This is a genomic window from Kocuria gwangalliensis, from assembly GCF_039544365.1.
GTDB lineage: Bacteria > Actinomycetota > Actinomycetes > Actinomycetales > Micrococcaceae > Kocuria > Kocuria gwangalliensis.
In genome coordinates, this window is the sequence record NZ_BAABLN010000029.1 from 57,672 (window position 1) to 165,912 (window position 108,241).

Annotated in this window: 99 protein-coding genes, 1 tRNA gene and 1 riboswitch (1 of these 101 running past the window's edge); of the genes, 51 read left to right on the forward strand and 49 right to left on the reverse strand. The window is 65.0% G+C overall.

Annotated features, from left to right (window positions below):
• Positions 1-240: the 5' end (the start) of a DUF456 domain-containing protein gene (locus ABEA06_RS09060; RefSeq protein WP_303382594.1), read on the reverse strand. Its footprint begins 264 nt before the window's first position; 240 of the gene's 504 nt are visible here — the first part of the coding sequence; its start codon is at positions 238-240; the stop codon falls past the left edge of the window.
• A 170-nt stretch (positions 241-410) separates the two neighbouring features.
• Here ABEA06_RS09060 and ABEA06_RS09065 point away from each other — a divergent pair, with 170 nt between their 5' ends.
• Positions 411-3,080, forward strand: coding sequence for a multicopper oxidase domain-containing protein (locus ABEA06_RS09065; protein WP_425559516.1), 2,670 nt, complete (start codon positions 411-413; stop codon positions 3,078-3,080).
• Between the two features lie 67 nt (positions 3,081-3,147).
• Here ABEA06_RS09065 and ABEA06_RS09070 read toward each other — a convergent pair whose 3' ends face one another.
• Positions 3,148-8,196: an NAD-glutamate dehydrogenase gene (locus tag ABEA06_RS09070; protein ID WP_425559517.1), complete on the reverse strand. Its 5,049-nt coding sequence runs from the start codon at positions 8,194-8,196 to the stop codon at positions 3,148-3,150.
• 218 nt (positions 8,197-8,414) lie between these two features.
• On the opposite strand from ABEA06_RS09070, the gene ABEA06_RS09075 reads away from it, so the two are divergent.
• The gene (locus ABEA06_RS09075; protein WP_345311266.1) at positions 8,415-9,257 is read left to right on the forward strand and encodes a formate/nitrite transporter family protein; all 843 of its coding nucleotides are present in this window, start codon (positions 8,415-8,417) and stop codon (positions 9,255-9,257) included.
• A gap of 51 nt (positions 9,258-9,308) precedes the next feature.
• Here ABEA06_RS09075 and ABEA06_RS09080 read toward each other — a convergent pair whose 3' ends face one another.
• Both ABEA06_RS09080 and ABEA06_RS09085 read right to left on the reverse strand, forming a co-directional pair.
• Positions 9,309-9,878, reverse strand: a complete 570-nt coding sequence (locus ABEA06_RS09080; RefSeq protein ID WP_312395252.1) for a histidine phosphatase family protein — start codon at positions 9,876-9,878, stop codon at positions 9,309-9,311.
• A 131-nt stretch (positions 9,879-10,009) separates the two neighbouring features.
• Positions 10,010-10,453, reverse strand: a complete 444-nt coding sequence (locus ABEA06_RS09085) for a YsnF/AvaK domain-containing protein (protein WP_303382389.1) — start codon at positions 10,451-10,453, stop codon at positions 10,010-10,012.
• A 106-nt stretch (positions 10,454-10,559) separates the two neighbouring features.
• On the opposite strand from ABEA06_RS09085, the gene ABEA06_RS09090 reads away from it, so the two are divergent.
• From ABEA06_RS09090 to ABEA06_RS09100, 3 genes are all read left to right on the forward strand, one after another.
• Positions 10,560-11,216 (forward strand): DUF2225 domain-containing protein, encoded by a 657-nt coding sequence (locus ABEA06_RS09090; protein ID WP_303382388.1) that lies wholly within the window; start codon positions 10,560-10,562, stop codon positions 11,214-11,216.
• Entirely contained in the window at positions 11,213-12,169 is a 957-nt protein-coding gene (locus ABEA06_RS09095; RefSeq protein WP_345311267.1) for an aldo/keto reductase, read from the forward strand. Before ABEA06_RS09090 ends, ABEA06_RS09095 begins: the two co-directional genes overlap by 4 nt.
• Before the next feature lie 165 nt (positions 12,170-12,334).
• Positions 12,335-12,889, forward strand: a complete 555-nt coding sequence (locus ABEA06_RS09100) for a DUF2617 family protein (RefSeq protein WP_303382386.1) — start codon at positions 12,335-12,337, stop codon at positions 12,887-12,889.
• Between the two features lie 43 nt (positions 12,890-12,932).
• On the opposite strand, the gene ABEA06_RS09105 is transcribed toward ABEA06_RS09100, so the two are convergent.
• Positions 12,933-13,409 carry an acyl-CoA thioesterase gene (locus tag ABEA06_RS09105; protein ID WP_312395259.1) on the reverse strand — a complete coding sequence of 159 codons (477 nt, stop codon included), beginning with the start codon at positions 13,407-13,409 and terminating at the stop codon, positions 12,933-12,935.
• Positions 13,410-13,514: 105 nt separating this feature from the next.
• Between ABEA06_RS09105 and ABEA06_RS09110 the strand changes: the two genes are divergently transcribed.
• The 8 genes from ABEA06_RS09110 (at position 13,515) to ABEA06_RS09145 (ending at position 19,642) form a co-directional block, all read left to right on the forward strand.
• On the forward strand, positions 13,515-14,144 hold the full coding sequence (locus ABEA06_RS09110; protein WP_345311268.1) for a YdcF family protein: 630 nt from the start codon (positions 13,515-13,517) through the stop codon (positions 14,142-14,144).
• Between the two features lie 7 nt (positions 14,145-14,151).
• Entirely contained in the window at positions 14,152-14,472 is a 321-nt protein-coding gene (locus tag ABEA06_RS09115; RefSeq protein WP_345311269.1) for a hypothetical protein, read from the forward strand.
• 96 nt (positions 14,473-14,568) lie between these two features.
• Positions 14,569-15,411, forward strand: coding sequence for a metal-dependent hydrolase (locus ABEA06_RS09120; RefSeq protein ID WP_303382382.1), 843 nt, complete (start codon positions 14,569-14,571; stop codon positions 15,409-15,411).
• Positions 15,412-15,514: 103 nt separating this feature from the next.
• Positions 15,515-15,601, forward strand: a tRNA-Leu gene (locus ABEA06_RS09125).
• Between the two features lie 430 nt (positions 15,602-16,031).
• Positions 16,032-16,922 (forward strand): macrolide 2'-phosphotransferase, encoded by an 891-nt coding sequence (locus ABEA06_RS09130; protein WP_345311270.1) that lies wholly within the window; start codon positions 16,032-16,034, stop codon positions 16,920-16,922.
• Between the two features lie 575 nt (positions 16,923-17,497).
• Complete coding sequence (locus ABEA06_RS09135; protein ID WP_345311271.1) at positions 17,498-18,280, forward strand: hypothetical protein; 783 nt, start codon at positions 17,498-17,500, stop codon at positions 18,278-18,280.
• Between the two features lie 100 nt (positions 18,281-18,380).
• Positions 18,381-18,878, forward strand: coding sequence for a GNAT family N-acetyltransferase (locus tag ABEA06_RS09140; RefSeq protein WP_303382377.1), 498 nt, complete (start codon positions 18,381-18,383; stop codon positions 18,876-18,878).
• 56 nt (positions 18,879-18,934) lie between these two features.
• On the forward strand, positions 18,935-19,642 hold the full coding sequence (locus ABEA06_RS09145) for a DUF899 family protein (protein ID WP_345311272.1): 708 nt from the start codon (positions 18,935-18,937) through the stop codon (positions 19,640-19,642).
• Between the two features lie 46 nt (positions 19,643-19,688).
• Here the strand turns inward: ABEA06_RS09145 and ABEA06_RS09150 are convergent, their stop codons facing one another.
• A complete protein-coding gene (locus ABEA06_RS09150) occupies positions 19,689-21,092 on the reverse strand; it encodes a hypothetical protein (RefSeq protein ID WP_345311273.1) in 1,404 nt (467 codons plus the stop codon).
• Positions 21,093-21,299: 207 nt separating this feature from the next.
• The gene (locus ABEA06_RS09155; RefSeq protein WP_345311274.1) at positions 21,300-22,127 is read right to left on the reverse strand and encodes an arylamine N-acetyltransferase family protein; all 828 of its coding nucleotides are present in this window, start codon (positions 22,125-22,127) and stop codon (positions 21,300-21,302) included.
• A gap of 479 nt (positions 22,128-22,606) precedes the next feature.
• Between ABEA06_RS09155 and ABEA06_RS09160 the strand changes: the two genes are divergently transcribed.
• A complete protein-coding gene (locus ABEA06_RS09160) occupies positions 22,607-23,002 on the forward strand; it encodes a hypothetical protein (RefSeq protein ID WP_345311275.1) in 396 nt (131 codons plus the stop codon).
• Between the two features lie 66 nt (positions 23,003-23,068).
• Here ABEA06_RS09160 and ABEA06_RS09165 read toward each other — a convergent pair whose 3' ends face one another.
• From ABEA06_RS09165 to ABEA06_RS09190, 6 genes are all read right to left on the reverse strand, one after another.
• Positions 23,069-23,359 carry a chorismate mutase gene (locus ABEA06_RS09165; RefSeq protein WP_303382373.1) on the reverse strand — a complete coding sequence of 97 codons (291 nt, stop codon included), beginning with the start codon at positions 23,357-23,359 and terminating at the stop codon, positions 23,069-23,071.
• Positions 23,360-23,481: 122 nt separating this feature from the next.
• On the reverse strand, positions 23,482-24,705 hold the full coding sequence (locus tag ABEA06_RS09170) for an amidohydrolase (protein ID WP_345311276.1): 1,224 nt from the start codon (positions 24,703-24,705) through the stop codon (positions 23,482-23,484).
• Positions 24,706-24,717: 12 nt separating this feature from the next.
• Positions 24,718-25,461: a hypothetical protein gene (locus ABEA06_RS09175; RefSeq protein ID WP_345311277.1), complete on the reverse strand. Its 744-nt coding sequence runs from the start codon at positions 25,459-25,461 to the stop codon at positions 24,718-24,720.
• Between the two features lie 31 nt (positions 25,462-25,492).
• Complete coding sequence (locus ABEA06_RS09180) at positions 25,493-26,245, reverse strand: DUF5058 family protein (protein ID WP_303382370.1); 753 nt, start codon at positions 26,243-26,245, stop codon at positions 25,493-25,495.
• A 139-nt stretch (positions 26,246-26,384) separates the two neighbouring features.
• Positions 26,385-27,458 (reverse strand): DUF808 domain-containing protein, encoded by a 1,074-nt coding sequence (locus ABEA06_RS09185; RefSeq protein ID WP_345311278.1) that lies wholly within the window; start codon positions 27,456-27,458, stop codon positions 26,385-26,387.
• A gap of 55 nt (positions 27,459-27,513) precedes the next feature.
• The gene (locus ABEA06_RS09190; protein ID WP_345311279.1) at positions 27,514-28,104 is read right to left on the reverse strand and encodes a class I SAM-dependent methyltransferase; all 591 of its coding nucleotides are present in this window, start codon (positions 28,102-28,104) and stop codon (positions 27,514-27,516) included.
• 210 nt (positions 28,105-28,314) lie between these two features.
• On the opposite strand from ABEA06_RS09190, the gene ABEA06_RS09195 reads away from it, so the two are divergent.
• The 11 genes from ABEA06_RS09195 (at position 28,315) to ABEA06_RS09245 (ending at position 37,383) form a co-directional block, all read left to right on the forward strand.
• Positions 28,315-28,617, forward strand: a complete 303-nt coding sequence (locus ABEA06_RS09195; protein WP_303383126.1) for an urease subunit gamma — start codon at positions 28,315-28,317, stop codon at positions 28,615-28,617.
• A 9-nt stretch (positions 28,618-28,626) separates the two neighbouring features.
• Positions 28,627-28,935 (forward strand): urease subunit beta, encoded by a 309-nt coding sequence (locus ABEA06_RS09200; protein WP_345311280.1) that lies wholly within the window; start codon positions 28,627-28,629, stop codon positions 28,933-28,935.
• A gap of 12 nt (positions 28,936-28,947) precedes the next feature.
• A complete protein-coding gene (gene ureC / locus ABEA06_RS09205) occupies positions 28,948-30,675 on the forward strand; it encodes an urease subunit alpha (RefSeq protein ID WP_345311281.1) in 1,728 nt (575 codons plus the stop codon).
• Positions 30,676-30,731: 56 nt separating this feature from the next.
• The gene (gene ureE, locus ABEA06_RS09210) at positions 30,732-31,217 is read left to right on the forward strand and encodes an urease accessory protein UreE (protein WP_312397123.1); all 486 of its coding nucleotides are present in this window, start codon (positions 30,732-30,734) and stop codon (positions 31,215-31,217) included.
• Positions 31,218-31,321: 104 nt separating this feature from the next.
• A complete protein-coding gene (locus ABEA06_RS09215; protein ID WP_345311282.1) occupies positions 31,322-31,957 on the forward strand; it encodes an urease accessory protein UreF in 636 nt (211 codons plus the stop codon).
• A 57-nt stretch (positions 31,958-32,014) separates the two neighbouring features.
• Positions 32,015-32,626 carry an urease accessory protein UreG gene (ureG, locus tag ABEA06_RS09220; RefSeq protein WP_345311283.1) on the forward strand — a complete coding sequence of 204 codons (612 nt, stop codon included), beginning with the start codon at positions 32,015-32,017 and terminating at the stop codon, positions 32,624-32,626.
• The gene (locus tag ABEA06_RS09225; RefSeq protein WP_345311284.1) at positions 32,623-33,522 is read left to right on the forward strand and encodes an urease accessory protein UreD; all 900 of its coding nucleotides are present in this window, start codon (positions 32,623-32,625) and stop codon (positions 33,520-33,522) included. The genes ureG and ABEA06_RS09225 overlap by 4 nt, the downstream gene beginning before the upstream one ends.
• Before the next feature lie 13 nt (positions 33,523-33,535).
• Positions 33,536-34,588 carry a HoxN/HupN/NixA family nickel/cobalt transporter gene (locus ABEA06_RS09230; protein WP_345311285.1) on the forward strand — a complete coding sequence of 351 codons (1,053 nt, stop codon included), beginning with the start codon at positions 33,536-33,538 and terminating at the stop codon, positions 34,586-34,588.
• A gap of 123 nt (positions 34,589-34,711) precedes the next feature.
• Positions 34,712-35,338: a hypothetical protein gene (locus ABEA06_RS09235; RefSeq protein WP_345311286.1), complete on the forward strand. Its 627-nt coding sequence runs from the start codon at positions 34,712-34,714 to the stop codon at positions 35,336-35,338.
• A 147-nt stretch (positions 35,339-35,485) separates the two neighbouring features.
• Positions 35,486-36,589: a type I restriction endonuclease gene (locus ABEA06_RS09240; RefSeq protein WP_345311287.1), complete on the forward strand. Its 1,104-nt coding sequence runs from the start codon at positions 35,486-35,488 to the stop codon at positions 36,587-36,589.
• Between the two features lie 44 nt (positions 36,590-36,633).
• The gene (locus ABEA06_RS09245; RefSeq protein WP_345311288.1) at positions 36,634-37,383 is read left to right on the forward strand and encodes a sulfite exporter TauE/SafE family protein; all 750 of its coding nucleotides are present in this window, start codon (positions 36,634-36,636) and stop codon (positions 37,381-37,383) included.
• A 67-nt stretch (positions 37,384-37,450) separates the two neighbouring features.
• On the opposite strand, the gene ABEA06_RS09250 is transcribed toward ABEA06_RS09245, so the two are convergent.
• Positions 37,451-38,659, reverse strand: coding sequence for an MFS transporter (locus ABEA06_RS09250; protein WP_345311289.1), 1,209 nt, complete (start codon positions 38,657-38,659; stop codon positions 37,451-37,453).
• Positions 38,656-39,267 carry a GntR family transcriptional regulator gene (locus ABEA06_RS09255; protein WP_345311290.1) on the reverse strand — a complete coding sequence of 204 codons (612 nt, stop codon included), beginning with the start codon at positions 39,265-39,267 and terminating at the stop codon, positions 38,656-38,658. Before ABEA06_RS09255 ends, ABEA06_RS09250 begins: the two co-directional genes overlap by 4 nt.
• A gap of 204 nt (positions 39,268-39,471) precedes the next feature.
• Between ABEA06_RS09255 and ABEA06_RS09260 the strand changes: the two genes are divergently transcribed.
• On the forward strand, positions 39,472-40,020 hold the full coding sequence (locus ABEA06_RS09260; RefSeq protein ID WP_345311291.1) for a gluconokinase: 549 nt from the start codon (positions 39,472-39,474) through the stop codon (positions 40,018-40,020).
• Here the strand turns inward: ABEA06_RS09260 and rlmC are convergent.
• On the reverse strand, positions 40,017-41,147 hold the full coding sequence (gene rlmC / locus ABEA06_RS09265) for a 23S rRNA (uracil(747)-C(5))-methyltransferase RlmC (protein WP_345311292.1): 1,131 nt from the start codon (positions 41,145-41,147) through the stop codon (positions 40,017-40,019). The genes ABEA06_RS09260 and rlmC overlap by 4 nt on opposite strands.
• Positions 41,148-41,267: 120 nt before the next feature.
• Between rlmC and ABEA06_RS09270 the strand changes: the two genes are divergently transcribed.
• Both ABEA06_RS09270 and ABEA06_RS09275 read left to right on the forward strand, forming a co-directional pair.
• The gene (locus ABEA06_RS09270) at positions 41,268-42,164 is read left to right on the forward strand and encodes a hypothetical protein (RefSeq protein WP_345311293.1); all 897 of its coding nucleotides are present in this window, start codon (positions 41,268-41,270) and stop codon (positions 42,162-42,164) included.
• 233 nt (positions 42,165-42,397) lie between these two features.
• Complete coding sequence (locus tag ABEA06_RS09275) at positions 42,398-44,089, forward strand: alpha/beta fold hydrolase (RefSeq protein ID WP_345311294.1); 1,692 nt, start codon at positions 42,398-42,400, stop codon at positions 44,087-44,089.
• A gap of 69 nt (positions 44,090-44,158) precedes the next feature.
• Here the strand turns inward: ABEA06_RS09275 and ABEA06_RS09280 are convergent, their stop codons facing one another.
• The 7 genes from ABEA06_RS09280 to ABEA06_RS09310 are packed head-to-tail and all read right to left on the reverse strand — an operon-like array spanning position 44,159 to position 53,511.
• A complete protein-coding gene (locus ABEA06_RS09280) occupies positions 44,159-46,873 on the reverse strand; it encodes a glycoside hydrolase family 2 protein (protein WP_345311295.1) in 2,715 nt (904 codons plus the stop codon).
• A gap of 5 nt (positions 46,874-46,878) precedes the next feature.
• Positions 46,879-47,979 carry a DUF1839 family protein gene (locus ABEA06_RS09285; RefSeq protein ID WP_345311296.1) on the reverse strand — a complete coding sequence of 367 codons (1,101 nt, stop codon included), beginning with the start codon at positions 47,977-47,979 and terminating at the stop codon, positions 46,879-46,881.
• The gene (locus ABEA06_RS09290) at positions 47,976-48,917 is read right to left on the reverse strand and encodes a class-II aminoacyl-tRNA synthetase family protein (protein WP_303383008.1); all 942 of its coding nucleotides are present in this window, start codon (positions 48,915-48,917) and stop codon (positions 47,976-47,978) included. Before ABEA06_RS09290 ends, ABEA06_RS09285 begins: the two co-directional genes overlap by 4 nt.
• Positions 48,914-50,131 carry an acyl-CoA dehydrogenase family protein gene (locus tag ABEA06_RS09295; RefSeq protein ID WP_345311297.1) on the reverse strand — a complete coding sequence of 406 codons (1,218 nt, stop codon included), beginning with the start codon at positions 50,129-50,131 and terminating at the stop codon, positions 48,914-48,916. Before ABEA06_RS09295 ends, ABEA06_RS09290 begins: the two co-directional genes overlap by 4 nt.
• Positions 50,124-50,873 carry an acyl carrier protein gene (locus tag ABEA06_RS09300; RefSeq protein WP_345311298.1) on the reverse strand — a complete coding sequence of 250 codons (750 nt, stop codon included), beginning with the start codon at positions 50,871-50,873 and terminating at the stop codon, positions 50,124-50,126. Before ABEA06_RS09300 ends, ABEA06_RS09295 begins: the two co-directional genes overlap by 8 nt.
• Entirely contained in the window at positions 50,870-51,997 is a 1,128-nt protein-coding gene (locus tag ABEA06_RS09305; RefSeq protein WP_345311299.1) for an alpha/beta hydrolase, read from the reverse strand. The genes ABEA06_RS09300 and ABEA06_RS09305 overlap by 4 nt, the downstream gene beginning before the upstream one ends.
• Positions 51,994-53,511: an alpha/beta hydrolase family protein gene (locus ABEA06_RS09310; protein WP_345311300.1), complete on the reverse strand. Its 1,518-nt coding sequence runs from the start codon at positions 53,509-53,511 to the stop codon at positions 51,994-51,996. Before ABEA06_RS09310 ends, ABEA06_RS09305 begins: the two co-directional genes overlap by 4 nt.
• A 583-nt stretch (positions 53,512-54,094) precedes the next feature.
• On the opposite strand from ABEA06_RS09310, the gene ABEA06_RS09315 reads away from it, so the two are divergent.
• The 3 genes from ABEA06_RS09315 to ABEA06_RS09325 are packed head-to-tail and all read left to right on the forward strand — an operon-like array spanning position 54,095 to position 57,484.
• Entirely contained in the window at positions 54,095-55,366 is a 1,272-nt protein-coding gene (locus ABEA06_RS09315; RefSeq protein WP_345311301.1) for a glycosyltransferase family 4 protein, read from the forward strand.
• A 16-nt stretch (positions 55,367-55,382) separates the two neighbouring features.
• Positions 55,383-56,423 carry a GDP-mannose 4,6-dehydratase gene (gene gmd / locus ABEA06_RS09320; RefSeq protein ID WP_303382758.1) on the forward strand — a complete coding sequence of 347 codons (1,041 nt, stop codon included), beginning with the start codon at positions 55,383-55,385 and terminating at the stop codon, positions 56,421-56,423.
• Entirely contained in the window at positions 56,420-57,484 is a 1,065-nt protein-coding gene (locus ABEA06_RS09325; protein WP_345311302.1) for a GDP-L-fucose synthase family protein, read from the forward strand. Before gmd ends, ABEA06_RS09325 begins: the two co-directional genes overlap by 4 nt.
• Before the next feature lie 25 nt (positions 57,485-57,509).
• Here the strand turns inward: ABEA06_RS09325 and ABEA06_RS09330 are convergent, their stop codons facing one another.
• The 4 genes from ABEA06_RS09330 to ABEA06_RS09345 all read right to left on the reverse strand — a co-directional run bounded on the left by ABEA06_RS09330 (position 57,510) and on the right by ABEA06_RS09345 (position 62,523).
• The gene (locus ABEA06_RS09330) at positions 57,510-58,766 is read right to left on the reverse strand and encodes a lipopolysaccharide biosynthesis protein (RefSeq protein WP_303382760.1); all 1,257 of its coding nucleotides are present in this window, start codon (positions 58,764-58,766) and stop codon (positions 57,510-57,512) included.
• Positions 58,766-59,593, reverse strand: a complete 828-nt coding sequence (locus ABEA06_RS09335) for a glycosyltransferase (protein WP_303382761.1) — start codon at positions 59,591-59,593, stop codon at positions 58,766-58,768. The genes ABEA06_RS09330 and ABEA06_RS09335 overlap by 1 nt, the downstream gene beginning before the upstream one ends.
• Positions 59,594-59,717: 124 nt before the next feature.
• The gene (locus ABEA06_RS09340; protein ID WP_345311303.1) at positions 59,718-61,136 is read right to left on the reverse strand and encodes a hypothetical protein; all 1,419 of its coding nucleotides are present in this window, start codon (positions 61,134-61,136) and stop codon (positions 59,718-59,720) included.
• Positions 61,137-61,152: 16 nt separating this feature from the next.
• Complete coding sequence (locus ABEA06_RS09345) at positions 61,153-62,523, reverse strand: tyrosine-protein kinase domain-containing protein (protein WP_345311304.1); 1,371 nt, start codon at positions 62,521-62,523, stop codon at positions 61,153-61,155.
• Positions 62,524-62,848: 325 nt separating this feature from the next.
• Between ABEA06_RS09345 and ABEA06_RS09350 the strand changes: the two genes are divergently transcribed.
• The 4 genes from ABEA06_RS09350 to ABEA06_RS09365 all read left to right on the forward strand — a co-directional run bounded on the left by ABEA06_RS09350 (position 62,849) and on the right by ABEA06_RS09365 (position 67,696).
• On the forward strand, positions 62,849-63,394 hold the full coding sequence (locus ABEA06_RS09350) for an LbetaH domain-containing protein (RefSeq protein ID WP_303382764.1): 546 nt from the start codon (positions 62,849-62,851) through the stop codon (positions 63,392-63,394).
• Positions 63,395-63,408: 14 nt separating this feature from the next.
• The gene (locus tag ABEA06_RS09355; RefSeq protein ID WP_345311305.1) at positions 63,409-64,560 is read left to right on the forward strand and encodes a glycosyltransferase; all 1,152 of its coding nucleotides are present in this window, start codon (positions 63,409-63,411) and stop codon (positions 64,558-64,560) included.
• A gap of 54 nt (positions 64,561-64,614) precedes the next feature.
• Complete coding sequence (serA, locus tag ABEA06_RS09360) at positions 64,615-65,811, forward strand: phosphoglycerate dehydrogenase (protein WP_345311306.1); 1,197 nt, start codon at positions 64,615-64,617, stop codon at positions 65,809-65,811.
• A 193-nt stretch (positions 65,812-66,004) separates the two neighbouring features.
• Positions 66,005-67,696 carry an SLC13 family permease gene (locus tag ABEA06_RS09365; RefSeq protein WP_345311307.1) on the forward strand — a complete coding sequence of 564 codons (1,692 nt, stop codon included), beginning with the start codon at positions 66,005-66,007 and terminating at the stop codon, positions 67,694-67,696.
• 84 nt (positions 67,697-67,780) lie between these two features.
• Here ABEA06_RS09365 and ABEA06_RS09370 read toward each other — a convergent pair whose 3' ends face one another.
• Positions 67,781-68,428 carry a Dps family protein gene (locus ABEA06_RS09370; RefSeq protein ID WP_345311308.1) on the reverse strand — a complete coding sequence of 216 codons (648 nt, stop codon included), beginning with the start codon at positions 68,426-68,428 and terminating at the stop codon, positions 67,781-67,783.
• Positions 68,429-68,615: 187 nt separating this feature from the next.
• Here ABEA06_RS09370 and ABEA06_RS09375 point away from each other — a divergent pair, with 187 nt between their 5' ends.
• Complete coding sequence (locus tag ABEA06_RS09375) at positions 68,616-70,676, forward strand: NADPH-dependent 2,4-dienoyl-CoA reductase (RefSeq protein ID WP_303382687.1); 2,061 nt, start codon at positions 68,616-68,618, stop codon at positions 70,674-70,676.
• Positions 70,677-70,738: 62 nt separating this feature from the next.
• On the opposite strand, the gene ABEA06_RS09380 is transcribed toward ABEA06_RS09375, so the two are convergent.
• A complete protein-coding gene (locus tag ABEA06_RS09380; RefSeq protein ID WP_345311309.1) occupies positions 70,739-71,395 on the reverse strand; it encodes a PepSY domain-containing protein in 657 nt (218 codons plus the stop codon).
• A gap of 209 nt (positions 71,396-71,604) precedes the next feature.
• On the opposite strand from ABEA06_RS09380, the gene ABEA06_RS09385 reads away from it, so the two are divergent.
• Genes ABEA06_RS09385 through pknB form a run of 7 tightly spaced genes read left to right on the forward strand, consistent with a single transcriptional unit; the run spans position 71,605 to position 81,241 of the window.
• On the forward strand, positions 71,605-72,429 hold the full coding sequence (locus ABEA06_RS09385; RefSeq protein ID WP_345311310.1) for a DUF3662 and FHA domain-containing protein: 825 nt from the start codon (positions 71,605-71,607) through the stop codon (positions 72,427-72,429).
• Between the two features lies 1 nt (position 72,430).
• Complete coding sequence (locus ABEA06_RS09390; RefSeq protein WP_303382691.1) at positions 72,431-72,949, forward strand: FHA domain-containing protein FhaB/FipA; 519 nt, start codon at positions 72,431-72,433, stop codon at positions 72,947-72,949.
• Positions 72,950-72,952: 3 nt separating this feature from the next.
• Complete coding sequence (locus ABEA06_RS09395; protein ID WP_345311311.1) at positions 72,953-74,491, forward strand: PP2C family protein-serine/threonine phosphatase; 1,539 nt, start codon at positions 72,953-72,955, stop codon at positions 74,489-74,491.
• Positions 74,492-74,502: 11 nt separating this feature from the next.
• Positions 74,503-76,092, forward strand: a complete 1,590-nt coding sequence (locus ABEA06_RS09400) for an FtsW/RodA/SpoVE family cell cycle protein (protein ID WP_303382693.1) — start codon at positions 74,503-74,505, stop codon at positions 76,090-76,092.
• Positions 76,089-77,534 (forward strand): peptidoglycan D,D-transpeptidase FtsI family protein, encoded by a 1,446-nt coding sequence (locus ABEA06_RS09405; RefSeq protein ID WP_345311312.1) that lies wholly within the window; start codon positions 76,089-76,091, stop codon positions 77,532-77,534. The genes ABEA06_RS09400 and ABEA06_RS09405 overlap by 4 nt, the downstream gene beginning before the upstream one ends.
• Complete coding sequence (locus ABEA06_RS09410; protein WP_345311313.1) at positions 77,531-79,282, forward strand: protein kinase domain-containing protein; 1,752 nt, start codon at positions 77,531-77,533, stop codon at positions 79,280-79,282. Before ABEA06_RS09405 ends, ABEA06_RS09410 begins: the two co-directional genes overlap by 4 nt.
• Before the next feature lie 6 nt (positions 79,283-79,288).
• The gene (pknB, locus tag ABEA06_RS09415; protein ID WP_345311314.1) at positions 79,289-81,241 is read left to right on the forward strand and encodes a Stk1 family PASTA domain-containing Ser/Thr kinase; all 1,953 of its coding nucleotides are present in this window, start codon (positions 79,289-79,291) and stop codon (positions 81,239-81,241) included.
• A gap of 13 nt (positions 81,242-81,254) precedes the next feature.
• Here the strand turns inward: pknB and ABEA06_RS09420 are convergent, their stop codons facing one another.
• Positions 81,255-81,896 carry an anthranilate synthase component II gene (locus tag ABEA06_RS09420; RefSeq protein WP_345311315.1) on the reverse strand — a complete coding sequence of 214 codons (642 nt, stop codon included), beginning with the start codon at positions 81,894-81,896 and terminating at the stop codon, positions 81,255-81,257.
• 171 nt (positions 81,897-82,067) lie between these two features.
• On the opposite strand from ABEA06_RS09420, the gene ABEA06_RS09425 reads away from it, so the two are divergent.
• Complete coding sequence (locus ABEA06_RS09425; RefSeq protein WP_345311316.1) at positions 82,068-82,520, forward strand: cell division protein CrgA; 453 nt, start codon at positions 82,068-82,070, stop codon at positions 82,518-82,520.
• A 45-nt stretch (positions 82,521-82,565) separates the two neighbouring features.
• Positions 82,566-82,856: a hypothetical protein gene (locus ABEA06_RS09430; protein ID WP_345311317.1), complete on the forward strand. Its 291-nt coding sequence runs from the start codon at positions 82,566-82,568 to the stop codon at positions 82,854-82,856.
• A 38-nt stretch (positions 82,857-82,894) separates the two neighbouring features.
• On the opposite strand, the gene ABEA06_RS09435 is transcribed toward ABEA06_RS09430, so the two are convergent.
• From ABEA06_RS09435 to ABEA06_RS09455, 5 genes are all read right to left on the reverse strand, one after another.
• Positions 82,895-83,446 carry a YceI family protein gene (locus ABEA06_RS09435; protein WP_345311318.1) on the reverse strand — a complete coding sequence of 184 codons (552 nt, stop codon included), beginning with the start codon at positions 83,444-83,446 and terminating at the stop codon, positions 82,895-82,897.
• 186 nt (positions 83,447-83,632) lie between these two features.
• Positions 83,633-84,664 carry a pirin family protein gene (locus tag ABEA06_RS09440; protein ID WP_345311319.1) on the reverse strand — a complete coding sequence of 344 codons (1,032 nt, stop codon included), beginning with the start codon at positions 84,662-84,664 and terminating at the stop codon, positions 83,633-83,635.
• A 35-nt stretch (positions 84,665-84,699) separates the two neighbouring features.
• Entirely contained in the window at positions 84,700-85,389 is a 690-nt protein-coding gene (locus ABEA06_RS09445) for a flavin reductase family protein (protein ID WP_303382432.1), read from the reverse strand.
• 174 nt (positions 85,390-85,563) lie between these two features.
• Positions 85,564-86,091, reverse strand: a complete 528-nt coding sequence (locus ABEA06_RS09450; protein ID WP_345311320.1) for a flavin reductase family protein — start codon at positions 86,089-86,091, stop codon at positions 85,564-85,566.
• Positions 86,092-86,195: 104 nt separating this feature from the next.
• A complete protein-coding gene (locus ABEA06_RS09455) occupies positions 86,196-86,867 on the reverse strand; it encodes an alpha-ketoglutarate-dependent dioxygenase AlkB family protein (RefSeq protein WP_345311321.1) in 672 nt (223 codons plus the stop codon).
• Between the two features lie 79 nt (positions 86,868-86,946).
• Here ABEA06_RS09455 and ABEA06_RS09460 point away from each other — a divergent pair, with 79 nt between their 5' ends.
• A complete protein-coding gene (locus tag ABEA06_RS09460; protein ID WP_303383782.1) occupies positions 86,947-88,098 on the forward strand; it encodes a hypothetical protein in 1,152 nt (383 codons plus the stop codon).
• Here ABEA06_RS09460 and murJ read toward each other — a convergent pair.
• A complete protein-coding gene (gene murJ, locus ABEA06_RS09465) occupies positions 88,095-89,636 on the reverse strand; it encodes a murein biosynthesis integral membrane protein MurJ (RefSeq protein ID WP_345311322.1) in 1,542 nt (513 codons plus the stop codon). The genes ABEA06_RS09460 and murJ overlap by 4 nt on opposite strands.
• Before the next feature lie 196 nt (positions 89,637-89,832).
• Between murJ and ABEA06_RS09470 the strand changes: the two genes are divergently transcribed.
• On the forward strand, positions 89,833-90,813 hold the full coding sequence (locus ABEA06_RS09470; protein ID WP_345311323.1) for an LLM class flavin-dependent oxidoreductase: 981 nt from the start codon (positions 89,833-89,835) through the stop codon (positions 90,811-90,813).
• A gap of 3 nt (positions 90,814-90,816) precedes the next feature.
• On the opposite strand, the gene ABEA06_RS09475 is transcribed toward ABEA06_RS09470, so the two are convergent.
• The 12 genes from ABEA06_RS09475 to ABEA06_RS09530 all read right to left on the reverse strand — a co-directional run bounded on the left by ABEA06_RS09475 (position 90,817) and on the right by ABEA06_RS09530 (position 100,733).
• Positions 90,817-91,632 (reverse strand): alpha/beta fold hydrolase, encoded by an 816-nt coding sequence (locus ABEA06_RS09475; protein ID WP_345311324.1) that lies wholly within the window; start codon positions 91,630-91,632, stop codon positions 90,817-90,819.
• 133 nt (positions 91,633-91,765) lie between these two features.
• Positions 91,766-92,479 (reverse strand): hypothetical protein, encoded by a 714-nt coding sequence (locus tag ABEA06_RS09480; protein ID WP_303382437.1) that lies wholly within the window; start codon positions 92,477-92,479, stop codon positions 91,766-91,768.
• Positions 92,479-93,426 carry an ATP-binding cassette domain-containing protein gene (locus ABEA06_RS09485; RefSeq protein ID WP_303382438.1) on the reverse strand — a complete coding sequence of 316 codons (948 nt, stop codon included), beginning with the start codon at positions 93,424-93,426 and terminating at the stop codon, positions 92,479-92,481. Before ABEA06_RS09485 ends, ABEA06_RS09480 begins: the two co-directional genes overlap by 1 nt.
• Positions 93,423-93,785: a GntR family transcriptional regulator gene (locus ABEA06_RS09490; protein ID WP_345311325.1), complete on the reverse strand. Its 363-nt coding sequence runs from the start codon at positions 93,783-93,785 to the stop codon at positions 93,423-93,425. The genes ABEA06_RS09485 and ABEA06_RS09490 overlap by 4 nt, the downstream gene beginning before the upstream one ends.
• 186 nt (positions 93,786-93,971) lie before the next feature.
• Positions 93,972-94,841 carry a prenyltransferase gene (locus tag ABEA06_RS09495; protein ID WP_345311326.1) on the reverse strand — a complete coding sequence of 290 codons (870 nt, stop codon included), beginning with the start codon at positions 94,839-94,841 and terminating at the stop codon, positions 93,972-93,974.
• Positions 94,834-95,223 (reverse strand): lycopene cyclase domain-containing protein, encoded by a 390-nt coding sequence (locus tag ABEA06_RS09500; RefSeq protein WP_312397546.1) that lies wholly within the window; start codon positions 95,221-95,223, stop codon positions 94,834-94,836. The genes ABEA06_RS09495 and ABEA06_RS09500 overlap by 8 nt, the downstream gene beginning before the upstream one ends.
• Complete coding sequence (locus tag ABEA06_RS09505; RefSeq protein ID WP_345311327.1) at positions 95,220-95,564, reverse strand: lycopene cyclase domain-containing protein; 345 nt, start codon at positions 95,562-95,564, stop codon at positions 95,220-95,222. Before ABEA06_RS09505 ends, ABEA06_RS09500 begins: the two co-directional genes overlap by 4 nt.
• Entirely contained in the window at positions 95,564-97,147 is a 1,584-nt protein-coding gene (crtI, locus tag ABEA06_RS09510) for a phytoene desaturase family protein (protein WP_345311328.1), read from the reverse strand. The genes ABEA06_RS09505 and crtI overlap by 1 nt, the downstream gene beginning before the upstream one ends.
• Positions 97,144-98,091: a phytoene/squalene synthase family protein gene (locus ABEA06_RS09515; RefSeq protein WP_345311329.1), complete on the reverse strand. Its 948-nt coding sequence runs from the start codon at positions 98,089-98,091 to the stop codon at positions 97,144-97,146. The genes crtI and ABEA06_RS09515 overlap by 4 nt, the downstream gene beginning before the upstream one ends.
• Positions 98,092-99,252, reverse strand: a complete 1,161-nt coding sequence (locus tag ABEA06_RS09520) for a polyprenyl synthetase family protein (RefSeq protein ID WP_345311330.1) — start codon at positions 99,250-99,252, stop codon at positions 98,092-98,094.
• Positions 99,249-99,767, reverse strand: coding sequence for a MarR family winged helix-turn-helix transcriptional regulator (locus tag ABEA06_RS09525; RefSeq protein ID WP_345311331.1), 519 nt, complete (start codon positions 99,765-99,767; stop codon positions 99,249-99,251). Before ABEA06_RS09525 ends, ABEA06_RS09520 begins: the two co-directional genes overlap by 4 nt.
• Before the next feature lie 105 nt (positions 99,768-99,872).
• Positions 99,873-100,733: a fructosamine kinase family protein gene (locus tag ABEA06_RS09530; RefSeq protein WP_345311332.1), complete on the reverse strand. Its 861-nt coding sequence runs from the start codon at positions 100,731-100,733 to the stop codon at positions 99,873-99,875.
• 147 nt (positions 100,734-100,880) lie between these two features.
• A riboswitch (SAM riboswitch) is annotated at positions 100,881-100,998 on the forward strand.
• Positions 100,999-101,040: 42 nt separating this feature from the next.
• Here ABEA06_RS09530 and ABEA06_RS09535 point away from each other — a divergent pair.
• From ABEA06_RS09535 to ABEA06_RS09550, 4 genes are all read left to right on the forward strand, one after another.
• On the forward strand, positions 101,041-102,036 hold the full coding sequence (locus tag ABEA06_RS09535; RefSeq protein WP_303383736.1) for a methylenetetrahydrofolate reductase: 996 nt from the start codon (positions 101,041-101,043) through the stop codon (positions 102,034-102,036).
• Between the two features lie 131 nt (positions 102,037-102,167).
• Positions 102,168-104,603: a 5-methyltetrahydropteroyltriglutamate--homocysteine S-methyltransferase gene (metE, locus tag ABEA06_RS09540; protein ID WP_345311333.1), complete on the forward strand. Its 2,436-nt coding sequence runs from the start codon at positions 102,168-102,170 to the stop codon at positions 104,601-104,603.
• On the forward strand, positions 104,600-105,949 hold the full coding sequence (locus tag ABEA06_RS09545; protein WP_345311334.1) for an aminotransferase class I/II-fold pyridoxal phosphate-dependent enzyme: 1,350 nt from the start codon (positions 104,600-104,602) through the stop codon (positions 105,947-105,949). Before metE ends, ABEA06_RS09545 begins: the two co-directional genes overlap by 4 nt.
• Positions 105,936-107,126 (forward strand): cystathionine gamma-synthase, encoded by a 1,191-nt coding sequence (locus tag ABEA06_RS09550; RefSeq protein WP_345311335.1) that lies wholly within the window; start codon positions 105,936-105,938, stop codon positions 107,124-107,126. Before ABEA06_RS09545 ends, ABEA06_RS09550 begins: the two co-directional genes overlap by 14 nt.
• Before the next feature lie 63 nt (positions 107,127-107,189).
• On the opposite strand, the gene ABEA06_RS09555 is transcribed toward ABEA06_RS09550, so the two are convergent.
• Positions 107,190-108,089 (reverse strand): VOC family protein, encoded by a 900-nt coding sequence (locus ABEA06_RS09555; protein ID WP_345311336.1) that lies wholly within the window; start codon positions 108,087-108,089, stop codon positions 107,190-107,192.
• Between the last annotated feature and the right edge of the window lie 152 nt (positions 108,090-108,241).

Consider the following 108,241-nt stretch of genomic DNA (forward strand, 5'->3'; position numbering starts at 1 on the left):
GATCGCGCGGCGTTTGAGCCGGGACCCCGTGAGAACCAGGCTCGCGGACATGCCCGCGAGCAGCAGCGTGGCCCCCAGGGCGAGGACCACCCAGCCCTCCACGGATTGCAGGACCACCGCCCAAATGATGAGACCGATCAATGCGGTGATGGAACCCGGCAGCACCGGGATGATGATGCCCAGGCACCCAATGATGATGAGTACCGAGGTCACGATGGTGGCGATAATCTCCGGGGTCACCGTCACATCGTACGGCCCCGGCGGGCGAACTATACTTGCATTTAAATGGCCAATTTCTGTGGATCGGATGGACGGTGCCCACTCTCACCAAACCCCAGGACCCTGCTCCCGCCCGGAAGAAGCACGGGAGATCATGGCACCGCACCGCGGGCAAGCCCGTGCGCTGGTGGATGATCGCGTTGCTCCTGGTGATCGGTTTTCACCGGTGGATTCCCGATACGCGGTGGCTGATGGTGCACATGGTCACCCTGGGGTTGATCACCACCTCGATCATGGTGTGGTCCCAACACTTCACCGAGGCGCTGCTGCACCACCGCCTGGCCGATGGCGAGCGGCCGCGCCAGATAGTGCGGATCTACGGTGTCACGGCCGGCACCGTTGTGCTGATGGTGGGCATGCTGGCGGACTGGTGGTGGCTCACCCTGGTGTCCGCAACGGTCATTGGCGGGTTACTCACGTGGCATGGAGTGTCGCTCCTGGGCCAGGTGCGCGTAGCCCTACCCGCCCGGTTCGGCATGACCGTGCGGTGGTACGCCGTGGCAGCGTTCTTCCTGCCGGTGGGTGCGATCTTCGGGGCGATCCTCGCGTTGGAGCCGGCCGATCCTTGGCACTCGCGGTTCCTCCTGGCCCACCAGACCCTCAACGTTCTGGGTTTCGTGGGTCTCACGGTGTCCGCGACCCTGCTGACCCTGTGGCCCACCATGGTGCGCACACGCATGGAGGACACGGCCACCACCCTGTCCCGCGTGGCATTACCCGCCATGGCCGCGGGCAGCCTGGTGGCGGCAGGTGGCTCAGTGGGCGGCTGGGTTCCCGTGGTGGTCTCGGGGCTGTTCAGCTACGCCGTGGGGGTGGCTCTGATCGGGTGGATCATGCTCCGCACGGGCATGCGGAAACTGCCCGAGGGCTACATGGGCTGGTCCGTGGCCTCCGGAATCGCGTGGTTGTTCATCACCGTGGTGCTGGCGCTGATTCTGGTGGCGGCCCGGGGACTGCACGCCAGTGTGATGGGTGCCCTGACCATCCCGTTCGTGGCCGGTTTCCTGCTACAGACCCTGCTCGGTGCCATGAGCTACATCCTTCCGTCGACCATGGGCGGTGGCCCCACCACGGTGCGCGCCTCCCTGGCCGCCATCAACCGCGGTGGGATCTACCGGGTCACGGTGTTGAACCTGTGCATTGCGCTGTTCGCCCTGCCCTCGGGCATGTTGCCCTCGTGGGTGCGCGCCCTGGTCTCGATCGTGGGCGCGGTGGCTTTCGCCGCGTTCCTTCCCCTGATGATTTCCTCCGCCAAGATTTCCGTTGCCGGACGACGTCGCCTCATGGCCCAGCGCGCGGGCGGCGGCCAGCCACCCGCACCGGCCAATGCCGACGCCGACGACGCCGACGCCGCCGCCGCGGAGCCCAAACACCAGACCCATGCACTGCGGCAGCTCGTGGCCGGGGTGCTCACCGTAGTCCTGGCCGTGGGTGCGGGAATTGCCGTGGCACCGCAGTCGGCGGGGCTCGGGCTGAGCGGTAGCGCGGAGAACGCCGTGCAGGCCACCGGCAACACCACCGAGGTCACGATGCATGCCCATCAGGACATGCGGTTCGACCCGGCAGAAATCCAGGTTCCCGTGGGTGACCGCCTGGTCATCACACTGGTCAACGACGATCCGGCCAATGTGCACGACCTGGTCTTTGCCAACGGCGCCACGTCCGGCCGCGTGAACCCCGGAGAAACAGCGGAAGTGGACGCGGGCATCATCACCGAAGCACTCGAGGGGTGGTGTTCCGTGATCGGCCACCGATCCATGGGCATGACCGTCGCTGTGATTCCGGTGGACAGCCACGGCAACCCCGTGGGTTCGGTGGGACACGAGAACCACGGTGCGGGAGCGGCGTCGTCGGCGGATGACCTGCAAGACCCGGCGGCGGAAGTGGATTTCAACGCGGCGCCCGGGGAAGCCTTCACGGTGCGGGATCCCGCGTTGGGCCCGGCTCCGAACGAAACCGTCCACGAGCTCGCGCTGGACGTCCAGGAAGTGGCCCGTGAGGTGGCACCCGGGGTGACCATGGACGCGTGGACCTTCAACGGTGACTACACGGGACCCACGCTGCGCGGCGCGGTGGGTGATGTGTTCGAGGTGACGCTGACCAACAGCGGGAGCATGGGCCACTCGGTGGATTTCCACGCCGGGGACGTCTCCCCGGATCAAACCATGCGGACCATTGCACCGGGGGAATCGCTCGTGTATCGCTTCGAGGCGGTGCGTTCGGGGATCTGGCTGTACCATTGCGCCACCGCTCCCATGAGCACACATGTCGCGGCAGGAATGTTCGGCGCGGTGATCATCGACCCGCCCGACCTGCCCCGGGTGGATCGCGAGTACTTGCTCGTGCAGAACGAGACGTACCTGACGGTCCCCTCCGCTGATCAGCCCGACCTGCCGGAGGGCGTGGACGCCGTGGTGGATCCGGTGGGCATCGCTGCCGGAACGCCGTCGCTGACCATGTTCAACGGTCACGCAACGCAGTACATGCATGAGAAACTGCTCGCCCGACCGAACGAACGCGTGCGAATCTGGGTGCTCGCGGCCGGGCCGTCCAAGGGCACGAGTTTCCACGTGGTGGGCGGCCAGTTCGACACCGTCTACAAGGAGGGCGCGTATTTGCTCTCCCCCTCCAGCCCCGAAAACCCAGGTGGCACCGGTGGCGCCCAGGCATTGGACCTGGCCCCGGCTCAGGGTGGATTTGTGGAGATGTCGTTCCCGGAAGCCGGTACGTACACGTTCGTGAACCACTCCTTCGCGGAGGCCGAACGCGGTGCGCGGGGTCAGATCGAGGTGGCGCAGTAGCGGTGGCGGCCGGGCATGGCAAAACCCGGGTCGGCGCACTCGCCGACCCGGGTTTTCCGCCCCCGGACTACTCGGTCAGCGCACTCCGCATGGTGCGCAGCGCAACGGAGAGAGCGGCGAGTTCGGCTCCGGCATCCCCGCCGGCGGGCATTCCCTCGATCTCTCCCAGAACATCACGCAGCCGCGCCAACCGGTCCTGGTTCTCGCGCTCCCACGAGGTGACCTTCTCCTCGGCGTTCTCGCCGGGAGATTCCAGCGCTTGCGCCGCGAGGGCCACCAGGGTCGAGTACAGGTCCTCTCGCATCGAGATCCTCGCCATGTTCTCCCACCGGGTGGTCTGCGGAAGCTTGGTGATGCGGTCCAGCAGGTTTTCCAACCCGTAACGGTCGAACAACTCGAAGTAGACCTTGGCGATGGTTTCCACGGTGACGTGCTCACCACCCGCATCCGCCGACGTCGTGTGCTCGCCGGCGCGTTCGCCCGCCACTTGCACGCCGCCGGCCTGAGCCAGCCGAGCCACGTCCAACAGGGCGAAGGCGTCGAGGAGTTCCGCCCATTCGACCGCCAGCTTCTTGGGCACACCCTGGCGTTCGGCCAGCTCGGTCTCCGCGCTGACGCGCTCCTGGGACTGGGCGGCCATGAGCTGCTGCTCACCGAAACGCAGCTGCACGGTGGGCTTGTAGGCGCTCACGAGTTCCTGGATGGTGGCCTCGGAATCGCTGCGGTTGAGGAACCACCGCACCACCCGATCCAGCAGCCGCCGCATGCGCAGGGTCAGCTTGTTCCACATCTCCAGTGGAACATCCGTGCCGAGTTCTGCGTGGCGGGCCACGTAGGGATCCAGGTCGAAGATCTCCACGGCTGCCGTGAACACCGCCGCCAGATCGGCCAGCTCCGCCCCCGAGTCATCCATGACCCGGTACGCGAAGGCGATCCCGCCGTAGTTGATGAGCTTGTTCGCCACCATGGTTCCGATGATCTGCTTGCGCAGCGGGTGGGTCTGAATGTCCTTGCCGAACTTCTCCCGAATCTGCAGGGGGAAGTAGTTCTCGAGCGTGGCGTCGAACCACGGATCATCCGCCAGGTCACTGTCGGTCAACGCACCGGTGAGCTGGATCTTGGTGTAAGCGGTCAGCACGGAAAGCTCCGGTCCGGTGAGGGAACCGCCCTCCTCCGCGCGTTCCCGCAACTGTTCGTCGGTGGGCAGGAATTCGAGCTCGCGATCCAGGTCGACCGTTTCTTCGAGCCAGTGCATCAGTCGGATGAACGTTTCCGCGAACTCCGGTCCGCGAGCGCGCTCGGTGGTCAGCAAGACATTTTGCGCCACGTTGGTGCGCAGCACCAGGTCCGCGACCTCGTCGGTCATGGACTCGATGAAGTCAGCGCGTTCGTCCCGGTCCAGCTTGCCGGCCTCGACCATGCGGTCGACCAGGATCTTGATGTTCACCTCACGGTCGGAGGATTCCACGCCACCGGAGTTGTCGATCGCGTCCGTATTGACCAGGATTCCGCTGCGTGCGGCCTCGATGCGGCCCAGCTGCGTGGCGCCCAGGTTGCCGCCCTCGCCGATCACCCTGACGCGCAGATCCTCGCCATTGACGCGGATGGGATCGTTCGCCTTGTCACCCACCTCTTGGTTGGTTTCCAGTGAAGACTTCACGTACGTGCCGATGCCGCCGTTGTACAGCAGATCTGCCGGGGCCAGCAGGACGGCGCGCACCAGTTCCTGCGGAGCCATGGACTCCACACTTTCCTCGAGCCCGAGTGCCTCGCGAACCTGCGGGCTGATCGGAACGGACTTCTCCTGGCGCGAATACACACCGCCGCCCTCGGAGAGCACGGACTTGTCGAAGTCCTGCCACGAGGTACGTCCCGCGTTGAAGAGCCGCTCACGTTCCTTGTACGACGCCGCCGTGTCCGGGTTCGGATCCAGGAAAACGTCCCGGTGATCGAACGCGGCAATCAGCTTGATGTGCTCGGACAGCAACATGCCGTTGCCAAAGACGTCTCCGGACATGTCGCCCACGCCCACCACGGTGAAGGCCTCGGACTGGGTGTCCACGCCGAGTTCGAAGAAGTGTCGTTTGACCGACTCCCATGCGCCCCGGGCGGTGATACCCATGGCCTTGTGGTCGTAGCCGACCGAACCACCGGACGCGAACGCGTCTCCCAGCCAGAAGTTGCGCTCGAGCGAAATGGCGTTTGCGGTGTCCGAGAACGCCGCGGTTCCCTTGTCGGCCGCGACCACCAAATAGGAGTCGTCATCATCGTGACGCACCACCTGGTCCGGGTGCAGCACGGTGTCACCCTCGGGTGTTCCCGGTGCCTCAGCGGCGTCCTTGGAGCCGTCGTCGGAGACTTCGGCGTTGGGTCCCGCATCGGAATCGTGAGTGATGTTGTCGGTGAGGTCCAAAAGCGATGCAATGAACAGCTTGTAGGCCTCACGGCCTTCCTCCATCCACCCTTCGCGATCCTGTTGGGGGTCCGGAAGCTGCTTGGGGAAGAACCCGCCCTTGGCGCCGTCCGGGACAATCACGGCGTTCTTGACCATTTGGGCCTTGACCAGGCCGAGCACCTCGGTGCGGAAGTCCTCCCGGCGGTCGGACCAGCGCAGCCCACCGCGGGCCACGTGCCCGAAACGCAGGTGCGTTCCCTCCACACGCGGGGACCACACCCAGATCTCGAACTTGGGCCGCGGATAGGGCGCCACGTTGATGGCCTGAGGGTCCATCTTGAACGCCATGGTGGGGCGTTGCTTGTACACATTGGTGCGCAACGTTGCGCCGACAATGTTGCTCAGCGCGCGGAAAAGCCGATCCGCGTCCAATGACGGCACGTCATCCAGGACCTTGTCGAGGCGTCCACGCGCGGCCTCGCACGCCTGCGATCGCTCGGATCGGCCCTCATCCGTGTCCTTGAAACGAGCCGGGTCAAAACGGGCGGAGAAGTACGCAACCAGCTCCCGCGTGGCCTGCGTGTAGTCCAGGAGGGTGTCGGCAATGTACTCGAAAGAGTTGGCGTACCCCAACTGCAGCAGGTAACGCACATAGGCTCGTAGCACGGCAACGGCGCGCCAACTCATGCGTTCCACGAGCACCAGACGGTCCAAGGAATCGGATTCCGAACCTCCGGAGAGGACCGCGCACAGGGTGTCCTCAATGAGGTCCTCGGTCTTGGCATCGTTCGGGCCGTGAGTGTCCACGCCCTCGGGCAGTTCCACGCCAAAGTCGTACAGCTGGAACTCGCGCCCGTCCGCGGGGGTCACGGTGTAGGGTCTCTGATCCAACACGCGCAGACCCATGTTCTGCAGCAACGGCAGCAGTTCCGTGAGCGAGAGCCGCTGCGTGAGGTAAATGTTCAGGCGCACCTGACCGTTGTGCTCGGCCACCCGCACCTCGGCAGGGAGGTTCGGGTCCCGGCCCCACAGCTCCTCGCAACGCTGCAGGTCCTGGACGGCTTCTTCGATTTCGTAGTCCTCGCGGTAGGCCCCCGGGAAGGCGTGGGTCCACAGCGGGGTCAAGCGAGCGGCGTCGGCGGGGTCGAAGCCCAACCGAATGGCGCGCGCCAGGGTGTCGGGCCACGAGCGGACGGCTGCGCGCAGCCGATGCTCAAGATTCAACTGATCGAATTCGCGTACTTCTCCCGTGTACGGCAACCGGATGCGGAAGAACAGTCGCGCCAGGGAAGACGAGGTCAGCCGGACCTCGAAATCAATGGCCTCGGCCTGGAAGACATCTTGAAGCTGTTCCTCGATGCGTTCGCGCACGGAGGTGTTGTAACGGTCGCGGGGGAGGAAGACCACCGCGGACATGAAACGACCGAACGTGTCCTGGCGGAGGAACAAACGGGTTTGACGGCGCTCGTTCAAACCCAGCACACCGCTGGCAGTGTCATGGAGCTCGTCCGCCGTCATGTGGAACAACTCGTCACGCGGGTAATCCTCAATGATCCCCAGCAGATCTCGCGCGGAGTGGCTGTCCGGCAAGAAACCAAAGCGCTCCACCACCGACTGCACCTTGTCACGCACCAACGGGGTCTGGTGGGCGGGCACGGAATAGGCGCGGCGGGAGAACAACCCCAGGATCAGGTATTCACCGGTGACCGTGCCGTCCTGCGCGAAGATTCGGATGCCGATGTAATCCAGGTATTCGCGCCGGTGAATCGAGGACCGGCGATTGGCCTTGGTCACGAAAAGCACTTCACGGTCCCGTGCATGCAGACTTCCCAGACCGGTGAGCCTCTGCGTGTGTCCCTCGGTGCCTGTCTCTCGCAACAGTCCCAACCCGGTGTCCGGGCGGGACTGCAGGGCAGCTTCTTCTCCGTCAACGGTGAGGTCGTACCGTTTGATCCCCATGAACACGAAGTTGCCGGCCCGCAACCAGTCCAAGAACTCGGCGGCGGAGTCCACGTCCGGCAATTGGGAGCCGTCGTCGAACCGGATCTCATGCAGGCCGTTGAGGGAACGGGCGAGCTCGTCCGTCACGGCGAGCATCTTGTCCTGGTCCTCATCCACCCGGCGGACATCCGGAACCAGCCTCTCGCCCAGGTAGCTCCTCAGCTCTTCGCGGTCTGCCTCGCTCAAGGTGCGGTGCAGCACGATCCGGATCCACGATTCGATCCGGGATTCCGTGCGTCCGCCACTGCTGGATCGCGCGGTGACATTCTGGGTGGGGGGAATCAACGGGATGGCGGTCGTGTCCCCGGACGAGGCCGTCGAGATATTCGGAACCCGCGTCAACGATTCCAGCTCATGGGTCTCCGCATCACGAGTGGCCAGCAACAGCGGGTGGACCACCAATTCGGCGCCACCCCACTTGGCGGCGATCTCGGTGTTCAACGTGGACACCAAGAACGGCATGTCGTCGGTAACCACGTAGACAATGGTGTTGCCCTGGTCCTCGCGCACGTCAACGCACACCTCCCCCGTGGGGCGGGTCTCGCCTACCTCCCAGTGGGCCGTGGCCAGGGACGTGAGCCGATCCTCGGTGGCTGCAGCGACGTCCGCGTCTGGGACCGAACGGTAATACTCGTTGATCCACTGTTGGTCACCGCTCCACTCGGGGCGCTTCCACGTTTGTGGAATGACCTGGGTGTCGGTCGTGTCGGGAGGGGTCACGTCTGCATCACGCCTTTGCTCGCAGTCGATATGAAATGAACACACGGCAACCACGAACGCGAACACGTGCCTGCCGTCGCTGACGGCATGACTCGCGATCGGCCACGTTGCCGAGTCTGCTTCCACCCTAGGGCTCCCCGCCCGCCAGAGCCACTGCTGCGGTTGAGCGGGGAGTGAACGTCGCCCATCCACGGTGTCCGTCACATAAAATATTTAGGTTGACTGCCCAGCAAACGCGAGAGGCCGAGCTCATGGCGAATATCAAACCCGCAGGTGTAGTCGAACAGGCTGTGGACGCCGGCGAGGCCAAAGCGGCCACGTCCTCCGGGCAGTTGGTCCATCGGGGAGTGCTCGGTGGCGCGTTACTCGGATGCACCACGTCATTCGCCGTCCTCGCCGGGGTGGAGACCGACTCGCCCCTGGTGGGTGCCCTGTTGTTCCCGGCGGGAATCACCATTGTAATCCTCATGGGCATGGAGCTCGTGACCGGTGGTTTTGCCCTGGTGCCCATTGCCGCGATGGAGAAGCGCGCCACGTGGGCGGCCGTGCTGCGCTATTCGCTCATGGTGATCCTCGGCCACATGATTGGCGCCCTCGCGTTCGCGTTCCTCTTCAGTGTTGCCCTCAACGGATTCGGCACCACCGATCCGGGGCCGCTGGGCCAGCAGTTCGCGGCGACCGCGGAGGCCAAGACCCTCGAGTATCAGGCCATGGGAATTGCCGGGATCGGCACCGTTTTCGTCAAGGCCGTGCTGTGCAACTGGCTCGTGTGTTTGGGTGTCTTCATGGGTCTGACATCAAAGGACACCGTGGGGAAAATCGCCGCGATCTGGTTGCCCATCATGGTGTTCTACGGCCTGGGTTTCGAGCACGCCGTGGTCAACTTCTTCATGATTCCCATGGGCATGTTCATGGGCGCGGACGTGAGCATTGCCGACTGGTGGCTCTGGAACCAGATACCGGTGCTGCTGGGTAACTTTGTGGGCGGTTTCGTCTTTACGGGCTTGGCGCTCCTGCGGGCCTTCCGGCCCGAACCGAAGGAAGTTCCCGCCCATCACTGATCCGCGGCTTGGTATCTCCCGTGTTCAGCCGATGTCACGGAATAGCCACCCTTATTTCGCGGCACCACCCGGTGCCGACGCCGCGTCCCTCACCTGCTCCGCCGTCACGGTCACCACTTCCCCGTTCTCCAGGCTGCGAAGCTTCCGGTTCAGGATGTGGCCCGCGGTCAGGCGAATGAACGAGCCGTGGCTGACGATCATCACGTTCTGCCCGGGATAGTCGGCAATGATCTGCCGCAGCGACGCCACCCCGCGCGCCACCAGGTCCGCCGTGTGCTCACCGTGTTGTTCCATGAACGCGTGGCGATCTTCCTCGGTCATGTGACTGCAGTCGCGGCCCTCGATGTCGCCAAAGCTGCGTTCGATCACATCGTCATACGTGCGCGAAAGTTTCAGACCGACTTCTGCACCCATGAGTTCCGCCGTTTCTCGGGCGCGGGACAGCGGCGAAGAAACCAGCACGTCCCAGTGCTCCCCCGACGCCGCCAGCTCGCGGCCCACGTCACGGGCCTGTCGACGCCCCGTTTCGTTGAGGGGGATATCGGTGCGGCCCTGCAGCCGGCGAGCGAAGTTCCAGTCGGTCTGGCCGTGGCGGATCAGGGACAGCGAAGAATCAATCACGGCTCAACGCTACCCGTAGTCACCCGCTTGTCCTTTTCCACCCCCGCCACACGTGGGAAGGGCCCAGGACAAAGTGAGGTCCGGGGTCTCCGACCATCGGAGAGCCCCGGACCACTCAGGAGAACACCTGCTTACGCGCGGCGGTCATCCGTCTCGATGTCCACGCGCTCCTTGCGGAGGGTGTCCTCGATGACCTCGGTGCGCTCGGTGCGCTGAGCCACAAGACGGACCCGCTGGTACGGGACGCGCACGGTCTGGACCACGGCCTCCGTGCGGTACAGGATCAACTCGTCGTCGCCAACGGGCAGGTCGCGACCGTCCAGGAAAGCCTGGCGTTCTTCCTCGGAAATGGGGGTCCGCACCACGTCCGGCTCGTCATGGCCAACGGTCACTTCCTGACGGACGGGTTCTTCAACCACGTACTTGCGCAACCGGAGCGTGCCGGTCTCGCGCCGTTCCCGGTTGATCACCAGACGCTCTTCATGACGAACCACGGATGCGGCCCGGTCATCGCGCATTTCTTCACGCTGCGGATCACGCGGGTCCTGTCCGGGAACGCTGTTCTGTACTGCCATCCTGACCTCCTGAAAGAGTGTGTTCCCGAGATTATCAGCCGGGTTATGTTCCGGCCTACCGTGTAGCATTTGGAGCTACCCGGGTGGGTCCCGAAAGGATGAGCTGATGAGCTATTCGGATGATGGCAACGGATATTTCACGCGCGCCCTGGACGCCGAGGACCGGGGTGAGCTCTCGCAGGCCGAAACCGCGTACCGGCAGGCCATCGAGTTGTTCAAGGAGACCCGGCAGACCCAGCGTGAACTCGCCGCGTGCCACTACAATCTGGGCCACCTGTACGTGGTCATGAATGTGCGGGACAAGGCCATCACCGAGTACCAGCGCTGCCTGGAGTACTTCGGGCAGATTTCGGACAGCAGTAAACCCAAGGGCCGCGCGCACTTGATCGTGGGGTCCCTGTTCGTGGAGGACCGGGACTACCCGCGGGCCGAATCCCACTTACTCGATGCCCTCGGGCAGTACTTGGACGCCCCGCACGATCCTCAGGACCAGGCCGAGTGTTACGTGAACCTCGCTCGCGTCTACAACGCCACCAAGCGCCGGGCGCAGGCTGTGACGGCGTACAACCGGGCATTGGATTTCTACCAGGAGACACCGGGTTCCCAGCGCGACCAATCGGATTGCTACACCGAGCTGGGCATCGTCTATCAGGACCTGGGCAAACTGGAGGAATCCGCCGCCGCTTACGGGCAGGCCGCCAGATTGCGCCAGCAGATCACCCATCGCCACCACAAACACAAACATAAGGGTTCCGAGTCATGAGTTTTCCGCTGATTTTCGGTTGCATGGCCCTGGGTGGGCCGTGGGATCGTTCCGAGATCACCAGCACCCAGTTCGACGCCGCTCACACCGCAGTGCGCGCAGCTCACCGGGCCGGGTTCGAACTATTCGACCACGCGGACATTTACGCCGTTGGCAAGTCCGAGGCGGTGTTCGGCCGCATCCTCGCCGAGGACCCAGAATTGCGACGGGGCATCCGGTTGCAGACCAAGTGCGGTATCCGCCTGCCGGGCAACACCGGGCCCGAGGGCTCCCCGGTGCACTACCGCCTGGACCGTGACACCATCCGGGCAAGCCTCGAGGGGTCATTGCAGCGCCTGGGCGTGGACAGTGTGGAACGGCTGATCCTGCACCGGCCGGATCCCTTGACCACTCTGGGAGAAGCAGCCCAGGCCCTGGATGACCTGCGCTCCGAGGGGTTGATCAACTCTGTGGGGTTGTCCAACATGACCCTGCGCCACGTGGCGGCCTTCCAGCAGGTCCTGAGCACCCCGTTGACCGCGGTCCAAATTCAAATGAGCCTGGCCCACCGTGACTTCGTGGAGACCCAGGTGCTGGGTAATCAGAGCGAAGGCACCGAGTACAACTTCCCCGAGGGCTTGCTGACCCACTGCGTCGCGGACGAGATCGAGGTTCAGGCGTGGGGTGCCATGGCGAACGGTATCTACTCGGGCCGTGGCGCCCCGGAAGGTGACCCGACCGCGGAGGCCACGAGCGGCGTCGTCACACGCTTGGCCGAACGGATGAATGTCTCCCGTGAGGCTGTGGTGGTGGGCTGGCTGCTGCGCCACCCGTACGCAATCCGCCCGGTAGTGGGCACCACGAACCCGGAGCGAATCCGGGCGTGCACCCAGGCTCCGGAAGCCGCCGCGCACATGACCCACTCGGACTGGTACGAGCTGTGGACGGCCGCCCGCGGGCATGCGCTTCCATGAGCGTCACAGAACCGAGGGGTATCGTCCGCAGTGGGGGCTTGACCAGGGCACTAGTGATCGTCATCAAACGGTGACCTAGACACGCTTGCCCCTGACAGCCCACATGACTATTTTCTTTTGTAAAGAAGCCGTCGCGGGCTGCGACGGTTAACAGGGAGAGTATCCATGAACCGACCTTGGCTTACCCGAACGCCCGGACACGTGGTGTGCAACCCGAACGAGTTCAGTTACCGCACCGACCATCCCGTGGTGGAAGCCACGGCGACCCGGTCGTTGACGGTCGATGAACACACCACGGTGGAGTTGCGGGTCAACCCCGGCCAGCACCAACTGGTCATCACTCACCGCAACGATCACTGGGTGGAGACGATCGGCCTTTTCGACGACGCCGCCCCGGATCTTCCGGTCCTCCGGCGCCTTCCCAACCCCACAGGTTTCGCCACCGATTTCGAAGTGGGTTGCACGGTGACCTCCCACTCGCAGCGCGGACTGGTCAAAACGTTGACCCAGTTGCGTGATCGGCTGGACAGCGCACCGTTGGCCGTGTGCGTCCAAGACGCTGACGAGCCCACCGCGATCACCGCGGCGTGCTGTCATGTCGACCCCGTGGAAAACGCCCTCATGTGGTGGACCTGGCGGACCCTGCCCGAATCGGGCTGTGTGATCCGCACCCGAGCGCAATTGCATCTCACGGCCGTGCCGCAGGGCCTCGCGGCGTAGCTTGGCTCGCCCATAGCACTACGCCGTGAGTGGTCGCGCGTTCTCAGAACGGGGACGGTGCCGTGTACGGCTCCAGTAGCTCTCGCTGCTCCTTGGTGATGCGCAGCACGGTCTGTGTTTCCGGGACGAACAGCGCGAGCTGGGTTTGGGCCCGAATGCAGGGAGCGCCGTCGGCGGCGTCGACAATTTCGAATCCGAGAGCGAGCGTGGCCGCCTTGGCCGAAACGACCCAAACGCGGACCTCCGTGGGCACGTTGCGGTAGGCCAGCGGGCGCAGATACTTGACACGGTGCTCGGCGATGAGCGCCTGCGTGCCCTCCGGCAGAACCGAGAAGAGCGGGATCTTGGCCGGCGTCACCTGCTCGCCGGTGCCCACGGGTACGCCGAAGGCCGCGATGCGCGCTTCTTCGAGTACCCGCATGACCTCTACGTTGTTCACATGGCCGTACGGGTCCATGTCACCCCAGCGCAGCGGAACCTCGCACGTGACGGAGCGTTCCAGATACTCGTTCGATCGCATGTGTACGCTCCTCGCGTGCGGATTTTTCCTCCGGCCGGCAACTCACGTGGCTGCCGGGGATGAATGAGATGATATCCGCGTCCGTGTTGCGATGGAGGTATTCGAGTGGCGATTCAAGGGCCCGCCGCAACCGAGCGACGGCGTTGGCCCGCGCGGCTGGCCGCGGTCTTGGTACTGGTTTTCTTTGCGTGGCTGGCCGTGTGTTGGGCCGTGCTGGAGCATCCCCGCACCGAGGAACCTGCCGTGTCCGACGCTCTGCTCTTGCTCGGCCCCCCGGACACCCAGCGCATGGCCGCGGCGCAGGAATTGATGGAACGTCGCATCGCTCCCGTCCTGGTGATCGCCACCCCGGATGCGCAACCTGGCGACTCGCCCGCCATGGTCCAGTACTACGAGGACAAGGAATTTTGCGCCCCGCGCGCCGACTTCGAGGTCATGTGTTTCGAGCCCAACCCGTCCACCACCCAGGGTGAAGCTATCGAGCTGCGCAACCTGGCCGCCGAACGCGGCTGGAATACAGTCACCGTCGTGACGTTCAAGCAGCACGTACCGCGGGCGCGCATGATTCTGGAACGGTGCTACGGCGGCGAGTTGCGCATGGTCGCAACCGATTATGAGTTCACGCCGCTGCGCGCAGTGCTCCAGTATGTGTATCAAAGCGCTGGGTACGTGAAAGCGTGGCTCACTCCCGGCTGCGACCAACAGCTGCCGGGCAACCCGAAAGAGCTGGAGTGAGGTTCTCATGGGTGATCTTCAGTGCCCCGCGACCATGATTTTCGTCGCCGACGCCGCCACCGCCGATTCCCTGCCCACCTCACATTTTCGGGTGGCCCAGGTGCTGTTTCCGGACGTGCGCACGCCCGGTGACCTGGTGGGAGCCGTCGAAAGCACCGCGGACGAGTACCGCGGCGAATGCGTTGCCGTAGTAGCGCCGCGGGCGCTCGTGAAAGAGGCATTGACGGAGGCATCCGCACACGGATCAACGCCACCTGCTACCGACGCCCCGTGGGTTGCGGTGGAGGTGGATTCCTCCGGTTGGAAGCTGCTGCCCACGAATTGGTGACTGCGCTTATGCGTGTCTGAACACGTTTCTAACGTGGGGCTTCATGAGTAATAACCCCGCGATCGGAGAATTCGTGTTGACCGTGATGCCCCGGTGATGGGCCCGAGCCATGCCGCGTGCGGTGCTGCTGCCTGGGTGGCGCTGACCGGTGATTACACCCTGGAGTTGGCCGACTTTTCCGTTCCCATTGGGTTCGGCGTGCTCCCCGTGGGAGACGCGGGCGTGGTGACCGGTGCATTGATCTGCGCCGGCGCGGCGCTGTTGCCCGACATCGATCACCCCAGCGGAACCGTGGCGCGCTCCCTGCCGCCGTTCTCTGGGTGGCTGTCTCGGATCGTGGCTCGGTTGTCCGGGGGCCACCGGCGAGGCACGCATTCGGTGATCGGACTGCTCGTGTTCACGCTGCTGGCGTGGTTGTCGCAGAACGCCGCACTGCCCGTGGGCGATGGGCTGCGGAGGCTGGCTCAGTCGAGTGGTGATGGTTCCGCTCCCAACGTTGTTGAAGCCCTGCCCGGGCAGGTGTGGCCACTTGCTGCCGTGCTGTCCGTGTTATTGATCGCCTTCGCCGTGAAGGTCCTGGCCTTCCTTCCCGATCGGATCTCGCACGCCAACTGGTTGGTGGCCATCTGCCTTGGCGTAGTGGTGGCGATCAAACCCCCGGACCATCCGTGGTGGTTCGTCATTGCCGTCGCACTGGGCTGTGCTGTTCACATGCTCGGGGACATGGTCACTACCCAGGGCATTCACTTGCTGTGGCCGTTGCGCACTCGCCTGCCGGTTCCGTCCACGTTCTATCGAGGCAAATCCTTTGTGCGCTTTCCCGTTCTGGGCAAGGCCGGATCCGGCATGGAACTCGCGGTGCTGACCCCCATCAGTCTGTACGCGGTGGTCGGTTTAGCCTGCGCCTTAGCCGCCTGGAGTGGGGTGACTTTGAGCTGATGCGGTTGTGTCGGGTCGCCGTTCACAATGATTCGCCAAACGGCTCATGCATCGGGTAGGCTACTCAACGTTGTTCACCGGCGAAAGTTGCGTGAACCAACAAGCGCGAGTGGCGGAATAGGCAGACGCGCACGGTTCAGGTCCGTGTGCCCGAGAGGGCGTGGGGGTTCAACTCCCCCCTCGCGCACCACAGCAAAACCGGCTGTTGACAAGGCGAAATGCCTTGTTGACGGCCGGTTTTTCGTTGTCCGTCACCGCACATGCTTGCGAGGGTAGCCGCCAGCGACATCTGAGGTCGAGGTACGTCGCTTTTAGGCGACTTAGAGTGCGTTCTCGCGCCACAGATGTCAGAGCCTTCGGGGCACAACCCCCAGGAGCCTCGTGACTGACGTTACGACCCAGACTCCCCTGCCACTGCATTCTGATCGACAGTGGAACCTAACATTGGTCGAATTCTGGCTCTACCGTCGATCACTCTGCATGTTGATCTCGTGTGAGGGCTTTACCGTCTACCAGCCTGCAGCCGGCTCCCGCGCGAGGGCGTTGCCGTCGACCTGGCTGCGCTCCCTCGCACCGGTGGGTCTGAGCATCGTCCATAGTGCAGGTGGGAGAACCGTTGCATGAGCACACTCGATGACGCCTTGGACCTGGCCGCTTCACATGGCCTACGCCCATCCCCCGACGGCGCCACCGTGATCGAAGCGGGGTTGGACTACCGCGTCATCATGGCGACGGATGAAACGGGGAACCGATGGGTGCTGCGGATCCCTCGCCGCGAAGATGTGTCCGAGGGCATGGCGGCCGAGGTTCGTATCCTCGATTTTGTAGCTCCGGCACTGAGATCAGAGAAAGTTGCCGTTCCGGACTGGCGGATTCGCACTCCTGAGCTGGTTGCATACCCGGCCTTGCCGGGGGCTCCGGGCCTTACCTTGTCCGAGACCGCGGAGCCTATGTGGCATATGGACCCGGCTGATCCGGACTACGCGGTCCGCCTGGGACGTTTGTTGGCATGTTTGCACTCGGTCGATGCGGAAGAGGCCAAGACCGCCGGAGTAGAGGTCCGCTCGCCGGAACAGGTCCGCCAAGCATGGAGGGACGATATCACCACGGTAATTAATGAGTTCACCGTCGCTCCCGCACTCGCCACCATCTGGCACGCATGGATTGAGGACGACACATGCTGGCCCGGCCATACGGTAATGACTCACGGGGAGATCTACCCCGCCCACGTGCTCCTCGACGCAGATGGCACGATCACCGGTGTCGTCTCTATAGAAGGCTTCCGGTGGCGGCCTAAGTGCACAGCGGTGCTCTCACATGTGAGCCGGGGCACCTCAAATACCCCGTCAACTGACGTGAAAATCTCCGTTCTCGCCGCTTTCCTCGAGCTTTCCTGTCGATTCATTCTTGCCGAAATACTTTTTCTTTACCGCCACTGCGCAGTAAATAACTATTGCAATGAACGCAACAAACACAAAGACAGTAGGCGCATAAGAGAGAGATGCCTCTGACAATGTCGGTTTGAGCGGATCATCCGCCACGAGAATTGAACCCATTTGCACGAAACCACTCCCGGCTCGTTCGTAATCAGTTGGAGGTTGGCGCTACGCGTGGAGTGATTCCACCCCAGAACGTTACGCGTGACCGTCACAGTAGTCTGGAAATACCCCCTGCCGCCAGAAACCCTGCGAGAGGTGTTACTGAACGAGATGCTGGCCCACGGCTCGTAGTTATAAACCACACTGGGCGCGACCCCAGTGGCACTCAACACGCGTCACTGCCCCGTCACGTACGTTCTTGGAAGGCGCACCTTCGTGGTGCTGATGCCGGCGAACTTGAACTCCTTATCGCACCGGGCCCCAACGTTGTAACTGGCAGCCGCCACCGGCAGACCGTTAGCCGACATGCTTTTCACCAGAACGGGAGAATCAATTCAGGAGATCAGAGGAGATTGTCGTTCCGGATTGGCAGAACCGCACTCCGGAGCTGATCGCTTTCCCAGCGCTGTCGAGATTTCGAGCCTAATCTCGTCCAAGACCGGCCGAGCCACCGCCGCAATACTCCACTGGAAGATCTGAGCCAGCCCATGAAGTCGATGATCCTGGAAAACCAGGGACCTGCCGGACGGCGTCGCTCCTGGCGGGCGCCACTAATCCTCCTCGTGATCGTGGGATTGGCCGCGGCAGCTCTGATCTGGTTCGGACCAACGATCGCCAGCACCTTCCGTGTGCAGGACGGTCGGTTCTCTGTGGGGCCGGAATGCAGTGTCGAGACGTCGGGCGGCACCAGCAACCTCAGCCGTGATGAGGTCAAGCTCGCCACCACGGCGGTTGCGTTGGCCGCTCGCGGAGCACAGACCCCTGACATCTCCGGAATCGACCCGGCGGTCATCCAGCGACTTGCAGAGGGCCCGCCCGACGACGCCGGTCCAAGCCTTCGCTGCGAAGGTACCGCCGCGGACGACCTACCCGAGCAAGAACTCACGCCCACCGGCCTGACACCGCGCGCCCAGCACGCGCTTGAGGAGATGACCGCGGTCTTCGGCAATCAACCGCTGGGTGGGTTCGCCCCCGGAGGCGTCAGCCAGGGCCACGGGGCCGAGTCCACGCATTACAGCGGTCGCGGCATCGACATTTTCTTCCGCCCGATCACCGAAGAGAACCGTCGCGAGGGGTGGATTCTCGCCCAGTGGCTGATCGCTCATGCCGATGATCTGGACATCCAGTACGTGATCTTCGACGATAAGATCTGGAGCGCCCACAGCTCCCGCGGACACTGGCAGACCTACGACGCTCCCGAACCGGCCAACGACATCCTGCGCCACCGAGACCACGTACACGTGGATGTTCTCCGAGGTGAACCCCGGTAGCACGTAACCGGTTACTCAACCCACTACTGTGCCCCTGCGACCCTGGACGCAGCCGCGGCAAATGTCCCAGGACAAGACTTCCCGAGCCGAAAGCCACCACATGACACCCACTCCCCCGCTACGGCTCAAACCCTTCGCCGCCACCGACGTCCCGTTTTTCGCAAACATGGCCACGGACCCGCGGGTCACGAAATACGTGGGCGACGGGAGCATCTGGGACCAGGCCACCATTGCGGAGAAAACCACCAACGCGCTCCGGGACGCTCCTTTGCATGAGGAGGGCGCAGCCCGCTGGTTTGTGGCCCTCCACGAGGATCAGCCCGTGGGCATCTTTGTCTCCACACGTCGAGAACCCGGTGTGGAGATCGGTTATTGGGTACCTCCGGAGCACTGGGGGCAGGGAATCGCGGGCGCCATGGTCGACGCCGGTCTGGGGACCATCCCCGCGCTGTACGACTCGGACAACGTGGTCGCGCGCGTTGACCCGGACAATGCGGCGTCGGCGAGGGTGCTGACCCGGCGAGGCTTCCGCGCAACCGGGTGCGAAAACGGCTTGGACCGGTACACGCGGGAGGTGCCCTCTTCCGCGGCCTCGTGATCAGGCGTTGAATGGGCCCAACAGACGCACCGCAAGAACCGCCCCGAAGGTCCGTGATGACCAGCAACGACCCGGAACGCATTGCCTCCGCACCCAAACTGAACCAGCCCGCCGCCGCACCGCCGGTTGTCGGACGAAACGCTTTCGACGCCGCGCTGGCCCAGCAAGTAGCCCGTGAGAAGGAAGTGACGCGACATAACGACCGGGTCTCGGCCGAGCGGCGTCGGCTTCCCATGATGGAAGTCGAGAACTATGCGTTCGAGGGCCCGGATGGCCCTATCAGGCTGACCGAGCTGTTCGGCGAGCACTACCTGTTGCTGGTACAAAACGTGATGTTCGGCCCGGACTGGGAGCAAGGCTGCCCCAGTTGCACCTGGGCCGTGGACAACCTGCCTGCCAACATGGGACGGGTGACGGAGAACGGGATCGCGTTCGCCATGATCTCCCAGGCGCCCATTGAAAAGCTCGAGGCCTGGCGAACAAGGAACGGCTGGCCGCACCTGTGGGTCTCCTCGCACGAGACCAGCTACCACTACGACTGGGGCTGGACCCGCACGAACGACCAGGGCGAGGAGTGGCAGCTGCCCGGGTATTCGTACTACCTCCTCAAAGACGGCGTGCCGTACCTGACGTACATGACGACGGCGCGCGGCACCGAGGCCATCCTGCCCACCGCACACATCATGGACCGGACCGTGTATGGACGCCAGCAAGATTGGGAGAACAGCCCTGAGGATTGGCCTCAATACCCTACCTATGGTTAGGGCGTGGCTGTCCTCCCAGAACACCGCAATGTCTGATCAGGTCAAATCAACCGCGTGTCACGGTCACCCGGCCGGTGCTGCGATTCCATGTGGCCACGCGTCCATTGGAGAACTTCTGCTGGACACCCTGAGCCACCGCATATTCATTGGTCACCGGGTAACCCCAATTGTGTTCGTGGCCGGCGGCGCGCCAAGCGGAGCCGATGCCTCCGGTCAGCTTCACAACCCGAGCACCGGTCTTCGGTGACCACATTGCGCGGTTGACGACCCCGCCGCGGCGGAAGTCCTGATAGGCGCCTCCCGCCAGGGAACGTTCGGCATGCGCGGGGTATCCCCACGCGCGTTCATAACCGGCTTTCTTGTACGAGGTGCCGATGGCCCCGCCCCACTTCACGGGAGCAGCCGGGGTCTGCGGGCTCCAGTAGTAGGTGTACCCGCGGGTGAATCCTTGGTACACGCCACCGAGGAATCCGGTGGATCGTTCCGCCGAGGTGGGCTGGCCGTACTTGGGCGCCCCGCCCGTGCTCAGATAACTCGTTCTGATGCCGCCCTTCAGCAGGGAGCTGGTCTGTGCCACGGCCGTTGCGCCGCCCACGTTGGGCAACGCTTGAAGATCATGACCGATCAGGGCTGCCGGGTTGTAGCCGTAATGATCGACTCCCTGCAGGGTCCGCAGGCCCGCGCGGCCGAATCCGGCGTTCTTGTAGACCTTATGACCCTGGGACGCGGCCGCCTTGGCCGACCACTCGGGCGGGTTGGTGTTGCCCTTCACATCAGCGGATCCGGCGTGCCACGTCACGGGTAAGCTGCGGACAGCCGCGTTGGGGGCCGTTTGCATGGGATTCGCACCACCACCACCGATGAGCGTGACGCCACCACCGCGGATCCAGTTCTGCCGATCGGCCAGAACCTCGTACGTGATGAACTCGGCCCCGCCGGAGTAACCGGCCAACCACACGCGTGAGGTGTCCAAACCGTAGCTGCGGACCAGGGAGTCCTTGAGCGAGCGGAAGTACTGCCCGTTCTTGTCGATGTCCTCCCACCAGGTGATGCCGTCGCCGGTGGTCTTCTTGTCGGGAGAGATCGGGACCACCAGGATCATGTTCTTCTTGCGAGCCTCAGCAGCCATGGCCTTCAGGTTGCTTCCACCGGGGTTGTGGACCCAGGTTTCCTGGGTTTTCCAGTAGTCACCGCCGAAGTAGAACAACACACCAACGGGCTTGGTGCGATCAATGCCGTCCGTGTAGATGTGATAACTGGACTTCATGCCGTGGGCGGAGAAGGGTTTGAAGTGGGTGGTGGCCGGTGGGGTAGCCGTGGCCACCTGCACCGCGGGAGCCTCCGCAATGTGCGCAGACGTGGGAGCTGCGGTCGCTGCGGGGGACAGCGAGACCACCAGACCCAAGGACAGGGCTGCAGTGGGCAGCACAAAAGAGCGTAAGAAGCGCATGGGGGGGATGCTTTCTAAGGGGGGTATGAAGTTATGACGGACCACGTGTGCCGGGGGGAGGACACCGTGGTGGCCAGGCATTATCAGGGGGATGAGGCCGGGCCAAGAACACATCTTGCCAGGTCAGAGGGCTCCTGAAAAGTAGTGAGCGAATATGAAGAACTCTTCAGAAGGTAGTGCGACAGTCGTGGCCGGCCCGCCGAGGTCTCAGTCCCTCATCCGCTCCACGATCTCGGTGAGGCGATTCGCTTCCCGATCGCTGAGTACCACTCCCACCTCACGGACCTTGTGCACCACGTGGCTCGGCTCGAGCGACGTCCGCACCGTGGGTTCACCGAGCGCTCGAACGGTCATTCCGGATTCGGTCACCGTCACGTGCCCCTCCGGGGTGTGCTTCATGACCATCAGGTGATTCAGGAACACCGATGTCGGGTCCGTCGATGTCCTGGTGTGGCCCATCTCGACGTCCGCCGGGTGCACGGTGGATTCGTCCAGCACGTGTTCCAACTCGCCCCCGCGCCGGAACGCCCACAGTGGCCAGCCTGCGTCGTCGATGCGCCCGACCGAGAACACGCGCTCCCCCTCGGTTCGCTCGGCACCTTCGACCAAGGAAATCGGACCGGTCACGCTGAACCCGAACCCGGGATCGCACAGGTAGCGAGCGCCGTCGACGTCCACGAGCACCGTCATGTGAGTGCGCGGACTGTCCAAGGCGCGTACACGCCCGAGGGCGCGCCGAACGCGGAACCCCAGCGTTTCCAGCGCCGCAGCGAACAGCTGGGAATGCTCGAAGCAGTAGCCCCCACGACGCCGCTCCACCAGTTGGGCGTGGACGGTCGCCGGCTTCACGCCCGGGTGATCGCCCAGCAGAACTTCCACGTTGCTGAAGGGAAATGTGAACACGTGCGCGCGGTGCAGCCGTTCGAGTAGGTCAAGATGTGGAGGTCCAGGTTCGACACCCACGGCGCGTAGGTAACCGGCTACGTCGAACTCACCGACCCGCCATTCAGAAACCGCCGCGGTGCCTTCTGCCATCACGCTCTCCTCGTTGAATCGTCCGCAGTATCCATCTTCTTGACCCTGCGACCTGTTTGACCCGTAATGTCGTCCACGTTTCGACCCTGCGTGCCCGGCCAGCTGTTTTCTGATCGACACTGCGACCTATGTTGCAGGCCGGCTGCAATTTCGTCGACGCTACGTCCAGAATCACCGTTCTCTTGGGTTTTACCGTCGATTAGGATGCATCCCTTGGTCACCAATGGCTCTACCGTGCATCAGTCTGCACGGTTCTCAGTTGGGGATAGGATTCGAACACCCCCCCAAAGGAGTATCCCGTGCACATTCGAACCGCTGCCTGTACCCCATTGATACTGCTCGCATTAGTCGGCTGCTCAGGAAGTGGGCAGGAAGACCAGGAGTCATCGCCGTCTCCGAAAAATACTGTGAGTTCAGAACCCTCTCCCACAAAGTCGGCCCGGCCGAAGTCTGCCTCCCCTTCTGATGTGAATTCCTCGATGGCGCCTTCACCCGTCACCGAGGAATCCTCCGAGTACGGCGGTTCTAATGCACCCCTCCCCTCCCCGGCAGTTACGACCGGTGTATCTCAGCAAGAGCAGGGGCAGAATTCCGGAGGGTACGTGGGCCCCTCGGATGAGTATTACTCCTACGAGGGTTATGTGGAGCCGGGATTCGAGTACCAGGTGGGAACCGAATGCTTCGACCCTGCTCTAGGTCGCTGCAAAATGAGTGGTGAAATTCAGGCGGAGCACTTCTCGGACAACCCTTTCGAACCTCAAGAAACAGCCGAAGGATTTCCCTGGCCGCCGCCCGAAGAAATTGACGGTCTCATCCACGACGGCAATGGCTGTTACGTGAACCCGGAGACTGGAAACGTTGAGGCCTGCATCTAACGGAGCCTTTCCAGCGGCGAGAACGACCCGCCGCCAAGGACTCACGTTGCGAGTCGGATCAGTTGCTTACCGCCCGGCGTTCTGCTCGTAGTCGGTGAATGCGGCAATGAGTTCTTTCCAGATCCGCTCGGCAACCTCAGGGTTCAGTCCGGCGTCGAGTGCCTGCTCGCGGCGTGCCCGCAGAATCGACTCCACACGTACGGGGTCGTGGGCGTCCTGAATCCCCTCGCCGGCTTTCACTTCACCGGCCCGGGCCACAAAGGACTGCCGTTCGGCGAGGAGAGTAATCAGCTGCGCGTCGATGTTGTCGATTGCTGCGCGGACCTGTTCGATGTTGTGCGGCATTTGAGCGTCCATAACGCCACACTAACGGCTCTCCCACGTGCTCGGACAAGCATGTTTCAGTCCGTGGCGGCTTCAACTCACCGGGTGGCTGCCCCGTGTTGCTCGATGAGCGGCGTTGTCGACATTCCGGAACGCTACTTCCCCACCCGCGAGGCCAGCGCGGTGACCGCGGCCTTGACCCCGGTGGACAGCGTGGGCTCCATGACCGGTGCAAAGAACGGTGAGTGGTTCACGGGGACTGGTCCGTCATCCTCGAGGACTTCCGCTGGATGACCGCCGAAGAACCAGAACACGGAGGGCACGTCAATGGCCTCGGCCAACGCGCCGAAGTCTTCCGAACCCATCATGGGCTCCACCTCGACTACGCAGTCCTCACCGAGCTCACGCTTGAACTCGTCAATTGCCGCAGCGGTGGCCTGGGGGTCGTTGTAATTCCGAGGAAATTGCGACAGCACCTCAATGGTCGGCTCGGGAGCACCGGACGCGGCGGCCTCCGCAGAAATGATGCGGCGCAGGGACGCCAGCACCTTCTCGCGGATTGCCGGATCGAACGTGCGCACATTCAGCGTGAACTCCGCGGTCGCCGGAATGATGTTTTCCTTCAACCCGCCGTGGAACGTCGCAATCGTGACGACCGCCGCGCGCCGCGGGTCGATTTCGCGCGAGACCACGGCCTGGATGCGGGTGATCATGTGCGCGCCCAGCACGATCGGGTCAATGGAATCCTGCGGCTGCGACGCATGCGCGCCCTGACCGTGAATTGTGATCTTCCATGAATCCGCCAGGGCCATCGCATCGCCCATCGCATAGTTGATGGTCCCGGCCAACGCGGGCATCACGTGCTGGCCGTACACCACCTCGGGCTTGGGCGCCCTGTCCCACAGCCCGTCCTCGAGCATCGCCTGTGCACCGGCCGCGGTCTCCTCACCCGGCTGGAAAATCCACACGATGGTCCCGGACCACGCGTCGGTGGCGTCGGCGAAGATTTCCGCCGCCGCGAGCGCCGCGGACATGTGCGTATCGTGCCCGCACGCGTGCATCACGGGCACCTCGGTGCCATCGTCAAGCTGTCCCGTGGCCGTGCTCGCGTACTCCACGCCGGTGTCCTCGGCCAGGGGCAGGGCGTCCGTGTCCGCACGGAAAGCGACCACGGGCCCCTCCCCGTTATGCAGTACGCCGACGACGCCGCTGCCGCCACAGCGGAAATTCTCGATTCCCAGCGCGGTCAAGCGCTCCTCGATCAGCTCTGCGGTGCGGTGTTCCTGCATGGACAGCTCCGGTGCCGCGTGGAGTTCGCGGTAGAGATCATGCATGCGGCCCCGAAGGTCATCAGTGAGTTCAAGTGACTGAGCGGTCATGAAAAGTGATTCCTAACGGTTGCGGGTGTCGGCGAGTTGGGCGTCCTCGGAGTCGTCCACGAGGCGCGCGGAGCGGTCCCTCAGGAACCATGCCAACACGGCGGTGGCGATCACGGCAATGGCCGTACTGAAGAACGCCAGCGACGGAATGGCCGGGACCAGCAGGAACACCACCGAGGCCGAGACCACGCTGGCAATGATCGTGGCGCGCAACTGTTTGAGCGAGACGATGGCCTGAACGACCACGGCGCCCAGCACGGAAGCCAGGATGTAGGTCTGCACCACCTTGGTGACGTCCTGCGGGATCACGCTCACGAGCCACGTGCCCATGAAACCCACGAAGATCAACAGCGAGAACAGGTGCACCATGGCCGCGCCGCTGATCGCCATGACCGCAGCCAGCTCACCGCGGCGGGTACCCGGCTTGGCATTCACGGCAGATTGCGCAATCAATGCGGAGGGCAGCAACTTATTGGAGATGTTGCCGATCATGAACGCCTGATACATCGAGGCCTGCCCGAGGATCGGGTAGTAGGTCAGCGGCTCCACGACCCAGATCACCGCGAATGTTCCCGCAATGGCGAGGAACGCGGTGAGGATCTTGGTCTGGTCCACTTGCAGGCCGCTGAAGAACACCAGGTAGGCCGGGCCCGCGAGCGAAATCAGCAACCCCGCGATCATGGTGAGGCGACCCCAGCGGGCGGTGGTGCGGTCAAAAGTCTGGAGAGCGGCGTCGTGGCCGGTCACTGTAGTCATGAGTTAGTCCTTTAAGATCTCAGAAACCGATTCAGGCCGCGAACAGCCCGGAGGAGACAGCCACGTAGGTCAGCACCAGTGCCGTGAGGATGGCGATGCCCAAGGCCCATTCGCGTAGCCACGTGAGGTTGAGCTGCTTGGCCAGGAACAGGCATGCGCCCATCACGGCCGCCGACGAGAAGAACGCCACCACGTGATAACCGGACTTGGGCAGCTCGCCGAATCCGAGGGCGAAGAATGCTGCGAGCATGGCGGCACCGGGAACCACGAACATCACGGCCGGGTTCACGCGACGCAGCTTGGCATCACCGCGTTTGAGGATGGGCGTGAAAATCAAGGTGGCGAGCATCCACATGGCCCCGCCCAGGCTCATGGCCATGAACGCCACGGCGAACACGCCCTGCGTGTAGGTGGGCCCGCCCAGCTCGGCCTCCATGGTGCCGGCGGCGATACTCGCGGCGGCGGTTTCGTAGGAGACGGAACCGATCAAGCCGATACGCACCAGCACGGCGGGCGTGCCGAACACGGTGAGCAGGGCAACGGCCACGAGCACCACTGCCAGCGACGGGCCGATGGCGGACACCGCACCGGTGCGGAACGAGGTCTTGAGTTCGTCGGAGGTCATGCCCACGGCGGGTGCGGCCTGCCTGACCGCACGGACGTAAATGAGGGTCTGAACAATGATGACTGCAAAGACACCCAGGGCGCAGATCCACAGGATCGGGGTGTTGGCTGCGGCCAGAATGTCCGTTGAACCGCTGTCGATAGCAGTGGGGATGCGCATGGGGACTCCGAGGGCTGGGCAAATTGAACGCCCCCATCAAAACACACGGCGTGACCCGTGTCACGAAAAATCTCACATTTTCGTTCGACGGGCCACGCTTTAGGTGGTGTTTTTTACATAGTCACCGTGGCTACAGTGATTAATCGCTCACCGCGGCACCCCCGCCCGAGCCCGGCCGATAAGCGGTCGAGCCGGCGTCAGCGGCGGCGTCGCCGGTCGCGCCGAGCTCGGCACCGGCGTCCGCGCGCTCCTCAGAACTCTCGTGGCCATCCGTGTGGCCGTGGCCCTTCTTGCCGAAGGGCAGCAGGTGCACGATCAGCACAATGATCGCGCCCCACACCAGGCCCAGCAGGAGCGAGAAGAACGTCTCGATCAGCCACGCGAGCGCACCACCGATACCCGCAACGTGGTGGGCGGGTTCGGCCAGGTGGTGGACCCATTCGTAGGGAGCGGTGAGGCCCAACTCGTCCATGCCGACCAGGATGATGTGGCCACCCACCCACAGCATGGCGAATACACCCACGATGGAAATGATTTTCAGCACCCAGGGCATCGCCTTGACCAGCGCCATACCGAACTTCTGCGCGCCTTCGGATTCGCGCTTGGCCATGGACAGGCCAATGTCGTCCATCTTCACGATCAGCGCGACAAACCCGTAGACCGCGATCGTGATGGCGATGGCCACGACGATCAGGATCGCGGCGCGCGCCCAGATGCTTTCGGCGGCCACCTCGTTGAGAGCAATGACCATGATCTCGGCGCTGAGGATGAAGTCCGTGCGGATGGCACCGGACGTCACCTTCTTCTCGGCCTCGGGCCCTCGATCCGCAGCCGGTTCCTCGGGTGCGTGGTCCTTTTTGGAGAAGTGCTCATAGACCTTCTCCGCGCCCTCGAAGCACAAGTAGGTGCCGCCGAGCATGAGCAGCGGCGTGAGCAGGAACGGCGCGAACTGACTCAGCAGAAGCAACGCCGGGAGGATGAAGAGCAGCTTGTTGCGCAGCGAACCCTTGGTGATGGTCCAGATGATCGGGAGTTCGCGCCTGGGATCCACGCCGTGCACGTAGCGCGGGGTCACCGCGGCATCGTCCACGACGACACCCGCGGCCTTGGCGCTCGCGCGACCGGCCGCCGCAGCGACGTCGTCAACGCTGGCCGCGGACAGCTTTACGAGTGCGGCAATGTCATCCAGTAGTGCGGCCAACCCAACAGCCATGACCGTTCCTCAATTCGGTGGGAAGCAATGTGTCTGGAGTAAGGGTAAGGCCAGATCAGCTCGCCCGTTTGCCCAACACCGCCACCAAGAACTCGCTGTCCTCGGTAAACGGGCGCAGGTCCCAGCTCGACAACCGGAGCTGCGGTACGAGCCCGGCCGCGGCGGCGTCGTCGAAGAAATCCTGGAATGGATAGCCGCGGCCCACGCCAAAGCCGATCACGGCGCGGCCGTCCTCGGCCAGGTGGGCCGCGAAGCGCCGCAGCACCTCGGTTCGGGTGCTCGGGGCGAGGAACGCCATCACGTTGCCCGCGCACAGGATCGCGTCCAGGGGTTCGGTGATGCCGTGGGCCGGCAGGTCCATTTCGGCGAGGTCGGAGACCACGTACTCGGGGCCGGGGTAGTCCTCGCGCGCGGCCCCGATCAGGGCCGGGTCCACGTCCACGCCGACGACGCCGTGTCCCACCGCATGCAGGTAGCCCGCGTTGCGTCCGGGGCCGCAACCGGCGTCCAGGACCCGGGAATCGCGGGCCACCATGGCATCGATCAACCGGGCCTCCCCCACGATGTCCTCACCGGCGGCGGCCAACTGCCGGAACCGCTCGATGTACCACTGGGAGTGTCCCGGGTTGGCCTCGACCTGTTTCATCCACTGACTTTGTTCAATCACATGGTCAGCGTACCGAGCGAGGGCCCGCTCATGCATCGCGGGCTGAAGGACCGGCCGCCATTTAACACGCACGAAACACGACGGTGCTTTTTCTGACTCACGGGTCTAACAACATGGTCACCGAACCGAGCGGTCGGTGGAGGGTTCACCCTCGGCCCGCCGCGCTCAACCTTTGACCACGGAGCCACCATGCACCTGCAACCGCGCGAGCACGAGAAACTCATGATCGTTGTGGCCGCGGACCTTGCCAGGCGCCGCCAAGCGCGCGGTCTCAAGCTCAACCACCCCGAGGCCGTGGCGATCATCAGCTACGAACTGCTCGAGGGCGCCCGAGACGGCCGCACGGTGGCCGACCTCATGAGCCACGGCACCACCATCCTGGCCCGCGAAGACGTCATGGAGGGCATCCCGGAGATGATCCACGACGTCCAAGTGGAAGCGACGTTCCCTGACGGCACCAAGCTCGTGACCGTCCACGATCCGATCCGATAAGGACTCCCCGTGATCCCCGGCGAATACCTGCTCTCCGACGAACCCATCCCGTGCAATGCGGGCCGCCCCACCGTGGACCTTGAGGTCACCAACTCCGGTGACCGCCCGGTGCAGGTGGGCTCGCACTTCCACTTCTACGAGTCCAACCCCGCACTGGACTTCGATCGCGAGGCCGCGCGCGGTTTTCACTTGGACATCCCCTCCGGCACCGCCGTGCGTTTTGAACCCGGCGACCAGAAAACCGTGCGCCTGGTGGCCATTGCCGGTTCACGCGCCGTCCACGGTTTTCGCAACGCGGTCAACGGCCCCCTCGACTAAGCAAGGATCACCATGAGTTTCGAGATGTCCCGGCCCCAGTACGCCGGGTTGTACGGCCCCACCACCGGGGACGCCATCCGCCTGGCGGACACGGACCTGTTCCTCGAGATCGAGGCGGATCACACCGTCCGCGGCGACGAAACCATCTTCGGTGGCGGCAAGGTCATGCGCGACGGCATGGGACAGAACGGCCAGGTCACCCGCGACGGCGCCCCCCACGGCTTTCTCGTGGCCGACACCGTGATCAGCAACGCGATCGTGCTGGATTACACCGGTATCTACAAGGCGGATATCGGCCTTCGGGACGGCAGGATCCTGGCCATCGGCAAGGCGGGCAACTCCAACATCATGGACGGTGTGGACTTCACGGTCGGGCCGGCCACGGAAGCCGTCTCCGGTGAGGGAAAGATCGTCACCGCCGGCGGGATCGACTCCCACATCCACTTCATCAGCCCGGATCAATTCGGCACGGCGCTGAACTCCGGGATCACCACCATGATCGGCGGTGGCACCGGCCCGGCAGAGGGCACCAAGGCCACCACCGTCACACCGGGTGCGTGGCACCTGGCCAACATGCTGCGGGCAGTGGAGAACTTCCCCATGAACGTGGGCTTTTTGGGGAAGGGGCACGCGAGCGCCGTCGAACCCCTGGCGGAACAAATCGAGGCCGGGGCGATCGGTCTGAAGGTGCATGAGGACTGGGGTGCCACGCCCGCTGCGATCGACAACTCGCTGCGGGTCGCGGACGAGTACGACGTCCAGGTGGCCATCCACACGGACACCCTCAACGAGGCCGGGTTCGTGGAGGACACCATTGCGGCCATCGCCGGGCGGGTGATTCACACGTACCACACGGAGGGCGCGGGCGGCGGGCACGCTCCGGACATCATTGAGATCGCGGCCATGCCCAATGTGATGCCGGCGTCCACCAACCCCACGCTGCCGTTCACGCGCAACACCGAGGAAGAGCACCTGGACATGCTCATGGTGTGCCATCACCTCAACCCGGACATCCCGGAGGACGTGGCGTTCGCTGATTCTCGGATCCGGCCGGAAACCATTGCTGCAGAGGACGTTCTGCAGGACATGGGCGTCTTCTCCATCACAAGCTCCGACTCCCAGGCCATGGGCCGCGTGGGCGAGGTGGTGCTGCGCACGTGGCAGGTCGCGGACAAGATGAAAAAACAGCGCGGCAAGCTACCGGGAGACAGCGAGCGCGGGGACAACGCCCGGCTCAAGCGTTACATCGCGAAGTACACGATCAACCCGGCGCTCACGCACGGGATGTCCGAGCACGTGGGCAGCGTGGAAGTCGGCAAACTGGCGGACCTGGTGTTGTGGGAGCCGGCATTCTTCGGTGTGAAGCCGTCGATGATCCTCAAGGGCGGCCAGATCGCCAGTTCGATCATGGGCGATCCCAATGCCTCGATCCCCACGCCGCAACCGCAGTTGATGCGTAACGCTTTCGGCGCGCTGGGCTCGGCGGTGTATTCCTCGTCGATCACATTCATGTCCCGGGCCGCGGTGGCTGCCGGGCTCCCGGAACGGTTGGGTCTGCGCAAGGCCGTGCAACCCGTGCATGGCATTCGTTCCCTGCAGAAGTCGGATCTGCCGTTCAACGCGGAAACCCCGCAGCTAGAGGTGGATCCCGAAACCTATGAGGTGCGGGTGGACGGTCAGAAGATCACGTGTGAGCCCTCGGACGAGCTGCCCATGGCCCAGCGTTATTTCCTCTTCTAGCGCCGGGCTCGAACAGCCATACCCAGATGTCGACAAGTATCGAAAGGAACCTGCCCATGATCGTTGAACAGGTAATTGGCAACCTGGCAGACTTGCCGCGCGCGGAACGTGAGGGTCTGCACGTGGAGAAGGTGGTCCTCCCCAGCGCCGACCTGGTCAAGCGCTTCCAGCGCGTCACCACCGACCACGGCCGCACCCTGGGATTGCGCTTGCGATCCCCTCAAGGCAGGGAGGGTGATTTGGCGGACGGGGACATCCTGTTCCGGGACGAGTCCGGCCTGGTCGCTGTGTCCGTGGAGGCCACGGACGTGCTGGTCATCGCGCCGCGCTCCGTCACCGAGATGGGCGTGACCGCTCACGCGCTGGGCAATCGCCACTTGCAGGCTCAGTTCTTCGACGCCTCGTCCGAGTACGACGCCGAGGTCATGGTCGTCCAGTTCGATCACACCGTGACCGACTACCTGGACTCCCAGCAGGTTCCCTACCGTCGCCAGGCCCGTGTGCTGCCCGTTCCGTTCCGGCACGCCGAGCACACCCACTAGGCGTGTCCGTGCCCAGTTCGACGACGCCGCACGGGTCCGTGCTCGCGCTCCTCCAGTTGTGTGATTCCGCCCTTCCCACGGGTGCGTTCGCGCACACATTTGGCATGGAGACGTACTTGCAGCGCGGCACGGTGCATGACGAGGCCACGTTCCGGGAGTGGCTCGCGCAGTTCGTGGATCACCAGTTGGTGTACGCGGACGGGCTGGCCGTGCGGCTGGCGGCCGAGGCCTGTGCAGTGTCTTGCTCTGCCGCCGACAATGGCCGGGCCTCCGTCGACGCGCTCATCGAACTGGACGCCCTCATGTACGCGCAGGCTCTGCCTTCGCAGGTGCGGCGGGCCGGAGTGACCATGGGAAAGCGGCTGCTCGATATCGGTCAGTTGTCGCTGCCCGGCCCTCGGTTGGACCGGTACGCGCAACTGGTCGACACCGGCGCATGCCACGGCCACCAATCCATTGCGTTCGGGCTGATCGGCACGGACCACGGTGTCCCCACACCGTCCCTGGTCGCTGCCTACCTATTCTCCACCGTGACCGCCCTGACGCAGAACGCGGTGCGGGGAATTCCCATCGGCCAGAATGCGGGGCAGCGTGTCCTGGGCACCATGCGCGACCGCGTCGCCCGGGCGGAACAGCAGATCCGGAAGCTCACCATTGATGATCTGGGCGCGGTCTCCCCCGGATTGGAAATCGCTCAGATGCAGCACGAGACCCAGCGGGCCCGCATGTTCATGAGCTGATCCCCGGCTCACCCCACACCCAGCACTTCGCACTGACAGCGCAAGGAGATAGTCACCATGAACGCCATCAAAGTCGGCATCGGCGGACCCGTGGGAGCGGGCAAGACTCAGCTGATCGAACGCCTGACCCGTGCCCTGAGCGATGAGATGTCCCTGGCCGCGATCACGAATGACATCTACACGATCGAGGACGCCAAGATCCTCTCGCAGAACAGCGTGCTGCCACTGGACCGCATCATCGGGTTGGAAACCGGCGGCTGCCCGCACACCGCGATCCGCGAGGACACCTCCATGAATCAGGCGGCCATCGACACGTTGGAGGCCGAGCACCCGGATCTGGATGTGATCTTCGTAGAATCGGGCGGCGACAACCTCTCCGCGACCTTCAGCCCCGAGCTCGTGGAGTTTTCCATTTACATCATCGACGTGGCCCAGGGTGAGAAAATCCCCCGCAAGGCCGGGCAGGGCATGATCAAGGCGGACCTGTTCATCATCAACAAGACGGACCTGGCTCCTTACGTGGGTGCGGACCTCACCGTGATGGAATCCGATTCCAGGACTTTCCGCGGCGACAAGGCCTTTTGCTTCACCAACCTCAAGACCGACGAGGGCCTGGAGCACGTGATCCAGTGGCTGCGGCACGACGTACTCATGCTGGATCTGGCGTGATTCCTTCCCCGCTCGCCACGGGCCAGAACGAACCTGCGGGCCTGGAGCGAGCGGCGTCGTCGTCCGTGAAAGACAACGCGTGGCGCGGCGAACTGGAGCTGATCCTCGCCTCACGCGCCGGCCGATCCGTGGCCGTGCGGCAATATCACCGGGGCTCGCTACGAGTGCTGCGGCCCCACTACCTGGATACCTCCGGGCAGGTCACCTACGCGGTGGTCAATCCCGGCGGCGGTTACGTGGACGGCGACCGTTATCGGGTGGACCTCGCGCTCGAACCGGGCGCCGATCTGCTGTTGACCACGCAATCGGCGACCAAGGTGTACCGCTCACCGCGTGCGGACACGCTGCAGCAGACCCACGTGAGCCTCGGTGCCGGTGCCCGCCTGGAGTATCTGCCCGACCAGCTGATCGCCTATCGGGATTCGCGCTACCGCCAGGACACGCGCGTGAGCATGGACCCGTCCGCGACTCTCGTTCTCGCCGACGTGGTGACGCCGGGCTGGTCCCCCACCGGCGAGCCGTTCCGCTACGACCGCGTCCGATTGCGCACCCGCGTGCACATGACCGGGTGCCCCTCTGTGGTGGACAACCTGTTGCTTCAGCCGCAGTCGCACGGGTTGGCCGGGCTCGGGTTCTTCGAGGGCTATACGCACGTGGGCTCGTTGGTCGTCCTCGATCCCCGCGCGGACGACGCCGCCCTGGCCGAAGCTCGCGACATTCTCACCGAACGCTCCGGTCATCTCAGAGCCGGGGCGAGCGCAACACCCATGCCCGGGTTCGCCGTGCGTGTGTTGGGTCGTTCCACACCCGAGGTCGCCGAGGCCATAGAGGCCGTGGTCAACCTGGTGCGCGCTCGGTGGTTCGGCCAGGGCGCCGTCAATCTCAGGAAGTACTGAACAGGAGTTCCCCGTGTCAACACCATTGACCCTCATCACCGCCGCCGCGCGCTCTTCATCGGTTGACGATTGGCCGTTTCACACCCGTGTGCTGTGCACCTTGGGGGTCGTGGCACTGCTTCATCTGGTGGCCCTGGGACTGTGGGGGCTGGGGAGCCTGGGTGGTTCCGTGCCCCTGGCCATCGGACTGGTGTTCACCTGCTATCTGACGGGTGTGAAGCACAGCTACGACTGGGACCACATCGCGGCGATCGACAATTCGACGCGGCGGTTCGTGGGGCAGGGAAAGCGACCCGCGAGCGTGGGTTTGGCCTTCAGCATGGGGCACAGTTCGGTGGTGATACTGGCGGGAATTCTGGTGGTTCTGGGTGCCACGTTCGTGTCCTCGTTCATTTCCGAAGGCACCGCCGCGAACACCACTCTGGGGGTCATCGGCGGCACGGTGTCCGGGGTGTTCCTGTTGGTGATCGGCCTCTACAACGCCGGCGCATGCGCCCACAGTTGGCGCCTGCGGCGTCGGGCGCGTGAGGGGCGGGTGATCAGCGAGGAGGATCTGCTGGCTCAGGGTTTGGTGTCGCGGGTGATGGCCAAACCGCTGGCGCGGGTGCAGCGCCCCCGCAACATTTTCACCCTGGGATTCCTGTTCGGGCTCGGCTTCGACACCGCCAGCACCATCTCCCTTCTGGTCCTGACCGTGTCCGCATCCGTGGCGGGTGTTTCCGGGTGGACGCTGTTGTCCCTGCCGTTCTTCTTTGCCGCCGGCATGTGCTTGTGCGATTCGCTCAACGGCTTGGCGGTACTGCGCATGTATCGTTCCGCCTGGCGGGATCCCGTCCGCAAGCTGGGCTTCAACACCGCCATCACCGGGCTGTCCGCGGGCGCGGCCCTTTTCATCTCCATCATCACCCTGAGCGGGGTGCTCAATACGGCGTTCGGGCTGACCAATCCGGTCACCACGTGGATCGCGTCGATCGAGCTGGGTGACGCTGGGCTGCTGCTGATCGCCACGCTGCTGACAGTGTGGGGCGGGTTCGCGTTGGTGCGGTGGGCGCGTAGCGCGTCATAAGCGGATTTACTTGATGTTTCAATTACTCTGAGAATGTTAGTTACCTCTCAGTCACTACATGTCCTCGTTGTGTAATCGGCTTGGCCGGGCTCTAAGAGAGGTCCCCCTGTTGAAAGAGTAAATATGAAAAAGTTCACGCCTGCTTTGGGTATTGCGCTGCTAGCAGTGGCCATGGCTGGGTGTTCGGCCGCAGAAGTCGAACCCGAGCCCACCGCACCCAGCGTGGATCCCGCTACGGCAAGTTCATCGAAAAACTCCGGGACCGAAGATTCGGTCACTAAGTCAGCACGCGGAAATGCCATCAAGAAGATCGGAGAACCCGCGGGCGTCTCGGAGGCGACCGATTCAGAAAATAAATTGGTCAACTTCGCTGTGCAGAACATCGAAGTGGACCCGGCATGCACCGGCCCCTACCCCCAGCCGTCCGAAAACGGCCACCTAGTGGCCGTCCAGATTGCAGCTGAAACAGGATCTTCTGAGTCGTTCGAGAAGCTTTATTACGGCACTGACTACTCCTTCAACAGTCACAACTGGGAATTCATCACCCCGAAGGGTACGACAGCGAACAACATCGCAACCGTCGCCACGTACTCATGTTTGCCAGAGAACGAAATGCTTCTAGACACGATCGGTCCTTCCGAAAAAGTGACGGGCATGGTGGTTCTGGATGTTCCCGCTCCGACGGGAACTCTGGTTTTCAACGACGTCATGAGCGACAGCAGCTGGGAATGGAACATGACGTCGAAGTAGTCAACGCGCGCAGCGCACTAAGGCGCCGCCGACAGTTTTCTCGGTGGCGTCTTAGTCGTCTTATAAGCGTCACCGGCGCGTGAGATCGCATACTCGACGGGCATACTCAGTGGTACTACAACTGGCCGACCCCCACAGGAGCACACAATGGAGTTTGCAGAACGGATTACTGCCCTGGCGAACAAAGTTTCCCAGCAAAAGGCAGCACTCGAAACGGAGGAGGCGACGAAAAATGCTTTTGTCATGCCCTTCATCTCCACGATTCTCGGCTACGACGTGTTCAACCCGGCCGAGGTCGTCCCGGAGTTCACCGCCGACATCGGTGTCAAAAAGGGCGAAAAAATTGATTACGCGATCGTCCAGGACAACCAGGTACAAATGCTCATCGAGTGCAAGCACGTGGGCGCACCGCTGTCGCTCGAACACGCGTCACAGCTCTACCGATATTTTGCTGTTACGAACGCTCGTATCGCAATTCTGACCAACGGGGAGGTCTACCAGTTCTACACGGATCTGGACGCCCCGAACAAGATGGACTCCAAGCCCTTCTTGGTTCTTGACCTGTCCGATATCGATATGACACTCATCCAAGAACTTCAGAAATTGAGCAAGACGGAGTTCGACCTGGACTCCATCATCAACGCCGCGGGTGAGCTCAAGTACGTGGGCCAGATCAAACGAGCGATTTCCACCCAGTTCAAGGAACCATCGGACGACTGGATCAAGTTCTTCACGAACCGGGTGTACGAGGGCGCCTATACGCAGAAGGCCCGGGAACAGTTCACTCCACTCGTCGCCAAGGCTGCACAGCAGTTCCTCAATGAGCAGGTCAATAACCGCCTGACCACCGCACTGGGCGCTGGGTCCACGCCCCCGCCAGTTCTCAGCGGGGATGCACCGGCCGAGGCCATCCACAGTCAAGACGAGGCCGACAAGGATCTCAGAGACTCGGAAGACGGAGTCGTCACTACTGTCGACGAGTTGAACGGTTTCCACATCATTCGAGCCATTGTGTGTAACCAGGTTGACGTTTCACGCGTGTCTTATCGAGATGCAAAGACATACTGCGCGGTCCTGTTGGATAACAACAACCGCAAGAGCATTGCACGGCTCCACTTCAACCGAGGCCAAAAGTACGTCGGCATTTTCGACGAGGATAAGAAAGAGACTCGCCGGCCAATCGAAACGCTGGAACAGATTTACGCCTTGAGTGACGAACTACGAGCGACTGTTGAGCGGTTGAACTCCTAACTCGGTACCCTCAAGGTACTTCGACCGTCGTTAGAAAGCACCCCATGCTCATCCTCACCGCCGTGCTGATCGCCGTCCTGGTGGGCAGCATCCTGCAGCGAGTTTCGGGGACCGGCGTGGGACTGGTGGTGGCCCCGGTGTTGTCGCTGTTGATGGGTCCGGCCACGGGAGTGCTCGTGACCAACGCGGCCACGGTGTGCTCGGGGTTCATGATCACCCTGGCTGTGCGCAGGATGGTCGAGTGGAAACACGCGGCCGTTCTGATCCTGTCCGCCATTCCCGGCGTGGTGCTCGGAGCGCTGGTGGTCAGGTGGGTCCCGGCGGAATGGCTCCAGATCGGCGTGGGCGCGGTGGTGCTGCTGGCCTTGGCCATCACCAAGTTCACTCATACTGCAGGACAGGTGAACCAGCGGAAGGCCGTGATACCAGCCGGACTGATCGGTGGATTCTTCAACTCCACGGCGGGTGTGGCCGCGCCGGCCATGGTCGTGTACTCGCGCATCACCAACTGGGATCAACTGCGATTCGCCGCGACCATGCAACCGGTGTTCATGTCCCTGGGGGCATTGTCCGTGGGTTCCAAGCTGATCGCGGGGGTGCACTTTGCGCTGCCGGTCCCGGTGTTCGTGGCATTCGGTTCCCTCATTGTCACGATCTTCGTGGGCATCACCGTCGGCACGTGGCTTTCACGTCGCTTGGACAAGGCGGCAGCCGCCAACTTGGCGATGGGACTGGCGGCGGTGGGCGGCGTCGTCGTCATGGTGCGAGGCGCGCTGGGACTCTGGCTCGGGTGACGATCTAAGGTTCCCTATTACCGATTCCGCGGCGGAAAACGGGGATAGGGAACCATGAATCACGCCACTATCGCCGGGCGGGCAACTCCCGGACCTCGTGCCGCTTGCCGTACGCCATGATCCCCAAGCAGACGACGGCGATCACCGCACCGGAGAGGAACAGCCAGGGGTAGGTGGTGACCTCGGAAATCACCGCGAGCACCATGGGCACGAAGAAGCCGATGTAGGTCAGGGAGTAAAAGACCGCGGTGAGCCCGGCCAGGTCATCCACGCGCGCAATACGTTGGACCTCCTGCAGCCCGGAGACCAGCACCAGACCGTAACCGCAGCCCAGGATGGCCGCGGAGACCAGCACGACCGGCAAGGAGAGGGTGGCCGAGGCGAAGACGGCGCTGAGCATGCCGAGGACCACGGCGATCATGCCGACCACCAGGGAACGAATCGACCCGTCCCGGTCCAGGCGCTTGCCCAGCGGTTGGATGAAGAAGCCGAAAGTCAGGCAGACCAGGCACAACAGCCCTGAGAAGGCAATGCCGTAGTCCGGCCCGACCACTTCCGCCATCAATGCCGGGAGGATGGCGTAGCCGGAGGCCGCACAGCCGAAGACCCACGGAGCGGACGGTGCGACCACGAACCAGAAACGGTGTTGCTTGGCCGCGGGAATTTTCAAGTCGGACCAGAGGGAACCGACGTGCCGCCCGGTCTCCCGTGTCTCCGGCGCGCCGGCCACGAGGAACACCGTGGGAATGCAGATCACAATGTTGATCAGGTATGGCAGCACGGTTTGCAACGGAGCGAACTGCGCCAACGTTGCGGCCACCGCAGCGCCCAGGGCAAAACCGGCGGTCAGGGACAAAGACGCCCGGCGCGCACCGGACACCCTTTCCGGGTGAGGTTCGTACGGGCGACCGGACAGTTCCTTGACCCACGAGGTTCCCACGGCCATGCCCAACCCGAGGGCGATACCCGAGAACACCCGGCCGATGAACAACACCGTGAGACTGCCCGAGCCCAGCGCCAAGAGTGCGCTGCCCAGCATCGCGATGATCGGCGCGGGAATCATCAGTGCTCGGCGGCCGTGCCGATCCGACAACGGCCCGCCGATCAACAGGGCGGGAACGATACCCAGCACGTATGCGGCCAGGAGCATATCTACCGAGACTTGGTCGAATCCCTCCACGTGGCGGTACATGACCAGCAGCGGTGTGAACTCGTTGCCGCCCCACGCCACCGCGAATAATCCGGAGGCCACCCGCGTCCAGGGTTTGATGTTCATTCCACAATTCCTTCGTAGACGTGACGCAGACGATCCCACAGCAGCGCCCGCACGTGCTCTGCTTCACCACTTTCAACTGCGCGGACAATGTCGCGGTGCTGATTCAGAATTTCGGAAGCCTTCCCGTCCATGGTTCCAACGGCCATGGCGATCAACCGCATCTGGCGGTCCCGCAGTCCCGAGTAAGCGGTGCTGAGCAGGGAGTTCCCAGCGGCCTCGACGATGGCCGTGTGGAAGGCAGCATCCAGCAGGGTGAAACGTTCCGTGCCGACTGCATGGGATTGTTGCTCGAGCAGTTCATTCAGGGTGGCCGGCAAGGTCGGGTCCGACAGCGCCGCCGCAATGCAACCGCATTCGATCACCCGGCGGGCTTCGAGCACTTCTCGCGCCTCGAAAGGACCCACCGGAACCACCAGGGCACCCCGCTTGGGGTACAGCCGCATGAGGCCCTCGGCCTGCAGCCGCAGAAACGCTTCCCTCACCGGAGTGCGTGAGACACCCAGTTCCTCCGCAACAATGCCCTCGGACAGCAACTGCCCTTCGAGCTCTCCGGACAGGATGCGTGCCTTCGCGTGCGCGTAAGCGCGTTCTGCTGCATTGGTCGACACAGTTCTTCCCGGTCCTTGACGCTTAGATACAAGATGCATGCTAAGCGGGTGCACAGTGGACTACCAACTGGACGGTCGCGTCGGAGCTTTGACACTTCCGTAGCAACTCGTGAGAATCGGGGGTATGAGCGCAGACCATCGGGACCCACGCGTCGTCCCTGGCATTTCACGCAACCGCCTTGCCGACGGCACGGTTCACGACTGGTGAGCCCCACAGTGATTACGCACAGCGAGGTGGCGCCGCTCGTGGTGGTCATGGGTGTTTCGGGGTCGGGTAAGACGACCATCGGAACGCTCGTGGCCCGCGAACTCGGCGTGGAGTTCATTGACGGTGACAGTCTGCACCCCATTGAGAACGTGCAGAAAATGGCCTCCGGTACTCCGCTGGCCGATGAGGATCGCTGGCCCTGGCTCGACATCGTGGGCCAGCGCCTGCACACGCACGGTAAGCAAAATGAGGGCCTGGTGATTGCCTGCTCCGCGCTCAAACGGGTGTACCGCGAGCGCATCCGTTCGCAGGCTCCCGGTGCGTTGTTCCTGCACCTGGATGGTTCGCTCCCGGTGCTGACCGGCCGGCTTGAGGGCCGTAGTGGGCACTTCATGCCCGCGTCCCTTCTGCAGTCACAGCTGGACACACTGGAACCCCTGGAGGTCGAGGAGGGCGGGTACAGGCTCGACATCGACCAGCCCGTTGCGGACATGGTCAACGAGGCCGTCGGCAAGCTCCACGCCATGGCGCAGGCCCAGTCCTAACGCTTGAGCAACACCGCCACTTCGTAGTGACCGGTGTGCGGGAACATGTCGAGCAGCCGCGCCTCGACGGGTGCCAAGGAGGGCATGCGCCCCAGATCCCGGGCCAGGGTCTTGGCGTTGCACGAGGAATACACCACGGTCGAAACCCCGGACGTCTCCAACCACTCGCACAACCCCGCGTCGAGTCCGCGGCGCGGGGGGTTCACGATCGCGAGGTCGGGGGCGGGACCGGAAGGTACGGCGGCGGCGTCGTCGGCGGTGAAGCGAACGGAACCCGGACCGGATTCGGCGAGGCCCATGGCAGCGGCGGCACCGCGGGCGGAGGCCACGGCGTCCGCGGAGATTTCCGTGCCCGTCACCTCGCGCGACGGGGCGGCCACGTGCAACGCGAAACCGCCCACCCCGCAGTACACGTCCCACACTGTGCTCGGGGAGGCGCGGTCCACCCACTCGCTCACCTGCCGGTACAACTGCCCGGTGACGTGGGTGTTCGTCTGGAAGAACGACCGCGGCCGCACGCGCAACGGGATCTCGTTGACCCTCATGATCAGCTCGGTCTGCTCGGTGAGCATGATTTCTTCGGGGCCTTCGAGCACGGCCTTGTGCTCGGGCTGGATGTTCACGGAGACCACGTCCGCGTGCGGCACGAGCTCACGCAACAGGCCCATGTTGTCGCGGATCTTGGGCAGCTGGTGGGTGGAACGCAGCACGAACCGCACCATGAGCCGCCCTTCCGGTGAGCCCGTCACGATCACGTGCTTGATCTCACCGCGCCGCTTGGCCACGTTGTAGGGCAGCAGGCGCGCCCGCGCGATGAACTCAGCGAGCGCACCCAGTGCTACGGAAATGGGCTCCGGGTAGAGCGGGCAGTCACGCAGATCGGTACCCCCGCCGTGCTGGTCCAGGATGCCGAGCGTGGGCTCACCCACGGATCCGGCGACCACCATTTTGGCCTTGTTGCGGAAACCCGCCTCGGGTGAGGTCACCGGCTCCAGCCACCGCGGCTCGCCATGCGGGGCCACCAGCTCGCGCACGAGCCGCTGCTTATCGGCCACCTGCCGGGCGTACGGCACCTCGATCACCGTGCACGACCGGCAAAGTCCCTTGTTGTAATAACCGCAATCCACGCCGTCGATTCTACGGTTCGCGCGTGAGCCTTCGCTGCGTGGCCGCCGGCCCGCCACTGGCCCGCGGGCGACAAGCGTGGCACGGTGGTTACCTACACCCGCCCGCCACCGGAATTCGAGATGACCGCACGCAAACCCTCCCCCGCCGTGATGATCGGTCGCACGGATCCCGCTCTCACCGTTCGTCCCGTGGACTACTCGTCCTGGAAGCCGACGACGCCGCCCCCGGCCGGTCCTCCGCGGGTCACCGCCGCGGCGTCGGCACCCGGTGCACCCGTGACCGGGGCTGCTAACGCGCCCACGACCGGTCCGCCCAAACCGGGGCCGGGCCCGCGGAAGATCGACGGGGCAGCCCCCGCTCCGGAGACCCCCGTTGCGCCGCCGGAGTCGAACCTGTTGAGCCTGGACCCGTTGATCGCACACTTCGTGGAGCAATTGCGCAAGGGCGTGCAGCCCACGATCTCCACACCCCAGAGCGCGGTCTACACTGCGGATTCCTCCGGCGCAGACACATTTGCGGAGCTGACGGTGCCCGCCTCGGGTGTCCACTCGCAGGGCGTGTGGGATGTGACCGAGGATCAACTCCGCCAGGTTGTCGTGAGCCCTGAGGACACGTGGACCGCGGACCTCGGACGCACCGACTATTACGTGCGGCAGAATCTGTGTGTCCAGGTCAACCGCGCCGAACATCGCGTGGTGGGCATTTACCGCAGTGGCTGGGCCCTCGCTCGCAGACCCGACGAGACGTGGGCGGACGGCCCCGACTCCCTGGAGCGCAGCGGCGCCAAACCCGGCGGTAGTGGAACGCGGTATCCGACCAACCGTCGCGAGCTACTGGCTCGGTTGAAGTCCGCGGGATTCCATGTGACCACGTCGGGGCCCACCCACGGCAAGATCACTCACCCGGAGGTTCCCGGGCGCTTTATTCCGTTCTCCTCCACGCCGTCATCCCAGCGCTACGGCAAACATGTGACCACCGCCGTGAAGCGAGTATTTGGGATCGATCTGCGGAGGTAATGTGCCGGTGCCCTTGAATTCCGCAAGACCCATTTCGCGCTGACAAGCGGCAACACAATTCTCGGTAAATCACCCGCCACAAAATGACCAAGAGCGTGCTCAATTCCCACCTAATTCCTGGTAAATCGTCATATTCTTAGCAGGCACGGATGCGCGGTCTCGCACGCATTGGGCCCTTGGGGAAGGGTTGCGCGGGGCCGGTGTCCGATCCGACACATTTGGGGGAGAACATCGTGTTAAGAACACCCGCACATCACCGCCCGCGCTCAATCACGCGCCACCGTCACGGCACCGCTCCTACGGACGACGTGCTGCACGGGTGGGTCCGAGCCGAGGACCGCGTACTGTCCGTGGCAGTGCACCAACCAGCAGGGCCGGAACGCAACGGCACCGTGGTCATCGCGGGATCGCCGGGCCGCGAGCGAGTCACCATGTTCCGGACCATCATTGATGTGGCTCGGACCTTGGCGGCGGACGGCTGGCGCGTGGTTCGCTTCGACTGGGTCGGCACGGGCCTGAGCCCGTGGACGGCCGAGGCCGCACCGGCCGAGAAATGGCTCGGTGACCTTGAGGTCGTCCGGGAATGGGCCGCGCACGCCGGCCCCGTGCACGGACTGGGCGTGCGGCTCGGGGGTAGCGTTCTCGCGGCCTCCAACGAACGCGGGTGGGCTTCCCGTCACGTGTGGGCGCCTGTGTCGGGGAAACTGTGGCTGCGCCATCAGGTGGCACTGCGTCGCATGGCGGGCCCCGAGCTGCCGGCCCGGGTGACACCCGGAGTCGAACTCATGGACCTTCAGCTGAATCCCGAGGGTGCAGAGGCGCTGAAACAGTTATCCGAACCGGATTCGAGCCGAGGCCTGGACATTCTCGACGGCCCGCAGCTGGAGCCCGTGCCCGTGGACGTTCACCCCCGGGTGGCCAGCGTTCCGAAGGAGGCCGCGGCCACCATTGCGGGCGCACTGGCTGCCGTCGCTGACCGGCTTCCCGGTTCCCCCGCCGCGGTGTCGTTGATACCCGAGCACGCCGTGGCGCTCCCCGTGGACGGAACCGTGGTTCACCTCCGGCGCACCCGGATCGGCCGAGCGAATCGCCCCGCCGTCCTCACCATGCCCGAGCATCCGCAACCGGCAGCACCCGGGGTGGCGTTCGTGTCCCTGGGGTCAGAGCCCATGGAGGCGCCGGGTTCCCTGTGGACACGAGCCGCAATCACGGCCTCCGCACGCGGGGCCGTGTGTCTGCTCGCCGAACGGACGGACACCGGTGAGCTGGTGCATCCCGGACGCGCCCAGGATCCCAACCCGTACGTTCGATACACCCTCACCGAATCCCGGGAAGTGCTCGAGGAATTGGCACGGCTCACCGACGGCCCCCTCAAGGCAGCGGGAGTGTGCCTGGGAGCGTGGGGGCTCGTCGCGTGTGTTCATCAGTTGCCCGACCACGTGGCGCAACGGTTGTCCCTGTACGCGGTGAACAACATCGGCTGGCAGCGGGCACCATGGCGCTACTGGCGCCAGGGGCTTCGTAGCGGTCCCCTGTCACCGGCCATCCCCGGACAGGCACCTGCCGAGCCGAGTGGTAGTGACCCCGCGTCCACGCCATCGATGGAGCAGCGCCTGGGCGCTGTGGCCCGCACGATCGTGCGAGGCACGCGGCGGGCGGCATTCAATGCTCATCCCCGTGTGACCGCGGCGGCCGCCGCGGTGGGAATCATTGACGTCCCCCACCCCCTGATGCGCCGGTTGGCGCGGATCCCAGGGCTGCGGGTGGACGTGATTTTCGGGCCCGCGGACGCTCAGCACGCCGGTGTGACCGCCGGTCCGATCAGCACGAATCACAGGGTGACCGTGCTTGACCCCTTGGATCACTCGTTACACGCCACGGCGTCCCGGAGGAGCATGCTGAATCATCTGCTGGTAGATCTGTAGCCCCCCGCCTTGCGGGGCCGGGTCCGCGGCACGGGTTCGATGTGCGCGTGGCCGCGGGCGGTGGGCCGGTCACGTGATCGGAACCGGCTCCACCCCCAGGGCACGCACATATCCGCCATCGTGGGTGGGGAACGGTCCTGTGCCGCTGACGGGCAGCCGCACGGTGTCACCGGGCAACAGGTGCACGTACCCGTCCTCGGCGACCAGACCCGTCGCCAGGTCCAGGGCGACGAATCGTGCCAGACCCTGGCTCGTGACCTCCACGGACCGGGTGCCGCTCCGGTCACGGACCCACCTCGCCGTCATCTCAGGGTCGGCGAGGTCGTCCCTGCGGGGTCCGCCGGACAGGTGCACGTCCGTGGCCAGAACCGTTCCGTCGGAAGCCACGAGCTCGGCTCGTATTCCTTCGTACTCCCGTGCGCCGAATCCGTAGGCGTTGTCCAGGTCGCGGAACGTACTGTCCGCCAGATCCCCTCGGAGCACCCGTCCTCCCCGGGCCGGCACCGTGACCGCAACCTCAATGGGTTGTTGACATCCTCCCTGAACCGTGGTCACGGTCCATCGCAGGGTCGCTGAGAGCTCCCCGGGACCGTCGTGCCAGAGGTGAACCGATAAACCGTTGCCGCCCTCGGGTAGGAAGCACACGGTGGTGGGAGCGCACGCCCTGCGCATGCCGTACCACGCAGCCGTGGGACGCCCAGCTGCATCCAATACGCCCCATCCTGCGCCGGGGGCGGTCGAGTGGGATGCAAGAATCAGTGCCCCTCGGCAGAGTGAGTCGCTCCGGCGCCAGTGCGCCAGAGTCCGTTGGAACACGTGGGCCAGTGCCGCGCGCTGGTAATCCAAACGGCCCGCGTGAGTGGCCAGGGCCGTCTCGTCCGCAGCCCTCGGTGGAGCTGCCAGAGTGGCATTCGGGTCGCTGTCCCTGTCCAGGAACAACCGCTGCACGTAGCGCATGGTGGTGTCCTCGAATGTCCAGGCGGCTCCCGGATCACGTGCCAGCCCGGCCTGCCAGGCGGCGGCCCGGTCAGGGTGGTCCAGTGGTCCGTCCGTGCCGAACTGCTCCCGCACCGTGGCCGGTTCCGGTGGCACGGCAAAGGCCAGACATTCTGCGGCGAACCGCACCCCGCTGCTGCGCGCGTCCTCCAAAGCGCGCCCGTAGGCCCCCACCCCGAAGTAGTGACACACTCCGTCCGTCGCATCCACCGGCGAGTGAACCACCGCGGTGGTCACCGGTTCGGCAATTGTCACGGGCCTCTCCGCCGACGCCGCCGCGCCCGCCTCGTAGGCCCGCGCGGCGGCGTCGAGATCCGCGTCGGAGCACGGTGAGGACGCGACGACCACCACGTCGGCACCGGCGGCGCCCACCGCCCGTGGGATGTCCTCGACCAGAACGTCTGGTGTCCATTCGGCGGCCGGGCGCCCGGCCAGCACGGGAGCCTGGATCACCTCGGTCCCGCCCGAGATCACGACCGTGGAGGGGTGGGCCGCCGAACGAGCCGCCAGCGAGCGCACTTCCTCGCTCACCTGCGCGCGCCAGGCGGGATCATCGGGCGGGTCCAGCGGCCCCAGGGCCACGTCCTGCCACACCATGAGGCCGAGCTCGTCGCACAGGTCATGGAACGTGTCCGACTCGTAGCAGCCGGTGCCGGGCAGCCTGATCATGGTGGCCCCGGCAGTCCGCAGTCGCATCAGAAGCATGCGCACGGATGCAGGATCCGCGGCCGTTTCGAACGGGTCCGCCCCCGCCCACACCACGCCTCGGGCGAACACGGGGACCCCGTTGACCCGCAACCCCAGCCCCGCGCGGTCGGCCCGCGGCTGCGCCGTCACGGAACGGAAACCCACGCGGTGCGAGCTCGTGGTGTCCCCCACTTCCACGCGCACCTCGTGCAGCGCCGGCTCCGCCGCTTGCCCCGCTGCCATGGCGTGGGGCCACCACAGGCGCGGATTCGGCACGGGCAGTTCCACGGTGACCGCGTCACGCCCGCGTGTTCGGGCGTCCGTCACCACGACCTCGACGCCGGCGCCCGCGCAGCTCAACCGCACAGATTCCGCCGTTCGTCCTGTCGGGTTCACCCGAAGGTCCACCAGCACCGTGCCCACCCCGGACTCGTCGACCCGCGTGCGAACCGCGCGGGGCCGAGCGTCGATCACGGGTGCTCGGTCTGCCGCGGGCACCGGCTCCGCGGACAGGCCACCCCACGGGCCCAGGACGGGACGCGCACCGGGCCAGTCGATGTGGCCGATCAGGGGTGTCCGGCGCCACCGCAGTGAACGGTCGGACACGAGCGGTGAGAGCCATTTGGCCCGGGGCTTACGGGGGACGGTGACCGTGGACAGCGGGAGGAGGCGCAGTGCGATGTCACATTCCCCCGGTGGTAACCGCACGACGTCGTCCCAGGGCGCGAAGGCGCTGGTGGAGGTCTTGACCCGGTGACCCGCCACCCACAGTTCGGAGACGGTGGCCACTCCCCGGGAACGTATTTTGTGGAGCCCGCCGGCCGTGGTGATCCGGGTGCGGTATTCCCACGCGGTCTCCTCGGCCGCAACCGCCAGCGCCTCGTCCACGGCACTCTCGCCCAGGGCATCGCGTAAGGCGCCGGTTATCGTTCCGGGAAGGCGCGCGGGGATTCCCGTGGCGCAATCAGTCCCTGCCGCCCGCCCGACCGGAACCGCCCGGCCGGTGCGCAGATCGACCGGGACGAGGGTCCAGACAGCACCCGAGAACACGTCCCCGCAGTCGTCCTGGAACCATTGCTGCGGTTCACAGACATATGTCACGCACGTCACTCCTCGAGATCAAGGGCCGCGCGGGCGTCGTGGATCGCCGCCCGATACCCGGCCGCCAACGCCTCCGCGGCCTTGTCGATGCGCGCAGTGCGCCCCGAGGCCACGCGTGCGAGTTGGAATTGCAACGTCTTCGCGGCCGCGGCGGCGCCGTCGAACGAATCTGCGGCCCGGGCCAGCCGTTCTACGGACACGCCGTCGGGCCAGGCGGCGGCGCCGTCGGCGAGATATCTGCACAGGTGAGCCGCCAGAGCGGCCGTCAGACCGGCCTGCCGCGTGGTGGCGAAGGAGTACAGGTGGAAGTGGCCCATACCCCGTTCGGCCAGGCGGGGCAGGTGTTCGCGAATGGCGGCCACCAGTCCGTCGGCGGGACCGTGCCCGTCGGGACCGGGAGCGGAAGCCCGCCGGAGATGGTCACGGGCCACGGCCAAGGTGGCGTGCCAGAGATCCTCGGGCGAGCGCCGATTCAGTGTGTGCAACCGCACCAGTTCCACGTAGGGGTACGGCACACGACCGCAGCGCATCCTCGGGCCCAACGTCTCGTGGAGGTCTTCTCCCGCCAGTGTGTGCGCGCCGTCGTTGTGCAGATACACCAGTTCCCCCGCCAGCGGATCCAGCCGCAACGGCACGATGGATGTTTTGGTGTGCTCCGTGCGATAGGAGACGCCCTCGGTGTCCGGGAGGTAGTACGCGTCGACTTCCACGATGAGGGCGTCGCCGCGCGACATGGTCAGCTGAAGGTGCTCCCCCAGTGGTCGCCAGGTGTCGTATTCGCCCACTTTGATTCCGTAGAGGACCTCCAGGTCCTCGGTGCGGGGTTTCACGAACTCCCACTGGTCGCCCAGAAAATCCGCGCTCAAAGCCGCACTCAGCATGGGAACCGGGTTCAGCCCGAGGGCTGCGAGCAGCCCGATCCACACGTCCACATAGCAATTCGTGGGTGACCACGGCTCCGCCGGATCATGCAGGGCCGAGCGCGGCACCGTGGCGGGCGTGCGGCCCTCGCAACCTTTGACGGCCAAAGTCTCCGTGCCGAACGAGCCGGTCCCGTGTGCTGCCGGCGGCCCCAGCGACTGGTTCACAGCAGATGTGGCCGTCATGACAATTGCAGCTCGTCTCGCACACCGGTCGGCCAGGCCGCCGTATCGAATCCGTGCTTGGCCGCGAGCGCCAGGGTCACACGTTCCAGACCGAATCCGAAACAGGCGGAGTGGGCCGCTTGACCGTCCACGGTACGCAGGTGGAACGCTTCACCGAAGTGGTCCTCGTGCAGGTTGGCCGAGGCGATGGCCGTGGGGTGTCCCGGGTACACCTCGGTGAGGATCTCGAACTTCAGTTGGGCCTGCCGCTGCCCCGCGCTGAGCAACTTACCCGCCCTGCCGAAGAACGGGTCGTTGGCCGTGTCCGCTTCGACCTCGAGTCCCAGCTTGCGCAGCAGGCCGAGGCCCGCTTCGAGCCACAGCGCTCGGTGTTCCACCGCTTGTTCCGGGGTGCCCAAGCGCACGGCCTCAAACATCCGGAACGTCACGAACCGCATGGGGTCCGCGCTGGGTTCGTGCCGATAGCACTCGCCCACCAGTTCGTAGACGGTGCCGTCGACCTCGGTGCCCTCCAGGTACGCGTAGAGGGGGTGACACACCGCGGGAATCAACGAGTGACCGGCCGGCGTCAGCGACGACGACCAGTCCCCGTGTTCCTGATAGGTGGCCAGCAGCTCGCGGTGGGCCGCGTTGTCCCCCTCGAAAGCGTTAATAGTTCCCAAAAGCTGCGGGAACGAGGCCACGTAGTCGGTGCGTTCCAGCAACCGGGTCCCGTTGACGGGTGGGAACCGCAACCTGCGCGTCCCCGGCGCTTCATCCAGGTCCGCAACAATTCTGCGGGCGGCGCCGGTGATGCCCTGCACCACGTCCTCCGCCTGGGGTCCCAGACCGTTGACGCCCTCGCCGAGCGTTGGTAGGAGCCAGTTGTTGGCTTCCAGTCCGGCGCGGAATTCGGTCTGCAGGTCTTCGAGTTGATCGGTTGTTTTCGCTGTTGTCATCGGAGTCCCCTTGAGACCATTTGGAGCTTGGCTGTGTGTTGGAGGATTCGGTCGTTGTTGACCATCACGGAGGGCCCAATGCTGTCGCGGTACAACCGGGCCAGGCTCACGGGCGATCGATTGGCGAATCCGGAAATGCCCACGATCACCATGGCGTCCCCCACGATCGCGCGTACGGCCTCCGCTGCGGAGACCTTCAGGGTGTTCATGGAAATCGCGAACGGCATGCTCTCGCACGTCTGCGGTGAATCCCATGCAGCCTGGTAGCGGGCCACCGAGGAGCGCACCACGTCCGTCATGGCCTGCAGATCCACCTCCAGCTCCGCCAGGCGCAAGGCGGACGGCGGAGGATTCTCCGGATCCTTACGGGCCGCCTTCTGCACCACGGACCGGGCCACGAGCCCGGCTTGGGTGGCCATCCCCAACCACACCGACGCCCACAGGCAGTGGGCGGCCGGCAGCATGGTCTGGGCGGAGATCGTTTCGAACGGCACCCCGAACACCGCACCGGCATCCGTGTTCGCCTCCAGCTCGAAGGCCTCGGAGCACGTTCCGCGCATCCCCAGGGCATCCCAACCCCGGGTCCTCGTGAGATCGATGTCCGTGGCAACCACTGCCACGAGCACCTGGTCGCTACTGACGGCATCCGCATTGCGGCGAGCCGTCACGAAAATCGCGTCCCCGGCGCTCCCGTAGGAAATCACGGGGCAGCTCTTGTGCAGTCGTATCCGCCCATCTCCCGTGTCGTCCACGGCGCACGACGACGTCCGGGTGTCACCACCGATGGCGATCTCGGTGGTGGCCGAGGCCAGCAGCAGTCCGTCACCGGCCACGCGCCGCATCATGTCCCGCAGCAGGTCGGTGTCCGCGTGGCGGGTGAGGCACAGCACTTGCGAATAATGCATGGCCAGAATCATCGCGGTGGACGTGCACTCACGGCCCACGCGCTCAAGGGTCGAGCACAGTTCGGTGATGGAGTAGCCGAGGCCTCCCAGGGACCCGGGCACGGGCGCGCCCAGCAGCCCCTGGGCTCGGGCCTCGGCAATCGACGCCGCGGGAAAGACCGACTCCGAGTCCACGGCGGCCGCGTGTTCCTTTGCCACGGCCGCCACGGCCTCGGCCCGGGCCGCACATGCCTGGGCGCGGCCCGGAGGCAGGTCGGTGGTTGATTCCATGTCGGGTATGAACGGGGTTCGTTGGGTCGTTTCAGTCATGGTCGATTCCCTCCACTGCCTCTGAAATGGAACTGATGGACGTGAACGTCGCTTTGGTGAGCAGTTCTTCGGGGAACTCGATGTCGAACTCGTCCTCCAGCCCGAGCATCACGTTGACCGATGCGTGGGACGTCATGCCTGCGCGGTAAAGATCGACGTCCGTGCCGAGGGTGTGGGCGTCCTGGGACAGCTTGCCGTGCTCGGCCAGGACCTTGCGGACGGTGAGTTCGGTGGTGGTGGTTTCCATGGGATGGGGCCCTTTCAATCGGCGGAGTTCTGTGGTCATGGTGTCGATCGGTGCGCGCAAGGCGCCGGTCGACGGGTCTGGTGGGCAGCTCAACGCGAGCGCGACCGCCAGTGCGTAGTCGCCGTCATGAGACATACTCACGGTCCAGTCGCCCAGTCCTCTGCGGGTCGCCAGCGCTGCCGCTGAATCGGTCAGGAAAAGGCCGGGCGCGCCGTCGGCCCCCGTGTGCACCGCAATGCTCGGCCACGCAACGGCATCGGTGGCCGCCGGGGCGAGGACCTTCAACACGGCTTCTTTCGCGGCGAAGCGTGCGGCCACCGACTCCGGGGACGTGAGCTTCGAGTCTTCTGCGAGACGCGCGAATTCCGCTGTGCCGAAGACGGCTCGGAGGTAGCGCTCCCCCAGCCGTGCCATGGATTCCGCCACGGGAGCAATCGACTGGATGTCGCACCCAATGCGCGGGCCGGCCCCCAGGGCGGTCTGGGCGGTGGTCATGACCCCTCCCCCGACGTGATGTCTTCGAACTCGGACGCAACCGGTTGCGCTGCAATGGAGCGCTCGATGCCCAGTCGATCGGCCCAGCGGCTCAGGGCCACGGTGGCCGCCGGTCGCCAGCATTCAAAGGTGTGCTCGCCATTGCACCCGGCGGGGCGGCCGTACATCGTGTAGGAATAAGGCGACCCCTGCGATTGAAGGGCTTGCGCCAAGCTCTCCGTGGTCTCCCGCAAGGTGGGTTCGAGGTCCCCGGATGAACCGTTACCCTCGCCCACGAACAACTGAACCTTGGTGCGCTCCAGGCCCTTGCTCTGGCTCACCGGATCGTGCGCATCCCATTGCTCATCCATGGTGCTCTGCCCGTTGCCGAAAATTGCATCGGTCTGTCCCGTGGTCTCCTCCGACACTTGACTGAACAGGTCTCTGACCTCACCGGATGAGAGGTCCAGCAGGCCGGACAGGCTGATGGCCTCCGCAAACAGGTCCGGGCGTTCTTCGGCGTAGCGAATCGCTCCGTAACCACCCATGGAGTTCCCCAGGACGACCCGATCCTCGCGGCCGGTGCGGGTGGGAAGATGAGCGTCCACCCACGGCACCAATTGGTCGAGATGATACGTTTCCCACCCCTGCGCCTGGTCACCGGATGCCGTCCAGTCGGTGTACCACCCGTCCTTGCCGCCGCTGGGGATGACCGTAATGACGGGCAGCCCGTCGGTGATCTGCTCCGCATGCCCGGCCTCGAACCATTGGCGGGCCGGGGAGGTTTCCGCCCCGCTACCGCCCAGAAGATAGACCACGCGATAACGGGTCCCGGGATCGTAATTCTGGGGCCTGACGATGATGACGGAATTCTGACCGCCGGGCAGTCCCTCGGCTACCGCGTCCGTGCTCACGCCGACTTCCACGGCGCGTTCGGACAAGGCCTGCGCGCCCGTCACGGTGATGCCGTGGGAGGGCTCGTCGAAGTCCGTTTGGTCGAGGAAATCGGCCTGTTGCAGGGCCGCGGAGCCCGTTGCCATGGGCGTTTGTGCGGGCGTAGGGCGGTTGTCCCCGGCGGCACACCCGGTGAGCACCATGGCGATGACCAAGGACCAGATGAGCCCGACCACGGATTTTCTTCTCATGCCGCGCATGACTGCACCTCACCGACCGGACCGGCTGTCAGCCCCATGGACGCGTCCACGACCTGCAGCGCCGTTGACCTCGAGGAATGGGACTGCAAGGCGTGATCGAGGGTGGCCAGGTGCGTCACCATGATGTGTCGCCCTCGTCGCTGTAACCGACGCAGCCCTCGTTCGCCCCGTTCCTGGAGGAACAACAGGCCGTCCTCCGGACCGAAAAAATAAGACACTTCCGCGCCGCGTGACGAATACTCCATGACCACTTCCGGCACATTGGGAAGGCTGCGTCGCCCCAGGAAAAGCCATAAGGAATAGGGCATCCGGCGTCGGATCCGGTCTTTCAACCGGGTGCGGAAATTCGTGGCTATCGCCACATCGCCCATGGACCGCAATTGTTCGAGCACCGCGTCCACGTCCCAATTCCGGTAAAGCCTCTCGTAATAGCTCTCGGCCGGTCGCCACGCCACATTGTTGAGAATGACGCGGCGGCGCATGGGGCTGTCCTGCGGGGCCATGGCCACGAGCCAGCCCCCGACGCACAGGCCTACACCCGTGACTTCCTCCCCGGTCCGGTGGTGTAACCACCGCGCCCCGGAATCAATGACGGCTATGCCCTGCCGGGTGTACGGGTTGACGTCCTTGACTTCATCCAGCCCGGCACCGTCCCCGCAATGATGGCGCTCCACACGCAGTGCCGGCACCCCACGAGCCGCGAGCCTCCGGGCCGCTATCGTCCACAGGCCCGTGGGACCGTCCTTGGGTTCCGCCGACGGCGGGGCCAGAGTCACGGCCCCCCGGCCGATTCCGTGATTGTCCACGGGGTGGGTGTAGGAAGCGGGGAGGCGGTCCTCGCCGAGCTCGAGTAATTCCTCGATCACGTCCACACCGAATTCCGCCACGTGGATGCGGGCCGTGCATTGCGGTTGCCAATCCCCCGCGCGGTAATCGTGATGCGGTCCGTCGCGCAACCGCCCCACCAGGCTCGCGATGGCCTCGGGGCTTGCCTTGGCGTAAATCGACGCCACTCCGTAAAGTTTCTTGGCCACCCGGCGGTCCGCTTCACGAATTACTTCGATGCCCTGATCCTGATGTGTTCGGATTTTTTGCGGGTCCTTCAGGGCTCGAATAGAGGCAGCCTCGGAATCCGAGTAGTGGGCGCCGCCGATCTCGAGGCCCTCCTCGCTGACCGGCGGCAGGATCAGCCCGCTCGCACGGCGCAGCCCGCCGTACTGGCGCAGGAATACGGCACCGGACACCGGTTCCCACAGCAAGCGTTGCCCGAACGGGACTTTCGAGGCGGCCAGGAGCGCTGCGCCGATACGCAACCCGATCGCGTGGACCGGCGCATCGTGGCCCACGATTCTTCGCGCCTCGGAGTAACCACGTGCGAGGTCGTCCTCCCAGATCGCGACGGGATCACTGGCCTCGGGTCGGGCCCCCGATTCGGTGGTGCCGCTCCAGCTCAGTCGGATGGCCACCCAGCCGTTTTCGGCCGCGCGGGCGGCGACCAACCGCATACTGCGGTGGCTGACGACTTCCTCCCTGGCCAGTGCGGGTGCAATGACTACCGCACCGCTTACCCGACCATGTGTCGGACCGTGGACCCACGCGTGAATCACACGATCAGGCGCAGTCAAGAAAGTTGCTTGGCCTTCTACCCTCATAGATTTCTCCCCACCCCATACCTGGCCCGGAACACCCCTACGTGCTCCGCCATCCGGTCCCCACCGGATTGACCAAAATCGCCGGCCTCGTTCCGCTTGTTTGCCCTAGCGTCACGGACCTTTCGACAATATTCTCAGGCCACCTCTCGAACCTGGAATTGCGCCGATAACGTCAGCATACCCACAGTCCCGAGCTGGCCGGCCGGGATTCTCCGGCCCCAGTGTCTCAGAGCACTCTCAATGCATTCACATAATGCCGCCTCACAAGTGAAATTACTTCATATGTCCCTATTTAGGGTGACAAATTATGAAGAACCAACGTATTGCGTCTTTCCACGACATGCTTATTATGTGAGCTAGCGGATGGCGACTTGGGGGTTACCACCGTGTTTACGGGCCTTGGGCAATAGGTCCATTTTTTGGGGGAGGTCTCATCATGGGGCAACGCGTTTTATTCATTGGGCTCAATTACGCCCCGGAACACACGGGCATCGCTCCGTACACGTCAGGCATGGCGCAGTCTTTGGCTGCCGCCGGCTGGGACGTAGGGGTTGTTACTGGGCTACCGCATTATCCGCAGTGGCAGGTTCACGCCGGTTACGAGCGTGGCCACCAGAACCGGGACATCATCAACGGTGTACCCGTCGAACGAGTACCCCACCCGGTCCCGGGAAACGCGGGACTCGCACGCCGGCTCGGAATGGAAATCATGTTCGGCCTGCGGGCGGCACGGGCCCGGTGGAACAACCCGGATGCAGTAGTGGTCGTGAGTCCGGCACTGTTCGCATCGGTGATCGTTCGTCTTCGCGCGAAGTACCACGGCATTCCGGTGCTCGCTTGGGTGCAGGACATCTACACGGCGGGACTGACTGAAACGGGGTCCGCCGGGGGGTTCGCGACCAGGGCCATGCGCGCGGTGGAAGGTCGTTTCCTGCGCTCGTGCGAGGGCATGGTGGTCATTCACGACCGCTTCGCCCAGTACGTGCAGCGTGTGCTGGGCGTGGACCCGGCGCGCGTGCACACCGTTCGGAACTGGACCCACATCGGGCCATCAACACACATGGACCCCGCCACACTGCGTGAGCGGTTCGGTTGGCCCATGGAGGACATCATTGTTCTGCACACCGGCAACATGGGTGCCAAACAGGACCTGGGAAACGTGGCCGCGGCGGCTGCCCGGGCCGATCAATCGGGTGCCCCGGTGCGCTTCGTCCTGGTGGGTGGGGGGCGGCAGCGCCCACTGCTCGAGGAGCTGGCCGCTCACGCACCGCGCTTCGAGGTGCTCCCCAGCGTCGACGACGAGACCTACAGTGCGCTCCTGGGCGCCGCGGACGTACTGCTCGTCAATGAGCGCCCCGGGTTGACCGAGATGTGCGTACCGAGCAAGTTGACCAGCTACTTCACCGCCGGTCGCCCCGTGCTCGCGGCCGTTGAAGCGCAAAGTCCGTCTGCATTCGAGGTTGCTTCGGCCGACGCGGGAATGCGGGTCCCTCCGGGTGACCCCCGAGCACTCCTGGCCGGGGCGCTCACGCTCCACGGCCAATGGGTCGAATCCGGCGGCACCCGGCACAGCGGTGGCGCCCGTTACGTCCGTGAAGTCCTCAGCCGCGACGCCGCCACCAAGGCTTTCATTGCTGCATTGAATGCGGTGCGGACCAAAGGTCATGCACCCACGCGCACAACCACCATTGCTACCCTCAACAACTGAACCGGGAAATACTCCAATGACGAAAAAAGCGTTGATCACCGGCATTACGGGCCAGGATGGTTCCTACTTGGCCGAGCTTTTGCTTTCCAAGGGCTATGAAGTGCACGGGGTGATCCGGCGGGCTTCCACTTTCAACACCTCACGCATCGACCACCTGTACCAGGACCCCCACTCTCCGCAGGCACGTTTGTTCCTGCATTACGGAGATCTCACGGACGGCGCCCGCCTGGTGACACTACTCGGTGAGATCGACCCGGACGAGGTGTACAACTTGGCCGCTCAGTCCCACGTGCGCGTCTCGTTCGACGAACCCGAGCACACGGGAGCCACGACAGGGCTGGGTACCGTGAGGCTGCTCGAAGCCGTCCGACGGGCGGGCGTGAAGTGCCGCTTCTACCAGGCGTCGACGTCCGAGCTCTACGGTGCCACGCCGCCTCCGCAAAACGAGGACACCCCGTTCTACCCGCGGTCCCCCTACGGTGCCGCGAAGATTTACTCGTACTGGATCACCAGGAACTACCGCGAGGCGTACGACATGTTCGCGGTCAACGGGATCCTGTTCAATCACGAATCCCCTCGCCGCGGCGAGACGTTCGTGACCCGCAAAATCACGCGCGCGGTCGCGGCCATCGCCGCGGGAAAACAGGAGTGGCTCTACATGGGCAACCTTGATGCCGTGCGTGACTGGGGATACGCGGCCGAGTACGTCGAGGGCATGTGGCGGATGTTGCAGGCCGAAGAACCCGAGGATTTCGTCCTGGCCACCGGACGTGCCACATCGGTGCGCGAGTTCCTGGAAACGGCGTTCGACCATGCCGGTCTTACCTGGCAGGATCACGTTCGGTTCGATGACCGGTACCTGCGACCCACGGAGGTGGACGCATTGATCGGCGACCCCTCCAAAGCGGAGGACAAGCTCGGTTGGAAGGCCCGGGTCCACGCACCCGAGCTGGCTCGCATCATGGTGGATGCGGACCGCGAAGCCCTGGAGTGCGTGGGCACCTCTTGGATCGACACGGTCGGAGAAAGCGTCTGGGCCCCGGAGACCGCCGCATGAGCGCCGATCAACGGACCACAACTCTACGGAGTGCCACGGACAGCATCGGACCGCGCACCATCAGTGATCCTACGGACGCGCGCACCCACGATGATGTGCACTACACCCCTGGCGAACTCGATCGATCCGCCACGTTCTACGTGGCCGGCCACCGCGGGTTGGTGGGCTCGGCCCTATGGCGGCACCTGAAGAACCAGGGATTCGACCATCTCATCGGGGCGACATCTTCCGACGTGGATCTGAGGGATCGTGCTGCGGTGGAGCGATTCATGTCCGAGCACCGGCCCCGGTACGTTGTGCTGGCCGCGGCCCGGGTCGGTGGGATCGCGGCCAACAACTCCCGCCCGGTCGATTTCCTGTCCGACAATCTCCGCATTCAGGTTAATGTCCTGGATGCGGCACTTGCCGCGGGCGTCGAACGGGTGTTGTTCCTGGGCTCCTCGTGCATCTATCCCAAACTTGCGGAGCAACCGCTGCGTGAGGACTCCCTGCTGACCGGGTATCTGGAACCGACCAATGACGCGTACGCAATTGCCAAGATCGCGGGCATCATGCAGGTCCAGGCCGTGCGGCGGCAATACGGTCTGCCCTGGATCTCGGCCATGCCCACCAATCTCTACGGGCCGGGGGACAATTTCTCTCCGGAGGGTTCACACGTCCTGCCCGCGATGATCCGCCGTTACGATCACGCGGTGGAAGCCGGTGCCACGTCCATCACCAATTGGGGTTCGGGCTCACCGAAGCGCGAATTCTTGCATGTGGACGATCTCGCCACGGCCTGCTTGCACCTGCTGGAGCACTACGACGGGCCGCAGCAGGTCAACGTTGGTACCGGCGAGGACGTCACGATCCGGGAACTCGCGGATCGGATCGCGGAGGCCACCGGCTACGAAGGCGAAACGCACTGGGACACCCGCAAGCCCGACGGCACGCCGCGCAAACTCATGGATGTCTCGCTGCTGCGCGCGCAGGGCTGGTCTCCCACCGTGGATCTGACCAGCGGTCTCCGAGACACCGTGGCCTGGTACCGGGCCCACCGGGAGCAGGCCCGGGGCCTGTGACCTGGCGGCCCGGGCCGACGGCGCGTTAGAGAGTCAGCCAGCACACGGTCAGTCCCAGCGACGCCAGCGCCACGCAGATCACGAACGAGCGCCACGGTGCGGCCCGTCCGATCAGACTGAAGGAGACCAGAACCACCGCGACCTCGCGGGCCACCAGGACGGTGGCCGCCATGTGCAGGTCGAAGGTGGCGGTCCAGGCGATGACTATGCCGAAGGCGACTCCGGTCACCGGCCCCACAAAGGTTTTCCAGGCCTGTCCCGTGCGGACCAGCAGCACGGAAGCCGACCAGGACAGCACGGAGGGGAACGCCACCATGGCGATGAACGGAACCATGGACATGGCCGTTGCCCAGTCGGGACCCAGCAGCGGCCGGAGCACGAGCGATGCGGCCATGGAGAGGACCACACACCCGAATGCCAGGAGCAGGGCACGCGAGAGCAGCCGCTCACTTTCGCTCCTGATCTCGCGGTCCTCGTCCTTGTCGGCGATCCCGACCCTCACCACGTTGGCCGTCGACGCCGCGAGCGCATCACTGGGGGCGCGTCCCACCGCGTTGCCTGCGCTGTAGGTGCCCAGGGCTGCGGTACCGGCAAAGATGCTCATGAACAGGCGCTCGGCCTGGCCCTGGAACCACGACATGAGGGCATAACCGGACATCGTGGCCATATCGGAGAAAATTGACTGCTGCCCCGGTGGCGTCTGTGGAATCGGTTTGTCGTTATGCCGGGCCCGCCACCAGCACAAAAGGGCGAAGACGCCCTCGGTGAGCGCCAGTTGAAGGGACGGTCCCAACAGCGAGTGGGTCAGGATCAGGGTGGTTCCGCCCACCGTCAGGCCCAACAAGGCGGCCCACAGCTGCAGACGTGCCAGGGTCCCCCATTGGTTGGTTGCCTGCAACGTGCCCACGTACAGCAGGCCGAGGACACCGAAACCCGGGGCCAGTGCCACGGGCAGTACCTGGAAGAATTCACTCCAGTTCTCAAGCGTCCCGTTCCACCGCAGGAACAGCATCAGGCCCACAAGAATGAGGAACGCCACGAAGGGCATGATCGCCCTGTAGCGATTCATGATGCGCATGCCACCGGGTTCGCTCAGCACTCGGATCACCACGAACCGGGCACCTGAATCGATCGTGACCTGAATGGCCGTGTAGATCAACGTGACCAGGTTGTAGATACCCACATAGTGCGGAGTTGTGAAGGCTGCTAGCAGTAGCACCACGAGCGCGGACGAGAGGCGGGGTATGGCCCGCTCGATCAGTGACTTGATCTGGGCGAGCATCAGGACTCTGTCAAAACGGTCGATGCTGATCTCACGTGATGTCTCGCGTAAGGACGCGTCTGCGGGCGCACTCCTGATATCACGCTCTCCAGCTGTTCCCGTGTCCCCGCTGGGCGTCCCGGAGCTCCACCGTTGTCGAGCAACCAGGACATTCCCGTGGCCTGCACCCATGCCGTATAGGCCCGGATGACCTGCGGGTCCTCGTAGACCCGGCCGACATAGTCCGGGGCACTGGAAATCTGACTCCGGCTCAGTCGGTAGGCGATGAGCGGGACCGCCAGCTTCACCACCGCGGCACCGGAGAGTAGCGCGTCGAACCACATCACGTAGTCCTCGGCCGCGGAGTGTTCTGCATAAGCGTTGGCGGCCAGCAACGTGGTACGCCGAGCCAACATACTCGGATGGAACAGCGGATTGACGAACGGCAGGAGGAGACCGATTTCCTTGCTGGTCAAGGAGCCGAAATAGGACGGCCTGGGAAGGGTTGCCTGCCCGAACCTCACCGCGGATCCGCACACGATGTCCGCGTGCTTCAGGGCGGAAATTTCCGAGCGGAACCGCCACGGCATCGAAATGTCGTCCGCATCCGCCCGGGCGACGAGTTTGCTGTCCGTGGTCTCCAGACAACGGCGCATGCACGCCACCGTGCCCCGGTTGATCGGGTCGACGCGGACCGAAAGGCGCGAATCCTTCACCCGTTGCGCACATTCTGCGGTGCGCTCATCCGGCCCGTCCACGGCCACGATGAGTTCGGCGTCTCGCGGCATCGCGCGAAGCGCGGAGCGGATGGCCGATTCGATAGTGGCCTGAGCCTTGTAGGCAGGCATGATCACCGTCAATAACGGCATGAGAACCCCCAGGAAAAACAAAGTAGTGGGCTCTGCCGATAGCCCCTCCGGACAGCCCAGTCGCCGGACATTCTCCCCTGTCCGCCGAGCACGTGCGAGATTATCACGATAGTCTTGCCCCCCTTTTTTTGAACGGCGCCCGAGCCTCGTCGGCCGGGCCTGGAAGGTCCAGGGGTCGACCGCGGTCGCGTGGATTTCCGACGATCCTCTCCGCGAGCCACAAGCCCCACAGCGGGAGGATGGACAGGGTCATGAACGTCTCGAAAGATTCCAGTTGGCCAACGATGCCTTGGAAGACCAACACCGCCCCGAAAGACGCAAGAAGCAACCGGGTGGACTCACTGCGGCTGCGGGTATAGGCGTCAGCGATCAGAGCGGACAACCATCCGAGTATCAGGTATCCGACCAGGACCCCCACCACCCCGAAGTTGAGAATCATTTCCGCGGTGAACCCGGGGACGATGTAGATCTGTTCCCCGTCTCCCAACAGGTCGAAGCCGGACACCTCTACCATGGAACGAAACGGACTGTCGCCTCCGGCCCCGGCGAAGTGCAGCAGTGCCATCGGAACATTGAGCAGAGCACTCCAAACGGTCTCGCCCCCCAAGGATCCGTGCAGGTCAACATGTTGACCTGCCCAGGCTGCCATGGAGAACCGGCCCCATTGCCAGTCGATGAACGACCACGGATCGGTGGTGGCACCAACGCGTTGTCCCGTGGTCACGACCACGAACACGGCGAAGAACACAGCACCTATCACGAGAATCGGCCACTTCAGGACTCTGATCCTGGGAAGCATGAGCGCCAGCAGCGGAAATGACACGTACATCAATTCAGCTCGCCCGCCGTTCCAGGTGGAACTCACCGCGAGCGCGGCCAACCCCGCCGTGAGGATCAACGTGTTCCAGATGGCCGGACCGGCCACGCGTCTGCGACTCGCCAGCGCGAGAACGAGAATCGACACGGCCCACGGTAGCCAACCGGCGAGAAAGGCGTAGCGGGCATTTCCCCCGTCCACCGCAATGATCCTGCCTCCGCCCTCCGAGGTGACGGCCATGACCCGGAGCATGCCGAAGGTTCCCGCGGCCGCCAGCATCAGCGCGGTACCGCCGACCGAGACCCGGTGGGCCGCGGCGAAGGAGTAGAGATTCTCCGGAGTGTACGATCCGCGCGGAAGCTGCTCGGGGTGCTTTCCCCGTGACTGTCCCCAGAGCGTGGGCCGGGGAACGACCATGCCCGCCCAGAGGGCGCAGCTACCCAAGAACGTCGCCCACGCGGCCGTCACCAACCCGGATTCGGCCCCGGTCGTGGGTCCGGACAGCGCCTCGAAATAACCGCGGTCGTTGGACCACCGCAGGACATGAGCGAACCCGGAGAGCACGTTGGCCAGTTGGAAGTTGACGAGCATCCACGTCCGAAGATTCAATCCGTCCGTACCACGCGATCGAACATGGGCAATGGAGAGGAGACCGACCAGGGCTGTGGCCACCAGCAGGACGGTTGCCGTGGCAACGGGGTTCACCGTCTCACCGCTGTCTTCAGCTCAGCCCGGCGTTGGCGCCGCGATGATGCCCGGAACGGTTCGCCACGAGGGCCACTTGCGTATCACCGTAGCCGTCCACGGCCTGCTGCAATCGACCCATCGGGGTTCCACCCGGCACAGTGACCAACAGGACGACGTCCGACGCGCGGCTGAGCACCACGCTGTCGGCGGTTTCGGTGAGGGGTGAACAGTCGATGACCACTACATCGAACTCATCGCGAAGCTCACCGATCAGAACATTCATGCGTTCGGAACACACCACATCACTTGGCCGAACAGTTTCCGTCCCCGCGGGGATGAACATGAGGTTGGGGCCCAGCTTCACCGCTGTCTCCTCGGCCTTGGCGGAGCCGCCGGCAATGTCTGCGACCCCTACCTGCATGTCCTCACCGAGCAGCTCGCTCAAGCCCCGGTTCTGCAAGTGCGCATCCACCAACACGACGCGACTTCCGAGGTCTGCGTAGCTACGCGCAAGCTCTGAGGCCACAGTGGTGGCTCCGTCCCGGTGTCGCGAACCCGTCACCAGAAGCACGGCCGACCCTGGAACGTGTGGTAGTACCTCCGGGTGATGGCGTTGCAACACCGATCTCAGCGAGACGAGTTGCTGCGGTACCCGCGGCTGGTCGGCCACGCCCGTGGTCTCGCCGCGACTCCCGTGCGACGACGATTGGGCCAGTCCCCGGGTGGACAGTTGTTTGAGACGAGGAATCGCCCCGGCCAGGATCGCACCGCGAACCTGGCGCAAATCCTGAACCGTTCTGGGGCGCCGATCGAGCCCTTCGACGAGAAAGGCCAGGATCGCTCCGAGCACGGCACCACTGGCAAGGCCGATCAACGGGTAACTCCAGGCCGGTAGGCCACTGCTGGAGGCCGGCAGCTCCGCCCGGCTGATGGTGGTTGCCCGGACCGTGCTGTCACGGCCCTCCACCGAGGGCGACAGTGTCGACACGCCCCGAGTGAGTTCGTCGGCAACCGCATTTGCCACGGTCTGAGCCTTCTCGGGTGTCTCGGCGGTCGCTGCGACATCGATCAGGGATGTGGCGGTCGGGTTCGTCACCGAGACCATTCCCTCTAGTGCAGCCACCGATTCGTTGACGTCGGGGCGATCGGCCACCGGTTCCAGGACGAACGGGGTGGTGGCCAAAGTTGCATACGATTTCAGCTCACGCGACAGATATGTGGCTGCCTGATTGAGTTCGGCGGCGGAGTCGCTCGTGGGGATCGCCACGTACAACTGCGCCGTTGCTTGGTACTTAGGGGGAATCACCAGCGCAATGACCCCTCCGACGAGCAGCCCCACCAGCATTAACCCGGCAACAACCAGCCACCTTTTCCTAAGCACGTCAAAATAATCCCGCAGTGTCATATGCCCTCCCAGCCCTTGCGGCAGCGGGTCACGATGTCCGCCCGGACATTCCCCTCAACACCCGGAGGCGTTTGTTATCGACCCGCTGGATACTCCCCTAATAAACGCATCCTAAACACGAAATCATCTAAATCCTCCCATATCCTGGCAGCACACGGCGCCGTAAACAGGAAATCGACGCCGCGGTACGCATGAGATTTCGGGTGCGTTCGGGCATCCCGTATGGAAAGCTGAATCCAGGCTGACTACGGTAACCACGGGAAAACTCAACAGGGAACAGCACGGCGCAAAACGGCTCCGGTGATCACCCGTTCGAGGGGGAGAAATGACACGAAATTCACGGCGACTCGCCACCTTCACGGGTGTCGGCTACGACAAAGGCCGGGGCACCCTCGTGTGCGCCGCGTGGGCGTTGGTGGTCGAACCACTTCAGCGCTCGGTGCTGTGCCCACCATCCGTGCGCACGCATATCCTCAGGGCATTCGGGGCGAGCCTCGGCACCGGTGCGCTCATTCGTCACGGAGTGCGCATTCACTGGCCGTGGAAGCTGACCGTCGGTGAGGACTCCTGGATCGGAGTGGGGGCCTGGTTGCTCAACCTCGAACCCATCGATATCGGTTCGGACGTGTGCATCTCTCAAGAAGCGATGCTGTGCACCGGCAGCCACCGGGCCGACGATCCCGCCTTTGAATTCGACAATGCCCCCATTCGCATTGCCGACGGCGCTTGGATCGCCCTGCGTGCCACGGTGCTGCGCGGCGTCACCGTGGGCGAGGGCGCCGTCGTTGGCGCAACGGCCCTCGTCACGCGGGACGTCCCCGCCGGCCGGCGTGTTCTGGCACCCGCAGCGACCGAAACGCGGCCGGTATGAGGATCCTCCAAGTGGTGGCCCTCGTTTCCGGCACGAACGCCTTTGGCGGGCCCACCACGGTGGCGCTCAATCAATGCCGTGCACTGGCCGACGCCGGGCACGACGTGGTGCTCGCGGCCGCCGGCTCAGACCTGGGCACGTCACTGCCGGACACCGTCCAGGGGGTACGCACCGCATTGTTCCCCCCGCTGCAGCTGCTTCCGGGGGCGGGGTTCGCCGGGCTGTCATCCCCCGGTTTGTTGTCCTGGCTGCGACGCGTGGCCGCGAGCGCGGACGTGATTCACGTGCACGTAGCCCGCGACCTCCTCACGCTCCCCGCGGCGTGGTTGGCCCAACGATCGGGCACACGAGTGGTGTTGCAGCCGCACGGCATGATCGACGCCTCGACCAATCCCCTGGCCCGCCCCCTGGACGCACTACTCACCCGGAAGGTCCTGAGCCGGGCGGGGCGGGTTTTTCACCTGACGACTCGTGAGGCCGAGGATCTGTGCGAGGTGGCCCGTGGTCCGGTACCCCTGCAGAAACTGCACAACGGCATGCCCAGTGCCTCTGGGCCACATCCGCTGACCAAGACGGCCGCACCCGAGCCGGGGGTGTCCGGGCCGAACGACTCCGCGGCGCAACGGCGCGCGTGCCGAGTCCTGTATCTCGCACGGTTGCAGGAACGCAAACGGCCCCTCGCATTCGTGGCAGCCGCACGAGCGCTCGCCCCGCGGTTCCCCCAGGCCACATTCGTCCTCGTGGGTCCGGGCGAGGGACAGGGAGAAGCCGTTCGTCATGCCATTGCGGAGGCTGGTTTGGGTGAACGCCTCACGTGGGAAGGCCCGGTGGATTCGCAAGGCGCGCGCCAGTGGATGGCGCACTCGGAGATCTACGTCCTGCCCTCGGTCAACGAGCCCTACCCCATGTCCGTGCTCGAGGCCATGGCCGCCGGTCTGCCCGTGGTGATCACCGACAGCTGCGGCTTGGCGGAGACCGTGGAGCGCACGGGCTCCGGCCTGGTGGTCAGCGCGGAGCAGGAAGCGCTCGAGAACGCACTTGCGGAACTCCTGGGTGACCCCGCGAAACGGCGAGAGTTGGGTAGTGCCGCCGCGGAAACCATTGACCGCGAGTACGCCATGGACGCCGTGGTGGACCGGCTGCTCACTGCATACGGGGGCCGCTGACGTAAGGCTACGTCGTGAAAAAATGCCCACGAACGCACGCACTAGGATGTCCGTGTGAAGGCCTTACTGCTTGAGAACATCCATACCGACGCCGTTGACCTCCTGCGCAGCCGCGGAGTCGAGGTCGAGACCCGCAAGGGCGCGCTGGACCCCACCGAGTTGAAGGACGCTCTGCACGGAGTGGACATGCTGGGGATCCGATCCAAGACCCAGGTCACGCGCGAGGTGCTGGAAGCGCACCCGCAGCTGCAGACCATCGGTGCGTTCTGCATCGGCACCAACCAAATCGATCTGACCGCCGCCACGGACACCGCCACCGTGGTGTTCAACGCGCCGTATTCCAACACCCGGTCCGTGGTGGAACTGGCAATGGCCGAGATCATCGTGATGGCGCGTCACCTGACCGACAAGAACAAGGCCATGCACGAGGGTGTGTGGGACAAGTCCGCCAAGGGCTCCCACGAGGTCCGCGGCCGCACGCTGGGCATTGTGGGTTACGGCAACATCGGCAAACAGCTGTCCGTGCTGGCCGAGGCGTTCGGCATGAAGGTTTATTTCTACGACACCGTGGACCGCCTGTCCATGGGCAATGCCACCAAGTGCGATTCCCTGGATGAGCTGCTGCAGTCCGTGGAAACCGTGACCCTGCACGTGGACGGGCGCCCCAACAACGCCAATATGTTCGGTCGCGAGCAGTTCCGCAAGATGCGCCCGCGCTCACTGTTCCTGAACCTGTCCCGCGGTCACGTGGTTGACCACGAGGCGCTGCGCGAGGCCCTGGTCTCCGGTCACGTGGCCGGTGCCGCGGTGGACGTGTTCCCCACCGAGCCCAAGGTCGCCGGCGATCCGTTCACCTCGCCGCTGCAGGGGCTGCCCAACGTGATCCTCACCCCGCACGTGGGCGGTTCCACCGCTGAAGCGCAGGAGAACATCGGCCAGTTCGTGGCCGGCAAGCTGGTCGACTACAGCCGCTACGGTTCCACGAGCCTGTCCGTGAACTTCCCGGAGGTTCAGCTGGATCCGGAGATCGTCGGCACCCGTCTGCTGCACATCCACAGCAACCTGCCCGGCGTGCTGGCTCGCGTGAACTCGGTGCTGGGCGAGCACGGCATCAACGTGGACCGGCAGCAGCTGGTCACCAAGGGCCAGACCGGCTACCTGGTCACCGATTGCGGCAACGGCGTGACCCCGGAGGTCGTGGCAGCCATCGAGGCACTGCCCGAAACCATTCGGGTGGCCACCGTCAGCTAGCGACACTCCCCCGCTGGCACGTCTCCAAACGCGACCGACCCGGCGAGAATCCGAACCAATGGCCCGCCCCGAATCACCGGGGCGGGCCATTGGCGCTCGTGGCCCGCCGCGCGTCAAGGTTACGGGCGAAATACTCAGTCACTTCATAGAATAAATACCACGTAATCCCCATCACAATGACGTGGAGATCCCCATGAGCCACCCAGCGGTGCCCGGCGCGCACCTCAAGAACCTTGATCCAGATCCGCACCGCGGTGAAGAGGTCAACTTCCAATCCCCCGGCGAACGTGCAGAGGCCGAGGACCCCAAAACCCACCGCATCAAGTGGCTCGGCCTGATCGCAGGTCTTGCGCTGGCACTCCTCGTGTATTTCTTGATGCCCGGCGACGTAGCCCCGGGCGCCCGCCTCACCGCGGCCACGGCCGTTCTCATGGGTGCATGGTGGATGACCGAAGCCCTCCCGCTCCCGGCCACCGCCCTGGTTCCGCTGGTGGTCTTCCCGGTCCTCGGTGACGACGTCAAGTTCGACGACGTGGGAGCTTCCTACGGCAACAACGTGATCTTCCTGTTCATGGGCGGCTTCCTGTTGGCCCTGGCCATGCAGCGCTGGAACCTGCACCGCCGCATCGCCCTGCTGACCGTCAAGGTCATCGGCACCAAGCCCACCCAGATGGTTGCGGGCTTCATGGTCGCCACAGGCTTCCTGTCCATGTGGGTTTCCAACACCGCAACCGCCGTGATGATGCTCCCGATCGGCGTGTCCGTGCTGCTGTTGGTCACCAAGATCGGCGACGGAACCGACACCGGAGCAGACCCCGCACCTGAAGGCTCCGCGTCCGACGCTCGCCAGGCAACCGACGGCCGCGCCGCTCCGGCCACCTCTCAGGCCGGCACCGACACCGAAGTTGACCCCGAGGACAGCTCGGTGAAGCAAGAGATCATCAAGTCCAACTTCGGTACGGCGCTGATGTTGGGTATCGCGTATGCCGCCTCGATCGGCTCGCTGGGCACCATCATCGGCACCCCGCCGAACACCCTGATGGCCGGTTACCTGTCCGACACCCATGACATCCAGATCGGCTTCGGACAGTGGATGCTGGTGGGAGTCCCGCTGGCGGTCGTGATGCTGGCAATCTGTTGGTTCCTGCTCACCAAGGTGCTGTTCAAGCCCGAAATCACCGAAATCCCGGGCGGCAAGGAACTCATCCAGGACGAACTCCACAAACTCGGCCCCATGTCCTCCGGCGAGAAGCGTGTGCTGGCCATCTTCATCCTGGCCGCCGTCTCTTGGGTTTTCATCCCGATGATTTTCGACACCCCGCCGATCTCCGACGCGGGAATCGCCATGACCATTGGTTTGCTGCTGTTCTTCTGCCCCGCCGGTGCCGCACGCGGCGTGCGCCTGCTGGACTGGGATTCTGCCGTCAAGCTGCCCTGGGGTGTTCTGTTGCTGTTCGGCGGCGGTTTGGCGCTGTCCTCGCAGTTCTCGGGTTCCGGCCTGACCGAGTGGATCGGCGAGCAGGCCCAGGGCCTGGGAGGCGTTCCCATGATCCTGATGGTGTTGGTCTTCGCGGCCGGCATCCTGTTCCTGACTGAGTTGACCTCCAACACCGCAACCGCCGCCACGTTCCTGCCGGTTGCCGGTGGCGTGGCCATGGGCCTGGGAATCGACCCGATGCTGCTGGCCATCCCGGTGGCGCTGGCCGCTACCTGCGCATTCATGCTCCCGGTGGCCACCCCGCCCAACGCCATTGCCTTCGGCTCCGGGCATGTGACCATCTCGCAAATGATTCGGGGCGGCGTGTTCCTGAATCTGATCGCCATGGTCCTCATCACCCTGGTGACCATGACGCTGGCGGTGTGGGTCTTTGGGCTCACCTACTAGCGCTCCACCGCCCATCAGGGCTCGAACGCAAGGAGGTCCCGGAACCACGCGGTTCCGGGACCTCAGTGTTGAAAGAAAAGAAGCTTACTTCTTCTTGGCCGACTTCTCGCCCTTGGCCAGCTTGCCGGGCTTCAATGCCTGAGCGGACTTGATCGACTTGGCCGATTTGTCAGCGGCAACCGACTTGGCCGCGCCCTTCTCGGTGGATGCGCTGGAGTTCTCCAGCTGCCCGGATGCGGACTCGATGTGCGAGCGCATGAACCACTGGAACAGCTCGAGTTCCTTGACCTGGCCGATCAGCATGTCCTCGGTGATGGGGTCCACCTTGCCGGCCTTCTCAATGGCCTTGCGGTGGTCCTTGATGACACCGTTGTAGACCAGGTCCAGCGCAGCCAGGTGCTCCACACCGGTGGCGCGCATGACGTCGTAGTCGTCCCACGTGCGCGAGGCGACGATCGCGCCGGGCAGACCGACGGGCGAAACACCCATGGTCGCCATGCGCTCGGCAACCTCGTCCACGAAGCTGCGGACGGTCTCGATCTGGGGGTCCAGCATCTCGTGGACGGAAATGAAGTTGGGGCCCACCACGTTCCAGTGGGCGTGCTTGAGCGTGAGCTGCAGGTCATTCAAAGCGTTCAGGCGCTGCTGGAGCGTATCCGCCAGGGCGTGACCCTCGGTAGTGGTCAGACCCGGAACGGTGTAGCTCGCGTTCTTGTTGGACTTCTTAGCCATGTGAACCTCCTTGTGCACCCGGCGTACGGGAAACTCGCCGCTGTCATGGTGCGGTTTATTTTGATGTACTAATAATAACAACTTCTCATACGCTCCACCAGGCAAACAGTTCGCCCGCGGAGGAATTGGTGACGTGGGTCACCGATCACCTAGTCTTACTCCAAGTACCTGAGACTTGGAGTATCGGATGACCGCGCGCTACCAGCACTTACTGTCCCCCCTCACCGTGGGTTCCACAACCCTCCCGCATCGCGTGATCATGGGTTCGATGCACACCGGGCTCGAGGAAAAGGACGGCGGCGAGCATGAACTCGCGGCCTTCTACGTGGAGCGTGTGCGAGGCGGTGCGGGCCTCATCGTCACCGGTGGCGTCTCCCCCAATCCGGAGGGCGCGGCGCGTCACCACGGCGCCCACCTCAGCACCGAGGACCAGCTGCCCCGCCACCACGTGGTCACCACCGCCGTGCACGAGGCCGGCGGCCTCATCGCCCTGCAACTCATGCACTCGGGCCGCTACGCGATGCACGAGCGCGCCGTGGCGCCGTCACCCATTCGCGCGCCGATCAACAAGGTGACGCCGCGGGAATTGTCCGAGAGCGACGTCGAACGCACCGTTGAAGACTTCGCTCGCGCCGCGTACCTGGCCCGACAGGCCGGTTACGACGGCGTGGAGATCATGGGTTCCGAGGGGTACCTGATCAACGAATTCCTGGTCGAACACACGAATCGGCGCACCGACCGCTGGGGTGGATCCCCGCCCGCCCGACGCCGCTTTGCCACGGAGATCGTGCGGCGCGTCCGCGAGCGCACCGGTCCGGATTTCCTGGTGATGTACCGGCTCTCCGCACTGGATCTCGTCCCGGACGCCCAGGAGTTCGAGGAGGTTCTGACCCTGGGCCGGGAGGTCGAAACGGCGGGTGCGTCCATCATCAACACGGGCATCGGCTGGCACGAGGCACGTATCCCCACGATCGCCACGAGCGTGCCCGGCGCGGGATTCACGTGGGTCAGCCGTGCGCTGCGTGAGAATCTGCGCATCCCGATCGCCACGGTCAACCGCATCAACACCCCCGAACTCGCCCAAGAGGTCCTGGCCCGCGGGGACGCCGACCTCGTGACCATGGCCCGGCCCTTCCTGGCGGACGCCGCCTTCGTCGCCAAGGCGCGGGAGGGCCAATCGGACAGCATCAACACGTGCATTGCCTGCAACCAGGCGTGCTTGGATCACACGTTCACCGGCCGACGCATGTCCTGCCTGGTCAATCCGCGCGCCATGCGCGAGACGGAGCTCGTGCTGGGCCCCACGCGCACGGCCGAGGAGATCGCCGTGGTGGGTGCTGGTCCGGCCGGCCTGGCCTTCGCGGAAGCGGCCGCGCAACGCGGGCATCGCGTCACACTGTTCGAGGAACAACCCGAGCTGGGTGGGCAGCTCCAACTGGCCCGCCGCATTCCGGGCAAGGAGGACTACCAGCACACGGTCCGCTACTTCACCACGCGCCTGCGCGAGCTGGGAGTCACGGTGCACACCGGCCATCGGGCCGCACCCGAAGACCTCGCCTTCGCGGACCGGGTGGTCATTGCCACCGGCGTCCACCCCCGCCGCCCCGGGATCCCCGGGGACACCGGCCCCACCGTGCTCGGTTACAAGGAGGTTCTTGAGGGCGCACCGGTGGGTGACAGGGTCGCGGTGATCGGGGCGGGCGGCATCGGGTACGACGTCGCTCATTTCCTCACGCACAACCCTTCCGCCGACTTCTACGCGGAGTGGGGCATCGATCGCTCACTGGAAGCCCGCGGCGGCTTGTTGACCCCGGCGCCCGAGCCCCCCATGCGACGGGTCACCGTGTTGCAACGCAGCACCACCAAACCCGGTTCACGACTGGGTCCCACCACCGGATGGATCCACCGCCTGGAACTGCGCATGGCCCACGTCCGGTTCATCACCGGCGTGGAATACCAGGAGATCACCGACCGCGGCATTCGCATGACCGCCCCCACCCCGGAGGCCGCGGGTGCGCACGCACGAGCGGGCGGGGGCCTTGCCCTGGAGGCACCCCGTGTGGAAACGCTCCTGGAAGTGGACACCGTAGTGCTGTGCGCGGGCCAGGAATCGCGCACTGAGTTGGCTCTTGAACTGGCGGGCGACGTGCGCCCCGTCCACGTGATCGGCGGGGCTGACGTGGCCGCCGAACTGGACGCCAAGCGCGCCATTAAACAGGCCGTGGAACTGGCCGCGGCCCTACCCTGAGCCGACACGTCGACATCTCAGGGCAGAGCCGCGGCGCTCACCGCGAGGGTGAACGGTAGTCATTAGTTGTTGCTGCTGACCGATCCGCTGTTGGCGTCCACGTAGTAGGTGGCGTCATTGTCGTTGACGTCCAGCTCAACTTCCCAGTTGACGGTGTCGTTGTCATCATCCAGGGAAACATCATCGAGCAGTACGGTGCCACCCTGCGAAGACACCTCACCAAAGGCGCTCTCAATGGCCTCCTTGATCGAGATGGACGCTTTACCCAGCTCGTCCAGATCATCCTGATCCGCCGCGCCGTCTTCCTGCTCGCTGGTGATGTTCTCACCGGCGCCGTCCAGGCTGACCTCGTGCTTGGTGTCGTTCTGGATCACGTCCGCCTCGAAGGCGTCGTTGTCGCGGTCGTAGTCTAGCTTCACCACGTCGCCGCCCTCGTACTTGGCGAGAAGGGTGTCCACAGCGGCCAGGGACGCCGCCCGGCCACCGTTCTGATCGTCGGCGGCAGCCGACTCCGACGGACTCCCACTGGCGGCCGAAGCCTCGCCGTCACTGGGATCGTCGGTGATCTCGGCGGTGGGCTCGTTCTCGGGAACCGCCGCGGTGGTCTCGGCGGGCGCTTCTGCGGCGGGTTCGTCATTGCCTCCCCCGCAGCCGGTCAGCAGCAGTGCACCGATCACGGCGGAGGAACTCAGGGTCAGAATTTTCTCAGTGTGCTTCATGGTTCCATCATCCCGTCCGCGCGCTGGTTTCCACCGTATTACGCCAGAATCTTCGCTCGCGACGAAAGCCGTCCGCGCCCCTCGGTCCTTTCACCGGCCACTCAGACACCGTGTCTACTATTCTGGGGACTACTCACCGTCGCACGCCTGCCTCACTCCGGTTGGCGCGCACACAACAACGCCACGGGCTGGCGCGGAAGGAGGCGGCTGTGGGTTTTTGGACCGGTTTGGAAAGCGGAATCGAAAAAGCCGTACGCACCGCTTTCACCGCGGGTTCCCGTAAACGGATCGAGGCCGTGGAGATCGCCAGCGCCCTGCGCCGCGAGCTGGACCAGGAATCGTTCACGATTTCCGCGGGCCGCACCATGGCACCCAATGTCTTTACCGTGCAGTTCTCCGACGACGATTTCCCCCGCGCGCAGGAATGGGGCACCCAGTTGGCCGAGGAACTGTGCGACGTGATCATCCGCCACGCCAGGTCACAGGCCTACACGCTGCAGGGCGCGGTGCGCGTCAGCTTCATCCGCAACCCGGATCTCGAGGCCGGGGACTTCGCGATCATTTCGTCCGCCGAACGCACGGATTCCGGACCGGGCACGGGAAGCTCGTCCGGGGCGGCATCGGCCTCGGCGCGAGCGCCCGAGCCGCCGCCCGCGCCGCATCGGCCGCAGCCCCCCACCTCGTTCGATGCCGCCACCTCACCCGGCGTGCCGCGCGAACCGCAGCCGGCAGTCGATTACGTCCCCGTGATCGAGGTCAGCGGCGAGCGCTTCTCGTTGAACGCACCGAGCGTGAGCGTGGGTCGCTCCACGGAGGCGGACATCACCGTGGAAGACACCGGCGTGTCCCGCAAGCACTTGGAAATCCGGCGACAGGGCCAGCATTACCTGGCCGTGGACCTGGGTTCCACCAACGGGTCCTACGTTGACGGTGAACGCATTCAGGGTCGTGCCGAGCTGGTCAACGGATCAGTGATTACCATGGGGCGAACCCGTTTGGTGTTCCAGTTGGTAGTCCCCAAGGAAGGGCGCTGAGGTGTCTGAGCTGACCGTTACGCTATTGCGCTTCGGGTTCCTGGCGTTGCTGTGGATCTTCATTTTCGCCGTTATTGCTTCCCAAGCACGCGATCTGGCGGTCGGCAACAGGGCCCGCGCCGCCATCAACAACGCACGGAAGAAACGTCCCGCCGCACGCGAGGAACGCCCCGCCACACCACCGGCCGGCAAAGACTCCGGCGCCACCACGACCGGCGGCACCCGCTACCGCCCCCGGACCCTGGTGATCGTCGACGGGCCGTTGTCCGGCAGTAGTTTCCAGCTCGGATCCGCCCCCATCTTGCTGGGCCGTTCCGCCGAGTCCACGGTTCCCCTCGAAGACGACTACGCCTCCGGCCGCCACGCGCGCCTGTTCGCACAGGGTTCGCGATGGTTCCTCGAGGACCTGGGATCCACCAACGGCACGTTCCTCCAGGGCCAACAACTTTCCCGCGCGACAGCGGTTGACCCGGGCGTGCAGTTCCGTGTGGGGCGTACCGTGATGGAACTGAGGCCCTGACCCATGCCCATTGCTTTCCGTTTTGCCGCGCGCTCGGACGTCGGCCGGATCCGATCCAAGAATGACGACTCCGCGTACGCGGGTCGTTACCTGGCCGTCGTCGCGGACGGCATGGGCGGCCACGTGGGCGGCGACGTCGCCTCGGCATCCGCCGTCATCGACCTCACCCACCTGGACCACGCGGGCCACAACGGCGACGCGGAAACGGTTCTGGCGGATGAAATCCAAAACGCCAACCAGAACCTGGCCAAGCTCGTTCAGGCCAACCCGCGGTTGGGAGGCATGGGCACCACCGTGACCTCACTACTGATCGACGGAGACACCATTTCGGTGGCTCATATCGGCGATTCTCGTGCGTACCGCTGGTCGGACACCGGGGGATTCAGCCAGGTCACCACGGACCACACCTTTGTTCAGCGGCTCATCGACGAGGGCAGGCTGCGCCCGGAAGAAGCAGAGAGCCACCCCCACAAGAACGTGCTCATGCGCGTTCTGGGTGACGTGGATGCCTCTCCCGAACTCGAAGTACAAACCGTCACCCCCCGGGTCGGTGAACGGTGGCTGTTGTGCTCCGACGGGCTCAACGCGGTGGTCAATGCACAAACCATTGAATCAATCATGCGCTCCACCGGGGACCTCAACCAGATCGTGAACTCCCTGGTGGAACTCACACTGGATCGCGGCGCCCCGGACAACGTGACCGTGATCGTGGTCGAGGTTCAAGAAATCCCGCGGGGTAGCGAGCCCGCGCCCACCACCGGGGAAACCGTGGGTGCCATTCCCGACAACAGCCGCACCTCGGACGAACAACTGGCCGATGAGCAGTTGTGGAACGCCAGCTTGGACTCGCCCGTGGCCGGCGCGGGCTACTCGGACAATCATCAGATTCCTGTGGAGCACAAGGAATCCTCCGCTGCGGAACTGCGCAGAGACCTCGCCGAACGACCCCACCTGCTCGTGGGCGCGGCAGCCAATGCCACCCAGACCGGCAGGATCCCCACGGTCACGGATTCCGTGGCACGGCGCCGCGCGACCATGCTGCGCACCTCCACGTTGGACGTCCCGTCGGATCCGGACGAGGTCCGCAACGCATTGCTCGGCGAGCGGAAGCCGCGCAAGGGGAACAAGCGGCGTCGTGCGCTGGTCATCGGTCTCCTGGGACTGGCCGCGCTCGCACTGTTACTGGGCGGCTGGGCCGCCAAGTCCTGGACGTCCTCGCAGTACTACGTGGGCGAGGACAACGGGAAGGTGGCCATCTACAACGGAGTTTCCCAGAGCCTAGGACCCATCAGTCTGAGCGAATTGGACAGCACCACCACGGTGGATGTGGACAGCCTGCCCAATTACGTGCAGGAGCGGGTGCGAGGAACCATTCCCGCGGGCAGCTACCAAGAAGCCGAGCGCATCGTCGACGAGCTGGCTTCCTCCAACGGCGAGGAACCCAGCCCGCAGCCCACCGGACGGGTCACCGTCATCACGCCCACCCCGGAGGACACCAGTTCGCCCTCCGCCAGCCCCGACAACGGGGGTGATGCCTCGTGAGCAATGCGGCAATGAACGCTCCTACCCAGGTGCCCGGGGAGCGGATCTCTCCCAAGCCCCGGCGCATCACCGAACTTCTGCTGCTGATAGTGGCCCTCGCCATCGGGGTCGGCGCAAACATTCTGGTCGATCCGGATCGCCTGGCCGAGGATCCGGCCCGCATCATCACCAGTGGTGCGGTACTGGCCGGCGGCGGTTTACTCATTCACGTGGTGCTGTGGATTCGCGCCCGCCACGCGGATCCGTACCTGCTACCCATTGCCGTGACACTCAACGGCCTGGGACTGGCCATGATCCACCGCATCGACCTGTCCACGGGACAGACCGCCTCGGACACCCAGGTGATCTGGACCGGGCTGGCCATGGTGGTCGCGTGCGCCGTGTTGTGGTTGCTCAAAGACCACCGCCTGCTCCGCAAGATGACCTACATCAGCCTCTTGTTGTCCGCACTGCTGCTGCTGTTGCCCATGATCCCGGGCCTGGGCGTGGAGATCAACGGCGCTCGTCTGTGGATCTCGATTGCCGGGCGCACCTTCCAGCCCGGTGAGATCGCCAAAATTACGCTGGCCATCTTCTTTGCCGGCTACCTCTCCACCAACCGTGACCTGATCATGTTGGCCGGTCACAAGATCGGCCCGGTACGGTTGCCGCGCTTCAAGGACACCGCCCCCCTGCTCGCGGCCTGGGTGATCGCCATCGGCGTGCTGGTGTTGCAGCGGGACCTGGGCACCGCCATCCTTTTCTTCGGATTGTTCCTGGTCATGATCTACCTGGCCACCGGCCGTGCGAGCTGGATCGTGCTGGGTGTGCTCCTGATGGTCGTGGGCGGTTTTGCCGCGAGCCGCATTTTCTCCCACGTGAGCCTGCGCCTGGACTCGTGGTTGAACGCCTTCGAACCCGAGGTCTACAACCGTCCCCTGGGCGGATCCGGGCAAATCGTGCAGGGCCTGTTCGGCCTGGCATCCGGCGGGTTGTTCGGCCAGGGTCTGGGCCAGGGCCGGCCGGACCTGGTGTCGTATGCCAATTCGGACATGATTATCACGGCTTTCGGTGAAGAGCTCGGGCTGATCGGGCTGGGTGCGATCCTGTCAATGTTCATGTTGTTCGCAACCCGCGGTCTGCGCGCTGCCCTGGGCACCCGCGACACGTTCGGCAAGTTGCTGGCCGCGGGTTTGTCCGCGCTCATGATCATTCAGTTGCTCGTGGTCATCGGGGGCGTGACCCGGTTGCTACCGCTGACGGGTTTGACCACGCCGTTCATGTCCGCCGGTGGCTCGTCGCTGCTGTCCAACTGGATCATCGCGGCGATTCTGCTGGCGATCTCGCACACGGCCCGCCGACCGACCCTGACCGGCCCCGCCACGGACGAGGATTACGCGGAGCTCGAAGCCCATGCGAGAGCAACTCGCGAGGGTCGAGGCGCGGACGAGGAAGCCGGGGATTCCGAGCCCACCACCGAGCTCTCGTCCTCCGTGGCGGGCACGCGCACCACCTCCGAAGACGCCGGTACCGCCACCGAAGCCATTTCTCGGATCAGGGGCCGTTCCGGTTCCCCGTCCCCAGACCAACCCGATTCGACACCGGAAGGAGGAAGACCGTGAACACAGCCATTCGCAGAATGTGGTTCGCATCCGTGGCCATCGTGGTGGTCCTTCTCCTGGCCTTGACCTACGTTCAGTTCTTCGCTGCCAAAACACTCGAGGCCAATCCGTGGAACAACCGAGCGCTGTACGACCAGTTCGGGTCCGACCGGGGATCCATCCTGGTGAACGGTGAAGAGATCGTGAAGTCGGTGCCTTCCCAGGACGATTTCGAACACCAGCGCGTTTACGAAAGCTCTCCCCTGTACGCGCACCTGACGGGATACTTCTCGCTGGTGTACGGTGCCACCGGTCTTGAGGCGGCCATGGGTGAACAGCTTTCCGGCGCCTCCGACGAACAGTTCTACAACCGCGTGGTGTCCCTGTTTTCCGGTGATCAGCCGAGCGGCGCCTCCGTTGAACTCACCCTGGACCCCGAACTTCAGCAACTGGCAAACGACCTTCTGGAAGGCCACAAGGGCTCGATCGTGGCCGTGAACCCCCAGACCGGGGAGATCCTCGCAATGGCCTCCAGCCCCAGTTTCGATGCCAACCGTTTGGCCTCGCACAACACGGATGAGGTAGTGGCGGCCGCCGAGGAGCTCAACAGCGACGAGAACAAGCCGCTGGAGAACCGGGCGATCGCCGGTGATCTGTACTCACCGGGCTCCACGTTCAAGATCATCGACACCGTGGCGGCCTTGGAATCCGGCCAGTACGACACCGATTCCACGCTGGCCAACCCGTCAGAGCTTCCACTGCCCGGCACCACCGTCACGCTGCCCAATTACCGCAGCGGTGGCTGTGCTGCCCGCACCGAGGTTGATCTGGAGTTCGCCCTCGAACAGTCCTGCAACACGCCGTTCGCCTCGATCGCGATGGACCTCGGCCAGGATGCCATCCGCGACACCGCGGAGAACTTCGGGTACGGGCAGGACCTGTCCATTCCGCTCCAGGTGACTCCCTCAATCTTCCCGGAGGACATGAATGACTCCCAGCTCGCTTTGTCCTCCATCGGCCAGTACGACGTCCGCACGACCCCCCTGCAGGTGGCCATGATGTCCGCAGCGATCGCCAACGACGGCGTGATGATGAAACCACAGTTGGTGAAGACGGTCCGTTCGTCCGACCTGTCCGTGATCCAGGAGTTCGAGGCCGAGCAGTTGCGCCGCTCCACCGATCCGGAAACCGCGCAGACCGTCAAGGACCTGATGGTGGAGGTCGTGGAGGACGGAATCGCCAACGGCGCCTCGGTCGCCGGCGTGGAGGTCGGCGGCAAAACGGGCACCGCGGAGATCGGATCGGAAGCGGGATTGAACGACTCGTGGTTCACTGGTTTTGCGCCCGCGAACGACCCCCAGATTGCGGTGGCGGTGGTCATCGAAGATGTGGACGTGACCACCGGTGCGCAGTGGACCAGTCCGAGCGCTAAGCAACTCTTTGAGGCGGTGTTGAACCAGTGAGACCATCGTCGAACACCATTCTGGGCGGGCGCTACGCACTCACAGAACGTATCGCCATCGGCGGTATGGGAGAGGTCTGGAAAGCCAAGGACCAAGTCCTGGGCCGCATCGTGGCCGTGAAGATCCTCAAGGACGAGTACAACGGTGACCCGACCTTCCTGCAACGATTCCGCGCCGAGGCACGTCACACCGCCTTGCTCAACCATCCCGGCGTAGCCAATGTCTTCGATTACGGCGAGGATGAGGGCTCCGCGTTCCTGGTCATGGAACTGGTCCCGGGCGATCCGCTGTCCAACGTGATCGATCGCAAGAAGTCACTCGAACCGGACACCGTCCTCAACTACATCGGTCAAACGGCCCGTGCCCTTGCTGCCGCGCACGCGCAGGGTCTGGTGCACCGTGACGTGAAGCCGGGCAACTTGATCATCACCCCGGACAATCGGGTCAAGGTCACGGACTTCGGTATTGCCCGGCTGGCCGATCAGGTCCCCCTCACGGCCACGGGCCAGGTCATGGGCACGGCCCAGTACCTGGCTCCCGAGCAGGCCACGGGCCAGACCGCCACGGGTTCCTCGGACATCTACTCGTTGGGAATCATCGGCTACGAACTGCTCGCCGGGAAACGCCCGTTCACGGGCGAGTCCCAGATTGCCATTGCCCTGGCGCAGGTCAATGACTCACCGCCGCCGCTGCCGGACAATCTTCCGGAGCCGGTGCGCGCCCTGATCATGTCCATGCTTGCCAAAGACCCGCAGGACCGGCCGGAGAACGCCGGCAAGTTGGCCAACGCGGTGGATGCGCTGCGCCGCAACGACGTGAAGTCCGCTGTGGCCATGGTTCCCGGAATGGCTGCGTTCCTGCCCGACCATCAGGAAAATGACCAGCCCACCGAGGCGATGTCTCCGGTCAAGGACGATCGCACCCAGGCCCTGCCGCGTTCCACGGGTTCGGCCACCGCACCGACAGTCGTCGGTTCCGCAGCCGCCGCCGACAGGCCGGATCCCAAGTACAGTGCCCACCCCTCGACCGCCCAGTTCGACTCCGTGGACCATTCCCACGCCTCGGGCAAGGGCGGCTCCAAGTCGGCCGGGCGCCGCAAAACCGTCTGGCCGTGGGTGCTCGCCCTGGTGTTGCTCCTGCTGGGCGGCCTGATTTTCGGCCTGTGGGCCCTGGGCAATCGCGGCGATGAGGATCCGGCCCCCCAGGGCACGGTGACCTCCTCCACGGCCAGCCCGGATACGGAAACGGTCACGCTCCCGGCCAGCATTGTCGGTGAGGACGGGGAAGAGATCGCCAATGAGATCGCCCAGCTCGGCGTGAACGTGGACAAGCGGCTGCAACAGGGCAGCGGTAGCGCCGCCGGCACCGTGATCTCCTCGAACCCCGAGGCCGGCACCGAGGTCGCGGTGGGTTCCACCGTGATCCTGTACGTCGCGTGGTCTTCCGAAACCAGCGGCACCCAGCAGAATGCGGAGACTCCCGCACAGGATTCCCCAGCCACGCAGAGTTCCGCACCCGAGCAGACACAGGCACCGCAACCGGGCAATGAACTGACGCAGGCACCCGATGCCACCGGCGCACCCGAAGCGGCGGCCCCGGCGGCCACCTCCGAGGCGGATCCCGACTACGCCGCGGCGTCGCCCGCCAATGGCCAGCTGCAAAGCGTGGCCGAGGCCTCGGGAACCGATGCCGCCCAGGCTCAGCAGGGTAGTGGCGGTACCGCCCAAGGTTCCGGTACCGAGGGGTGATCCGACATGGGAATGCCCGCAATGCCTGACCTGATCAATGAGCGGTACAAGGTCGGTGAGGTCATTGGACGCGGTGGAATGGCCACCGTGCACCTGGGCGAGGACCTCCGTCTGGGGCGTCTCGTGGCCATCAAGGTATTGCGGCCCGAACTTGCCGCGGACGACACGTTCCACGAGCGTTTTCAGCGCGAGGCCCAGGCCGTGGCCTCGCTCAATCACCACACGATCGTCTCCATTTACGACACGGGCGAGATCACGCCCCAGGGCCCGGACGGGGTGACCCGGCCGTACATCGTGATGGAGTACGTTCCCGGCCAGACCCTGCGCGAGCTGATTCACGGTAAGGGCATCGAACCCGAACATGCCATCGAGTACATGCTGGGCATTCTCGACGCGCTGTCATTCAGCCACCGTGCCGGCATCGTGCACCGCGACATCAAACCGGCCAATGTGAAGGTCACCCCGGACGGTGCCGTCAAAGTCATGGACTTCGGGATCGCCAGGGCCGTGGAGGACACGCAGGCCGCACTCACGCAGTCCCAGGCCGTTCTCGGAACCGCCCAGTACCTCTCCCCGGAGCAGGCCCGCGGGGTCGCAGTGGATGCCCGCTCCGACCTCTACTCCGCAGCCTGTGTCCTGTTCGAGATGCTCACCGGTCGGGCCCCGTTCGTGGGCGAATCCTCGGTGGCCATTGCGGCGCAGCACGTGCGGGACGCGCCCCCCGCGCCGTCGGCCCTGAACCCCCAGCTGCCCCGGTCCGTGGACCGGTTCATGGAGAAGGGGCTGGCCAAGGACCGGGATCATCGTTTTTCCGATGCCGCTCAGATGCGCCGTGCGCTGCGCACCGTTCTCGTGGAGTTACCGGACGATCTCGATGCCACGCAGGCCCTCGACGCGACCAAGACCATGGACTCCAGCACCAAGGCACTGCCCGCGGTGGGCGCGGGGGTCGGTGCCGGTGCCGTGGTGGCGGCCGGCCGTAGCGAAACCGCCGAACATGCGGCGTACCCGGGTGAAGCATCCATGCACTACGACCTGGACCCGGATGAAAACACCGGAGGCCACGCCGGCTCGGCAGCGGCGAAACCGGCTGCGCCCGACACTAAGCGTCGCGGCCGCTGGATCCTGCCCGCCGTACTCATGGTTTTACTGCTCACGGGACTCGGGATCGCCGGCGTCATGGGCGTGCAGTGGTGGCAGAACCAGCAAGTGGAACAGCCTGCCATGGTCTCCGTGCCGCAGGTCGAGGGCATGGACCGCACCACCGCGGAGAACACTCTGCGCGATGCCCAACTCGAGCCCACTTTCAGCACCGAGAACAGTGATTCCGTACCCGAGCGGCACGTGATCACCATGAATCCCTCCGCGGGCACTCAGGTGGAGGCGGGTTCCGGCGTGGCCGTAACGGTGTCGGACGGCCCCGCCACCGTGGATGTCCCCAACACCCTGGTGGGTCAGAGCCTGGACAATGCTCGCACTGCGTTACGCGAGGCCGGTCTGAGCGTGGGAATGGTCAGCACCGTCAACAGTGCAACCGTGCCGGAGAACGTGGTATTGTCCACCGATCCCGCCGGCGGCACCTCGGTCGAGAAGGACAGCGCCGTGCAGTTGCAGGTCTCGACCGGCCGGGTGACCGTGCCGGACGTGGTCGGCATGTCACGCGTCGAGGCTCAAGATGCGCTACGCGCGGACGACGCACGGCTGAACTACAACATCGCGGTCCGGGACTCCGAGGACGAGACCACGGGCACCGTGCTCGAACAGTCGGCTCCGGCCGGTTCTTCGGTGGCGCAGGGCTCCACGATCACGCTGACGATTGCGCGTGAGGTCACGCCGTCGCCCACGTCAACGCCGGAGCCCAGTGACGAACCGACCCAGGAGTCCACGCCGTCCACCGCGCCCGAATCGGCCGGTGACGGGCAGGACGCTTCGCCGACACCGTCCCGGTCTCGGGGCTAAATCAGCGGTGGACTCAGGCGGTGATGAGCGGGGACAGTCCCGCGGCCGCCGCGGCAGCACCCTCCTGGCCGACCTCTTCGAGCCACGCGCCCAGCATGAGGTAGCCACCCCCGGTCAGCACGGACTCGGGGTGGAACTGGACACCGTGCAACGGCGCGGTGCGGTGCTTGAGCCCCATGACCACCTGGCCGTCCTCGGTGGTCGCGGTGACCTCGAGGCAGTCGGGGACAGTGGCGGCGTCCACGGCGAGCGAGTGATAACGCGTGGCCGTGAAGGGGGAGGGAACGGAGGCGAACACGCTCGTGCTGTGATGGATCAGCTGGGAGGTCTTGCCGTGCATCAGCTGCTGTGCGTGACCCACGCGGGCGCCGTACACCTCACCCAAGACTTGGTGCCCCAGGCACACACCCAACAACGGGGTTTTGGTCTGCTCAGCCCACAGGATCAGATCGGGGCACACACCGGAATCCACCGGCGCACCGGGGCCCGGTGACAGCAGGACGCCCTGGTGCTCGCCGGCCAGGGCGGTCACGGCGGCAACATCGAGGTCGTCGTTGCGGATCACCGTGGTTTCGGCACCGAGCTGCTGGAGGTACCCCACCAAGGTGTAGACAAAGCTGTCGTAGTTATCCACCACGAGAATCTTCACGGACACGGAACCTACTCCTAGGCGTTCAAGAGGTTGAGACGGAACTACCGCGCAAGTCTACGCCCGCCCGAGCGGATAGACTGAACGCCGGTTTCACGCCCAGGCGTCTCAAGCTCGCAATGCGTACCGTGGAGGGGCCCGCCCCGCGAGTCCACGCAGCAGGAGGAATGATCAGTAGTGTCCCAGCCCAAAAAGCGTTTCGGTAGGTCCCGCGAGTCCCTGGATTCCGATCAGAAGTACGCGATCACGGACAAGGATCGGCAGCTGACCGAACTGGCCGCGCAGAACCTCCCCCGTAATCGGCATGCGGAAGCCTTCGAGAAGTCCATTGCCAACGGCAACGGTGGTTCCACCTCTGCCACCCCGGACGGCGCAGGAGAGCTGGACGGCTCCAAGAACAAGAAAGCCCTGCGCAAGGCCGCCAAGCGAGACCGCACGGGCGAACCGCAGCCGACCCCCATGTGGTACAAGGTGGTGATGATCGGCTTCATGATCGTGGGCCTGCTGTGGATCATCACCTACTACCTGTTCCAGGGCACCCTACCCATCCCGGGGATCAATGTGTGGAACCTGGTCATCGGCCTGGTCTTCATGATGACGGGGCTGATCATGACCACCAGATGGCGCTGACCCGCAGTCACCCGCTCGTAGCTCTCTCAGCCCAGGAGGCACACCATGGTCACATCATCGCGGCAACCGGATCCAGAGCCCGAACCCCTGGGCCCCCGAGATTCCACGCACGACAGTAACAGTGCACCGGATGCGGGCCGGGCCCCGGACACGCAAAAGTCCCGGCCGCAGGATTCTGCGACCGGGACAGCCCCGCTCGTTGAAGACCGCAAGGACACCGGGGGGAACAAGCACCGGCTCAACGCCGCCCGCATTGAAGTGCGATTAAGACGTATTGCCCTGCTCGGACTTGTCTTGGTGCCCCTGCTGTACTTCATCGTGCAGTCACTGCGCTGACCCTCTCCCTGGCCCGCGCCGCAATCGCACGCGTGGGATCAGTTGGCCTCGGGAGCGGTGAACTCGACATCCAGGTCGATGGTGACCTTATCGGACACCATCACACCGCCGGCCTCAAGAACAGCGTTCCAGGTCACGTTGAATTCCTTGCGGGAGATCGAGGTGGACGCGGTGAAGCCGGCACGGGTCACACCAAAGGCGTCCACGGCCACGCCGTTGAATTCCGTGTCCAGCTCGACCGGCTTGGTCACGCCGCGCAGGGTCAGCTCGCCGGACACGGTGCCCTCACCGTCGGTGAGGTTCAGGCCGGTGACCTTGTAGGTCATCTCCGGGTGGTTGGCCACGTCGAAGAATTCCTCGGAACGCACGTGGTTGTCACGCGTTTCGTTCTTGGTGTCCACGGAAGCCATGCCCACCACGACCTCGCCGGTGGACTGCGCGGCATCCTCGGCCACGTTGAGCTGGCCGGTGACGTCCGAAAACTGGCCGCGCACCTTGGAGATGCCCGCGTGGCGAACACTGAAGCCGATATCGGTGTGAGCGGGGTCCAGGGTCCAGGTGCCGGTGGTCATGCCGTTGAGGTTGTTCATGAATCTCTCCTTCAAGAATGTGGTGCTCCCCGATTCGAAGGCGGAGAACAGCTGCTTGCTTCGGAAACTACTCTACCCGTTTCTGTTGAGGTGTCAACCAATTCCGCAGAAACTATTTATGTGGGCGCCGTCACGAAAGAACCCGATCCGATGTCGGATCGGGTTCTCACGGAGCTCCACGCCGCCCTACGGCCTGGGTTTGAGCCGCACATTGGGCAACGTGGGTGCCGGTAGGGCGCCGTCGTGGTGGGAATCGGCGACGACGCTCGGGAACCGGCCGTGCGGATCGGCGGCGGGCGGGGCGTCGTCGGCACCGATCGCGGACTGCCAGGCGTCGCGGTAGGCGACGATCTCCTCGTGCGAGCGGCCCACGAAGTTCCACCACATGGTGATCCGCTCACCGAACGGGGGGCCGCCCAGGATCAAGAGGATCACTTGTTCACCCTGGGGAACCCGGAGCTTCAGGGTGCGCGCGCCAGCGGCGATGTGTGCCAACTGAGCGGTTTTGAGGACGCCCCTGGGCCCTCCGTGGTCGGGGTCCACCCGGATCAAGGTCTTCCCCTCGTCCAACAGCACCCCGTGCTCGAAGTCCTCGATCAGGTCGAACTCGACCTCCACGGTGTGCTCGGTGGCGTCCACCACGAGCTCCGCACCCAGCACGGGATGGAAAGTACGCACCGGCGAGCGCTGTCCGGCGAATTCGCCCAGGAACACGCGCAGGTCCCAATCCTCGCCACTCAGTGGCTCGGGGGTGTAGGCCTCGAACCCGGGATCCGTGTCCCGGGAGTCGTTCGGCAGCGCCAACCACAGCTGCGCCCCGTGCAGCACGGTGGTGTCCGCTGTGGAGTACTCGGTATGACTGATCCCGCGTCCCGCGGTCATCAGGTTGAGGCTGCCGGGAGTCACGGTGGCCTTGTGGCCGGCCGAATCCTCATGATCGATGCGGCCCGTGAACAGCCAGGACACGGTCTGCAACCCGGTGTGCGGGTGCGGTGGCACGTTCATGCCACCGGTTTCGGAGACGTCGTCGGGGCCGTAATGGTCCACAAAGCACCACGGGCCGATCATGGTGCGGCCCCGCGCGGGAAGGGTTCGGCGCACTTGCATGGCACGCGGTCCACCCAGCGGAACCTCCCGGGGGTCGATGATCTCGAGACCCTGGGCGGGCCCGTCCTCACCGCACAGTTGTTCGGAGGGGTCCGGCTCTACATTGCTCATGGGGTGCCTCTTCCCTTGTTCGCGGGGCCCCGCAGTCAGATCTGATAATCGATCACGGACTGTCGGCTGAGCCCGTGGAACTGCCGCTGGTGATACACCAGGGGTTCGCCCGAGCCTTCATCGCCCACATTCTCCACCACGGCGGCATTGAAAACCAGTGCGGGGCCGGCCTTGACCCGGGCCAGCGGCACGGCGCGCAGCACGCGACGCACCCCCAGCAGACGGGGCTCTCCCGTGGGTAACGGCTCCCACGGCATGTCCTCGCCGAAGCGCGGCGCACCGGAAATTGAGAACGCGCGGGCCAGGTCCACGTTGTCCGCGTCGAGGAAATGCACCAGGAAGGATTCGGCGTCGGCCACAATTGCGGCCGAACCGCGCTTGGCCTGCAGGGAAAAGCCCAGGATGGGTGGCTGCGCACAAATCGAGGACACCGACGACGCCGTGAGACCCACCGGGCCTTCCGGTCCCGCCACGGTGATGATGGCGATCCCCGCGGGATGCTGCCCGAAGGCCGCCTTGAACCCGTTGATCAGGTTCTCGTCCTCGGCCAGGTTTTCCGTGGGTGCCACAAAATCCACCACCTTGGCCGAGGCGTGCTCCGCCTCTCGGCCGCTGGCGGGCACGGTGTCCAGGACGTGCTCGTGCCGGTCCGGCGACATGTGATCAGCGGTGTCCGCGCCGGGCTGCGAAGCGCCGGTTGCTGCGTTGCGAGGCTGATCTGTCATGGATAGTCCTTCCGAGGGTGGACGTGGTGAACGGCCTCCATCTCTGTGAGGCACGTGGTAGCTGTAACGGGGGCCGACTCTCCACCATTCCAGGCGACACCGGATTTGTTCACCCGGCAGCGCAACAGTCCGTCACATTGACCCGAGCTCACCCGTGTCCGCAAGACCACCCGGCTACCGCAACGAACGGTATTCCTTGGCGAAGTGCACGAGCGGTGCGTCCGCGTTGCCGGAGCCCTCGGCCCGCCCCATGGCAGTCATCTTTCCCACGAAAACCTGATGGGTGGCCGCCGTGTGCACGGACACCGTTGCGAGCTCGAACCAGGCCAGCGATCCGTCAAGCACGGGGGTCCCGGAAGCCTCGGTGCGGTGGAACGGCACCGAATCGAGCAGGCCGTCCACGGGGTTGCCTGGGCTGGCCAACCAGTTGGCCACCGACCGCTGGGACGAGTTCAGCAGGCTCAGGGTCCACACGCCCGACGTCTCCACCGCCTCGCAGATCCGGCCCATGTCGTAAAGACACACGAGCATGGTGGGTGGATCGTAGGACACGTCCGCGAACGCGGTGACCGTGGCGGCGTGATCCTTACCCCGATGGCGCGAACACACCACTCCCACGCCCGCCGCGTGATCGCCCGCCAACAGTCGGTAGCGCTCCACTTGTTCATCGGTGGGTTCCGGGTCCATTGCCTCAAAGTCCATGCGCTCAGTCTGGCATTTCGGCAGCCGAGGCCCCACCGGACGCGCCTCGCGGCCGACCGCGCCGGTCACGCCTTGCCGGTCATGCCGGTCATGCCGGTCGCAAGCTACGTCTGTCCGCCGCTCATGCGCAGCGTGATGTTGAGCCTGCCTCCGTGCTTCATCCCCAATTGGGGCCCGCCGGTTCCCGGATACACCTTGGGCACCCCGTGAAAGGCATAGCGCGAGGGCCCGCCGAACACGAACAGGTCCCCGGAACGCAGTTCGATGTCCTGATAGGGCGCAGTGCGGGTCTGCGTATTGCCGAAACGGAACATACACGTGTCTCCCAGCGACAAGGACACAATGGGTGCCGCCGAGTACTCGTCCTTATCCTGGTGCATGCCCATGTGGGCCTGGGAGTCGTAGTAATTGATCAGGGCGGAATCCGGTTCGAAGGTCAGCGCCATGTCGCTCAGCTCACCGTACGCGTCCGCCGTCGCCCGCTGCCCCAAGTGCACGAGCCACTGCGGAAGGTCTTGGATCCCTGGGCCACCACTCGCGCCGTAACGATAGGGCCGCCAGTTGCGGCCCAGCATCACGGACCGCACGGACATCCGCCCGCCCCCGGGCATGACCTGGCGGCGCATGGGGGATTCCCTGACCCACACGCGGCACTGGGTCACCAGCTGGGCCTGCTGTTCGGGGTCCAGCCAGTCGGGGAGGTGCACCGCGCCGGGCGCCGGTTCCCGGCGTTCGCGCGGTACGGAGAACAGTTCATTGACCTCGAACTCGGCCATGGCCCCACCGTACGCAGCACCTCCGACATGGTTAAATGGCTGTGCCGCGGCCGGTGACCCCCACTGCTATTGTCGTGCCATGGTTGGACAGCAGCGTGCATTGATTGTCAGCACAGGACGTGATCGGGGGGCCCTGACGGGGGCGCGTGCACTCGGACGCGTGGGTTGGCACGTGGGGATCGGCACGCCCATCGGCGGCGGAATGCCCGGATCCTCTCGGGAGAGTTCCGCGCATCATTTCGTGCCCAAGCCCCGCGGTGATGATTCAGCGTTCCTGCGCGGAGTTCAGACCGCCGTTGACGAGGGTTCCTACGACATCGTTTTCGGCGGCGGAGACGACTGGATGGCAGCGCTGTCCGCGTACAAGAATCGGATCCCCGCGGTCGTGGCGCATCCGGACAAGCGTGCCGTGGACTCCGGTTTGGACAAAGTGGTCCTGGCAGAGACCGCTGAGGCAGTCGGATTGGCCGCTCCCTACACGGTTTCGGCTACCCCGGAGGAACTCTCGGCCTGGCACGGTCCCGTGGTGGTGAAGTGCCGTGCTCACTGGTCCCAGGGCCAGACCCGCCCCCACCGCATTGACGCCCGCCTCTTCCCCGACACTTCCTCCGCGCGGACCCAGGTGGATCGGATCCTCGCTGCCGGCGCCCAGCCCATCCTGCAGCGCCCCGTCAACGGCGGCTTGAGCGCGCTCATCGGCATTTTTCACGAGGGCCGCCTGCGCGCCCGCGTCCAGCAGGTCAGCCCGCGACTGTTCCCCACGCCTTACGGTGCCTCTTCTCGCGCGGTCACGGTGCCCGTGGACGAGGACCTGGTCGCCCGTTCTGAGAAGCTGCTGGGCAATCTCGGCTGGTCCGGGCTGGTGGAGCTCCAATTCCTCGCCGGCGACGACGGTACTGCCCACCTCACCGACCTCAACGGTCGCTTCTACGGTTCCATGGCGCTGGCCGAAAAGGCGCGCCCCGGCCTGGTGGACGCGTGGGCCCGCACGGAACTCGGCGAAGCGTTCCCCGAGCTCTCCGACGGTCGCGCGGGGGTGCGGTATTCCTGGTTCGCCGGAGACCTGCGTCGGGCGGTCCGCGAGCGCCGCGGCGGGTTCGCGAGCGACCTGCTCGATAGTCTGCGCTGGGGTCTGCGCGCCCGGCACAGTGTGTGGGATCCTCGTGACCCCGCGCCCGCCGGTTACTTGGTGACGCAGCGGTTGCAGAGTTTGGCGCCGGGTAAGATCTAACGCCGACGACGCCGCATGGCACCGATCATCTCGGTCATCACTGTGCGCTCGGGGGCCCGCATGAGCGCCAGGCCCGCAAAATACACGGCGAAGGCTCCCGCCGAGACCGTGCCCAGGACCACGACCGCCGGCTGGTCCACCACGAAGGTCTTCAGCGCCAACGCACCCACGATGGCGAGAATGGCCAGGAAGGCCGCTCGGAGCAGTAACCCTCCGAACAGGCGCGGAACAAGGCCATCATGCCGGTGGTACAGCAACCACCCGTTGGCCACCGCGGCGACAATGAATGAGACGGTGGTGGCCAGCGCGATCCCCGCAACCCCCATGAGCGGGCCGAGCGTCACGTCTCCCACCACGTTGATGATCATCGCGATGACGGCAATGGTCACCGGGGAACGGGAGTCCCCCACGGCATAGGAGGCCCGCACGATGACCTGCCGACAACCCAGGGCCAGCAGGGCCGGTGTATACCACAGCAGGGCCGTGGCGGTCACGGCGACCTGGGCGTCGTCGAACGCGCCGTATCCGAACGCCAGGTCGACCACGGTGTCGGCACCCACCGCGAGCACCACACACATGGGCGTGAGAACGGTGACTGCCACGGAAACACCCCGGCCCACGAGGCGGCGCAGTTCGGGCACGTTCTTGGCCGAAGCACTCAACGCGGGATAGAGGGGCACGAGCAGCGAGGTAATGAGCAAGGTCTCGGGCAGGTGCACCAACCGCCAGCCGTAGGAGAGCGCGGTGATGCTGCCCTCGTCCAGACCCGAGGCCACCGCGCGGTCGACCATGGTATTCACGTTGGTCAGCGCGGTGCCCACGAGCATCGGTGGCGCCAACCGTGCAATCTCGCGGAACCCCGCATCCTTGAGATCGAAGCTCGGCCGCAGCTTGGTGCCCACGGCGCGCAGCGGCGGGATCTGAAACGTCAGCCGCAGCGCCGAGCCGATCACGAAGCCCCAGGCGAGCGCCTCGATACCGTAGGCGGGCCCGAACAGGCCGGCGGCGGCGATCATCACGATGTTGAACGGCACGCCTTCCAATGCGGACCACGCGAAGCGGCCGTGGGCCTGGACGAGTGAGGCAGTGAGGTTGGTGCCCGCGATGAAGATTGTTGCCAGTAACACGATGCGCATGAGGTGTTCGGTGATGTGGGTTTGCTCCGGCCCGAATCCCGGAGCGATCACGGCCGTGACCGGGCCGGTGAAGATACCGGCGAGGATCGCCATGACGCCCAGGATCACCATGGTGACCGTCAGTGCCACGTTGAAACTGTGATGGCCCGGGCAGCTTTCCGTTTCCTCGGCCGCCTGGCGGGCGGTGACCGGGGTGACGGAGCGAGCCATGGCGTCGGCGATGAGTGCGAGCACCACATTCATGAGGCCCTGGGCCACCAAGTAGGCGTCCAGCCCGGCGCCGGCACCGAACACCACGGCAATCACGATGTCACGCCCAAAGCCCAGGATGACCGAAAAAGCGGTCAGGCCCGTGACCAGGACCGCCGCGCGAGACACGCTCCAGCGCGGGTTACGATTCATGTGTTCAGCCACGGGGTGCGCCCCTAACGGACGCAACGGGAACCGAACTGCGCACGGTGTACCTCACGCACCCTTCCCCGGACACGGTTGACTGGCGGACCGCCGCTGAGTCTAACAGCGCCGCGGTATGGGAATTATGCCGCCCCGCACTTCGTTATTTACCATAGAAACCATTTTCGACCAGTAGAGGAACTCCGTGCGTCAACCGCTGTCCGTCATTGACTTCGCAACCGTTCGCAAGAACCAGTCCGTGGGTGAAAGCTTCGCGGATTCCGTGACGCTCGCCCGGGAGGCCGAGCGGCTCGGCTACACCCGTGTGTGGTATGCGGAGCACCACAACATGGCCACCATTGCCTCCTCCGCGCCGGCCGTGTTGATCTCCCACATTGCGTCCAAGACGGACTCGATTCGGTTGGGTGCCGGCGGCGTGATGCTCCCCAATCACTCGCCGCTGACGATCGCCGAGCAGTTCGGGACCCTGGCCGAGCTCTACCCCGGGCGTATCGACCTGGGTCTGGGGCGCGCTCCCGGCACCGACCCGCGGACGCTGCAGGCACTGCGCCGCACTCCGCAGTCCGCGGAGAACTTCCCGCAGGACGTCAAGGAGCTGCAGGGTTACTTGACCGGCAACTCCCGCATCCCCGGTGTTTCCGCCATGCCGGGTGCAAACACCAACGTGCCGCTGACCATTCTGGGCTCGTCCCTGTTCGGTGCGCAGTTGGCCGCCTCCTACGGTCTGACGTACGGCTTCGCATCGCACTTCGCGCCGGATGCCCTGGTGGACGCGGTCAACACTTACCGCGCTCAGTTCCAGCCTTCCGAACAGCTGGCCGAGCCGTACGTAATTGCCGCGGTCAACGTGATTATCTCCGAGGATCCCGAGGACGCCGCCCGGCAGCTCGAAGCCACCCAGCGCGCCCGTGTGCGCATGATGGTGGGCCGCGGCCGGGAGTTCACCGAGGACGAGATGGACATGGTCATGGCCTCCCCCGCCGCGCAGCAAATCCTCCATATGCTGAAGTACACCGCGGTGGGCACCCCGGAGACCGTGGTGGACTACCTCGAGGGTTTCGCCCGGCACGCGGACGCCGATGAACTGATGATCTCCCCCGTGGCCACCCGCCAGGAGGATGTCCTCAAGGGCATGGAGCTGCTGGCCAACGCCTGGCACAAGTAGGACTCAGGTGAGCTTGCCCAGGAAGGCGCCCAGAGCGGCGTCGAACTCGGTGGGGTTCTCCATGTTGGGTGTGTGACCGCTGTTGCTGATCACGGCCAACTCGCCGTGGGGCAGCAGCTCGGTCATGCGCTGGGCTGCGCCCCCGTCGAAGGCGTCGTGGTCGCCGGCCATGACCAGGGCGGGCTTGTCGAAAGCCTTGAGGGTCTCGACAAAGTCATTGCGCTCGGCGCGGCCACGCATCGCCGCGGTGGCACCCTCGAGCGGAGCTGCTTGAATCATTTCGAGCACGGTCTTGGCCACCTCGGGCAACCGTTCCACGTTCTCTTCCCACATCATCTTGGGCAGCACGGCCTGGCCGTAGGAGTCCATGCCGCCGCTCACGATTCCGTCGGCGGCCACGTGACGACGACGCCGCCCCGCCGCGTCCTCAGCCTGCGGCACCGTGTCGTTGATGATCAGGGCGCTCACGCGCTCCGGGTGGGATTCGACCAGCTGCATGGCTGCCTGCCCGGCCATCGAGAAGCCCAACAGCACCGTCTGCTGGATCCCCAGCTCGTTGAGCAGCGCAATGACATCCGCCACGAACTCCTCGGTGTACACGATCCCGGGGGTGACCTCCGACTCTCCGAATCCGCGCAGGTCCGGGGCGATCACGCGCCAACCCCGCTCGCTGAAGGCCTTGACCTGGCCGTCCCACATGGAGTGGTCGTAGGCGTGGCCGTGCAACAACACGAGCGGGGTGCCCTGACCCTCGTCCGTGTAGGCGAGGTCAATGTCGTTGACGTGTGCGGTGTGCGTGGTGAAGGCGGAGCGGCTCATGGTTCCCATGATGCCAGCTGTTCGCCCCCGCGTGGCGCGGTTCCAACCCGAACGCCAACTGATCCGGCCATACTGCACGGTAGGTGGGGCTACCGTGCAGTAAGGCCGGATGAAATGGTGGGCGGGCACTCGGCTAGATCTCCGCGAACCTCACCACGGTGCGACTGGCGATGGCCGTGACCACGGTGACGATCAGCAGGCCCAGCGGGATGGTCCAGCGACCGAGTTCACCCGCGAGGTCGAACCAGAAGTCCGGCCACGCCACAACCGCCGCGATCAGGCCGAGAACCAGCAGCACCACGGCGACCACGGAAATCACCGTCCAGATGACACCGGCCGCGCGGTAGATGCCACCGAAACCCATTCCCGCGAACAAGCTCATGAGGCACATGAGGAACAGGGAGATCGCAACGATCAACGGGTTGCCGTTGTCCATGGCCGTCACGGTCAAATAACTGACACCCACGCCGTAACCCGTCGCGGTTTCAATGGCCAGCAGGACAAGGCCCACCGCCACGACGGTCAAAGCCGTGACCACGAACCCCAGTGCGGTTCCGGCCCAAAAGTTGTGACGGGTGCTACCGAAGGCCAGCGACCCGGCAAACCCGCGATTGGCGGTCAGCGCGCCGTGGGAGATCAGGAAACCCGGGATCGCCCAGAAGATGGCCTGGTTGTACTTGAACCCCTCGCTGACCTCCGGCGGCAGCGGTAGGCCGGTGCGAATGCCGATGATGAGCGCGACAATGATCATGATCACGGCCACCAGCAGCAGGATCGCCGGGGCAATCACGAACGAGTTGACCCTGTTGGTCAGGTAGAGTGCGAGGTTTCTCCGTACGTACTGCATCACAAGCCCCTATCCGCATTGTCCGCCCCGCGCATACCGCGTGCGGCTACAAGTTCTTGCAAGGTGACCGGTTCCACGGACACGTTGGCCTCATCGGCGCGGCGGTGATCCTCGCCGGTGGCGGTGCCGTCCACGGTGATCGAGAGAATGTTGCCCAGCCGGTGCTCACGGAGGATCCGGCGACCACCGGCCAGTTCACGCACCACGGGCTCAAGGCCTCGCAGCACGAACGCGCTGTCCCTGGCCTGGTCGATGTCCGCGTCCACGGTGACCCGCCCGTCCTCCAGCAGCACCACGTTCTCCAGCAGGTCCGACACCTCGTCGATCAGGTGGGTCGAGAGAATGACCGTCCGCGGATGCTCCGCCATGGCCCGAGCGAACTCCTCGTAGAACAGCGCCCGGTGCCCCGGATCCAAACCCAGGTACGGCTCGTCCATGAAGGTGTACGGTGCGCGCGCGGCCAGGGCGATCACACTGACCAATGCGCTGCGCTGGCCCCGGGAGAGCTTCACCGCGCGCGTACCCATGGGCAGATGGAACCGTGAGGCCAATCGTTCGGCCAGCTCCGCATCCCAGTTGGAGTAGAACGTGGGGAGGATGCGCAGCAGCGAGGCGGGGGTGTCGTCGTCGTGGAACTTCTGGTCTTCGTGAATGAAGCACGTGCGCGCCAGGACCTGGGCGTTCTCCCGCGGGTCCTCACCGTCGATGAGAATTTCGCCGGAGCTGCGGAACTTGTGGTTCAAGATCACCGACATCAACGTGGTCTTACCCACGCCGTTCGCACCGAGCAGCCCGTGCACCCGGTTGGGAGCGAAATCCACGGTGATGTCCTTAAGCACGTGTTTCTTTCCGAACGACTTGTTCAGGCTTCTGATCCGGATGCCCCGCTGGCCCGTGTCCCACGGAGCACCCGTTCGATGATCTGCCTGGAGAGCTTGGGAACTCATGGCATGTCCTTTCTAATGAGCGCAACCATGTCGTCGAGGGACAAACCCAGTCGCTGCGCCTCGGCCACGGCCGGGCGGATGAAATCTTCGGCAAACGCCGTGCGGCGCTCCTCGCGCAGAATCTCGGGACCGTTGGCAGCCACGAACGTTCCTATGCCCCGACGCCGCACCAGGACTCCCTGGTCGACCAACCGTCCCAGCGCCTTACCCGCGGTTGCGGGGTTGATGCGGTAGAACGCCGCCAACTCGTTCGTTGAGGGCACAGCCGAGTCCACCGGGTAATTGCCCTGGAGGATGTCATCCGCAATCTGGTCAGCCAGGACCATGAAGATCGGGCGGCCATCGTGTCTCGGTGTCATGACACCTCCTCCGGTTCCTTGGTTAGTTACTTCACTAATTAACCACTGAACCGGTGAGCCGTCAATGGTGACCGCCCTCGGATGTGCGAGGTACGACTGATTCACCAATTGATCCGGCCTTACTGCACGGTAGGTGGGTCTACCGTGCAGTAAGGCCGGATGAAATGGTGGGACGCGGTCGCGGTGTTACCGAACCGCCGCCCACCAGAGGAGCAGCATGGTCACCAGGAAGCCGGTGAAGTAGTTCAGCCACAAGAACGTTTTCCAACCGGCATTGGCGCGGCCGGAATCACTGTCCGTGACGGTGCGGAAGCGCAACACGTTCACCACATACGGCACCGCCAACAGCGCCGCGAATTGCCCGGGCCAGTCGGTCAGCAGCATCAACAACCCGGCGCCGGCATACAGCAGAGCGGAAACCCACACCGTGGGGCGGGCCCCGAGCACCGTGGCCACGGAGGCCAGCCCACCCTCACGGTCGGGAACAACATCCTGCACGGCTCCGAACATCTGCGAGGCCATCCCCCACAGGAAGAATCCGGCCAGCAGTGACCACAACCCCAGGGTGAAGTCCGCACCGGTCAGCACGAGTCCGTAGAGCGCCGGGGACACGAAGTGGGTGGAAGACGTCAGGGCATCCAGGAACGGCTTCTCCTTGAACCGCAGCCCCGCCCACGAGTAGGCCACCACCGCGAACAGGGAAACAGCGAGCACCGCGATCGACCACGGGTTCCCGGTGACCAGTGCCCAGCCCACCAAGATCACGACGAACGGGACCGGTACCACACAGGACGCGAGCAGCACCGAGCGCTGCGCAGACCTGTCCACCACCGCTCCCTCCACGCCGCCCTTGCGAGGATTGCGGAGGTCGGATTCGTAGTCGAAAACGTCGTTGATGCCGTACATCGCCAGGTTGTAGGGCACCAGGAAGAACACGGTTCCGAGCACCACGAGCCACCACGGCAGTCCCCCGGTCAGCAGCACCGCCGCCGCGAACGGGTAGGCGGTGTTGACCCAGCTCAGCGGCCGGGAGGCCCAGAACAGTTTGCTAATCACGCGTCTCCCGCGGGTTGTCGAGTGCGGTGCGGCCGCCCGGTTCGCGTTCATCCGAGATTCCTCCGGGCACCCGCCCAGACGCCACCCGGCCACCCAAGAGCAGCCACAGTCCCGGAAGGAGGAGCACCCCGGCCAGGGGGTACGCGAAGTCCTCGAGTGGTGCCAGCCCCACCTGCACCCCGGAAATGTTCTGGTCCGTGTAGGCCATGATCCCCACGGCAATCATCAGGTTGTCGAACACCGCCGTGAGCACGAACAGCAGAACGGTCGAGGCGCCCAACGCACCCCAGAACAACGAACCCGGTTTGCGCAGCAGCACCGCCGCCACCAGCACCAGTGCGGCAAGGCCCAAAAAGATGAAGTTCACGTCCCAGTACGTCACGGCCGGTCCCCCTCGGGCGAGCGCGAGCGCAAGCGCAGCCACCGCCACAGCACGGGCGCGCCCAGGACGTACATCATGGTTTGGTAGCACAGGAACGCCAGGAAGAAGATCTCTTCGATCGGAAGCTCGGGTGCCACGAAGATGCCCAGCGTGAGCGAGTTGTCGCCGTGCCAGAAGAGTCCGTGGAAGATGGCGACCACGTCCCATGCGAGGAAGAACAGCACGCCGAGGACCAGCACGATCCAGGCTCGCAACGGTGAACCCGACCAGAAATAGAGATTCCAGCGGCGGTCGATCAGGGCATAGCAACCAATGAACACGAACAGCATCAACAAGTACATCAGTTGCTGCGCTCCTCCGGCGCAGTTTCCCGAACTGCATCGAGTACCACTTCGGACGAGATGAGGCACATGGGGACCCCGATTCCCGGCCGCACGGACGAACCCGCGTAATACAGCCCCTTGATTCCCCTGTCGCGCACGCCCGGCCGGAACAAGGCCGATTGCGCGAGTGTATGCCCGGGGCCGAGCAAAGATCCCCGCCACGCGTTGACGGTGGACACGAAATCACCGGGGCCGTAGGTTCTGCGTACCACGATCCGGTCTGCCAGGTCCTCGATGCCGGCCCATCGGGCCAGTTGGGCCACGGCGGCGTCAGCCACCTTCTCGACCTGCGGTGAACCCGGTTGATTCACCTCGGTCGTGTGTATCCCTCCCCGGCCCCATTCGGGCACTGCCGGTGACGGAACCAGGATGAACAGGTTCTCGTCCCCGTCCGGGGCGGTTTTCGGGTCGGTTGCGGAGGTCATGCACACGTAAATGGATGTCTCGTCCGCGAGTTCTTTGCCCTGCGCAATCCGCGCGAAGTTGTCCGGCCAGTCCGCCGTGAACAACAGATTGTGGTGGACCAGTTCGGGCAGCTTTCCACGCACGCCCAGGCACACGAGCACACCGGAGGGTCCCGGGTCGCGGTGCTTCCAGCGCGACTCGGGTGCGCGGAACGGCTGGGGCAGCAATTGAGTCTGCAGGTGGTGCAGGTCGGTCGCGCCGACGACGACGCTCGCCGCCTCGCGCTCCTGGGTCCCGTCCGCAAGGCGGTACCGCACGCCGGTGACGGCGCCGCGGCGCCGTCTGCCGAGGGGCACCAAGGAACCGGAGGAGCTCACGTCGATACCGGTGACCGTGGCGCCGGTGACGATGTCCACACCGGCCTCGCGGACGAGCCGTTCCATGGCGTCCACGAGTGCGGCGAAACCGCCCCGCGGATACTGCACACCGTCCGTGAGATCCAGGTGGCTCATCAAGTGGTACATGGCCGGGGCGGAATCCGGGGCCGCGCCCAAGAAGACCGCGGGGTAACCCAGGATCTGACGCTCACGCGGCTCGGGGAACCGCTTGGCAATGTAGCCCTCCATCGAGTTGCTGAGCAGCGCACCCAGCCGGGGCAGGTTCTTGAGCACCTCGGGAGTCATGAGCTCCGAGGGCTTGGTGAAATTGGTGTACAGGAAGTACTTCTTGGCCAGCTCGTAGACCTCGGCTCCGGAGTGCAGATATTTCTTGAGCGCCGTTCCGGACCCCGGGTCGAGTTGCTCGAAGAGTTCCTCCGCTTCCCCGGACACCACGTCCACGGGTGGCGAATCACGGTGCTGTTGGAAGAACGTGCGGTAGCCGGGGGTCAGCTTCTGCAGGTCGAGTTCCTGTTCGGCGCCGGATCCCATGAGGCGGAACCACCGGTCGATGACCTCGGGCATGAGGTACCAACTGGGGCCGGTGTCGAAGCGGAAGCCCTGAGCGGACCAGCGACCCGAGCGCCCACCCAGGGTCTGCTGTTGCTCGAGCAGCAGGACATCGTGGCCGTCCTTGGCCAGCAACCCGGCCGTGGCCAGACCCGCGAATCCGCCCCCGATCACCATCGTGCGACTCATGAAGCACCTCGCGATCCGGCACCGGAACCAATGCCCGCATCGCAGCGCGGCACGCTGCGAGATCCCGCGAGTACGCGCGCGGCAATGCGCGTCTTGACCGCGGTGGGCACGCTGATGCGCTGTTCGGTCAACGTGGCCGCAGGCACCGCGGCGATCCTGCGAGCCAGTTCGTGGAACAGGCCGTGGGCCAGCAGTACCGCGCGGCGGGCCCGCCGGTCGAGCGCGAGGATTCCGGGTACGGCGGCGGCGAGATCCGCGTGGAGATCGGCGAGCAACTCATTTTTCTCGGCCTCACCCAATTCGGTGGGGTCCGTGTCCGGGAAGTAGGTGCGGCCCAGCTGATCATGATCAGCACCGAGATCCCGCAGGAAATTGACCTTCTGGAACGCGGCACCCAACCGGCGTGCGGTTGCGCGCAGCATCTCGCGCTGTTCGGGGGTGTCCGCGCGAGTGCCGGGCAGGTCCATGAACACTTCCAGGCACATGAGACCAATGACTTCCGCGGAACCATAAATGTAGGTTTCCAAGGACTCGGGGTCGTGTTCGGACACGTCCAGATCCGCGCGCATGGACGCGAAGAACGGCGCGGTCAGTTCACGACCGAATCCGTGACGGCGGGCGACGTCGGCAAATGCGTGGACCACCAGGTTGGTCGAGAACCCGCTGGTTAGGCCCCGTTCCACCTCGGTTTCGAGTTCGTCCAGGGCCGCACGCACGGGACCCGTGGCCAGCCCGGCGGCAGAGGCGGTGCCGTCCACCACTTCATCGGCCACCCGAACCAGGGCATAAATGCTGGAGATGTCCCGGCGGCACTCGCGGGGCAGAGTGCGGCACGCCCACGAGAAGGATGTGGAGTACCGCCCGATGACTTGGCCCGCGGCCGCGGCCGCGGTGCGGGTGTACAGCGGCAAGGGTGCGCGCGGGGATACCTCGAGTCGAGTCACTTACTTCCTCCGATGCAGCACGTAATGACAAATGGCACTGAGCTCGGCACGTTCCGCCTCCGGCAGCGGCAGCCGCTCGAGTGCGTCCTGTGCATCGGCCACAAGCTCCGCGGCCAATTTCACGGCACTGGTCTCGGCCCCGGCCTGTGCCAGGGCAGCCTTGACCTGCGCCACCGTGACGTTTCCGGCGGCGAATCCGGCAAGTGCTTTACGGGCTCGGGCGTCCTGCATCCCGTGAGCCGTGAGCACGGTGGCCTTGCCCTCGCGCAGGTCCGCTTCGGTGGATTTTCCGGTCAATCTCGGGTCCCCGAAGGTTCCCAGAACGTCGTCCACCACCTGGTAGGCCACGCCGATCCGCGAACCCGCCTGCGCGAGGCGAGCGGCGTCTTCCTGGTTTGCACCAGCCAGCAACGCGCCGGCCCTGAGCGGGGCCTCGAACGAGTAGGTGGCGGTCTTGAGCCGTTCCATGTTGAGGATGTCCTGCACGGCGGGGTGTTGCTGTCCGTAGCGATGCATGGACAACAACACGTCGTCCAACTCACCGGCGGCCGATGCCGTCACAGCATCGAACACCACCGCGGACACGGCTTGTAATCGAACCGGATCAGTGGTGCACGTGGTGGCCAGTTGAAGGGCCCCGGCCAGCAGCAGGTCACCGCCGATGATCGCGACCGCCTCACCCAGGTGTTGGGCTTCGTCCGACGGTGCCCCCGCACTGTGCGCGTCCCTGCGGTAGAGCTCCCCCACCGTGGGCCGCCCGCGACGCACGGGATCGCGGTCGACCACGTCGTCGTGCACCAGAAGGGCGGCATGCAGTAGCTCGAAGGACGCCGCCAGGCGCACGCAATCGGGATCGGGGGCGTTGCGGGTCGCGCCGTCCATGACGGGCTCCGCGCGTCCGCCGAAGGCCCGCCAGGCCAGGCGGGTCAGACGCGGCCGCAGCAATTTTCCGCCCGTGACCTGCTCACGAATCCGCGAGCGCAGCACCGGAAACCCGGGGCTGCATCGAACCGTGTCCTTGAGACCGTCGAAGTAGGCGTCCAGTTCTTCGGCCACGGCCACGCAGAAGTCGTCCCAGGCGGGATCGGACGTGGCAACCGCCCCGCCGCGCAGCGGCACGGGAAAGGGCTGGTGGGTGTCGGTCAACCGTGGAGAGTTCATCCGTGATCCTCCCCGGTTGTCAGGGGCTCCGCCGGTCGCGCTGCCTGAGTGGGCCGATCCCGGAGTTCGTCCCGGTAGGTCTCCAGGCGGGTCGCGGTTCCCTGGAGAAATGTCAGAACCACAGCGCGACCGCGCTCGTCGAGCTTCTCCAGTTCTTCCTCGACCATGTTCATCATGGGGTACACGTGCTCCATGGTCATGGCGCGGGACGCATCCACCGCCCGAATGGTCATGCGGCGCCGGTCATCGGGATGGGGCTCGCGCACGGCGTGGCCCGCCCGAACCAACCGATCCACCACTGCCGTGGCCGCCGCACTGGTGACGTGCAGCGCGCGTGCCAGCTCGGTGGGGCCCATGGGGTTTCGCATCAAGATGGCCATCGCGTGGTAGTCGGTCTCCTTGAGACCCATGATCCTGCGGGCCTGGTAGCCAATGTCGTCGTTGACGCGCACCACCCGGCGCAGCTCGCGGCTTTGTGGGCTGACAAAATCGGGCCTGAACCGCGACTCCGCCATTAAAAACCTCGAACTTTTAGGAATTAGAAAAGTTGATAACCATGATGCTTGAAAAACATAGGCCCTGTCCAACGTGACAAGGCGTGTCCGACTGGTGGTTCCACCTCAGCGCACCCGTTGCAGAGCATTCAGCACGGCGTTCCCGTAGCCGCCACCGAAACGGATCGCATGCACCAACAACGGCGGTACTTGGTACCACAGGACACGCTCGCGCCAACCGTCGGCCAGGGGGTAAACGTCGTTGTAGGCGTTGAAGCAGGCCTCACCGAACCCGCCGAACAGCAGCATCATGGCCAGGTCGTATTCCCGATGCCCGTAGAACGAGGACGGGTCGACCAGCCAGTTGTGGCCGCTCGCATCGATCACCCTGTTGCCGGCCCACAGGTCACCGTGCAGCAGACTGGGCGGCTCGGTGGGACCGGCTAGTTCGGCCGCACGCGGGGCCAGTTCAGCCAACAGGTCCGACGCCGCAGGGTCCAGTTTCCCCGTGTCGATCGCCGTGCGCAGCAGAGGTTCGATCCTGCGATGCAGCAGGAAATCGGCCCAGTCGTCGGTGGGTGAGAGGTCCACCGGGAACGAGCCGATGCGCTGCGGCAGCTCAGGGTCGATCGCACCGAAATGCGGCGCGTCCGCGCGGTGGATCCGGGCCAGGCCGCTGCCGCATTCGGCCTCGGTTGGCGGCCCGCCCGCACCGTAGGATTCATTGATCCATTCCAGGACCAGACCCTGATCGCTCACACGGATCACGCGGGGCACGGACAGTTCGGCCGGTGCCGCCGCGCGGAGCGCTTCGAGGCTGGCCGCCTCCAATTCGAGCACACCGGCCGGAGCGTCGAGCATGGTTTTGGCGAACAACGGCCCGTCGGGGGTTTCCAGGCGATACGCGGCGGCCGTATCCCCACCGCTCAGCGATCGCACTCCCGTGACATCAAGGTCGGCAAGGAGGTCTTCGGGCAACTGGTCCATGGTTCTTCTCTACACCATTCCCACGACACTCGCAGGGACTTTTTCCCCGCTGACGGCCTGTGACAACGGGACAAAACAATGGAGTCCACTCGTTCCAGCGTGTGACGTGCACCGCCACAATAATGTGCTAGTGTCTTCAGCAACAAGGATCAAGAGTCCCGGTGTGAAGCTCTGGCTAACCGGGCGGCAACCCTCCAGCACGTAGCGGGGTGCCCCAGATGACGATCCGGCCGCCGCGCAACCGCACGGCGAGCAAGTACGGCGCACGGAGAAACCTCCGGCGTCCCGAACCGCCGGAGGTATTTTTATGCCCGCCCTGTCCACACCCCAGGTCTCGGAGCAGACCGTCACCACGGGGCCACCCACGGGAACGTCGTGGTTGGTGCGCAGGCCGCGCCGCGAATCCTTGATCTCGTTCGAGGTGTTCCCGCCACACCCCACCCGCGATCCGGAGGCCGTGTGGCGCAACATCGACACCATGGCCGCGGCCGGCCCGGATTTCTTCTCGGTCACCCACGGGCACTCCGGCACCAACGGGGTCTCCCGCGAGACACTGCGGCACCTGCTCAAGCAGACCAAGACCCCCGCCGTGGCCCACCTGACCTGCGGTGGCACCGATCGCGCGGGCTTGGAGCGCGCCGTCGAAGATTTACTTGACGACGGCGTTCGCGACCTTCTCGCCCTGCGCGGCGATCCGCCCGTGGGCGGCGGCGAGTGGGTGACCCACCCGGGTGGTTTACACCGAGCATCGCAACTTGTCGAGCTGATCCGCGAGGTCGAGGAACGGAGGTTCGGCGCGTGCGAGCGCCCCGGAAAAAGGCCGGTCTCGGTGTCAGTTGCCTGTTACCCCGTGGCCGCCAAGGGCCGCGATTTTGAAGCGGACCTCGCCGCGCTGTGGGACAAGCAGGAGGCGGGAGCGGATTACGCAATCACCCAGGTGCTCTACGACGCCCAGGACTACGTGCGGTTCCTGGAGCGTGCGCGCTCGGAGGGCATCCACATTCCGATCATCGCCGGCCTGGTTCCGCTGACCGACATCAAGCGCCTAGGCCGAATGACCGAGCTGACCGGCGTACCGATCCCCGAGCGGATCACCAACTTCCTGGGTACGGACAATCCGTCCGAACTGCGCCGCAGGGGCATTGCGGCAACGCTCACCTTGATCGATGAGCTGCTGGACTTCGGTTGCCCGGGTCTGCACTTGTTCACGTTCAACCGGCCGGACGCCCCACTGGCCATCCTTGATCATCTCCGGGTGCGCGATGCCGCCCGCGAGTTCCGTGGGAGTTCGTCGGCGGCCTGACCGCCGCGCACCGGTGGCCCCACTGCCGCCACACGGGCACCCGCACCACCCTTCCGACAGAACCTTTTCGCAACGGTCACAGCGACCGTGGCTTCCCATTTCACACCCTTTTATCCTCAGGAGCACCCCAAATGACTGCTATTTCCAAGCCCTCGTTCCCCGCCGCTACCATCCTGGGTTACCCCCGGATCGGCCCCAACCGAGAACTCAAGAAGGCCTTGGAGGCCTACTGGTCCAGGCCCGCAGAGAACCCCGCGCAGTCCGTTCTGGACACGCTCGCTCAGTTACACGAGCGCACCGTTCGCCACCTCAGCGACCTCGGTCTCACCGACGCCGCCGCCATCCCCGCTGACACGTTCGCCGTGGACCAGACGCTGGACACCGCACTGGCCCTGGGCGCGGTCCCGGCCCGCTTCCGCGCGGACGGTTTCCGCCCCGCCGCTCCGGACACCGCGCAGGGCATCGAGCTGATCACCGCGCTGTCCCGTGGAACCGATCGCCTGGAGCCGCTGGAGATGACCAAGTGGTTCGACACCAACTACCACTACTACGTTCCCGAGATCGGCCCCGATACCCCGCTGTCCGCGCACCCAGAAAGCTTGATCGAACGCTTCGTGACCACCCGTGACACCACCGGTGCCATCACCCGCCCGGTGCTGGTCGGCCCCGTGACCCTGTTGCTGCTGGCCCGCCCGGAAACCACGGACGCCCCGGGCACCCAGCCCTTCGACCGACTCAACGACGTGGTGGACCTCTACATCCAGCTGCTCACCGCGCTCAAGGACGCGGGTGTCCCGTGGGTCGAACTGGACGAGCACGCCCTGGCGGCAGAAGGCTGGGACGTCCCCCGCGACACCATCATCGACGCCCTGACCAAGGCCTACACCCGCCTGAGCTTCCCCTCGAACCGCCCCGACATCCTGGTCGCCGTGGGGTACGGGGACGCCGGAGAGGCCGCCCAGCTCGGACTCGCCGCCACCGACATCGAGGCCCTCGCCATTGACCTCGACCGCGGCAACGAACCCGGTGAGGCCGCGCTCGAGGCGTGGGGCGAGCGCCCACTCGTGGGCGGCGTCGTCGGCGGCCGTACGGTGTGGCGCACGGATCTGGGGAGGGCCTCGGAAACCTTGGACCGGCTCAAGGCCACCGCGCGCGGCCCCGTGAGTGTGGGAACCGCGACCCCGTTGCTGCACGTCCCCCACGATGTGGAGCGCGAAACCGCCCTGGACCCGGACATCAAGGAATGGGTTGCGTTCGCGGATCAAAAGGTCGCCGAGGTTGTCACGCTGTCCCGCGGGCTGAGCGACGGCTGGTCCACGGTGGCCGCGGAACTCGGCAAGGACGCGCTGATCCGCTCCCGCCGAGCCGCGCACCCGGCCACGAACCGCAAGGAGGTTCGTGCCCGCACAGCGGCCGTGCAGCAGCGGGATCGCGAGCGCGCGTCTGCCGATGAGCGCCGCGCCGCCCAGGCCCAGCGGCTGAACCTGCCGCCGCTGCCCACCACGACCATTGGTTCGTTCCCCCAGACCCCCGGCATCCGCACCACGCGCGCCGATTTCCGCGCCGGCCGCATCGACCAGGCCGAGTACACGCAGAAGATCCGGGCCGAGATCGCACAGACCGTACGCACGCAGGAAGAGCTCGGCCTGGACGTGCTGGTGCACGGTGAACCCGAGCGCAATGACATGGTGCAGTACTTTGCCGAGGGTCTCGACGGGTTTGTCACCACCCAGCACGGGTGGGTGCAGTCCTACGGTTCGCGCTGCACGCGCCCGTCCATCCTGTTCGGTGATGTCTCCCGCCCGGCCCCCATCACGGTGGACTGGACCCGATACGCGGCGTCACTGACGGATCGCCCGGTCAAGGGCATGCTGACCGGTCCGGTCACCATCCTGGCCTGGTCGTTCGTGCGCGACGACGCCCCCGCCCGCGAGGTCGCCGACCAGGTGGCCCTGGCCCTGCGCGACGAAATCACGGACCTCGAGGCCGCCGGAACCGCCGTCATCCAGGTGGACGAACCCGCCCTGCGCGAACTGCTGCCGCTCACGCTGGCCGACCGCCCGGATTACCTGGACTGGTCCGTGGGATCGTTCCGCCTGGCCACGGGCGGTGCGGAGACCGCAACCCAGATCCACACCCACCTGTGCTACTCCGAGTTCGAGACCGTGCTGGACGCCATCGACGGCCTTGATGCGGACGTCACCACGCTGGAGGCCTCGCGCTCCGGTTCGGGGATTGTGGACGGGCTGGCCGCGGGCAACTTCCCGCGTGACGTGGGCCCCGGTGTGTGGGACATCCACTCCCCGCGCGTACCCACCTTTGACGAGGTCGCTCAGCGTGTGCGCCACGCCGCCAAGGTCATTGGTGCGGACCGCGTGTGGGTCAACCCCGACTGCGGCCTGAAGACCCGCGGCTGGCCCGAGACCGAGGCCGCCCTCGATCGCCTCGTGGCCGCCGCCGTCACCGTCCGCGCGGAATTGACCCACGACGACGCCGCCTCGGCACCTTCCGTGGCCGCCGCCTCCGCAGACACCACCGCTCGTGCGGCGGAAGGGAGCCTCCTGTGACCGAGCACGTCAACGCCCCCCTGGGCACCCCCATTGTGGCGCCCATCCACCACAGCGCCGCGTATGCGTTCGCCAGCCTGGCCGACGCTCGGGCGGTCTTCGCGCAGCGTGCCTCCGGGTACACCTACGCCCGCACCGGCAACCCGAACGTCACCGCACTGGAATCCGCAGTGACCAAACTGGAACGCGCCGAGTGCGCCGTGGCCACCTCGTCCGGGCAGGCCGCGGTGACCCTGGCGTTACTCGCGCTGACCGGACCGGTCAACGGGCACGTGGTGGCGTCCTCCCACCTGTACGGCGGCACCGTGGACCTGCTCACGGACACACTCGCCGAAACCGGGTTGACCGTGACGTTCGCTGATCCGCGCCGGCCCGAGGAATGGGAGGCCGCGGTGACCTCACAGACCCGCGTGTTTTTCCTGGAGTCGATTGCCAACCCGCTCGCGGATCTCCCGGAACTGGAGACGATCGCGGACATCGCTCACCGCAACGGTGCCGTGGTGATCGTGGACAACACCGTGGCCACCCCGCATCTGTTCACCCCCGGCGAGCACGGAGCGGACCTGGTGGTCCACTCGGCCACCAAGTACCTCTCCGGTCACGGCGGCCCCCTGGGCGGTCTGCTGGTGGACACCGGCAACTTTGACCCCACCGAGGACCCGCAGCGTTGGCCGTGGCTGACCACATCGCATCCGCGCTGGGGTGATCGCTCCCCCGTGGAGGTCTACGGCGCCAAGCGTGCGCTGTTGGGCGTGGCCCGCTGCAAGTACCTCAACGACCTGGGCCCGTGTATGAGCGCCATCACGGCCCACGAGATCCTGCAGGGAATCTCCACGCTGGGAGTGCGCGTGGAGCGCCAGTCGGCCACGGCGGCGTCGTTGGCGGCAACCTTGAACCGGCACCCCGCCGTGGCTCGCGTGCACCACCCACATTTCGGCGGTGCGCGGCAGGAAGAGTTGTACGAGCAGGGTGGCTACCGGGGCGCCGGCGGGGTGTTCTCGATCGATCTCAACGGCGTCCCAGAGCAGGTCGAGCACGTGGTCGATTCCCTGCGACTCATCAAGCTCGCCGCCAACATCGGCGACGTGCGCACCCTGGTGGCCCACCCCGCGAGCATGACGCATTGCCGTCTGACCCCCGAGCAGTTCCGTGCCAGCGGCATCACCGGGCAGACCCTGCGCTTCACCGTGGGCCTCGAGGATGTCGCGGACCTCACCGCGGACCTGTTCCAAGCACTGTCCGTGATCGCGGACGCCACCGAGTCGCCGGCGGCGTGGGAACACCTCCCCCACACCGCCCGCGCCACCGCCCACCAGCAGAAGGACTCTTTCCATGACCATCACTGATTTCTCGCTGCCCGGCCTGGCCACGCGCGCCATTCACGCCGGCCAGGAACCGGATCCGACCACCGGTGCCGTGGTCCCGCCGATCTACCAGACCTCCACGTTCGTGCAGGACGGCGTCAACCAATTCCGCACCGGCGGCTACGAGTACAGCCGCGGTTCCAACCCCACGCGCGGCGGATTCGAGGAACAGCTCGCCGCTGTGGAGCGCGGCACCCGTGCGTTCGCATTCGCCTCCGGCATGGCCGCCGAAGACGCCCTGTTACGCTCGGTCCTCAAGCCCGGCGACCACATCGTGTTGGCCGCGGACGTGTACGGCGGCACCTTTCGCTTGGTCGACCAGGTGCTCTCCAAGTGGGGTGTCACGCACAGCTTCGTGCCGTCCGCTTCCGCCGACGACGCCGCCGCAACCGTTCGCGCCGGCGAGACCAAGGTGTTGTGGTTGGAGACGCCGTCCAATCCCCTGCTTCGCGTCGCGGACATCGCCGCGTGGGCGCAGGTCGCCGACGCCGCCGGGGCCCTTTTGGTGGTCGACAACACGTTTGCGTCCCCCGCCCTGCAGAACCCCCTGACCCTGGGAGCGCACGCGGTGGTGCATTCGACCACCAAGTACATTGGAGGCCACTCGGACGTGTTGGGCGGTGCCGTGGTGGTGGGCAACACCGAGTGGGACGGCCAGCCGTTGAGTGAGCTGATTGGTTTCCAGCAGTTTGCCGGCGGTGCGGTGGCCGGCCCCTTCGATTCCTTCCTGGCCGCGCGCGGATTGAAGACCCTGCCGTTGCGGATGGAACGTCATTGCTCCAATGCGCTGGCCGTTGCTCGCTGGCTGCGTGGCCGGGAGGATGTTCTGGAAGTGTTCTACCCCGGGCTCGAGGAACACCCCGGTCACGAGCTGGCCACGTCGACCCTGAACGGGGGTTTTGGCGGCATCATTTCATTCCGGCCCCGCGGCGGTGAGGCAGTAGCCCACACGTTCGTGAAGACCACGCAGCTGTACAACCTGTCCGTGAGCCTGGGCGGTGTGGAGTCGCTGACGTGCGTGCCCCACGGTATGACCCACGCTTCGCGCGTGGGCACCCCGCACGAAGTTCCCAAGGACCTGGTCCGGCTGTCCGTGGGGATCGAGGACCTGCAGGATCATGTGGCAGACCTGGATCGCGCCCTGACTGCAACACACTAATCAACCGTCTTTGGTTGATCCACCATGGTGGCCGGACTTGCCCCTGAGTCCGGCCACCAGTGTTTAGTCGCCTCGCAGTTGGGCGATATCGAGTTTTTTCATGGTCAGCATGCGTTCGAATGCCCCGGGCTGTTTTATCAAATCGTCGATGTCCACCGGCACGATCTGCCAGCTCACGCCGAACTGATCCGTGCACCAGCCGCATTGCTCGGCCTCGGGCACTGCTGAGAGGGCCTCCCAGAACCGGTCGATCTCATCCTGGTCGTTGCAATTGACCATCAACGACACCCCGGGAGTGAAGCTGAAGTCCTGCGTCACACCGGAATCCATGGCCGAGAACCATTGGCCTTCCAACGTGAAGTCCGAATACATGACAGCGCCCGGCCCCGCAGGACCCGTCTGGTCCGCGTAGGGCATGAAAGCGCCGGGTTTGGTGTCCCCGAATACTCCCGTGTAGTACTCGACGGCTTGCTTGGCATGGTTCTGTGCCGGGCCACCGAACATCAGCGATGGGGTCACGAAGGGGCGCGGTTCACCCTCGGGATTGGTGAGCATGAGCTGCCAGCTCACGCCGTAGCGGTCCTGCACCCACCCGTAGTACTCACTGAACGGGTACGTGTCCAGGGGCATAAGAGTGGTGCTGCCCGGAGACAGCCGGTCCCACACCCGTTGCAGCGTGGCCTTGGCGTTCTCGTCCCTGGACGGATCGAAGTTCAACAGGAACGAGATGGCCGGGTTCGGCGTGAACTCCTCGCCCGCATTGATCAGGAGCACCTGGTATCCCTCGATTTCCAGGACTGCCGTGAGCAGTTCGCCCGCGAAATCCTTCTGGAACTCCAGAAGTCCTTCCGTCGGGTAGTCGGACGAACCCACCACGTGCGTGTTGGGCAGGGCATGTTCGTAGAATTCGACACCTTCCGCCGCGTTGCCTTGGAACCAGAGGTTGGGCACGATCTTTTGCATGGGATTCTCCTCTGCCGATTCTGGAGCGGGCTGACCCCAAGGGATCAACGGCGCTGGGTCCAGTATCGGCCCGCCCGACAGCGCTGGCAATGATCGAGCGGGCCTTGACTGAAAGAGCCGCGGGCGGCCTTCCTCGCAAGGGCGAGGAAGGC

Bases quoted from the DNA above. Each gene is read 5' to 3' on its own strand.
- ABEA06_RS09445 (WP_303382432.1), bottom strand. From the start codon at position 85,389: ATGACAGATCAGCCTCGCAACGCAGCAACCGGCGCTTCGCAGCCCGGC.
- ABEA06_RS09350 (WP_303382764.1), top strand. From the start codon at position 62,849: ATGACACGAAATTCACGGCGACTCGCCACCTTCACGGGTGTCGGCTAC.
- ABEA06_RS09325 (WP_345311302.1), top strand. From the start codon at position 56,420: ATGAGCGCCGATCAACGGACCACAACTCTACGGAGTGCCACGGACAGC.
- ABEA06_RS09190 (WP_345311279.1), bottom strand. From the start codon at position 28,104: ATGAAACAGGTCGAGGCCAACCCGGGACACTCCCAGTGGTACATCGAG.
- ABEA06_RS09335 (WP_303382761.1), bottom strand. From the start codon at position 59,593: ATGCCTGCCTACAAGGCTCAGGCCACTATCGAATCGGCCATCCGCTCC.
- ABEA06_RS09145 (WP_345311272.1), top strand. From the start codon at position 18,935: ATGACCAGCAACGACCCGGAACGCATTGCCTCCGCACCCAAACTGAAC.
- ABEA06_RS09535 (WP_303383736.1), top strand. From the start codon at position 101,041: ATGCCCGCCCTGTCCACACCCCAGGTCTCGGAGCAGACCGTCACCACG.
- ABEA06_RS09505 (WP_345311327.1), bottom strand. From the start codon at position 95,564: ATGTACTTGTTGATGCTGTTCGTGTTCATTGGTTGCTATGCCCTGATC.
- ABEA06_RS09400 (WP_303382693.1), top strand. From the start codon at position 74,503: ATGAACGCTCCTACCCAGGTGCCCGGGGAGCGGATCTCTCCCAAGCCC.
- ABEA06_RS09100 (WP_303382386.1), top strand. From the start codon at position 12,335: ATGAACCGACCTTGGCTTACCCGAACGCCCGGACACGTGGTGTGCAAC.
- ABEA06_RS09160 (WP_345311275.1), top strand. From the start codon at position 22,607: ATGGCGCCTTCACCCGTCACCGAGGAATCCTCCGAGTACGGCGGTTCT.
- pknB (WP_345311314.1), top strand. From the start codon at position 79,289: ATGGGAATGCCCGCAATGCCTGACCTGATCAATGAGCGGTACAAGGTC.
- ABEA06_RS09440 (WP_345311319.1), bottom strand. From the start codon at position 84,664: ATGAGCAATGTAGAGCCGGACCCCTCCGAACAACTGTGCGGTGAGGAC.
- ABEA06_RS09250 (WP_345311289.1), bottom strand. From the start codon at position 38,659: ATGAACATCAAACCCTGGACGCGGGTGGCCTCCGGATTATTCGCGGTG.
- ABEA06_RS09450 (WP_345311320.1), bottom strand. From the start codon at position 86,091: ATGGACTTTGAGGCAATGGACCCGGAACCCACCGATGAACAAGTGGAG.
- ABEA06_RS09235 (WP_345311286.1), top strand. From the start codon at position 34,712: ATGAAAAAGTTCACGCCTGCTTTGGGTATTGCGCTGCTAGCAGTGGCC.
- ABEA06_RS09525 (WP_345311331.1), bottom strand. From the start codon at position 99,767: ATGGCGGAGTCGCGGTTCAGGCCCGATTTTGTCAGCCCACAAAGCCGC.
- ABEA06_RS09330 (WP_303382760.1), bottom strand. From the start codon at position 58,766: ATGCTCGCCCAGATCAAGTCACTGATCGAGCGGGCCATACCCCGCCTC.
- ABEA06_RS09270 (WP_345311293.1), top strand. From the start codon at position 41,268: ATGACCGCACGCAAACCCTCCCCCGCCGTGATGATCGGTCGCACGGAT.
- ABEA06_RS09490 (WP_345311325.1), bottom strand. From the start codon at position 93,785: ATGACACCGAGACACGATGGCCGCCCGATCTTCATGGTCCTGGCTGAC.
- ABEA06_RS09245 (WP_345311288.1), top strand. From the start codon at position 36,634: ATGCTCATCCTCACCGCCGTGCTGATCGCCGTCCTGGTGGGCAGCATC.
- metE (WP_345311333.1), top strand. From the start codon at position 102,168: ATGACTGCTATTTCCAAGCCCTCGTTCCCCGCCGCTACCATCCTGGGT.
- ABEA06_RS09290 (WP_303383008.1), bottom strand. From the start codon at position 48,917: ATGACAACAGCGAAAACAACCGATCAACTCGAAGACCTGCAGACCGAA.
- ABEA06_RS09395 (WP_345311311.1), top strand. From the start codon at position 72,953: ATGCCCATTGCTTTCCGTTTTGCCGCGCGCTCGGACGTCGGCCGGATC.
- ureG (WP_345311283.1), top strand. From the start codon at position 32,015: ATGAACGCCATCAAAGTCGGCATCGGCGGACCCGTGGGAGCGGGCAAG.
- ABEA06_RS09215 (WP_345311282.1), top strand. From the start codon at position 31,322: ATGGAGACGTACTTGCAGCGCGGCACGGTGCATGACGAGGCCACGTTC.
- ABEA06_RS09305 (WP_345311299.1), bottom strand. From the start codon at position 51,997: ATGAGAAGAAAATCCGTGGTCGGGCTCATCTGGTCCTTGGTCATCGCC.
- crtI (WP_345311328.1), bottom strand. From the start codon at position 97,147: ATGAGTCGCACGATGGTGATCGGGGGCGGATTCGCGGGTCTGGCCACG.
- ABEA06_RS09155 (WP_345311274.1), bottom strand. From the start codon at position 22,127: ATGGCAGAAGGCACCGCGGCGGTTTCTGAATGGCGGGTCGGTGAGTTC.
- gmd (WP_303382758.1), top strand. From the start codon at position 55,383: ATGACGAAAAAAGCGTTGATCACCGGCATTACGGGCCAGGATGGTTCC.
- ABEA06_RS09140 (WP_303382377.1), top strand. From the start codon at position 18,381: ATGACACCCACTCCCCCGCTACGGCTCAAACCCTTCGCCGCCACCGAC.
- ABEA06_RS09095 (WP_345311267.1), top strand. From the start codon at position 11,213: ATGAGTTTTCCGCTGATTTTCGGTTGCATGGCCCTGGGTGGGCCGTGG.
- ABEA06_RS09085 (WP_303382389.1), bottom strand. From the start codon at position 10,453: ATGGCAGTACAGAACAGCGTTCCCGGACAGGACCCGCGTGATCCGCAG.
- ABEA06_RS09480 (WP_303382437.1), bottom strand. From the start codon at position 92,479: ATGCAGTACGTACGGAGAAACCTCGCACTCTACCTGACCAACAGGGTC.
- ABEA06_RS09370 (WP_345311308.1), bottom strand. From the start codon at position 68,428: ATGGCTAAGAAGTCCAACAAGAACGCGAGCTACACCGTTCCGGGTCTG.
- ABEA06_RS09455 (WP_345311321.1), bottom strand. From the start codon at position 86,867: ATGGCCGAGTTCGAGGTCAATGAACTGTTCTCCGTACCGCGCGAACGC.
- ABEA06_RS09165 (WP_303382373.1), bottom strand. From the start codon at position 23,359: ATGGACGCTCAAATGCCGCACAACATCGAACAGGTCCGCGCAGCAATC.
- ureE (WP_312397123.1), top strand. From the start codon at position 30,732: ATGATCGTTGAACAGGTAATTGGCAACCTGGCAGACTTGCCGCGCGCG.
- ABEA06_RS09315 (WP_345311301.1), top strand. From the start codon at position 54,095: ATGGGGCAACGCGTTTTATTCATTGGGCTCAATTACGCCCCGGAACAC.
- ABEA06_RS09475 (WP_345311324.1), bottom strand. From the start codon at position 91,632: ATGAGCCGCTCCGCCTTCACCACGCACACCGCACACGTCAACGACATT.
- ABEA06_RS09555 (WP_345311336.1), bottom strand. From the start codon at position 108,089: ATGCAAAAGATCGTGCCCAACCTCTGGTTCCAAGGCAACGCGGCGGAA.
- ABEA06_RS09375 (WP_303382687.1), top strand. From the start codon at position 68,616: ATGACCGCGCGCTACCAGCACTTACTGTCCCCCCTCACCGTGGGTTCC.
- ureC (WP_345311281.1), top strand. From the start codon at position 28,948: ATGAGTTTCGAGATGTCCCGGCCCCAGTACGCCGGGTTGTACGGCCCC.
- ABEA06_RS09120 (WP_303382382.1), top strand. From the start codon at position 14,569: ATGGGCCCGAGCCATGCCGCGTGCGGTGCTGCTGCCTGGGTGGCGCTG.
- ABEA06_RS09285 (WP_345311296.1), bottom strand. From the start codon at position 47,979: ATGACGGCCACATCTGCTGTGAACCAGTCGCTGGGGCCGCCGGCAGCA.
- murJ (WP_345311322.1), bottom strand. From the start codon at position 89,636: ATGAATCGTAACCCGCGCTGGAGCGTGTCTCGCGCGGCGGTCCTGGTC.
- ABEA06_RS09130 (WP_345311270.1), top strand. From the start codon at position 16,032: ATGAGCACACTCGATGACGCCTTGGACCTGGCCGCTTCACATGGCCTA.
- ABEA06_RS09300 (WP_345311298.1), bottom strand. From the start codon at position 50,873: ATGACCACCGCCCAGACCGCCCTGGGGGCCGGCCCGCGCATTGGGTGC.
- ABEA06_RS09460 (WP_303383782.1), top strand. From the start codon at position 86,947: ATGGTTGGACAGCAGCGTGCATTGATTGTCAGCACAGGACGTGATCGG.
- ABEA06_RS09435 (WP_345311318.1), bottom strand. From the start codon at position 83,446: ATGAACAACCTCAACGGCATGACCACCGGCACCTGGACCCTGGACCCC.
- ABEA06_RS09310 (WP_345311300.1), bottom strand. From the start codon at position 53,511: ATGCGGTTGGTCGCCGCCCGCGCGGCCGAAAACGGCTGGGTGGCCATC.
- ABEA06_RS09090 (WP_303382388.1), top strand. From the start codon at position 10,560: ATGAGCTATTCGGATGATGGCAACGGATATTTCACGCGCGCCCTGGAC.
- ABEA06_RS09065 (WP_425559516.1), top strand. From the start codon at position 411: ATGATCGCGTTGCTCCTGGTGATCGGTTTTCACCGGTGGATTCCCGAT.
- ABEA06_RS09345 (WP_345311304.1), bottom strand. From the start codon at position 62,523: ATGACACTGCGGGATTATTTTGACGTGCTTAGGAAAAGGTGGCTGGTT.
- ABEA06_RS09430 (WP_345311317.1), top strand. From the start codon at position 82,566: ATGGTCACATCATCGCGGCAACCGGATCCAGAGCCCGAACCCCTGGGC.
- ABEA06_RS09150 (WP_345311273.1), bottom strand. From the start codon at position 21,092: ATGCGCTTCTTACGCTCTTTTGTGCTGCCCACTGCAGCCCTGTCCTTG.
- ABEA06_RS09180 (WP_303382370.1), bottom strand. From the start codon at position 26,245: ATGCGCATCCCCACTGCTATCGACAGCGGTTCAACGGACATTCTGGCC.
- ABEA06_RS09135 (WP_345311271.1), top strand. From the start codon at position 17,498: ATGAAGTCGATGATCCTGGAAAACCAGGGACCTGCCGGACGGCGTCGC.
- ABEA06_RS09115 (WP_345311269.1), top strand. From the start codon at position 14,152: ATGGGTGATCTTCAGTGCCCCGCGACCATGATTTTCGTCGCCGACGCC.
- ABEA06_RS09530 (WP_345311332.1), bottom strand. From the start codon at position 100,733: ATGGACCAGTTGCCCGAAGACCTCCTTGCCGACCTTGATGTCACGGGA.
- ABEA06_RS09240 (WP_345311287.1), top strand. From the start codon at position 35,486: ATGGAGTTTGCAGAACGGATTACTGCCCTGGCGAACAAAGTTTCCCAG.
- ABEA06_RS09485 (WP_303382438.1), bottom strand. From the start codon at position 93,426: ATGAGTTCCCAAGCTCTCCAGGCAGATCATCGAACGGGTGCTCCGTGG.
- ABEA06_RS09380 (WP_345311309.1), bottom strand. From the start codon at position 71,395: ATGAAGCACACTGAGAAAATTCTGACCCTGAGTTCCTCCGCCGTGATC.
- ABEA06_RS09520 (WP_345311330.1), bottom strand. From the start codon at position 99,252: ATGAACTCTCCACGGTTGACCGACACCCACCAGCCCTTTCCCGTGCCG.
- ABEA06_RS09170 (WP_345311276.1), bottom strand. From the start codon at position 24,705: ATGACCGCTCAGTCACTTGAACTCACTGATGACCTTCGGGGCCGCATG.
- ABEA06_RS09175 (WP_345311277.1), bottom strand. From the start codon at position 25,461: ATGACTACAGTGACCGGCCACGACGCCGCTCTCCAGACTTTTGACCGC.
- ABEA06_RS09550 (WP_345311335.1), top strand. From the start codon at position 105,936: ATGACCATCACTGATTTCTCGCTGCCCGGCCTGGCCACGCGCGCCATT.
- ABEA06_RS09185 (WP_345311278.1), bottom strand. From the start codon at position 27,458: ATGGCTGTTGGGTTGGCCGCACTACTGGATGACATTGCCGCACTCGTA.
- ABEA06_RS09105 (WP_312395259.1), bottom strand. From the start codon at position 13,409: ATGCGATCGAACGAGTATCTGGAACGCTCCGTCACGTGCGAGGTTCCG.
- ABEA06_RS09365 (WP_345311307.1), top strand. From the start codon at position 66,005: ATGAGCCACCCAGCGGTGCCCGGCGCGCACCTCAAGAACCTTGATCCA.
- ABEA06_RS09295 (WP_345311297.1), bottom strand. From the start codon at position 50,131: ATGACTGAAACGACCCAACGAACCCCGTTCATACCCGACATGGAATCA.
- ABEA06_RS09195 (WP_303383126.1), top strand. From the start codon at position 28,315: ATGCACCTGCAACCGCGCGAGCACGAGAAACTCATGATCGTTGTGGCC.